Genomic DNA, 110527 nt, shown 5'->3' on the forward strand with positions numbered 1-110527 from the left:
CACAGGAGGCTATCGCCAGGGAGGGACCAAAAGATTCGTTTTCAGGACGCTGGAGCGACAGATTTACTTGCGTCGTCCCGATCCACCCACAACAAACTCCTCATCAGATCGGCATTATCCCAAGGGAAAAGAGCATCCCAACCAAGGAGCCAGTCAGAACTGAAAACGAGAAGGTGAGGTCGCGGAGCATTCGATGTTTCTTGCTCATCCGTCGCGTCAGCACCGCTCCACAACATGCACCGACCAGCAGCCAGCCGAGAAAAATAGCCACTTTTATCTTGAGGTCGGACATTGCAATGACTGCATATGATTCCGAGGAATCAGCGAGTGCATATGAAACTGGCATAGCGATGAGTGCCAGAACGAGAGCGGATTTTTTCATTCAATTTGAGCAGACGTCTGCTCCCCCTACTTGTGAAGCAAGAAATATATCTACTCCCCCCGAAGTTGGTTCCTGCTTTCAGCCACTATTTGCGCCCGAATTTAACGACACCCTTAGCGCTTGGGATTTTCCGTGAATGAGGGAAGCTGAACTCATTGCAAACACGGAGTTTAGCCAAGTGAATCAGCAACTAGCCCAAATCCTCCCCCTCGGCCGCATCCGCAGGAACCCGCAAATTGACCCGCGCAAAGGCCGGAAGAAGTCCGCTTATGAGCAACTGGTGCGTTCTATCAGTGCCAAGGGCATTATCCAGCCGATTCTGGTGAGGCCAGTAAGCGATGACCCGAACTTCGACCATGAGGTGGTCGCAGGCAACCGGCGCTGGACGGCGGCCCACGATGCGGGCTTGATCGAGGTTCCCGCCCTGATCCGTGCTATGAGCGATCAGGAAGCGCGGTTGATCGCCGCACTGGAGAACCAGGTGCGGGCGGACCTGACACCAATAGAAGAAGCCCAGCATGCCGTAATCTTGCTGGAGGACATGGCCAACGACCACTTGGCGGTGATGAAGGCGCTGGATTGGTCTAGAACCAAGCTCGACAGCCGTCTGCTGCTGGCCCATGCCTGTGATGAAGTTGCCGATGCCTTGCTGGAGGAGCAGATCAAGATTGGGCATGCCGAATTGCTATGCCGTCTCCCCGCTTCCGATCAAGCGGGCATTCTGTTGAAGATCATCGAGAAGAACTATTCAGTCGAGCAGACCAGAGCACGCCTGTTAGAGCTGACGCGGGATGTTTCGACTGCGCGTTTTGATACCACGGAATGCCGGAGTTGCATCCACAACTCGGGCGCGAATGCTGATTTGTTCGAAGCAAGCCTTGGGGCGTCTCGCTGCCAGAACTCCGTCTGCTGGAACCGGAAGACCGAGCAGCTAATTTCTGTTCGGTTGATTGAGGCGCAAGAGGAGCACGCGGTAGTTCACAGCGAGCTAAATCTCGCCAAGGACTCATACGTCAAGCTCGTAGCACGGGGTGATGATGGTGTAGGAGAACAACAGGCAGCGGCATGCGCTACCTGTGCAAGCTTCGGCGCAGTGGTCACGGTGTCGAGGGGGCGCGAAGGCGATGTGATCGGTGGCATGTGCTTCAACAAGCCTTGCCACAAGGAGAAAACCGCCGTGTACAAAGCCGCACTAGCCTCCTTATCGAACACAGCACCATCCACATCTGCCGGGACCGCTGCCGGGGGAACACCGGCCAAGCCGAAAGCCGCAAGCGCTAAGCCCACCCAGGTGAAGAAGTCAATACGCCGTGTCGCCTTCGACCTCTACGCTCGTATGAGCAAGCAAGCTGTCCTCAATGATCGCTCGCTAGCGCTGGCAGTTGCCATCGTCAGCATGTACTTCGAAATGCGCAGCGACCTCAAGAGTGAGGTGCGCGCACCGATGGAGAAGGCGATGGGCGTCACAAGCTCCCTGATGCCAACGGCCCGCGCCGATGCCGAGATTCGGCTTGCGCAACTTGGAGAGGAGAAACTCCTCACTTTCATGGGAAGCATGGCTGCCGCCTCGCTATTCCGCACAGATAACGCAGACGCATTTGAGAAGTCTGTTTCGGGTGCTCAGTCGCTCAAGTTCATGGAGTACGCCCAAGTCGATCCGGCCAAAGGTTTCGCCATGAACGAGACCTATCTCAAGGCTCAGGTGAAGGCGGGCATCATCGAAGATTGCAAGCGCTCAGGCTTTGCCACCGCCTACAACGAGGTGAAGGGCGAAAAGGCTTTTGAGGGGCTGACCACCGGCAAGGCAAGCGTTCTGATCGACGCAGTGTTGGCCTTCAAAGAGTTCAACTGGTTGGGTTATTTGCCGCCTGCGTTAGAACTATCGGTACAGGGCGGGAAGAAACCCGCTCCCCAGCAGTCCGAATCGACCCAAGCCTGACAGGGAGCATCATCATGCAATCCACGTTTTTATCCGTTATGGCCGCTGCATTGGCGGGCACTCAACACCGCGTCAATGTCGCCATCGAAAACGCGTCCGCCGACACGTTGAAGGTGATGATTACCGCTGACCTCGGCCCCACTCCTGAAAAGGCATCGGAACCCGAAGTGCAGCTTCGGGCCGCCATGTGCCGCCCGCTGATCTTGGTAGGAAGCGCTTTAGAAATCGAGGAGGCGCTGATGAAGCGCCTCACCCAGCAAGTCCAGGCCCTGAATGAGGGTATGAGCCTGCTGGAGCAAATCCGCTCGATTGGTGCGACCGTACAGTCGAAAGCTACCGTGCCAGCTCCAGTGGAGGCAGAACCGGCTGACCTTGACATTGAGCCAACTGGAACCGATGCACAGGTAGGAGGTGGTTCGGGTGCATCGAGCAACTCAGACGAGCCTACCCTGAACCTCGCGGGCTCTTTCTAGGAGTTGGACTCATGGCACTTATTGAAATTTCTCTCGCCCGCGTTTTCCGCTACGGCGGACGCGACCTCGCCGATCCGCAGCCCGACATGGCAGTGACTGACGTGCTGAAACACTATGCCCGTCAGTTCCCAAAGCTTAACGGAGCGAAAATTATCGACCCCATTGTGGAGAATGACAGCTATGTCTACGAGTTCCGAGACGGCGGATTCGGCGCAAAAGGTTGACCCACTCGAAGTCCTTAAGGCGTGGGAGCGTGGCGAAATCGATCGCCACCTCCCATCCGGTATCGAACCCGATTGTTTAGACCACCAGCAGAGACAAAGGCTATGGAAGTTGCTGTCATCCCCCGCCAACCAGGGCACTATCGACTTCCAACTGCCGCGCTGAGCCCCCTTAGCTTGCCGAGTATCGGGTCTGCGATGCGCAACGCGCAGGCCCGACTTTTTAGCGATAACGGCGTGGGGTTGGTTGATCATCGCGGTCATAGCATGCTGTGCCGGGAGGCGCTGCAAGCCGGTCTGGTTGGCGATAGCGCCATTGAGTGGCTTCGGCAGTATCCAAATAGCTACGGCCTCCACCGCCTCACTGGTGAGGTTGTGCGGCACCTTAGTACGTCATTTCGCATCAGCGACAAAGGGCTGTTTCCACAGGGTGACGTCCTGCTGAATCGGCTGAATACCCCATACGTCGATCCAGTTGAGACGGCGTCCTACGCATTAGCTGCGATAGACGCAGGGTTAGTCGGCCTCGATGCTCTTGCCCCTCACATTGAGGCTGGCACTGACGGCGCTGGCAGGATAATGGCGGAGATGGAGCGCTCGTTGATCAGCCGGGTCAAGTTGCCCGTTGCCGTCGAGAAGGCGTTTTCCTTCGGAATTCAGGATGGTCATTTCATTCTGGAGTCGTGTTGCTTCGCTGATTTCACAGTCCAAGCGCCAGCAAGCTTGGAACTCCGAGTGCTTCTTTTCAAGACACTCGACGCGATGACTCGCCACCTACTGCCGTTCCACACGCCAATGACCTTCTTGGGGCAATTTAGCTACTTCAATCATGGGCTTTCAGAGGCTTACGAGGAGCTGGCCCCGCGTTTGGCTACACACACGAGAGAAGATCTTTGCACGTTCTTGTTGGACGAATCGGTCGAGCATGAGGAATACATCGCTGAATATTTCTACTGCAATGGCCAAGATGAGGATGCGGTAAACACCTTGATCGATTCTGTCTACGAGATGGGCGAGTTGAAACAGGTAGCTGGAGCCAGCCTCAGTCAGGGAGATAGGGCAGAAATTTTGGAGCTTCACGAGCAGGCACGGCAAATCAGTGAGCGCGATGACGATCACCGCGCGCTGGTGCAAGTGCTGGGGGAAGCTTTGCATCACTGCCTGGAGCAGGAGGCTAATGAATCACTCAAGGGGTTCCATCCTTCTGATTTCCCAGGCACAGCCGGTGATGGCGTAACCCTTTTCGAGAGCATTCTGGTTCGCCTGACTAGGGATTTCCCGAATCTGGAGCAGAGTAGCAATGACGGATTTGACGGCATCGTCGGCGGCTCTGGCTTCCCAGCCATCGGATTACCGCTGAACCCTGAGCAATTGCGATCCGTCACTCTGCCAGTTCTAGATGCGCTATCTCTGACCTTGGGTCTGTTGCAGCGAATCGCCGACGCTTTAGAGGAATGCTGTAATGCTGAGTGAAAATGTTTCGAGCAAGGCCATGCTGATACACCACCACAGTCAGACTGGCGTGGTTTCCGTCACAAGTCATAGCGTCATCCCGCTGGAAGATGGTAAGGCCGGCTTCACGCTTGGTGCTGGCAGGGCCTTTAGCTCCTATGACAAAACCGAACTGGCTGCTTTGCTGTTGAATGAGGATTCGGGGGCGGAATTTCTGCCAGAGAGATATCTGTTCAGCTCACGCACAGTGTTGACCTGGTACCGCCGACCCGGCCTTCACGATATTCCGTTCCGTGATGAGCGCATCCGCGCCCCCTTGCCAGGGTTGATCTTCATCGCAGCGGCAAATCAATCTTTCCGTTGCTTTGCGTTCAAAGGTAATCAGCGCCCGACACCGGACACAGAACTGTTCTATGCCCCGCTGGGGAATGTGTATGAGGGTGGGACATTCTGCACCGGCAGCGGCAACGTTCCCCGCGATGTTCGACGTGAAAATATTCCGGCATGGGAGAACTTCGTGCTTGAGAGCGAAAACATACACAGCGGCACGATTGAGCCGGTGGCGGGCTGCCGCTCCTTTGAGCGATTGAAGGAGTTCTATCGAGCATTGAACGAGAAAGGATCGAAGCGGTTCCCAGCCTCGAAACTGGTTTCTGCTGGTTCTTACCGTGGCCCGCTGTCGCTTGCGCAGGCTATCAAAGGGGGTGAGTAATGAGCGTTCATCCGATCACAGCTAAACAATTACCAATCTATAAGACGCCAGCGTCGTGGCTTGAACGCGCACCCCGAATTTTGGTTATTGGAGCGGGCGGCAATGGCAGCGAGGTAGTTGATGCGCTGGCCAGCTTCCATCATGCACTTCGTTCTCTAGGACACCCAAAAGGCTTGGATGTCACCGTCATTGACGATGCCATCGTGCGCGAGCCTAACCTCGTGCGTCAGCGTTTCTGGCCGTGCGATTTGGGCCAATACAAGTCAATCAGCTTGGTGAATCGTTACAACCTCATGCTGGGTACTACTTGGGTGGCCCTGCCCTTCCGGTTCCCTAGTCATGAGAGCAAAGAAGTGATCCGCGCTGCCGACGTGATCATTTCCGCCGTTGACCTTCCTTCTGCGCGCCGCGCAATTGCCAGCAGCCCTCTCCTACCCCGAAATTGCATGTGGCTTGACCTGGGCAACGAGGCACGCCATGGGCAGGTTGTGTTCGGAGCCGCGCACGTAGACAAGCGGAGCATCTATCCCAACGTAATGGATGCTTATCCGGAAATCGGAACGCTCGAGGATGACACGAAGAAGTCCTGCTCAGTAGCGGAAGCCATTCGCTCGCAGGACTGCTTGGTCAACCGGGCAGTTACGACTGCCGGAATGAGTATTGTGTGGGAGTTGCTACGAACGGGGGAAACTGACAAGCACTGGATCACCGTGGATCTGGCGTCCGGTTGCCAAAATGCATTTCCGTTCCCTGCTGTTCAGCACTGCGCCTAAATCAACGGCCACCGCCTTCGCATTGATCCAGTTGCTGCTCCATCTGCGATATCAGGTAAGCAGCTTTAACATCGAGCGCTTTGGACAATCTCATGATCAGGGGAAGCGTGGGGAGGCTCTCCCCACGCTCAATTTTTCCCAGGTGCGCCCGCTCCACCCTAGCCAGGAGAGAAAGTTTCTCCTGGGCCAGGCCCGATTTTAGGCGTTCTTCGCGCACAACGTTACCGAAAGCTTTTGCTACCCGAGGGTCAAAGCTCGATTTTCCTGCCGGTCGCCCGCGTGTTGGTGGTCGCTTCTCCATAGACAGAAGCGTTATCGGCAGGAACAATTAAAACCACGTTTAAGAATACCCATTTTACTGGATACGCTATTGCTTCAGTGGTTCGCCGATCTGCTTACTTGCTTACCACCTCGGCAAAAGGAACATGCATATGAACCGAGTTACTAACTCCATCCCCCAGCATTTGCTGGAGCTTTATCATGAATTGAGCGCATCGCGGGCTACCCTTCTTGCATTGATTGAGTCCGAGGGAACCGGCATTCATCGTCGTTCGTTGGTCCAGATTGACCGCATGATTGCGGAGATTTTTTTCCCGGTTGGGTTTGTTGTGTACCAGGAGAGTGAGGATTTGGCCTTGGCCGAGGCTGCACGACCAAATCAGACAGGTCTAGCGTGGTGTGTGATCAGTTGCGAGCGCGACGTTCGGGTGCTGCTGTGTCATGAAACCAAGGAGGAGAATTTGCTTACGATTGAACAGGTCATCACCGGCTATGCGCTGGTACCAAATCATCTACCTGGGGAGCCTACAGAATTCGGAAAAAATCGTACGCTAAGGTTTTCCGACCTGTCGTAGCGGCCTAAATTTCCCGTCTTCTAGCTTGCGGCTCTGCCGCCAAACGTATTCGCCGGTCAGGTTGATGTGCTCCCAGCCCAGCGGCGACAGATATTGATACAGGTCGGTGTTCACCGGTTTTCCGGCGTCTGTCAGCCCTTGAGTGGCACGTTCCAGGTAGACCGTGTTCCACAGCACTATTGCAGCAGTTACCAAGTTGAGGCCGCTGGCTCGGTAGCGCTGCTGCTCGAAGCTCCGATCCCTAATTTCACCGAGACGGTTGAAGAACACCGCTCTGGCCAAGGAGTTGCGCGCCTCGCCTTTGTTCAGCCCTGCATGCACGCGACGGCGCAGCTCGACACTTTGCAGCCAATCCAGAATGAACAGCGTGCGCTCGATCCGGCCCAACTCCCGCAGGGCGACGGCCAGGCCGTTCTGGCGTGGATAGCTGCCCAGCTTACGCAACATCAGCGAGGCGGTGACAGTGCCTTGCCTGATCGATGCTGCCAGACGCAGAATTTCGCCCCAGTGAGCGCGGACGTGCTTGATGTTCAGGGTGCCGCCGATCATTGGCCTCAGTGTCGGGTAGTCCTGGACGCTCTGTGGCACATACAGCTTGGTTTCGCCCAGGTCGCGGATGCGCGGCGCAAAGCGAAAGCCCAGCAGGTGCATCAACGCGAAGACGTGATCGGTAAAACCTGCCGTGTCGGTGTAGTGCTCCTCGATCCGCAGATCCGACTCGTGATACAGCAGACCATCGAGCACGTAGGTCGAATCCCGTACACCGACATTCACCACGCGGGTGCTGAACGGCGCGTACTGGTCGGAGATATGGGTATAGAACAGTCGTCCTGGTTCATTGCCGTACTTCGGGTTGACGTGCCCAGTGCTCTCGCCTCGTCCACCTGCACGGAAGCGCTGGCCATCGGAGGAGGATGTGGTGCCGTCCCCCCAATTGGTGGCAAAGGTGTGATGGAGCTGGCTGTTGACCAGTTCGGCGAGCGCCGCCGAGTAGGTTTCGTCGCGGATGTGCCACGCTTGCAGCCAAGACAGCTTGGCGTAGGTCATACCCGGACTCGAGTCGGCCATCTTGGTCAATCCAATGTTGATGGCATCGCCGAGGATCGCGGACAGTAGCAGTGTCCGATCTTTGGCCTGGGCACCATCCTTCAGGTGGGTAAAGTGACGTGTGAACCCTGTCCACTCATCCACATCCATCAACAGTTCGGTGATCTTGATGCGCGGCAGTAACTGACTGGTCTTGTCAATCAGCGCCTGGGCGGTATCCGGCACCGCCAAATCCAGCGGCGTGATCTTCAGTCCGGACTCGGTGAGGATGGCGTCGGGGAGTTCGTTGTCCTTGGCCAGCTTGGCGACGGTCGCCAGTTGCTCATCCAGCAACTGCAAGCGCTCTTCCAGGTACTGGTCGCTATTTGGGTTGATCGCCAATGGCAGCGCCTGTTTCTGCTTGAGCGCGGCAAACGTCGCGGGCGGTATCAGGTAATTGTAACGGCTTGCAAACGAAAACGTCCCGACCTGCAATCAATACGATTTTCGACCGGAATTAACTGCGACTGACCGGCCCGGCAAACCAGTATTAGCTGCGAATGAACCTGCATTTATCCGCGCTGACCTGCATTCCATGGCTACCAACCAGCATTAATTGCAAATGACGGGGCTTATAGGTAGTGAATCGATTGCCTCGTTAGAGCGCATGTCTGCTTGGCATGCGGGAACATCTAGTCTCTTCCGCCCACGAGCCAGATCATTCCAGGCAAACACATGGGGCCTACAGCTTTGAGGCCCACTACGCTATGTGCGGGCTCGGTCTCGCCCAAAGGGTTCGGTCAACTGACCAAGGTAACCCTTGGGATAGTCCCTCTCACGCAAGCCGACATTGGCGTCGCCCTGCTTTCCTGTACTGTCGTAGAACGTCCCGAATAGCCGATCCCACACCATCAGAAATTCGCCGCAGTTCACCTGGGCATCTTCGAAGTCGCGCTTGTGGTGCCAACGATGAATTTCAGCCACCCCGATGACATGGCGCAGCCAACCCAGCCGGTAATCCAGGTTCGAGTGCTGAAAGCCCAAGTGAACGGTCAGAATGCCGAACCAGGTGGCAACCACTGCCGAAGGCGCGCCGGATGCAAACAGCAGCACCAATCCCGGGCCAGCCATGAGCATCGCATGTAGGGGATGCCGGCGCTCCCCATTCATCCAGTACAAGCGCTCGGCGCTGTGGTGAATCATGTGAAAACGCCACAGCCAGGGTACGTGGTGGCTGATGCGGTGCATGGCATACAGGCTCAGATCGAGCACGACGGCGACCAGCAGCAGCTGAACCCAAAGTGGACTCTCGACTGGGAAGAGACGAACTGTAGCCGGCACTGCATCGCCCAGCCTGGCCAGGATTTCGGCGGTGAACTGGATGACGGAAAGATTCACCAGCATATGCACCAGGTCGGTCAGGGTGTCCTGGTGATCCTCCAGCCAGCCCTCCCGGAAAGGCTGGATACGCTCCAGCCCCGCGACGGCCAATAGACCGACTGCGGCTACCAAGGGTGTGCTGGGCCAGTACGGCACCCCGGCGTACAAGGCCCAGACCATGAAGGCGGCGCTGCCACCAAACACGAGCGGATAGCTCAACCAGCGTAGGGCGAATCGAAGAGAAGTGGACATCGCTCAGCTCCTATGTAGAGAGCCTTCACGGTAGGTGCAGAGGACGACGTTCGACTTGAACGAAAGAGCTATGACTTCTGGAGATCGACCGCAGCCAGGGCGGAGGACGGATCGATGCCCAGCAGCGCCCTGAATGTCCGGGAGAAATGCGCCGAGTCGGAAAAACCTGCCGCATGCGCGGCTTCGGTCAGCCGTCCCCCTTTGGCCAGGTGTTGCAGGGCTTGGGTGAGGCGCAGCCATTTGACATAGCTGCGCAACGGCAGGCCGGTTTGCTCCACGAACCAATGGGAAAAACGCGTGGGTGACAAATGCACCAACGCGGCCATTGCCTCACGCCCCATTTGGCCTTCGCGCAGCGCTGCGGTGACCTTGGTCAAGCGCGGATCAGGGATTGGTGGATCGGCAAGCCGCAACAGCCGACGTACCTGCGCCTGCAACTGGACAGGCGAATGCCCCGACGCCCTCAGTGCCTCGACCATCGCAGCAATATCGGCCGCTACGATCTCCATCAGCCTCACGGCTCCGCTCACCCGCAAGGCACGCGCCTCATCGGACAGCACATCCAGGTAGATCGACAGGACATGCCCAGCACTGAGCCGGTGCTTCAAGCCTGCCGGAATCAAGATGGCAGCCCCAGATTGCCCACCCAACGGCGTTTCAACCGTTATCGCGGCGTCGAGCCCCACTGCAATTTGATGTGCTTGATGATGGTGCCAATCCTGGTGGGCGGCATGGCCGAGAAAGACGCCGATACCGGGGCCGACCCAGGCATGGCCTGACCAGCGAGCCACTTCTGCGGCATCCGAGCTTCGCATTATCTGCCCCGGTCCAGTTCCGCGCTTGGACTCAGCACACTGCTCAGGAGCAACATGGCGGCACCGCCCACGATGCCGATGTCCGCCAAGTTGAATGCAGGCCAATGCCAGGATTGCCAGAAAAAATCCAGATAGTCGATCACATGGCCTCGGAAGCTGCGATCGATCAGATTCCCCACTGCCCCTCCCAGTATGAGGCTATAGCCCAGCGCTTCGAGCTTGGCCCTGGGCTTACGCAAGAGCAACGCGAGCCCAATCGAAACAACCAGTGCGAGGAGAATGAAGAAGTAGCGCTGCCAACCGCCCGCGTCAGCTAGGAAGCTGAACGCTGCGCCGGTATTCCAGAAATGGACCAGATTGAAGACTGGGGTCAGAGGAACCACGGCGCCGACCGAGAGCGAACCCTCAATTACATATTTGATCGCCTGGTCGGCCAGGGCAACGGCTAGCGATAGCGTCCACCAGAGCCCGGGAGTGATACGGTGCGCCATTCCAAGTGGCGATTTCATTGTTTCGCTCCCTGAAACAGTCGCTGCAATCCGGGTGAGACGGGCATCGGCGCGAATGCACTGATCCTCGCGCGTCCGGTATTGCCGAGCGGTACCCAGATCTTCGAGAACAACACGGCAGCGATGATCCGTGGTGCTTGGCCGAACATTTCCCGGTAGTCGCGCAACTGCCAGCCAGCCCTTAGCATCAACCAATGGCTCCGCGCATGCAGGACGGGCATGTGCTGGCTCAAGATGTGGGCGCGCTCGAGCCAGGGGAATGCCTCGGTTGGCGCCTTTTCACGGAGTGCTGTCCTTGCCTGGAAAAAGGCTTCATCGATGGCATTGCGGAGGGCGGTATTCATCTGGAACTCACTTGCGCAGCAGTTGGAAGGCCATGATTCTGGGCCGATCGTGCAAGTGAACACCCTGTAGCCGCTATAGGGTCAAGCTGAATCGCCCCGGGTTTCCTAGACACTCTCCAGGCTCGCTGCGTAACGCTTTTCAAACTCTACCGGTGACAGCTGATTGTTGAAACTGTGGCGTCGTTTTGGGTTGTAAAACATCTCGATGTAATCGAACACATCATCCCGAGCATCCTGGCGTGTAGTGTAGATTTTACGCTTGATCCGCTCCCGCTTTAGCAGCTGGAAAAAGCTCTCCGCCACAGCGTTGTCGTGGCAGTTACCTCGACGACTCATGCTGGCTACCAGGTTGTTAGCTTTCAAGAAGCTTCGCCAGTCTGAGCTGCTGTACTGACTGCCTTGATCCGAGTGGATCATCACCTCTTGCTTCGGCTTACGTCTCCAAACCGCCATCAGCAGTGCATCAATGGCTACGTCGCTGGTCATCTGCGACTTCATTGACCAACCAATGATCTGGCGTGAAAACAGATCGAGCACCACGGCCAAATACAGCCAGCCTTCATATGTTCGGATGTAGGTAATGTCTGTGACCCAGACTTTGTTGGGTTCTCTGACATCGAATTGGCGCTTCAGTAAGTTCGGTGAGGCAACGGCTGGTTTACCGCCATATTTTCCCGGCCTCCGTCGATACCCAGTCTGAGAACGTAAACCTTCAAGGCGCATCAACCTAGCTACCCGGTGACGGCCACAGCTCTCACCAACCTCTCGCAGGTCATCATGGATCTTGCGATAGCCATAAACACCACCGCTTTCCAACCAGGAGTGTTTGATCAGTCCAAGCAGTCGCTGATCGTCCTTGGCTCGCGCAGATTTTGGTTCTGATAGCCACGCGTAGTAGCCGCTGGGATGAACCTTGAGCGTCAGGCAAAGCCGTCGAATCGCGTAATGACCCGCTTGCTGCTTAATAAAGGCGTACTTCAGCCGCACTCCTTGGCAAAGTACGCGGCGGCCTTTTTTAAGATGTCTCGCTCCTCCGTCACCCGTTTCAGCTCGGCCCGTAGACGACGAACCTCAGCGCTCTGATCATCCTCCTCAACGCGCTGTTCCTGGGGCTTGGTGTAGCGCTTAACCCAGGCATAGAGGCTGTGCACGGACACACCCAATCGTGCAGCCACCTCCGAGACAGGAAGCTTCTTTTCGGTCACTTGTTTGACCGCCTGGATTTTGAATTCTTCGGGATATCGCTGGTTGCTCATGGCACCTCCTAATGGGCCTCATTTTAAGGCTTGGAGGTGTCTACGAAACTAGGGGCGATTCAAGCTCTACGCTTTGAGCAGAAGCGAATGGCACTTTTCTAGCGCGCCTTATGGAAGCCGTTTGCCTCCCTCCACTAGACCCGAAAGTATTCCGCAGTCCAGGCTTTGTCGTTCGTCATCGCAGCAGCTGCGTAACGTCACCAACTGGTTTTCCAGGGCTTGCAAGGATGCGATCTGGGCCCTGACCTGGGCGATATGGCTATCAAGCAGCGTATTGACCGCCGCGCACGGTTGCTGCGGCTGTGCTTGAACGCTCTGCAAAACACCAATTTCGTCCAACGACATGCCAAAGGACCGGCAACGGCGGATGAACAGCAGTTTCTCCACATGATCCGCTTCGTAGGCTCGGTAGCCATTTGCCTGGCGATTGGGCGATGCAAGCAGGCCCTGGCGCTCATAGAAACGAATGGTCTGAATGTCCGCTCCCGTCAGCTGTGCAAGTTGACCAATGCGCATAGGCTGCTCCTCGATAAACAGCCAGTATATCCAGGCTTGACCCTATACCTGCTATATGGTTTTCAATTGCCAGAATTGAACCTGATAGGAGAGGCGGATCATGAGCTCGTGTGAAAAATCCTGTGGCTGCGGTTCAGTGTCAGCGCCTGCTGAAGCAGCGAGCGCGCCCTCGACCGAAGGAGCCTGGGTCAGCCATTTTTCTGTACCCAAGATGGATTGCCCTTCGGAAGAGCGAATGATTCGGCTCGCGCTGAATAGCTTGCCTGAGCTTCGTTCGTTGTCCTTTGATCTGAGCAGCAGGCAGGTACTCGCTTTCCATGACGGGGCGGTTGACCCAATCACTACCAAGCTGGAGTCCCTGGGTCTAGGGGCAGCGCTACTGGGGACTCAACCAGCTAGTCAGGAAGCAGCCTCGACCAATCGCGCTGATGAGGAATTAGCGGCGTCGAAAGAGGCGAGCACCCTGAAAATTTTGCTCGGCATCAACGCTGCCATGTTTGTTATCGAGATGGGCGCAGGGTTGATCGCTCAGTCGACGGGCCTTATTGCCGACTCGCTGGACATGTTTGCGGATGCTGCCGTCTATGGCTTGGCTCTCTTTGCCGTCGGCCGCAGTGCACAGCTGCAAGTTCGCGCTGCGCACCTGGCGGGTTTCTTTCAGATCCTGTTGGCACTGGGCGTACTCGTGGAGGTGGCTAGACGCTTCCACTATGGCAGCGAACCTGAGTCGATGCTGATGATGGGGATTGGCTTAGTTGCACTCGTCGCAAACGCCAGCTGTCTCTTGATGATCTATGGCCATCGCGAAGGCGGTGCACACATGAAAGCGAGCTGGATTTTTTCGGCCAACGATGTGCTCGCGAACATTGGCGTTATCGTCGCCGGCGCGCTGGTTGCGTGGACGGGCTCTCCCTACCCAGACTTGGTGATTGGTACGGTCGTTGGCCTCATCGTATTGAACGGTGCGCGCCGAATCCTGGCATTGAAAGCCTGACCAACCGATCCTGTATTCCATCGCGATGGGCTCACTTTCTACAAGTGAACATCAATGGTACGGACAGTCCAATAAACCTTCGTTTGATAGACGCCTCTGGCGAGGTGTGCTGGGTGCACTCCTGGAAGGATTGAGCTACAATGTAGCTCATCAATCTGGAGGATCAAACCATGTCCGCAAATGCTGTAGTCCGTGCCCGTATCGACGAGCACATCAAGGAAGAGGCGACCGTCGTGCTGGCAGCGATGGGACTCACCGTGTCTGACGCCTTCCGCATCATGTTGACCCGAGTCGCCCGCGAGAAAGCCTTGCCGTTCGAGCCGCTGATTCCGAACGCCACCACCATCGAGGCGATGAAGGAAGCGCGCCGTGGCGGCTTGAAGTCGTTCGCTTCCGTCGAGGATCTGATGGCGGATCTGAATGCGGACGATTGAACAGACCAGCCGGTTCAAACGCGATTATAAACGCGAAGCCAAAGGCCCGCATCGTCAGACGCTGGCGAGCGATTTCATTGCCGTCGTCACAGCCCTGGCGAATAACCAGCCTCTGGCCGAGAAGCACCGTGACCACGCCCTCACCGGCGACTGGAAAGACCACCGGGACTGTCACATCAAGCCCGACCTGGTGTTGATTTACCGCAAGCCGGATGACGCCGTGCTGCAACTCGTGCGTCTCGGATCGCATAGCGAGCTTGGCCTGTAACGCCGGGGTCTGCCCAGGACAAGGAAAGAAGCTACATGACAATCAGCATCACCGACGACGATTGGAACGAACTGACTCCCGAGAGTTTCGATACCACCGCACTGCTGCGGGCAGTCGATGCCGTGGACGAGCTGCGCGGCGATTGAGTGACAACGCAGACGGCGGGCCTCCGCAACTGCGCACCGACCTGTTGAAGCTGCATCAACTGGCGATGAGGTGATCCAGGTGCGGATTCGAGAGCACGTCATCGCCACCAATGACATGCGTCTGTTCGGTCTGCACCTACTGGGGCAGGCGTCGCTGCGCATGGAGCAAGCGCTGTGGCCAGAAGAATATGAGCGGATGACCCGCGAGGTCGAAGAAGCTCTCCGTGAGGCCGACGACCCCAACGCCAAGTCGTACACCCACGAGAAGTCATGCAGGCGATGCAGGAACGAATCGACCAAGCACGAGACAAGCCATGTTGATCGGCCCTGCCCCAACTCCCTCGAACTCGGATGAGTCGGACCTAGCAACGTGGTGACACCGATCATCTAGGGCCGGAGCAGAGCCTGTGTCAGCCCGCGAGGCGGTGCGTCACTTCGCTGAGCTGGGCCGACAGCGTATGCAGGTTCTGGCTGGCTGCCTCGGTACGCTCGACATTGTCCTGGTTGGTGGTGGCGATGGCGGTAATTTCGGTCAGATTGCGCGAGATATCTTCCGCCACGGACGTCTGCTCTTCGGCAGCGGTAGCGATCTGACGGTTCATGTCGCGGATCGCTTCGACTTCTTGGGTGATGCGCTGAAGCATGCTGCCCGCTTCCGTAACCTGTTCGACACCTTCGTTGCTGCGGGTTTGTCCATTTTCAATCGCACGCACCGCATCCACCGCGCCGGTCTGCACCGTGTCGATAATCTGATGAATTTCAGCGGTGGAGTCGGCGGTGCGCCTGGCCAGCGTGCGCACCTCGTCGGCAACGACGGCAAACCCGCGTCCGGCATCGCCCGCGCGGGCGGCTTCGATGGCTGCGTTTAGCGCCAGCAGATTGGTCTGGTCGGCGATGCCGCGAATAACTTCCAGCACCTTGCCAATGCGACCGCTATCGGTCTCCAGACGGCGTATTACCTCGGCGGTGTTGCTGATCTCGCCGCGCATGTGGGTAATGGTCTGGATAGTCGAACGCATCATGGTCTCACCCTGCTGCGCCGAATGATCGGCCGCATCCGCTGCACGCGCGGCTTCGGCGGCGTGACGGGCGACTTCCTGCGCCGTAGCGGACATTTCATGCATGGCGGTAGCGACCTGATCGGAGCGCGAGAACTGCTCGCGAGTGCCTTGGCCCATCAGTGCGGCGATGGCGCTCAATTCACCACTGGCGCTGTCCAGGTCCGAGGTGTTGCGTTGCAGGAGGGTGAACGTATCGGCAAGGAAGTCACGCAGGATATTCGCGGCAACTGCCAGACGTCCCAATTCGTCAGCACGGGACGCATCGACGCGCTGTGCAAAGTCGCCCTGGCTGAGCTTGGCGATGTGGTCGATCAGGTGACGGATGGGGGCGATCAGATTGCGGTTTACCAACCATAGGCTGAGCAAGGCGATGAAAACGCCAGCGGCTAGCATTACCAACGAGCCGACGACTATTTTACGATCTGCGGCTTCGCTGATGGTTTCCGAACGATGCAGCGCCGAATCGCGCTGCTGGATGACCAAACCACTGAGCTGTTCGCTGGTGGCACGGTCGATGCCTTGAACCGCCTCGTCGCCGGCGAATGGATCGTTTCCGCCGGCGATGTAGGCCGCACGGCCCGCGCGGTAGGCGGCGCCGAGGCGCCGGTGCTCCTCGTGCAGGTCGCGGAGCTGCTTTGACAGGGCAGGGTTGTGCTCGCTTCGCTCAACGAGTCTGCCCAGGATGTCCTGGACCTTTCGTTCCTGGTTCTCGAAGCTTTGCCAGTACTTGCTCAAGGCTTCAGGTGATTTGCCACGCAGCAAGACGTTCTTCCACTCCTGCACCTGCACTTTGAATTCCACGTTGGCTTCGTCGATCAGGCGCGACGTTTCGATCGGACCCTTGAGTAGTTGTTGATACTTGGAAATGTCATCCGACAAGAAGGAAAAACTGGCGAAGGCGATCAGCAATATCACCAACAGGCTGCCGCCGATCAGTGTGAGCAGCTGAGCGCGCAGGGATTTTTTCAAGAGCATCTGGGCGGTCTCGTATCGAAAGGGGGGCGCTTGAGTCATACGCAAGATTGAGCGAGCGGTCAGCCAAATGACCGTTCGTTCGCCCCCTTATGTCGGCGTACCGCTGCGATACTTGAACGCTTTCAGACCAGACGCAGATGGTTGTCCCAGAGCCCTGCCGGCAATTGCAGCGCGGTGCTGACGAAGCCCCCGCTGGCGGGGTCGACCGTTAGGACAAGATGTCCGATCCGCGCTCATCGAAGCCTCCGCGCCTGGCCGGGGCACTTCTACCCGTGTGTTCGCGCAGTTGCGACAGCCAACCCGCAGGGAGTTTTTGCGGTTCATCCGCGTGGCTTGAGGAGACCAAGTTTCCGTCGCGGTCAAATAAGCTCATGCGCTTGAAAACCGGGTCCTCGGCGAGCATTCGCGCGGCTCGTCTCTGGTTTGGCCTTAAGCTACCGGCGCCCCTATCTGCCTGGTCTGCACTCTTTACTATACCGAACGACGAATGTCAGATCGAGCGCTCGGCGATCGGGAATATTTTTCGCCAAGCAAGGGCTACGCATGTCGCGAGATTCCAGCGCCTACGACTGGTGTTTAGAGTCGGCCAATACTCCTGTCCGGCCGGTCAGCCATGCGTCCTTGAGTCGTCGTGAATCCTGGCGGGATCGGACCTGGGCCCACAACCGTTCCCACCGAACATTTTCCCCGCCGGCGAGCGGCTTTCTCGCGCAACAAATTGTTCGGAGCTCAAGGTCCTTCTCTACGTTTCGGCTGCATTGGCAGTGCGTTCGGCCCTCACCCGCCGATCGGCTCACAACAAGGACGCGATGGGCGCGACCATGAATCCGAAAGGAGAACACCATGGCCATCATCGGCATCTTTACCACCTCTAAAGACGGGGCTAGTTGCAGTTAATGTGAGTAGGGAACGATGGAATGCAAGCCGGCGCGGCTGAATGCAAGCTCGCTCGCAAATAATCTGAGCCAGACGGCTCCGTCAGTCGCAGTTAATCTGAGCCGGAAATTGCGCTGATTGCGAGCACGGCCGTTTTCGATTGCAAGCCGGTACAGCTACCTGCTCACCCGGAGCGAAGGCACCATCGGCGAGCTTGCACATCTGCTGGTGGCGGCGGCCGTCGCCGCCGTGGAGAGTGGCGAGGAAGCGATCAACCACCGCACGCTCAGCATGGCCGACTACATCGGCCCCAGTGAGCGGCGGCGACAGTTCGAGCGGGAACTGATGTGAAGTCCGCGCCGCGCTGGCCGCTGCATCCGGCACCCAAGGAAGGCGAAGCCCTGTCCTCATGGCTCAACCGGGTCGCCGCCTGCTACCAGATGGACGTGCACGAGCTGCTGGCCCACGATCTTGGTCACAGCCAACTTGATGACCTGGATACCGCACCATCCTTGTCGTTGCTGACGGCGCTCTGCCAGCGCAGTGGCGTCGAGCTGGAGCGGTTGCGCAGCATGAGTCTTGCAGGCTGGGTGCCGTGGCTGCTCGACAGTCTCGACGATTCGGTACCAGCAGCCTTGGAAACCTATACATTCCAATGCGCGGTGCTCCTGCCCAAGCGCACCCGCAAGGTGCGGTCCATCACTCGCTGGCGTGCCTGGCTACCGAGCCAGACGATTCGCCGGGCGTGTCCGCAGTGTCTGAACGATCCAACGAATCAAGCTGTGCTACTCGTCTGGCAGCTCCCCTTGATGCTGAGCTGCCCGCAGCATGGCTGCTGGCTGGAGTCCTACTGGGGCATGCCCGGCCGGTATCTTCAGTGGGAAATCGCCGATGCTGCGCCGCGCCCTGCCGATGACGCAATCGCCTGCATGGACCGGCGCACCTGGCAGGCGCTGACGACGGGTTTTGTGGAGCTGCCGCGTCGGCGTGTCCACGCCGGCTTGTGGTTCCGGCTGCTGCGCACCCTGCTTGATGAGCTGAACACGCCGCTCTCGCACTGCGGCAGTTGCTCGGCGAGCATCCGCCATGTCTGGGAGCGCTGCGGCCATCCGCTGCGCGCCGGGCAGAGTCTGTGGCGTCCCTACGAGATTCTGGCCCCGGCGGTGCAGTGGCAGATGCTGGAGGCGGCGGCCACCGCCATCACGCTGATCGAGTCAAAGGCGCTGATCCCGCGCGGGGAACAGGCCGCGCTGTTTCAGACGGAGCCGCACACTGGTTTCACCAACGGCCTGCCGGCGAAGGTGCCGAAGCCGGAACCCATCAACCACTGGCAACGAGCAGCCCAGGCCATCGATGAGGCCATCATTGAAGCGCGACACAACCCGGAGACGGCCCGCTTGCTGTTCACACTGGCGTCCTACGGGCGACGCGACCCCGAATCCCTGGAACGTTTGCGCGCCACGTTCACCAAGGAGGGCATCCCGCCGGAGTTTTTGTCACATTACGAGCCTGAATGGCCGTTTGCAGGTCTTAGACTAAATGACGGGTTAAGTGACAGTTTTTGACGGCGAGAACTTTCTGGCTCACACTGTCACATAATCGAACGTATATGTGACAGGTACGACATGCTGATAGGCTACATGCGGGTATCGAAGGCGGACGGCTCCCAGGCTACCGATTTGCAGCGCGACGCGCTGATTGCCGCCGGGGTCGATCCAGTACATCTTTACGAGGACCAGGCATCCGGCATGCGCGAGGATCGGCCCGGCTTGACGAGCTGCCTGAAGGCGTTGCGAACTGGCGACACACTGGTCGTGTGGAAACTGGATCGGCTCGGACGCGACCTGCGACATCTCATCAACACCGTGCACGACCTGACTGGGCGCGGCATCGGCTTGAAGGTATTAACCGGGCACGGCGCGGCCATCGACACCACGACCGCCGCCGGCAAGCTGGTCTTTGGCATCTTCGCCGCCCTGGCCGAGTTCGAGCGCGAGTTGATCGCGGAGCGCACGATTGCCGGCCTAGCCTCGGCCCGCGCGCGCGGGCGGAAAGGCGGCCGGCCGTTCAAGATGACCGCCGCCAAGCTGCGGCTGGCGATGGCGGCAATGGGTCAGCCAGAGACCAAGGTCGGCGACCTGTGCCAGGAACTTGGCGTCACGCGGCAGACCCTGTATCGGCATGTTTCACCCAAGGGTGAGCTACGTCCAGATGGCGAGAAGCTACTCAGCCGAATTTGATGCCGGCATGAGGCAACGTAGCGACAGCGTGGTTTGTCTCAATGGGAAGCGCTCATGATCGATCTTTGAAGGCCCGCAGCAGTCGTGTCACAGACAGGACGAACAAACCGGTCAGCGTGAGGGCTGCGATACCCCAGTACTCTCCGATGAACGCGCCGGCCGTCGTGCCGGCCAGCACAATGGCGAGAATCGGCAAATGGCAGGGACAGGTGAGCACGGCCAGCGCGCCCCACAGGTAGCCGGTGATCGGTTTGTGCGTCTCGGACGGCAAGCGCTCGGGGCTGTTCATGGCAGACTCTCCGCGTGCTGTGCCGGCTCGGTCGGCATGGTGGCCAACTGCACCTCCAGATCGGCCAACGCTTCGCGCCGACGCTCGACGAACTGGCGCAGAACGGCAAGCTGCGCGGCCGCTTCATCGCCGTCCGCAGCATCCAGCGCCCGGCACAGCCGCGCCAGCGCGTCCAGGCCGATGCCCGCCTCGAAGGCCGCCCGCACGAAGCACAGCCGTTGCAAGGCGGCATCATCGAACAGGCCATAGCCGCCCGGGGTGCACGCCACCGGACGCAGCAATCCGCGCAGCAGGTAGTCGCGCACGATATGCACGCTCACCCCGGCATCAAGGGCCAGCCGGGACACGGTGTAGGCGCTCATTGAAAACCTCCTTTTTTTATCCAGCGCAGCAGGAAAGCTGCTTCACGTCCTTGTTGAAGGTCTGCGCCGCAAGCTTCAACCCCTCGACCATTGTCAGGTAGGGGAACAACTGGTCGGCCAGTTCCTGCACCGTCATGCGGTTGCGGATGGCGAGCACCGCCGTCTGGATCAGTTCGCCCGCTTCCGGGGCCACCGCCTGCACGCCGATGAGCCGTCCGCTACCTTCCTCGATGACCAGCTTGATGAAGCCGCGTGTGTCGAAGTTGGCAAGCGCTCGCGGAACGTTGTCGAGTGTCAGCGTGCGACTGTCGGTCTCGATGCCATCGTGGTGCGCTTCCGCCTCGCTGTAGCCCACGGTGGCGACTTGCGGGTCGGTGAACACCACTGCCGGCATCGCGGTCAGATTGAGGGCTGCGTCGCCGCCGGTCATGTTGATCGCGGCACGGGTGCCGGCGGCCGCTGCCACGTAGACGAACTGCGGCTGGTCGGTGCAGTCGCCGGCCGCGTAGATGTTCGGGTTGCTCGTGCGCATGCCTTGGTCGATAACGATGGCCCCTTGCGCATTGACAGTGACCCCCGCCGCGTCCAGCGCGAGGCTGCGCGTATTCGGTGCCCGACCGGTGGCAACCAGCAACTTGTCAGCGCGCAATTCACCGTGTCCGGTGGTCAGCACGAATTCGCCGTTCACATGGGCGACCTGGCTGGCTTGCGTGTGCTCCAGCACCTCGATGCCCTCGGCGCGGAAAGCGGCTGTCACGGCCTCGCCGATGGCCGGGTCTTCCCGGAAGAACAAGGTGCTGCGTGCCAGGATCGTGACCTGGCTGCCGAGCCGGGCAAAGGCTTGCGCCAGTTCCAACGCCACCACCGACGAACCGATCACGGCCAGGCGTGCGGGAATGGTGTCGCTGACAAGCGCTTCGGTGGAAGTCCAGTAGGGTGACTCTTTCAGGCCCGGAATCGGCGGCACGACCGGACTGGCACCGGTGGCGACCAGGCAGCGGTCGAACGTTACCTCGCGCTCGCCACCCTCGTTCAAACGGACGACCAGGCTCTGGTCGTCCTTGAAACGCGCTTCACCGTGCAAAACGGTGATGGCTGGATTGCCGTCCAGGATGCCTTCGTATTTGGCGTGCCGCAGTTCATCGACACGGGCCTGCTGCTGGGCCAGCAGTTTGCTGCGGTCAATCGCAGGCACAGTTGCCGCAATACCGCCGTCGAACGGACTTTCCCGGCGCAGATGGGCAATATGGGCAGCGCGGATCATGATCTTGGACGGCACACAGCCGATATTGACGCAGGTGCCGCCGATGGTGCCGCGTTCGATCAGCGTGACCGTCGCGCCTTGCTCGACGGCCTTCAGCGCCGCCGCCATCGCGGCCCCGCCGCTGCCAATGATGGCGATATGCAAACCGGCGCCCTCAAGTGCATCACGGATTTTTGGTTCATCTTTGAAATCACCAACCCGGATCGAGCCTTGATAACCCAATGCGGCGATGGCGGCCAGCAGTTGGTTGTGGCTCACGGCGGTGTCTGCCATGACTTGCGCGCGGCTTTCTGGATAGGACACCACAGCGGCATTCACGCCGGGAATCTTTTCCAAAGCATCTTTGACATGGGTGGCGCAGGATGTGCAGGTCATGCCATTCACGGTGATTTCGGTCATTTTTTTACTCCATTGAATTTCGGGGTGCAGCAGGCATCGGCTTGGCGTTTTCGTTGGATGGCGTAGATGGTCAAGCCGATGAAAATCGCCAGCGCAGGCAGCAGCACATAGTCCAGATAGCCGGTCAGCGCGGACAAGCCGACCACACCGAGCAAAATGACCAGAACAGGGGTGAAGCAACACAGCGCCACGAGGGTTGTGCCAATGATGCTGACCCGCAGCAGTGTCTTCGGGTCTTTCATGATCAGTTCTTGACTGATGATGGGTAGCCCGCATCCTCGGTAGCCTTGGTCAGTTTCTGCACGCTGGTCTTGGCATCATCGAAGGTGACCACCGCTTCGCGCGTCTCGAAGGTCACGTCAACTTTACTGACGCCATCGACCTTGGAAATCGCCTTCTTGACAGTGATCGGACAGGCCGAGCAGGTCATGCCCGGTACGGACAGCGTAACGGTCTGGGTGGCGGCCCACACGGGGGCAACAACGGCAGCGAGGGCAAGGGCGGAAAGCAGCTTTTTCATGGTGAACTCCTGTGATCAATAGAAAAATGGCACGACGTAGGGAAATCCGAGCGCGACCAAAACCAGCACGGCCACGCCCCAGAAAATGAGCTTGTAAGTAGCTCGCACTTGGGGAATCGCGCAAACCTCACCCGGTTTGCAGGCGGCTGACGGCCGGTAGATGCGCCGCCAGGCGAAGAACAACGCCACCAGCGCCACGCCGATAAAGATGGGGCGATAGGGTTCCAACACCGTCAAGTTGCCGATCCAAGCGCCGCTGAACCCCAAGGCGATCAGAACCAGCGGCCCGAGGCAGCAAGCCGAGGCGAGGATGGCGGCCAGCCCGCCAGTGAAGAGCGCGCCGCGCCCGTTTTGAGGTTCAGACATACGTTTGTCCTTTCGAATCTGAATTGGATAGCTTAAGCTTACTTCCGTAGTTATGTACGGAGTCAAGCGATATGGAAAACAATTTGGAGAACCTGACCATTGGCGTTTTCGCCAGGACGGCCGGGGTCAATGTGGAGACCATCCGGTTCTATCAGCGCAAGGGCTTGCTCCCGGAACCGGACAAGCCTTACGGCAGCATTCGCCGCTATGGCGAGACGGATGTAACGCGGGTGCGCTTCGTGAAATCAGCCCAGCGGTTGGGCTTCAGCCTGGATGAGATCGCCGAGCTGCTGCGGCTGGAGGATGGCACCCATTGCGAGGAAGCCAGCAGCCTGGCCGAGCACAAGCTCAAGGACGTGCGCGAGAGGATGGCTGACCTGGCGCGCATGGAGGCCGTGCTGTCTGATTTGGTGTGCGCCTGCCATGCGCGGAAGGGGAACGTTTCCTGCCCGCTGATTGCGTCACTGCAAGGGAAGAAAGAACCGCGCAGTGCGGACGCGGTGTAGCCCGAGGGAACTACGCCTTAGCGTGCTTTATTTTCCGTTTTCTGAGGCGACTCCAACGTCAGAAAAGACCGTGCGGTCGACTTTTGATATTTCGTGCTGTCGCCTTCTGAAAGTGACAGCAATTCCCACGCAAACCCGCATCGTTGGCATCCAACTACAGTCTCCATCTTTCAGTATCCGACTACACTGAACTATCGCTGAATAGTTGGACAACGCCATGTTGATTGGATATGCCCGCGTCTCGACCGACGACCAACTCCTCGATCTGCAACGCGATGCTCTGGCGAAGATCGGCTGCGAGCGGGTGTTCGAGGATACCGCCAGCGGTGCCAAGGCTGAGCGGGTTGGCTTGACCGCTTTGCTGGCCACGCTACGCCGTGACGACACCGTGGTGATTTGGCGCCTGGATCGCCTCGGCCGCTCGCTGAAGGATCTGATCCGGCTGGTTGAGCAATTGGACGCCGCCGGCGTCGGCTTGCGCAGCTTGCAGGAAAACATCGACACCGCCTCGATTGGTGGCCGCCTGGTGTTTCACCTGTTCGGTGCCTTGGCCGAGTTCGAACGCAACCTAATCCGCGAGCGCACCCAAGCCGGCTTATCCGCTGCACGGGCGCGAGGCCGCAAGGGCGGACGCAAGAAACGGCTCGACCCGGCCAAGCAGGAGCTTGCCCTGCGCCTCTACCATGAGCGGAAACATACCGTGGCGGAAATCTGTCGGATGATGGGCATCGGCCGCTCGACGCTCTACAACTATCTCACCGAGGCCGAGCGTGATGCCCAGCGGGCGGCGTAAAGCCATCCCGACCGATTCGCTGATGCAGTTGCGGCAGCGGCTCGACCGTCTGCCCAAGAAAAGCCCGGAACGGATTACTCAGGTGGCCGCGATAGCCGAGTTGTACGGCGTGTCCCCAAGCACCGTATACCGGGCGCTGAACCTCATCCATAAACCCCACGCGGCTCACCGCGCCGACCATGGTAAGCCGCGGGTATTGCAGCAGGCCGAGCTGGAGCGCTACTGCGAGCTAATTGCCGCGCTGAAACTGCGCACCACCAACAAACAAGGGCGGCACCTATCTACCCGCCGTGCCATCGAGCTGCTGGAGGGCTATGGGGTGGAAACCGAGCAAGGCTTGGTCAAGGCGCCCAAAGGGGTTCTGACCCGCAGCACGGTGAACGAGTACCTAAGCCGCTGGCACCTGGACCAGTCGCGGCTGTTGCGGCAACCACCGGCCACCCGCTTTCAGGCTGCGCACAGCAATGACTGCTGGCAGTTCGACCTGTCGCCCTCCGACCTCAAGCACATCGATAAGCCGGACTGGATCGATCCGGCTAGGGGCATGCCGACGCTGATGCTGTTCAGCGTGGTGGATGACCGCAGCGGAGTGGCCTATCAGGAGTACCACTGTGTATATGGCGAGGACGCGGAGTCAGCGCTGCGCTTCCTGTTCAACGCCATGACGCTGAAGGCGGACCCGACTTTTCCCTTCCAAGGCCGCCCGAAGATGATCTACCTGGACAACGGCCCGGTGGCCAAACGCCGAGTATTCCAGAACGTCATGCAGGCGCTGGACATCGAATGGCAGACACACATCCCGGCCGGCAAGGATGGCACCCGCACCACGGCTCGCTCGAAAGGCAAAGTGGAGCGCCCCTTCCGCACGGTGAAGGAAGCCCACGAGACGCTGTATCACTTCCACAAACCGGAAACCGAAGCGCAGGCCAATGAGTGGCTGCTGCGTTATCTGGTGCGCACCTACAACGTGCAGGATCATCGCTCCGAACCGCATTCGCGGATTGAGGACTGGCTGGCCAACCTGCCCGTCGAGGGCCTGCGCGAAATGTGCACCTGGGAACAGTTTTGCCGCTTTGCCCGCGAGCCGGAACGACGCAAGGTCGGCGTCGATGCCCGCGTCACCATCGACGGCACGGCCTACGAGGTGGAGCCCGACATGGCGGGCGAAACCGTGGTGTTGCTCTGGGGCTTGTTCGATGACGAACTCTATACCGAGTTCGAGGGGGAGCGCTTCGGACCTTACTACCCCGTCTCCGGGCCAATTCCCCTACATCGTTACCGCGCCTTCAAACGCGGCAAGGCGGATGAGCGCTCTGATCGCATCCGCTTGCTAGCCGGCCAGCTTGGCCTGCCTATCGCCGCATTGGCTGGCGACGATGTGCGACTCACACCCTCTATTATTCCGACGGCACTGCCACGCCAACCCTTCGATGCCGAGGCGCACGAATACCGGTTTCCCAATGCCATCGCCGCCAAGCTCGCCATTGCCGATGACCTAGCGCAGCCGTTGGCTAAGCTCTCTCCCGACGATCAAGCCTTCATCCATCAGGTGCTGAGCGAAACCCTGACACGCCGCATTGTCTTGGAGCGCGTGCGGGGCTACTTCCGCCATAAGAAAACAGGAGAAGAACATGCGGGCTGAAGTAATGCAGCACTACGGACTGGCGTTGCCACTGAACCAGGCCGGCTATTTTGAAACCGCCCACCATCAGCAGTTGATCAAGGACATCAAGGGGGCGATCTTCGAAGGACGGCTGATTGCACTGTGCGGCGTCATCGGCAGCGGCAAGACCGTAATGCTGCGCCGGCTTCAACAAGCGATGGAAGAGGAAAAGAAGATCACGGTCTCCAAGTCTCTCGCCATTGAAAAGCACAGCATCAAGCTGGCCACTTTCATCGCAGCGCTCTTCTATGACCTCTCCACCGAGAAGCAGGTACGCATCCCCACCCAGGGCGAAAAGCGTGAGCGTGACCTACGCGAGTTGGTGAGGAAGAACAAGCGCCCGGTCGCCCTGTTCGTCGATGAGGCCCATGACCTCAACGGCCATACCCTGACCGGTCTTAAGCGTCTGATGGAGCTGGTGGAGGACGGTGACGGGCGGCTGTCGATCGTGTTGGCCGGGCATCCCAAGCTGCGTAACGACCTGCGCCGACCGACGATGGAGGAAATCGGCTACCGCACCGACATCTTCTCGCTCGATGGCATTGCTGGCAGTCAGCGGGAATACATTCAGTGGCTGCTGGAAACCTGCACTGCGGGGAAGGTCGAACCCGAGTCGATTCTGACCGAAGACGCGATCGACCTACTCGCCACTAAACTGCGCACGCCACTGCAAATCCAACTGCACCTCAGCCTGGCACTGGAAGCCGGCTACCTGACCGGCGAGAAACCCGTTTCGGCGGAACTCGTGCAATCGGTGCTGTCGCGCCAACTGGATGATCTGGAGCCAACCCTCACTCGTCACGGCTACCGCATCAAGGATCTAGTGGAGCAATTCGATGCCAAACCCACCGAAATCAAGGCTCTGTTCAGTAATGCGCTAGACCCGGCGCGGGCGGTTGAGTTACGTGACAAGATGCTGGCAGCGGGCTTGCCTATCTGAGTCCTGTCATTTGCAAATAATGCAGGCTGGCGACGATGGAATGCAGGTCGGCGCGGATCAATGCAGGCTCATTCGCAGTTAATGCTGGTTTGCCGGGCCGGTCAGTCGCAGTTAATTCCGGTCGAAAATCGTATTGATTGCAGGTCGGGACGTTTTTAAATGCAGGCCGCTACAGCTAGGCGGCTGGCCAGGCGCCCAACCCTCGCATTCGTCACTTCGGGGACCGGGAAACTATATCGTCACAAATGGGTATACCCTAGTTGATACGCGATCAATACGAACGATGTAGTCATCGCCAGTATTTAAAAAACGCCCATACTGATACGCTCAGTGAGTTACACCCAAACTGGTACAGGAAACGGATCATGGCCGATTTACATTACGGTGCGCTCAAACTCATCAATCGGCTCTTTGCAATGCTGGTTGTGTATCCCGCCGTCGGCATATTCGCCTTGCTCGCGGTGGGATCTGGTTTCTCCTTCAACGGGGCAGCTCAGTGGTTCACCGATATGCAGTACGAAGCACAACAACTCGGCAAAGCTGAACAAGCAGGACACATGCTCGTTAAGCGCTGTGATGAAAGTCACCAGGTGCAAGGCGAAATGCCAAAGCTCGCTGTATGCCAGCGCTGGAATGTGCAGGAGGTGTCAGTTGACGCTGCTACCCGTGAAGGTGGCCGAACATTTCGAAATCAGTACGTGATGTTTCTAGTGCTTGGATTCGGCTTCATGCTGCTTCGCGATTTTTCGCCGATCCTGTGGCGCAGAATGAAATCTGCCAACAGCCAGGTTAACTCCTAACCCAGGAGCATCCATGTTTATCCGCGCTTACTTACGAGCTTCAACCGATGACCAGGACGCTAGCCGTGCCCGTGATCAGCTTGAAGCCTTCGTCGCCGGTTTTGGCCTCGCCATCGCAGCCAGTTACATGGAAAACGCCAGCGGCTCCCATGCCAACCGGCCAGAACTCATCCGCTTGCTGAAAGACGCCAAGCGAGGCGATGTGTTGCTGGTGGAGAGCATTGATCGACTATCGCGCATGGGTGATCAGGATTGGCGGGAACTCAAGGGCGCGATTGACCAGCGCGGTCTGCGTATCGTCGCTATCGACCTTCCTACCAGTCACCAGGGCATGACCTTGCCCACCAACGATGAATTCACCGACCGGATGCTGTCGGCTATCAACTACATGATGATCGATATGATGGCGGCAATTGCCCGTAAGGATTATCAGCAGCGGCGGGAGCGGCAGAGTCAGGGCATCGTCAAAGCGAAAGCAGCTGGTGTATACAAGGGCAGACCAGTGAACGAGGACCTGCGCAAGCGGGTGCGTGAGCTACTGGGCGCGAACCTCGGGATTCGCGCTACTGCCAGGCACGCGAACTGTTCAACCACCACCGTGATGCGTATTCGTGATGAGCTGTCAGTCGAGCCGGGCGGGAATGGGTGACTAGCGCAGGCGCAGCCGGAGTCTGTCAGCCATTCACGACTGGCCGCCGCCGGCAGGCGACTTTGAGGCCCTAACAGCCAAGGCAAACGATCAGGGGATTAGAGATCATAAGAACGGCGACTTGCCGACCCTTGTAATTCGCGGCCTGCAGGGCAGCACCTCGCTCATACTATGCACGAACCTCCGATCATGATCCATGAGCGACCATCGCTCACTATCTATGACCTACCCCTAGCTCATTATCCGTGAGCTAGGTTAGCTCACAGTATGAGCTACCCCCCCCAATGAGCTACCCCTAGCTCATGCGTGAGAGATATCGCACAAAACTTGAGAGATAACGTGCAAGGATGCGCTACCCATCGCTCATCAAATGAGCTAGGGTATGCGTGTCCATGATCGATATCTAACAAATATGCACGATATCGTTCACGCATTTCATCGAAGGAGGCTCAATGGCCAGTGACAATAACGAGATCCGCGCCTACGCGCAGCCTGCCCAGCGTGGTACTTGGGTACAGACGGAACGCGCTGGGCATGAACAGTGGGCCGCGTTGACCGCACAGGCGCCGCGAGCTGCCCAACTGATGCACATCCTGGTGCAACACATGGACAAACAAGGGGCACTCATCATCAGCCAGGCCACGCTGGCCAAGTTGATGGACACCTCGGTCGCCACCACTAAACGCGCCATCGCCATTCTGACCAAGCATAACTGGATACAGACCATCAGCGTCGGTGGCCAGCGTGGTGGCACGCTCGCCTATGTGGTGAATAGCCGTATCGCATGGGCAGATAAACGCGACAATCTGCAATACGCCCTGTTTAACGCTCGGGTCTTGGTTTCGACTGAGGACCAGGCCGATTTGGGCAATAGCCAGCTCAAGCAGCTGCCGACGATGGAGGACGGCGACATTCAGCTGCCTGCAGGGCCAGGTATGGATCCACCCGCGCAGGAATCACTGGAAGGAATGTTGCCGGATATGCCTTCTATCCCCCACGGTAACTGACGCCAGAAACGCCAAGGAGGGTCTATGTGGAAAATCACAATCAGCAAAGAGGACGTTGGAATAGGTCAATTCGGCGGCAGCGTACGGATGAACGATCCAGCGTTGTGGCCGGTACTGCCGGACACTAAGGTTCCACTTACCCCGCTCTGTACTATCACTGAGGCCTTATTGCCCGTTCGTTTCCTGCCGCCTGGCATGGCCATGACGGTGTTCATTGCGCCGAACCGTAAGGCCAACGGCTTCAACTTGTCGACCATGCGGCGATACACCGTGCATCAGCAATCAGAGCTGCAAGCTGCACGGGATAGCGGGTATGCGAGGGTGATCCTCCACACCCTCACCGATCATGAGCTGTCGCCACCGGACTCGGCCTTCATTCTCGACCGCGCATTCATCCGCAAGGAGGAATTCACCGAGGCAGAGGAAGATGCCGAGCTGGAGGACGATGATTTCGGCCTGGAAATCAGCAAGGTGACAGGCCGACCTGCTTTTCTGCAGGACCCGATTTATGAACCTAGCTCTCGCTACATGTGGCTGCTACAGCTAAACGCCTCGGAGCTGGAGGCCATTGGGCCTCGGTACGAAGGCATCTTTGAGGATGGCATTGGCCACCTCATTCTTGATATGCAGGCCCGTAAGGCACCGCAAGGCGCTGAGGCGGGTTATTTCTTCATTCAATTCACCTAACACGCAAGGAAAGCCCGATGCCGAAGCCAACCACCATGAGCTTTGAACAGCAAGAGCTGCACGCCAAGGCCCAGTGCCACGACTGGAACACCACCTACAAGCATGGTGCCCTGGTCAGCTACGCCGAAATTTACGGGCAGGGTGAAACACATCGCGCCGAAACAAGGGGCAATGCGTGGGTGATGTGTGGCCAGGCCGTCATTTTCGTGGATGGTTTGTCAGGCGCTGTGTCGCTTGACCATTGCACCGTTGTCGCCGCTCTCGATGCGGAGAAGAAGTCATCAACCGAGGAAACCGAAAATGTCTGATGAACGCTTTGCGCGCCTGCAGCAGGCGCTTATCGAATCGGCCAAGCAACACCTGGTGGAATTGACCGGGGCTTTGGCATTGCCCAGTGGGGCAGACCGCAATGAGGGGATTTCTTCGGCCTGGTGGCAACTGACCGGACTGACCCAGCTGGTTCACTTTGACAGTGGATTGGATGAGGCGACCAAGCAGGAGCTGGTGGCCATCGACCAGCTGGCCATCCAAGCCACAACCAAACCGGCAGACAAGGCATTGATGGCCACCGAAGCAGACGCCGATATTGCGGCCGTATTGGCTGATCCAACCACTTCTCACTGGCTCAAACACAGCCTGCAGCAAGCGCTGCCGCGTGATCCAGTGGATGCGGTCAATGATGCGGAATGGCTTTTTGAGTTGCTGAATAAACGCTGCGTGGAGCAGCTGCAGGACGTAGCGGAGGCGCCGCCGATGAACATGGAATTCCGCAAAGCGGATGGCAGCACCATACAGATCGACATTACCCAGGCTTCGCCTGTCATCGAGCTGGGCGGTTTCAAAGCTTGACTGGACGCCAGAAAGACGAAACCCGCAGCACGGCAATGCTTGCGGGTTTCTAGGTTTTTGCGAAGGAGCAAAAAGCCACGCGCTCATTGTACATCGAGCGCAGGAGATTTCACAGCGACACGGAGGAATCAGCGATGGCCGATCAACGTTACCCGGTAAGCATCGGACAAGGCGAGAATGCCAAGCAGTATTCCGAGGCCTACCAGACCCAGCCAGGCTATGCGGTGCAGTGGAAAGGCATACTGCAGAAAGCACACGGTCAGGCCCTGGTGCGTTGCTTGTGCCCAGGCAAAGGCACTCGACGCTTGGCCGTACGGCACAGATCCGAACAGGATTCGTTTCACCTGTCCCGCTATCCGCACACCGGCGCCGAGCATGCGCTTGATTGTCTGTACTACTCGCCCGATCCCGACAAATCGGGTTTAGGTGCCTACAGCAAGGGCGTGGTCGAAGAAACCAAGGACGGTGACCTCAAGATCAAGCTCACCCTTTCGCTTCGCAAGAAGGATCCGGCAGAAAACCAGCCGATGGAGGGTACTTCCCCTGCCCCATCGAGCAGCAAGCCTTCCAAACCGGCGATGACCTTGTGTGGCTTGCTCCACTTGCTCTGGAGCGAAGCAGGCCTCAACCAGTGGGTACCAGGTATGGCGGGCAAGCGTGGACTCGGCCTGATTCACAGCCGGCTGCAGCACGCTGCCGACCGCATGCTCGCTTCGCGCATGCGCATTGGTGACGCTCTGCTCATTGCTACAAGTTCGGCTGGCCAGCAGGCCGACGCCAATAGTCAGAAGGTGGCCAGCGCGATCAGAAACAAACGCCGCCTAATCGTCGTCGCCCCCTTGGCGGCGCACTCCGAAGAACGCGAACAGGCAATGAGCGGCTATCTCGCCATCGCTGGCTTCCATGGAGTACCGCGGCTGCTCATGGACGAAGAACTATGGCAGAGGACCGCCAGGAGCTACGCCGCCGCGCTGCGTGGATGGCGGGAAGGACGCCGAGTGATTGCCATTGTCCAGACGGATCAACCCACAGTGCCCAGCAAAGCCCAAGCGCTCAATGTGGCCCTGATGGTTGTCAGTGACGAGTGGATACCCGTTGAGTCGGGCTATGAGGCGGTGATCGAGGCGTTGCTCCGCGATCAGGGGCGCAGGTTCATCAAGCCGATGCGCTTTGATGCGGAGCAGGAACAGGTGTTTCCCGATTTCTGGCTGATGGACGTAGGCGCCGGCAGGGAGCTACCGATGGAAGTTTACGGGCGTCAGGATCCGAAGTACCTGGCCCGCAAGGAAGTGAAGTGCGCCTACTACACGCGGCACTACGGGCCGACCGGATGGTGGTCGTGGGACGCCAGTGCGGACCCTCGAGGCTTGAGCATTCCCGCATTCCCCCCGGCTCGGCACCCCTAACATGGCCACCATTGACTGGGCGCTGTACGACTGCAAGTTGGGCCAGATCAAGGACGTTGAACTGGCCCGGTTGATCGGCTCGACCCCGCACCGGGTACGCCGCCGCCGTGAGCAACTGGGGATTCCGCCATGGTCTGTCGGCAAAAAAATCGAACCCTTCAAGGATCTCTTAGGCTTTGCCGCAGACAGCTCGATAGCTGCCCGCTGCGGCGTGGACGCCAAAAGCGTCAAGGCCTACCGCGAGTCGTTGGGCATCTTGCCCTTTTTCCGGCCCGCGCCACGCAAGCAGGTGCTGCCCATCGGGCACGATCTGAGGCCCTATAAGCCGCTGTTTGGCTACGTCAGTGACCAGGAGATCGCCCAGCTCGCCGGCGTTGATTTGGACCTGGTGCAGGACGTACGCGAGGGGCTTGGCTTTGAACCCGTCCTGCCGTTGCCAGGCAGTACAACACCAGATCCAGTACCAGACTTTCACGGCCCGTTGTTGGGTTACGAATCATTGTTCGCGACCCTGACGCCGACAGAGATCAGCCGAAGAACCGGCGTACCGTACCCTGTGATAGTGCAGCGCTGCGCCTTCTTGGGCATTCAGCCCTACAAGCGTGTTTCGGTAGCGTCCCGCTACGATCACTTGCTGGGAAAGGTGCCTGATGCGCTGGTGGCGAAGCTGGCAGGCGTTTCGCGAGCCAGCATCGGCGCCCGGCGCAAGCGGTTGTCGGCCCAGGCTAAAGCCGAGCTTTAGCTAATTCTCGCACGCGAGAATTACCGACACTGCACCGTCCACAACTGATCCCAGCTGGTCATGTAACTGGGGCTAAGCAGGGCACGACGCATGCCCCAGTCAGGCGTCAGTGGGACCGCCGCAGTACGCAAGCAGTCATGCCCCCATCGGCGGTTGATCTTGTCCATCGTTGCCATGAGCGCATCCGAGCGCTCCGGCTGGCTCGGGCTGAAAAGATCCTGCGTGTACTCTCCCCGCTTGCGCAGGTCCATCAGCAGTACCTCGGCCTTGCTATACGCAAAGCCAGGCCGGTAGATCTCTGCTGCCGCCTGCAGTGCATATTTCGTCAGCTGCCGCACATCATCGGTTGGGAATGCCGGTATGCACGTCGCTGCATTCGCGTACTTGGGGCCGTCGCCATGAAACGAAGTCTGGATGCCAATGCGTAGCGCGCCGCATAGCGAACGCTGCATGCGCAGCTTTTCAGCGGCACGGTGAATGTAGGTCGCCAGTGCTTCCTGCAGCTCTCTGAGCGTGTGAACCCGCTTGCCAAACATCTTGCTGGAACAGATCGATTGCTTGGCCGGCGCGGTCTGTTCCAGGTCCATGCACGACTCGCCTGCCAGCTCACGAATGGTCCGCTCCAGTACGACACTGTATTTGCGACCCATGGCCCGCGCATCCGCTTGCGATAGTTCCCAAGCGGTGCTGATCCCGTCGCTGGCCAGGTTGTCGCGCATACGGCGCCCGATACCCCAAACCTCATCAACCGGCATTCGCCGGAGCAGCCATTCGACCGCCTCTTGTTTGCGCAGATCCACTACCCCGCCAGTCTTCTCACGCCACACTTTTGAGGCGTGCTGCGCGGCCTTGGCCAAAGTTTTCGTATGCCCAATGCCCACACCCACTGGCAGCGCTGTCCATTGCAGGACGCGGGCTTGAATGGCCCGGCCTACATCAATGATCGGCTCGGGAAGGCCATCGAGCCTGCAGAACAGTTCGTCAATGGAATAACGCTCCCATTCGGGTACCAGGGAGGCGATGGCTACGCCAACGCGGTGGCTCAATTCGCCATAGAGCGTGTAATTGGAGCTGAAAACCGCGACACCATTCTGTTCGAGGAACCCGCGCACCTTGAAATAGGGATCGCCCATCTTCAAGCCGAGGGCTTTAGCCTCGTTCGTACGGGCCACGATGCAGCCGTCCGAGTTGCTTAAAACGACGACCGGGCGCTGTCGCAGCTCCGGTCTAAAAATGCGCTCGCAGCTGCAGTAAAACGCGTTGACGTCTACCAGGGCGAAGATAGGTCGGGAGCTGTCAGCACACATGCTTGGTCAGGTCCCAGGTAACAACCCCAAACACATCAATCGAGCCGTACTGATCAGGGGTGATGGTCTTATAGTCGGGGTGGGCCGATTCCAGGAGCCAACGATCAGCGTTGTCCTTGGCCAGCCGTTTCACCAGCGGTTGGTTGTCCACGTAGGCGAGAACGATCTGACCCTTTGTCGCTGTGATCGATCGGTCAACGATCAGCACCCCGCCGTCGTAGATTCCCGCGTCACGCATGCTTTCGCCCTGGACGCGCACAATCCAAACATGCGGCGCCCGAATATTCAGCAATTCATCCAGGGAAATCGGCGGCTCGTAGTAATCAGCTGCAGGGCTAGGAAAGCCGCCTGCAGCTGTTCCGGCGAGTACCGAAATGAGCTGGCTTGAGTCTCGAAGGGGCTGAATAGATACAACGTTCATGGGGCACCGAGTTGATACTGTTTGCATATACAGTAATGCAGGCCGTACGGCGCGGCTAGAGCCGCCTGGACAAAAGGCGGATCTTTCCGTCTGCAGGAGAATCCACACCATATCGAGTGCCATTGAGGCGCAGGTGTCATGGCTTCCAAGAAAACTGCGGTCCCTGCTCGCATCCAGCCGCAGCTGGTGGCCTTGGTGACCCGGCCACCAGCTGGCGACTGGGCTTACGAAATCAAGTTCGATGGCTACCGCATGTTTGCCCGCATCGATTCCGGCGTGTCTCTGTTCACTAAAAACGGTTACGACTGGACGAAGCGGATGCCGCGTCTTGCCCGGGACCTGCAGTCACTTCCCATCCGTGGCGCCTGGTTAGATGGTGAAGTGGTCGTGCAAGACGACGACGACCGCCCAGCGTTCCAGTCCCTGCAGGAAGCCTTTGCCACCGGCGACACCGACCGCTTGATCTACTTCGCCTTCGACCTCTTGTTCATCGACGGCGTAGACCTAAGACCCCGGCCTGTCGAGCAGCGCCGGAACCTGCTACGGGTATTGCTGGAACAGGTCGACCTTGACCAGGTGCGGTTCTCAGAAACCCTCGAAGCGGATCCGGCGCATTTGCTGGCCAGCGCTTGCGCGCTCGGTATCGAGGGCATAGTAGGCAAGCGGTTGGGCAGTACCTACGCCGGCGAGCGGGATGGCTCATGGATCAAGCTCAAATGTGTGCAGCGGCAAGAGTTCGTGATCTTGGGCTACACCCGGAGCTCTGCCGGCATCGGCTCGCTGCTGATCGGTCTGCATGATGACGCCGGCCAGCTGCAGTACGCTGGTCGTGTCAGGTCGGGATTCACCGGGCGCGAGTTGGACAGGCTCAAAAAACGGCTCGGCCCATTGGTACGGAGAACATCGGCTTTACGTACGCCGCCCAAGCTGCAGGGCGGCGCCGTGGTATGGGTAGAGCCTCAGCTTGTGTGCGAGGTGAAGTTTGCCGAGTTGACCCCAGCCGGCAAAGTTCGCCACGCCGTGTACATCGCTCTGAGGGACGATAAGCCGGCATCGGCCATCAGTCTGGAGAGCGACACCGACCCTGTGTAACCAGGCGAAGATGCGCCGGGAGGCGATTGTGTATGAGGTTCATATCGACGCCGAGGCCTGTGTAATCCAGTGTGAAATCACGGATGTGATCGAGGCCGATCCAAACCCAGGCTTATGGTCCAGCGACTGGGATTTACAGGGGTATCGCGAGCTGGAATTCAGGGTGCTTTCTGGTGTGGCGTACGACGCAGATGGTCACCCTAGCGATCTAGGCCGCAACGGCTGCGCCGAGGTGGCCGACCGATACGCGGAGTTCATCGAGGACGATTTGTGGCACCAGCTGGACAACGAGCGATGCGAATAGCGGGCAAAAGAAAACCCGCGTTGGCCGAGGCCTCAGCGGGCTTTCTCCGTCAGTCAGGTATTAGCCGTTCCAACTATCGCGAATCGCCTCTACCAGGAGCTTTGCAAGCACCTGAATAGAGAGATTCTTTAGGAAATTTTTCATCTCCAAAGACCTCGATTGGGGCCTCTGTCCCTATCAATGCTTTTCCGGAACACATGGCACTGACAAGAGCATGGTCAGATGATCTTTGCGAGACGCGGGCGGGGCTGGTGTTAACCGGGGATCAAATCCGCGCGGGTTCCTACGCCCGCGTCCCTGGCAGTGAATCTTTAGACGGGAAGCACCCCACCCGGCTCGCACGTCACAACTGACTGCTGGCGATCTTACCGGCTCCGCTGTCGCTGTGCCATCACAAAACGGGTTGGCGAGCATTTCTATGGGCAAAAAAAAACCGCCGTAGGAGGGCGGTTTTTTTCGGCATCGCGGTTAGGAGCCGCTTTGCCAGGTCTCGCAAAGATCATCTGACTGGGTTCATGGTTGCAAAAGTTGACACGTATGGCAACTCTTTTTTGAGTAATTCCCCAGTAAACGCTAGGGGAAACGAGGCAGCGCGCTATGGGCGTGCCCCCATTCGGGGGGCGGCTGTCGTGAACCAAGCCCCGGCCAAAAGCACGCCGGGTCTTGGCCCTTCGGGCTTCCATCCTCACGCCTCCGGCCTACGGCCTGCGCGCTCCGCTTGCCGGTCGTTCCAGGGCAACCACTGCGGCTAGCTCAGCAACCATCGGTAGGAAGCGGACGCCCCAATGGCCTATCCGCCACCAGGCCTTGCCTGCAAGGGGCTTTCGCGGCATATCCTCGCTCGCTACGCTCCCTGCGGTATTCCACGGTCCCCTTGCACGCGGCCTGGCTCTGGATAGTCCGGGCTTACCGCGTCCTACCGAAGGCTGCCGAGCAGATCCACCCAGCGGTGGTGTGCTTCCATTCCCAAAGAGCAAGGCGGCATCCGCTTCGCGGCTGCTGCTTTGAAAAGCGTTTGTTTCCCGCGCCCCACGCTCGGCATTAAAGCAGATCGGCAAGAGCGCCTGCGGTCAAGCGCTCAATGCCATGCAAATCGATCAGAGGGAGTTGGCCAGGTCGTACACGCCGGTTACAGCGAACCAAAGGCCGATACCCGCAGCAAGCGCCGTATACAAAGGCAACCGCTTGTGTTTGTCCGTGTAGCCATCGCTGAATCTGTTCTGCTTCGGGGTGATGGTATAGAAGAACCCTTGAATGGCCTTGGGCAGGAGGATCAGGAATGCAAGACCCTTTAGGCTCAGTTCAGCGTTATCTGTCCAGGGGAATCGGGCCAGCCAAAATGCGCAGCCAATCCACAGGAGCCAGCCCCAGGCGAAAAGCGCCTTGGTTTGGTTCGGGGAAATAGTCTTTTCCATGTCAGCCTCGCTTGTCCGGGCGACCTTCATTCCAGGTCATCCAGTAAAAAATGACGATGCCGACAACGGCGCCGAATGGGCCAATGCGCTCAGCCCAGGTAATCGGAAGAAGGGTAGGGAGGGCCAGTTTCAGGCCGATCACAATCATGGTTGCAACGATCCACCCAAACCCGGCTGCAACGGGGGTGAGCAAAATGCGTTTGACGATCAGGTCCGTGTTCATAAGTACCCCCTTTTATCCGATTAGTGTGGCGATGAGATCTATCACTTTCGAATCACGCGCCATCACCCACGCGAAAACCGCCAAGGTCAGCAGCCCGTAAATCCACCGACGTTGTTGATCGGGGGTGACTTCGGCTCCGCTCTCCGGCCATATCGGCGGGATATCACCCTGGAGGAATTTGGGGAAAAGGCCCATCAACGCGAACCAGGCCCAATCGAAACCAGCAGGCCCAGCGTAGGGCGACTTGGTGGCGATCCAAGCAGCTAGGCCGAGCCAAGCAGCCCATGCGCATGCGCGTATGACCCCCTTCTTTTTCGACGTTAAAGCGATCATGTAACCTCCTTGTTCACAACGATTAGTGTACCGGCTCAACGTGCTTGCGGGTCGTAAGATCCAGGCCAACGGCACGCATTACGGCCAGCAGGGTTTTCAAAGTCGGGTTGCCCTTGTCCGAGAACGACCGGTAGAGGTGTTCGCGGGAAAGGCCAGATTCATTGGCAAGGGCGGTCATCCCTTTGGCGCGGGCTACGACACCCAGGCATTTTGCGATATAGGCCGCATCGCCCGTTTCGAATGCGTCCTCCATGAATACCGCGATGGACTCCGCATCAGTCAACGCATCAGCGGGGTCGTAGTCGTAAAATTGTTCTTTCATTCATCGTCACTCCACTGGCTGGCCAACGCTTTAGCGGTTTCGATATCCCGCGCTTGGCTGCTCTTGTCCCCACCACACAGCAACAGGACCAGTTGGTTACCGCGCTGCTGAAAATACACCCGGTAGCCGGGGCCGTGATGGATGCGCAGTTCGCTGATCCCCTGGCCCACTGGTTGAACGTCCCCAAGCAGACCATTTGCAACGCGGAAGACTCGCGCAGCGATGATGGCTTTGGCCTGCTTGTCTCGCAGCTTGCGTTCCCAGTTCCTGTACGTGGCGGTTTGTTTAATTGTCTTCATGGGCTCAATTGTAGCTTATAAATCACGGCTAGGCAAGATTCTCGCACGCGAGAAAGTCAATTAATAGTAAATATAGTATTGACCATAAGTTGACGCAAGGGGGATTTTTTAGGATACTGAATCCGTCGAAGCAATCCCGTCTCGACAGCCTGGAACCAGCGGCGGCAACCGCTCCGGGCAACACTGCGAAGGAGTTCGAAGCATGTCTATTTTCAAAGAGTTGGCGTTACCTTCTACGCTTGACGATCTGCTAACTGCCCGCGAGGAAGCGCTACGGCTGATCACTGATGCACGCCGCATGCTGGAGCTGGCCCAGGAAGTTCTAGCGCCCCATGGTCGGCATCTGATGCCTCACGCTGCGCAACTCAGGGAAGACCAGGACAGGGTGCGCCGCGAACTGGACACCTCCCTATGGCGCCGGGCGTTCGATATGACAGGCTTTAAGCAACTGATGGACGCCGAGGCCGTCGCGGAGTTTGAGAAGAGCCTTTGCCCATCCCCGCCTGAATTCACCGCGTCGACGATCACCGCTACGTTCATCGACTTGCGCATAAACGCCGAATCCATGTTCCAGCGTGGGGTTTTCAATGTGTTCCGGTATCTCTCCGACGACTACCGCACCAACGCAAAAGAGCCGTTTCGCATCGGCCAGAAAGTGATCATGGAAGGGATGGTCGAACCTTCGTTCAAAAGTGGCCTTTGCATCCGGTACGGTTCATGGGCCAAGGACAAGCTCAATGACCTTGACCGGGTATTTCAGACGCTCGATGGCAAGCCCTTCCAGGCGCACGCATTGACCTCAGCTATGGATGCAGCTTTTCAGGCTGGGGAAGTGTTCGAGAACGAGAACTACCGGGCCAAGGCGTTCAAGAAGGGCACCCTCCACCTGGAGTTTCTGCGCCTGGATCTGCTGGACAAAGTGAATGAGCAGATTGCCGAATATTACGCCGGCAACGTGCTGCCAGACGCCCGCGCTGCGTAGTAAAAAAATGTCACTATCAGTCAAATTAGATTTGACTGATAGTTGACTTGTTGGGGTTCCTTTGCGATACTTACCACGTCGAAGCAATTCCGCTTCGACAGCCCGGAACCAGCGGCGGCAACCGCTCCGGGCACACTGCGAAGGAGTTTCCATGAGCGCCTATATCCTGAATCGTTTTCACATCTCCGCCATCCTCATGTTCACCTGCAACGGCAAGCCGGATGCAACCACCTACCAGCTCCTTGCCGACAAAGGGCAGCAGCTGCTTGACGAAAACATCCGATCCGTACGCACGCGCTACCCACGCGAAACGTTCAAGGGCGAGCTGTTCGGCCTGGATGAAACTGTCCCCAAGCCCACCCCGCTCGAAGCCCTCAAGCTCATCCAGTGCCTGGAATATCAGTCCAATCAAAACCCCGACTATTACGCGACCCAGGCATTTCGCACCCTGCATGAAATTCGCCGCGTAGCGCAGTCAAAGCTGCCGGGCTGGGATCAGGCGAGTTGGGATCTGGTCTGATGGCCGCGAATGCCCAGCAGGTAGCGCCGCCCATGTGGCGCTACTCCCTGCGCTGGTGTCTGCCTCACTTGCCATGCCCCGGTGACTTCGAGCTGCTGGTGATCGAGGCGCCGGCAGGGCAGAAGCTCCCCGAGGAAATGCGCAAAGCGTGGGAGGCCCGGCCCGAGGGTTACGGGGTCTGTCTCGACTTTCCCGCCTCTCAGGCGGTCAAGCGCTGGAGCGCCGAGGCAAAGGGCAAGGTCAGGCGCAAGAACCTGGAGCGCCGGGTAGAAAAGCAGGCTCCGCTGTTTGCGGATGAGCTGATAGCCCGCGAACTGGCCCAGCGTCCCGCCTATTTCGAAGGCAAGTAATCTAAAAAGCCGGTACATGCGGCGGCAACCGCTCCGGCACAGCGAAGGAGAATCCCGCAATGACTACATACCGTGTTGTATGGGCTGTTGATATCAACGTTGACGGCGATCATCGAGCAGCCGCAGAGGCGTGCGCACGCCACTACTTCCAGCCGCGAATTGCAAACGGCGATCCCGACTGCGCATGCGTGTTCGAGGTGACAGGACCAGACAACAGGACCGCCGAGGTAGACCTGGTGCCGAGCTTGTGCGATCTCATTGGTGACGACACCGAGTAAACGCAACCCAACAGTGCCCGGATCCAGCGGCGGCAACCGCTCCGGGCACTTGCGAAGGAGTACGCATGAACGCGATCAGCCGCGGCTGCCCCTCGGGCGGCGCTCACCCCGTTTTATCCCTCGCCCAGGCCGAGGCCCTGCGCGCTGCGCTGGCCGGTCGGCTGCTGGCTGTGTGTTTCGGATCGGGCGTGGATTCCACGGCCATGCTCGTAGCCCTGCACGCGGCAGGGCTGCGCCCGGATATCATCACCTTTGCCGACACCGGCGCGGAGAAACCCGAGACGTTGGCCCACATTGAGGCGATGGATTCCGTGCTGCGTGCGTGGGGCTGGCCGTCCGTTAGCGTGTGCCGGAAGAAACCGAAGCCCACCACCGGATACCAGGATCTGTACGGCAACTGCATGGCCAACGAGACATTGCCTAGCCTGGCCTTTGGCATGAAATCTTGTTCGGTGAAGTGGAAGCAGGTTCCCCAGGATCAGTTTCTCATGGGCGCCCGGTCTGGCCCGAACGCCAGGCCAGCGCATCCTGTGTGGGAACGCGCCAAGGTGACGGGACAACGCATCGTCAAGCTGATCGGTTACGACTGCGGCAAAGCAGATCTGCGCCGCTCCAAAGCGCTCAAGCCTGCGGACGCAAACTTCGATTATGTCTACCCGTTGCAGCTGGTTCGCTGGACTCGCCGCGATTGTGTGCGTGCGATCACTCAGGCGCTCGGCGCGGACCTGGTACCGATCAAATCCGCCTGCTTTTTCTGCCCAGCTTCCAAGCACTGGGAACTGTATTGGCTTGCCGCGAATCACCCCGAGCTGCTGGAGCGGGCGCTGATGCTTGAGCGCAACGCCCTCACTGGCAAGCACAGCCGATTTGACGCAGTACAGTTCGGCGCATCGTGGGAACACCTGGTGCGAAATGCCGATGGTTTCCCCAGTACAACGACAACCGTAGGGCTTGGGCGTAGCTTCGCTTGGAACCAGTGGGCCAGGGTCAATGACGTTGTAGACGAGCATTTTAATGTCAGGCGAGCCGCTGCCGATCGAGCGCGTTTTGCGGCGTTGTCCGACAGCTTGCGGGATCCAGATAATGCCCTGGACTCGCGTACGCCGGGCATTCCCGTTGTCGATATCACTAACTCTGAGCAGTTAGAGCTGTGGTAAATTATTAGTAAAAAATAGATTTGACTATAAGTTGACATTGATAATAGCCTTTGCGATACTGGGAACCGTCGAAGCAATCCTGCTTCGACAGCCTGGAACCAGCGGCGGCAACCGCTCCGGGCACTTGCGAAGGAGTTACAAACATGGCTATCGAAACCCACCTGTTCTATTTCAGCTCAGCCACGCAGCTGCGCGATTTCTCCGGCTTCACCGTCGAGCCGTCCCATCAAGCCCGCCCAGGGCAAGAACCCTCCACCGTCACCATGTACACGGTCGTCGCTCAGCGCTCCGGCATCGGCCAGCGCGAAGTCATCGCAGAGTTCCCGCTGGAACTGCATGCCGAGATTTTCCGCGACATGGCCGAGGCGACAGCCCGCGCCCTCTGACCACAGCCCCGCCCGGACCTTGGGTCCGGGCCATCGTGACGGATGACGAACATGCTTACAAAGTATGTGCTCAAGCACTTTCATTTCTGCTGCGGGCTTGGCGGCGGCGCCAAAGGCTTCAATCAAAACAAGGAAGTGGTCGGCCACCTGCAGGCGGAATGGCGCTGCATTGGCGGTGTCGATGTGGACGCCGGCGCGCTGCGTGATTTCCAACGCCTGGCCGGTGTACCAGGTACGCAAATGGACCTGTTCACCCGCGAGCAATACACCGCCTTCCATGGCAAGGAACCGCCAGCAGACTGGCGGGAGGCAACCCCGGCTGATATTCGCCGCGCTGCGGGCTTTCAGGATCCTGATGTGGTGTTCATCAGCAGCCCCTGCAAAGGCGCTTCTGGCCTGTTGTCCGAGGCGTTGAGCCTAACCCCCAAGTACCAGGCCCTCAATGAACTGACGCTGCGCTGCGTGTGGCTCATGTGCGAGGCCTGGCAGCACAACCCGCCCGGCCTGATCGTGTTCGAGAACGTGCCGCGCCTGGCAACCCGTGGTCGCCACCTGCTCGATCAGATCGTTCAGGTGTTGAACTTCTTTGGCTATGCCGTGAGCGAGACAACCCACGACTGCGGGGAGCTGGGCGGCCTGGCCCAAAGCCGCAAGCGCTTTCTGCTGGTGGCTCGGCACGTGGAGAAAGTGCCACCGTTCTTGTACGAGCCGGAAAAGAAATCCCTGCAATCGGTCGGTGCTGTCCTTGGCCGCATGCCGCTGCCTGGCGATATCGAGCGCGCAGGCCCAATGCATCGGGTTCCAGCGCTGCAATGGAAAACGTGGGTTCGCCTTGCCCTGGTCGAGGCCGGCAAGGACTGGCGCAGCCTGGATCAGTTGGCCATCGAGGACGGTTATCTGCGCGACTTCGTGATAGTGCCCGAGGCGTTCTCGGGATATCTAGGCGTGCGTAGCTGGGGTGATTCAATGGGCACCGTTGCCGGCCAGACAGGGCCAACCAATGGCGCATTTTCGGTTGCAGATCCGCGCAGCCCGGCACACGCCGCGCAGTACCAGCAATATGGCGTACGGCGCTGGGAGGACTCGAGCGGCGCAATCATCGGCATCAAGTCGCCAGGGCAGGGCACGTTCAGCGTGGCCGATCCGCGTGGCGCAGCTGGTGGACACGGGAAATACAGCGTCACCCGCTGGGATGGCTCGGCACGCACCGTCATTGCCGGCAGCACGACAGGGCAGGGCGCGTTTGCCGTACAGGATCCGCGCCCAGGCTTGCGCCGCGTGAAAGGCGATGCCTACCTCACCGGGGGCCACTATGGCGTCGTGCCGTGGGAAGGCCTGGCCGGGGCAGTATCCGCCAGTGCGCGCCTGGACAATGGCCGCTGGAGCGTTGCCGATCCGCGCATGCCAGCCGCCAATGATCGATTGACCTGCGTGATTCGAAGCCTCGACGGCACCTGGCACCGCCCATTCACCACGCTGGAAATGGCGGCGCTGCAAAGCCTGGTTGACCCGGAAGAAATGCTTGAGCTGGACGGTTTGAGCGACCAGGCGTGGCGCGAGCGGATCGGTAATGCGGTACCACCGAAAGCCGCTGAGGCAATTGCCGGTGTAATGGCCCAAACCCTCCTGCTGGCCAAGCAGGGTGAAACCTTCCTGCTCAGTCATATGCCGGTATGGGTTCGCCCCGTCGCGGTCGGCCTGTCGCTGGCCAGCGAACTCGACAAGGCAGCATAACCAACCTAAAGGCGCCTCAGCCCGGGGCGCCTAACTCAGCCCGGAAATGACGGCGGCAACCGTCCCGGGAACCCACGCGAAGGAGTAACACCATGTTCCGCGATCTCACGATGAGCAAAGCCCAACGTTCCAGCCAGGCCCTGCATACCGCTGCGCGGTTGGCAGAGCATCGGAAGAAGTGGTATTCAGCCGCCGAGCTTTACGAAGCAGCCGCATCCCTTTGGCCTGGCAAAGGCCTCAGTTTGATGCGCCGCGCCGAACAGTGCCGCTCCCTGGTTGTCGATGCCAGCGATGAAATGGAATTTGAGGATTGAGCCATGGACGAACGAACGGAACAGCAACTGACCGATTATCTCGATACCCTGTTGTGGCTGGAGACCGCCTCCGTGGCCGAGATTGAAGGAGCCTTATCCACGGCCTCCGCCACTGTACGTGAGGACCTGGAGCTGGGCATTCAGTGCATGATGGACTCAGACCGTCCCGGCTTGGCCAACTACTTTCCCAACCTGGTCAGTCGGCCCACTTCGCTGTCAGTCATCCGCCAAAAATTCTCAGCTGTCGCACTGGCTATGGATCAGCTTGAGGACTCGATGCGCCGGCGACAAACGGATCCTACCTATCCGTTAATGGGTTATGGCGCGGTTCTCGGTACGTTGGCCAAGTTGCAATACCTGAACAAAATCACACCGTCGCAGCGGGAGTTGCTGCTCAGCGAACTGGCTAGCCTCAAAGCTGGCGGCTTGCGTCTGGACAATTAAGGAGGCGTCATGAATCGCATGGCTAAACGCCGGAGTCGGTTACCCGTGATCCTCTGCGTAGCTGGGGGCATTCTCATTTTCGTGGTTGAAATGTTTTCGTCCTGGCACATGACCGAACGGCGCGTAGCGCGAAAGAACCAGGAGAAGGCTCGGTATCTGCAGGAGCATTCGCCGCCAAAACCAGCCAATACGCACGTAGAGGTATTCATGCCGCCAGGGGCTTCGCACAATACCTCACACACCATCAAGGAAGCGGTTTCGCCTTGAGTCATCATGGGCGTGCCCCTGCGGGGGCGGCTGTCGTGAACCAAGCCCCGGCCAAAAGCACGCCGGGTCTTGGCCCTTCGGGCTTCCATCCTCACGCCTCCGGCCTACGGCCTGCGCGCTCCGCTTGCCAGTCGTTCCAGGGCAACCACTGCGGCTAGCTCAGCAACCATCGGTAGGAAGCGGACGCCCCAATGGCCTATCCGCCACCAGGCCTTGCCTGCAAGGGGCTTTCGCGGCATATCCTCGCTCGCTACGCTCCCTGCGGTATTCCACGGTCCCCTTGCACGCGGCCTGGCTCTGGATAGTCCGGGCTTACCGCGTCCTACCGAAGGCTGCCGAGCAGATCCACCCAGCAGTGGCGCGCTTCCATTCCCAAAGAGCAAGGCGGCATCCGCTTCGCGGCTGCAGCTTTGAAAAGCGTTTGTTTCCCGCGCCCCACGCTCGGCATTAAAGCAGCTCGGTAAAGCGGTCAAGCGTTCGGATCAAGAAAAAGCAGATTTCTCGCGTGCGAGAAACGCGACAAGCGGTCAATATGGATTTGACCAATAGTTGACTTTAGTTAGGCGTTGGGCGATACTACTCATGTCGAAGCAATTCCGCTTCGACGGTCTGGAACCAGCGGCGGCAACCGCTCCAGGCAAATCGCGAAGGAGTTTACGCATGACTATCACCGCTCAAGCCCCCGCCCTCAGCTTCAACAACTGGCTCACCCCAGCCGACTTTTTGAGCTTTGCCCAAAAGATCTGGGCGCCTGCCGTTGATTCGAGCATCGAGGCGATGGAGCGCAAAGTTGACGATCTCTACGGCGCGGCATGTAAGCGCTTCCCCACCTATGACACCATGGTGCACAACGCTTTCTGTGCGAGCATGGATGAGGAGTTCGGCACCGATGAACAAGCCGAGGGAGTGGCGGAAGTGTTCGCGTACGCCCGCGAGGCTTATGGCTATATGTCTGCCAGTGAGAACGAAGCACAGCGCCAGGAAGACGCCGATAACGGCTTCTGCTGGCACGGCCTGGACGTTATGACCTGCCCTTGCGGTTGCTTCGAGAACGACTAATTCAGACGGAGAAGGAGATTCATCATGGCCCGTGGCGTAAACAAAGTAATCCTGGTCGGTACTTGCGGGCAGGATCCCGAAGTCCGCTACCTTCCCAATGGCAACGCCGTGACCAACCTCAGCTTGGCCACCAGCGAGCAATGGACCGATAAGCAGAGTGGCCAGAAGGTCGAGCGCACCGAGTGGCACCGTGTGTCGCTGTTCGGCAAGGTGGCCGAGATCGCCGGCGAATACCTGCGCAAAGGTTCGCAGTGCTACATCGAAGGCAAGCTGCAAACCCGCGAATGGGAGAAGGACGGAATCAAGCGTTACACCACTGAAATCATCGTCGATATGCAAGGAACGATGCAGCTGCTCGGCGGTCGCCCGCAGAACCAGCAGCCGGGCAGTGACCCCTACAACCAGGGCGGCAGTAACCAGGCCCCCCGCCAGCAAGCCCCGCGTCAGCAGCCACCGCAGCGCCCGGCACAGCCGGCGCCGCAGCCAGCGGCAGACTTTGACAGCTTCGATGACGACATACCGTTCATGGATCCGTACCGCTTCAATTGGCACCTCCAATAATCATGAAGAGGGCGGGCGCCTAAGCCTGGCATGCGCTGGGCTTAGGCTCCGCCCGATGGAAGCTGTAGGAACTTAGAGGAGAGAAATTGTGCGCCTGATCGCCTTTGTTCACGCGCTGGTTTTACTGGCAGTTATGTTTATGGTCGGTCGCTCCGATTTTGCGCAACATTCCGGTTATATAGGGGTAGTCGGGGCAATCATCGGAATGGTGATATCAGGCCGTAGCCAAACCCAATTGGGCAAAGCGATTGCGCTATGGCTAATCGTCACAGGTGTCGCGGCAACGACAGGTTGGCAATTTCACCTAATGGCCTAGTTCCGTTCCCCCCACTGTCAACGAAGAAGCCCCGGCACTAGCCGGGTTTTAAAACGACAGACGGTCAAATTAGATTTGACCAATAGTTGACTTCAGTTTGTGCCTTTGCGATACTAACCCCGTCGAAGCAATCCCGCCTCGACAGCCTGGAACCAGCGGCGGCAACCGCTCCAGGCAAATCGCGAAGGAGATTCAAAAATGCGTCTATCCAGCAACTTCCGTAACCCTTGCATGGTCCGCAGCGACAGCCCGCTGAGTAATGACGAGATCGCACGTGTTGCCCCCTCGATCTTTGCCGAGGAAGCACATGAAAGCCGCTCCGATCGCTACCGCTACATTCCCACCGTTGACGTACTGGAAGCGCTGCGCAGTGAAGGGTTTATGCCGTTCATGGCGTGCCAAACCCGCGTGCGTAACACCGACAAGCGCGAACACACCAAGCACATGATCCGCCTGCGTCACGCCAACACCATCGTTGCCAAAGAGGCCAACGAAATCATCCTGCTGAACAGCCACGATGGCACGAGCAGCTACCAGATGATGGGCGGTTGCTTCCGTTTCGTGTGCGCCAATGGCCTGGTACTGGGTGACGCCGCGATGGATCAGAAAGTCCGCCACAGCGGGCGTCAGGATGTTATCGGGGATGTGATCGAGGGCGCATATGAAGTCCTGAATCAGTTCCAGCTGATCGAGGAACAGCGCGAAACCATGAAGGGTATCCAGCTGGGCGGCGACCTGCAGCACGCCTTTGCCGAGGCTGCACTTGCCTACCGCTACGACCCGGCAGACGGCCCGGCTCCGGTGACCGCTAGCCAGCTTCTGGCACCACGGCGCCGCGAAGACGCCACCAACGACCTCTGGTCGACCTTCAACCGCGTACAGGAAAACACCATCAAGGGAGGGCTGCGAGGCCGCAACAAACAAGGGCGCCGTACCAGCACCCGTGCCGTTTCCGGCATTGACCAGGACGTGAAATTGAATCGCGCCCTGTGGGTACTGGCCCAGCACCTGCGCCAAGCCGCCTAACAGCCCCAGGCCGGGCGCCCACCGCGCCCGGCCTGCACCATGCAAGGAGATCGCAGCCATGCAAAAAGTTTTCTATGTACCCGGCCAAACCGCAATCATCGACTATGCCCGCCAGATCGGCCCCAATGCTTGGGCCGCTCGCGCAACCTGGCTGATGCTGCCAGAGATCCAGGTAATGCACCCCGGCGCTGTGCTGGGCGATGAAGTAGGCTTTCTGCAAGCGCAGGAAGCCGCCCACGGCACCCAGCCGGCGCGCATCACCGAAACCCGGTATGACTTCGCGCTTAGCCGCGCTCAGGTGCTCGACTATAACGCCGGCGAGGCCGGCGATTCGTTCATACTGCAGGCCCCCGAGGTTGGCGACCTGGTGCGCGTGTACGCCCGTTCAAACGGGCGTTACTGGACGTTCCTGGCGCTGCCAACGATCACGCATTGCGAGATCTGGCAGCGGATCCGCGAGCAGGGGGCCGCGGCTGATTGACTACTGACACTAGGAGCTGATGAATGCAGCCGATGTACACCAAAGAAGAATGGAAGAAGGTTGCGCCCCTGTTTGCTTCCAAGCGCCTGGCCATCTCGACTGTCGAGGTGGCCAAGGCCGTTCTGGTCGATGGCCAGCGCATCACCGACGTAGCCGAGGCCAGAGGGATGACCAAGCAGACCGCCCACGCAGCGGTTAAGCGCGTGCGGAAAATCCTTGAAGAACAGGGCGCCGGCGAACTGGTACCCGTTCTTGTGTGGCTGCCCCCCGAGCTGGCCGAGCAGGTACGGGAAATGGCCAAGCCATTCCCGCAGCCTGCTGCCCCGAAAAAGTAGGTCGATAGGAGAGAGGTTCATGGAGAGAGCTACTAAATCTGCTGCTGCACTAATGCTATGGAGTGCGCTTGTGGTTGCCGCCCTACATTTCACCTGGCCAGCGGCCACGCTACCGGTCGAAGAGATCCCAGCACTACCTGGAGTTGAGCAATGCGGGTTCGATAAATTCGAGAATTGCTTCGCCAAAGCCGTCACGCAGCGTCAGTGGATTTTCACGCGCCGTAATGAGTTCGCGGAATCTTACCCGGAGAGAACCCACAACCATCTGTTGATCGGTTCGATTGCCTGGGTAGCCCCAATCGCCCTGTTTTTTGCGGTCCGTCAATATCGGCAGGGCCACGGCAAAACTCGGAAGGAGAAACGTAATGTCGTTTGATGCACTCATTTTTCCAGGCGACCGGGTTCATTCGGTTTCCATTCATAACGTGACCCTTGTCGGTGGCCAGCTTAGCGAGGACGGGGTAACGCCCCAAATGATCGTTGAGTACCAGGGGAAACAGCATGTTTTGCGCGCCACTCGCCCAGTGTACGAGAAGGACATAGGCAAAGTGGGATACGTGCTGCCATCACAATTTCCGTCTGCAGCCGAATACGGCTCCACGATTTTCCGGGCATACCAGGATCAGAGCCTGCGCCGCGTATACGAACTGGACACCACGAACGACGAATATCACATGGTGCCGCTTAATCATGGAAAGTGGCCCCATCATCGTGCTCACCTGCAATGCGGTTGGCGTTGCGACAGTCGGCCTACTGGCTTTCTCGCACCGGCAGGGCTTGTGCCCGGGGCCAATGGTGAGTTCGTACCGGACGAAACGGAAGTCGTATCTGTGCGCATCCCCCCCGAATTTGAATGGGAAGCACGCCGGCATCAGATGAAAGCTGCCGATCTGCTCGAAAGCTTTATCGGTGACCTGGCTGGCATCCAGAACTATGCAAACAAACCTCGGGCTGATCGCTTCGGTAGCAACGGCAGCGATGAACGCATGCTGGCCGAAAACTGGCTGGAGCGTGCGCATGGTATGAAGGCCATCGACCTGGACCAGTTGAGCCAGCAGATCGAAGAAGCCGAGGAATGGGACGCGCAGCAGGACGAATGGTCGGAGCAGCTGGGGGAATACGCTGATCGAGGCGGTGATCCTCGCCAGTTGCTGGAAGCCGTTGACGGTGTGCTGACCAAGCTGGACGAGTTGGGGCCTGATTTTGTGCTGGATCTGCAGGCCGAGGTTGAAGCGACTCAAACCCTACCCAAACTCACCGAGTTGAATCCCTCGCAGCTGGCGTACCTTGAAAAGTGGCTGGCCAGCAACGGCCCGAACAACCTCCTGAAATGGCCTGGTTGGCATGACGCCCGACTTGGCCAGGCTCCGAAAGACGTTTGACTTCCCCTCTTGTGCGTGCCCCCTTCGGGGGGCGGCTGTCGTGAACCAAGCCCCGGCCAAAAGCACGCCGGGTCTTGGCCCTTCGGGCTTCCATCCTCACGCCTCCGGCCTTCGGCCTGCGCGCTCCGCTTGCCGTTTGTATCGTACGGCCGAGGGGGCAATTCCTAACCCGGCCTCGCGGCCGGGATGGCCCATCCCACCTGGTAATCAAGATCGAGGGCGAGCCGGCCAGCAGGCCGGGCGCTGCAGCAGCTCGCGTGGGAGCAAGTGCACGGCTCGGGAAATCGCCCTGCAGTTGCCCACCGCCCAGGCGATGATGCACACCTGGTCCGTGGACAACTGCACCGCTCGCTCTGGCCCTTGTTGGGGCCTCGCTCGCTGGACGATTTTGCGTGCGCGAGCTGCTGCAGGGGAGCCCGCAGAATTCGGAAAAAATCGTACGCTAACAGTTCAAGCGTCCCGGCCACGCCTGACTGTAGCTTGTTGACTGGTCAATCTGTCTCGCGGGTAAAGCGATAGAACAAGTTCGGCTCGCTGACCACGTACAAATACCCTTCATCGTCGATGGTTACGCCTTCGGCTTGGGGTATACCTTTCAGCAAACCAGCAAACCCCCTCGCCAAGGAGCGGAAACTCACCACCTTGCCCTCGTCGGTCATTTCAATCAGCAGTTTCGACTCGTCGCTGAGCAGGATCAGATGGCCGCTCTGTTGATCGAATACAACCGAAGACAAGTCAGTGGCAAACACCTTGTCTTTTACTAGGTTGGACATGTCGCGGACGTGCAGGGAAACGCCTCCTTCCAGGCTGGCACGAAGGCCGCTCACTTCCAGTAATTGCCGGGGGTCACGCTCCTTGGTCACAAACAAACGATCACCTTTTAGGTCGTAGGCGAGCCCTTCAAGGCCTTTGTTGTCCTCCTTGCCAAGCGCCAAGGTTAGCGCTGAATACTGGTCTAGGCTCAATGGTCGATCAGGAGAAAGCTTACCGTATTCGTCGATGGGGATATCCACGATAACCAGGCTCTGCCGCCGCTCTTCGGCAATGACCAGTTGACCGTTGCCGGCATAGGACACCGCTTCCACGTCGTGGAAGCCATCCAGGCTGTAACGTCGCTCCACGTCACCGTCACGACTGAGGGCCAGCAGCTCGTTCGGGCCATTGGTAACCGCCCACAGCAGATTTAGGTCAGGATCGAAGGTCAGGCCCGAAAGGTTGTTGTCCACACCGGGAACCGCCTTAGCATCCAGCTCAACCCGATAGCCAGGCAGCCACACAGAGCGCTCCTGCCAATCGTCTGTGTGCCAGTGGGTCTTGATCCAAAAGTACAGACGATCATCAAGGTGATGAGTACGTACTTGGAATACGGTGAGCAACACAAGGCATACAAGCGCCCACATCCAAACACTTACTTTCCGTGTTCGGCCCAGCCAGTTTTTAGCCATCAAATACATTAGAAGCCTCGTTAAATCAGACTGACGCCACGAGCCGTGATGGTTTCAACCCGACTCGGCGCGGCTGGCACAGGTGATACACAACGGCGTGGCCGGATCGAACTCCAGACGGCCCGAGGCGATCAACTCGCCGCATTGGTTACACCAGCCATAGTCGCCCTCGTGCCAGCGCTTGAGGGCCAGTTGGAGACGGACACGTTCATGCCGTGCACGACTGCGGATCGCATCGTTCATCGCTTGTTGCTGGAGTGCGTCCATTCTCGATAGACGCCCCACCTTGCTTTGATCCAGCTCTACCGATTGCGAGCGAGACTCAGCGTCTCCCAGCAATCGATCCAGCTCGGCAGCCCGCTGTTCCAGTAGGGTCTTGAAATGGGCAAGATCGAGGGCGTCGTCCAGGCTCATTAGCGCAGCAGTAACAGCGGACTGGTGGTGGTACGGAGCATGCTGGTAGTGGTGCTGCCGACCAGGAACTGCCGGATACGTGAGTGTCCATAAGCCCCCATCACTAGCAGATCGATGCCATGCTCTTTCTGATAGGCGTGCAGGGTACGTTCTATTTCACCGCTCCGAGTCTCAGCGCGAACGGTAAATCCGGCGTTGATCAGCACTTTCTGCGCCCAGTCCAGCTGCGCGGACGCTTCGTCGTTCACGGGCCCAACCATGACCAGATGGATCGGCAGCCCCTTCAGCAGCGGGCTGGCTGCCAGCATCTCCACACCCTTGCGGGTTGTAGCGCCGCCATCGAATGCCAGCATCGCGCTCTTGGGCTTTTGGAAGTTGGCCGGGGTGACCAGGATTGGCCGGTGCATGATACGAATAACGCTTTCCAGCTGGCTTCCGACATGCTGACTCAGACCGCCACTAGACTCGCCCTGGCGACCGATAACCAGCAAGCGCGTTTCACTTTGCAGCTCTTGCAAGCTCTCCAGTAAATCGCCATGTCGCTGCTTGGACTCCGGTGCGCGCACACCATCATTCACGGCCCGTTCTTTCGCGGCTGCAAGCATGATTCGCCCTTGTTCAAGGGCCAACTTGCCGCGCTGTTCATCCAGGGAAGCAAGCTCATCAAGCAGGTGCTCGCGGCTGCCAAGGCCAATGTTGCCACTCAAATCTGCTGCAACCGGATACTGGCGCTGATCCAGCACATGCAGGAAGGTCAGCGGCGCTTCCAGGCTCAGACTGGCCCAGGCCGCGTAGTCGCAAACAGCTGGAGCCGAGGTGGAACCGTCGATACAGGCAATTACGTGGGTCATTGTTGTTCTCCTTCTCAGTGGCCCATGAGTTGATCAATGGCGTCAGGTTTATCGTGAACACCAAAGCGATCCACGATAGTGGCGCTGGCCTCGTTTAAGCCCAGCACTTCGACTTCAGTACCTTCACGGCGGAACTTAATGACTACCTTGTCCAGGGCTGCAACAGCGGTGATATCCCAGAAGTGTGCACGATTCAGGTCGATGGTTACCTTGTTCAGGGCTTCCTTGAAGTCGAAGGCTGCGACGAACTTGTCAGCCGAGCTGAAGAACACCTGACCGGTGACGTTATAGCTACGATGCTCGCCGGCTTCGTCCAGCGAAGAACTGATCGCCATGTAATGGCCAACCTTGTTGGCGAAGAACATCGCAGCCAGTAGCACGCCGGCTAACACGCCGAAGGCCAGGTTGTGGGTGGCCACCACGACCACCACGGTGACGACCATGACAATGTTGGTCGACAACGGATGCTTCTTCAGGTTGCGCAGCGAATCCCAACTGAAGGTGCCGATGGACACCATGATCATCACTGCCACCAGCGCAGCCATTGGGATCTGCTTCAGCCAGTCGCCGAGGAAAACCACCATCAGCAGCAGAAATACGCCTGCGGCAAGAGACGACAGGCGAGAACGACCGCCGGATTTCACGTTAATGATCGACTGACCAATCATCGCGCAGCCAGCCATACCGCCGATCAGACCCGAAGCAATGTTGGCCACGCCCTGGCCCTTGCACTCGCGGTTCTTGTCACTCGGGGTGTCGGTCAGGTCGTCGACAATGGTCGCGGTCATCATCGACTCCAACAGACCGACCACAGCCAGTGCTGCCGAATAAGGAAAGATGATGGCCAGCGTCTCGAATGTCAGCGGCACATCAGGCCAGAGGAAGATCGGTAGCGTATCCGGCAGTTCACCCATATCACCGACCGTGCGGATATCCAGACCAACCGACATGGCGACGGCGGTCAGCACGATGATGCACACCAGCGGCGATGGGATGAGCTTGCCGATCTTGGGGACATAGGGGAACAGATAGATGATGCCGAGGCCTGCGGCTGTCATGGCGTAGACGTGCCAGGTGACATTAGTCAGCTCGGGCAGCTGAGCCATGAAAATCAGGATCGCCAGTGCATTGACAAAACCGGTCACCACCGAGCGCGAGACGAAGCGCATCAGCGATCCGAGCTTCAGGTAGCCAGCAGCAATTTGTAGCACGCCACATAGCAGCGTGGCGGCCAGCAGATATTCAAGACCATGGTTCTTGACCAGAGTCACCATCAGCAGTGCCATGGCACCCGTTGCGGCCGAAATCATGCCTGGGCGGCCACCGACAAAGGCGATCACCACAGCGATACAGAAAGAGGCGTAAAGGCCGACCTTAGGGTCAACGCCAGCAATGATCGAGAAGGCGATGGCTTCAGGGATTAGGGCCAGTGCGACCACAAGACCGGCGAGGATGTCGCCACGGATGTTGGATAACCAGGTTTGTTTTAACGAGTGGAGCATCAGAATTCCCAAGGCAATGGATCGCGCAGCACAGCATGGCGCAGGCCAAGTGCAGCTGGTCGATACGAGGTCAAATGTCGGATGTAGAGGAGCTGTGGCGGGTGTTAAAACCTAAAGCACAGCAGAAAGCGACCGCTGGCAGAGCAAGCAGTCACAGATGATGCGGGGGGGCGAAGCGCTATGGCGGCGTAGGCAGCCAGATCATGTTTTGCAGGGTAAGCATGAGGTCTTATCGAGTGTCTTTAGTAACTCAATGGCCGCAACAGTCTACAGGAAGAGGGCAATTTCTGCGAGTCACCCCCGGACTAGGGCGTCCTGTTTGGATGTCAGCCTGAGCTATGCCTCAATCTGACGGTAGCGAGTCGCAGGCGTTCGGATCGGCATCGGTTTCGTTCCCTGTCTTGGCACGCGCTTCGAAGCGTTGATAACACTCCAACCCGCAGAAGTGCTCGACGTATTCCGCGCCTTCCGGGGTGAAGGCGGCATCGAGCGGGATTTCCTTGCAGCACACGCAGCAACTGGTGGTGGTCGAGTCACTTGCATTCATGGTGGCACCCCTCCATTGACTGACGAAGACGGCGAATGCCGCCGCCGGCATTGGCTTCGCGAACAGGAAGCCTTGTCCTGTGTCGCAGTCCGCTTGTCGCAATAGATCAAGACTCGCCGATGTTTCCACGCCTTCAGCCACCACATCCATGCCCAGCCCGTGCGCAAGCTGAATCACGGTGTGCACGATGGTTTGGTCGCGGCGGTCGTTGGCGAGCCCGGCGACAAACGATTGGTCGATCTTGAGCGTGCTGATTGGGCAGCACTTCAGATGTTGCAGACAGGAATACCCCGTCCCGAAGTCATCGGCGGCGAAGCGCACACCGATCTGCCGCAAGGCGTCCAGGGCGGGGAAGATCGCCGGATCACCAAACGCGACCGATTCGGTCAGCTCGATTTCGAGATACTCGGCGGGCAACTCGGCATCAGCCAGCACGCCCTTTACCCACCCGTCGAAGTCCGGTCCCACTTGGCTCGCCGAAACATTGACGGCCAGCCGGAACGGTCGCCATGCCAGCATTCGCCAGTCACGCATCTGGCGGCAGGCTTCGCCCAGCACCCAAGCGCCGATTTCAGGCATCAGGCCGGACGATTCGACCACGGGCAGGAACTGGCCCGGTGGCAATAGTCCAAGCGTCGGATGACGCCAGCGCAACAGGGCTTCCGCGCCGACAATCCCACCACTGCGCAGATCGACGACGGGCTGGTAGTGCAGTTCAAGCTGCCCGCGCTCGACCGCTTGGGCCAGTTCCGGCGTCGTCCATCCATCCGGCCGGAAAGCGCTCATTCTCTTTCCCTGAATGCCCGCAACGCCCGCGACAGGGACAGAAGGAACAGGCCGGTCAAACCGAGCGCCGCGATGACCCAATGCTCGCCGAGGAAAGCACCGGCGGTTGTGCCGGCCAGCACGACAGCGAGGATGGGCAGGTGGCAGGGGCAAGTCAGCACAGCCAGTCCGCCCCACAGGTAGCCGGTGATCGGTTTGTGCGTCTCGGACGGCAAGCGCTCGGGGTTGTTCATGGCAGACTCTCCGCGTGCTGTGCCGGCTCGGTCGGCAGGGTGGCCAACTGCACTTCCAGATCGGCCAACGCTTCGCGCCGACGCTCGACGAACTGACGCAGCAGGGCAAGCTGCGCGGCCGCTTCGTCGCCGTCCGCCGCATCCAGCGCCCGGCACAGCCGCGCCAGCGCGTCGAGGCCGATGCCCGCCTCGAAGGCCGCCCGCACGAAGCACAGCCGTTGCAAGGCGGCGTCATCGAACAAGCCGTAGCCGCCTGGTGTGCACGCCACCGGGCGCAGCAATCCGCGCAGCAGGTAGTCGCGCACGATATGCACGCTCACCCCGGCATCAAGAGCCAGCCGGGACACCGTGTAGGCGTTCATTGAACACCTCCTTTTTCTCACCCGGCGCAGCAGGAAAGCTGCTTCACATCCTTGTTGAAGGTCTGCGCCGCGAGCTTCAACCCCTCGACCATCGTCAGGTAGGGGAACAACTGGTCGGCCAGTTCCTGCACCGTCATGCGGTTGCGAATGGCCAGAGCCGCCGTCTGGATCAGTTCACCCGCTTCCGGCGCGACCGCCTGTACGCCGATCAGCCGATGGCTGCCTTCCTCGATAACCAACTTGATGAAGCCGCGTGTGTCGAAGTTGGCGAGCGCACGCGGCACGTTGTCCAAGGTCAAGGTGCGGCTGTCGGTCTCGATCCCGTCGTGGTGGGCTTCCGCCTCGCTGTAGCCCACGGTCGCCACTTGCGGATCGGTGAACACCACGGCCGGCATTGCGGTCAGGTCGAGCGCCGCATCGCCGCCGGTCATGTTGATCGCGGCACGGGTGCCGGCCGCTGCCGCCACATAGACGAACTGCGGCTGGTCGGTGCAGTCGCCGGCCGCGTAGATGTTCGGGTTGCTCGTGCGCATGCCTTGGTCGATGACGATGGCACCTTGCGCATTGACAGTGACCCCCGCTGCGTCCAGCGCGAGGCTGCGCGTGTTCGGTGTCCGACCGGTGGCAACCAGCAGTTTGTCGGCGCGCAATTCACCGTGCGTGGTGGTCAGCACGAATTCACCGTCCATATGGGCGACCTGGCTGGCTTGCGTGTGCTCCAGCACCTCGATGCCCTCGGCACGGAAAGCGGCTGTCACCGCCTCGCCGATGGCCGGGTCTTCACGGAAGAACAAGGTATTGCGCGCCAGGACCGTGACCTTGCTGCCCAGCCGGGCAAAGGCTTGCGCCAGCTCCAGCGCCACCACCGACGAGCCGATTACGGCAAGGCGTTCGGGAATGGTGTCGCTCGCCAGGGCCTCGGTGGAAGTCCAGTAGGGTGACTCTTTCAAGCCCGGAATCGGCGGGACCGCCGGGCTGGCACCCGTGGCGACCAGGCAGCGGTCGAACATCACGACGCGCTCGCCACCCTCGTTCAAACGGACGGTAAGGCTCTGGTCGTCCTTGAAGCGCGCCTCACCGTGCACAACGGTGATGGCCGGATTACCGCCCAGGATGCCTTCGTACTTGGCGTGCCGCAGTTCGTCGACGCGGGCCTGCTGCTGGGCCAGCAGCTTACTGCGGTCAATCGTAGGCACAGTTGCCGCAATACCGCCATCGAACGGGCTTTCCCGGCGCAGATGGGCGATGTGGGCGGCGCGGATCATGATCTTGGACGGCACACAGCCGACATTGACGCAGGTGCCGCCGATGGTGCCGCGCTCGATCAGCGTGACCTGCGCGCCTTGCTCGACGGCCTTCAGCGCCGCCGCCATCGCGGCTCCACCGCTGCCAATGACCGCTACCTGCACCGGGGGCTCGTTGCCACTGTGCTTTTCGGCGGCGGCCATCCATCCCCGCACCTTGTCGAGCAGTCCGACGCGGTTGTCCGCCAGTGGCGCATCGGCTAGCGTTGCCTTGTAGCCCAGTCCGGCCACAGCGGCAGTCAGCGCGTCCGGCGATGTGCCCGGCACGATGGCGAGTTGCGCTGTGCCCTTCGGATAGGACACCAGCGCCGACTGCACGCCTGGCACTTTTTCCAGCGCTTCCTTGACGTGCGCCGCGCACGAGTCGCAAGTCATGCCGGTGATTTTTAGATGGGTCATGCAACAGATCCTTTATCGTTTGTGGCGCCAGACAATGACGTCCGTTGTGCTGCGGTGCCGTTTTCAGTGACTCACTGCTTGACGCTGGACGGATAGCCCGCGTCTGCGGTTGCCTTGGTCAGCTTCTGCACGCTGGTCTTGGCATCGTCGAAGGTGACGACCGCTTGGCGTGTCTCGAAAGTCACGTCAACTTTGCTGACGCCTTCGACCTTGGAAATCGCCTTCTTGACAGTGATCGGGCAGGCGGAGCAGGTCATGCCCGGTACGGACAGCGTGACGGTCTGGGTGGCGGCCCAGACGGGGGCAACAACGGCGGCGAGGGCGAGGGAGGCAAACAGTTTCTTCATGGTGAACTCCGATCAGTAGAAAAATGGCATGACGTAGGGAAATCCGAGCGCGACCAGAACCAGCGCGGCCACGATCCAGAAAATGAGCTTGTAAGTAGCTCGCACTTGGGGAATCGCGCAGACCTCACCCGGTTTGCAGGCCGCTGCCTGCCGGTAGATGCGCCGCCAGGCGAAGAACAACGCCACCAGCGCCACGCCGATAAAGATGGGGCGATAGGGTTCCAACACCGCCAAGTTGCCGATCCAAGCGCCGCTGAACCCCAAGGCGATCAGAACCAACGGCCCGAGGCAGCAAGCCGAGGCGAGGATGGCGGCAAGCCCTCCAGTGAAGAGCGCGCCGCGCCCGGTTTTTGGTTCAGACATGCGCTTGTCCTTTCGAATTGAAATTGGATAGCGTAACCTTACTTCCGTACTCATGTACGGAGTCAAGCGATATGGAAAACAATTTGGAGAACCTGACCATTGGCGTTTTCGCCAAGGCGGCCGGGGTCAATGTGGAGACCATCCGTTTCTATCAGCGCAAGGGCTTGTTGCTGGAGCCTGACAAGCCCTATGGCAGCATCCGCCGCTATGGCGAGGCGGATGTAACGCGGGTGCGCTTCGTGAAATCAGCCCAGCGGCTGGGCTTCAGCCTGGATGAGATCGCCGAGCTGCTGCGGCTGGAGGATGGCACCCATTGCGAGGAAGCCAGCAGTCTGGCCGAGCACAAGCTCAAGGACGTGCGCGAGAAAATGGCTGACCTGGCGCGCATGGAGGCCGTGCTGTCTGAGTTGGTGTGCGCCTGCCATGCGCGAAGGGGGAACGTTTCCTGCCCGCTGATCGCGTCACTACAGGGTGGAGCAAGCTTGGCAGGTTCGGCTATGCCTTAGCGTGCTTTATTTTCCGTTTTCTGAGACGACCCCACATCGAGCGGCTGAAGACATTTCAGCTGGTGGACTTGCCCGAAGGCCTGGGCCGACACATCCACCAGAACCGCCTGCTCAAGCTGGCCCGCGAGGGTGGGCAGATGACGCCCAAAGACCTCGGCAAGTTCGAGCCGCAGCGACGCTACGCGACCCTGGCCGCCGTGGTGCTGGAGAGCACCGCGACGGTGATTGATGAGTTGGTCGATCTGCACGACCGTATCCTGGTCAAGCTGTTCAGCAGCGCGAAGCACAAGCATCAGCAGCAGTTCCAGAAGCAGGGCAAGGCGATCAACGACAAGGTGCGCCTGTACTCGAAGATCGGCCAGGCTCTGCTGGAAGCCAAGGAAAGCGGTAGCGATCCCTATGCCGCCATTGAGGCGGTGATTCCCTGGGACGAGTTCACCGAGAGCGTCAGCGAGGCCGAGCTGCTGGCCCGGCCGGAAGGCTTCGACCATCTGCACCTGGTCGGCGAGAACTTCGCCACTCTGCGCCGTTACACGCCGGCCTTGCTGGAGGTGCTGGAACTGCGCGCTGCCCCGGCTGCGCAAGGCGTGCTGGCAGCCGTGCAGACCCTGAGCGAGATGAACGCCTACAACCTGCGCAAGGTGCCGGCCGATGCGCCCACCGCCTTCATCAAGCCGCGCTGGAAGCCGCTAGTGATAACCCCGGAAGGCCTCGACCGGCGCTTCTACGAAATCTGCGCCCTGTCCGAGCTGAAGAACGCGCTGCGCTCCGGTGACATCTGGGTCAAGGGCTCGCGGCAGTTCCGCGACTTCGACGACTACCTGCTGCCGGCAGAGAGGTTCGCCGCGCTCAAGCATGCGCAGGCTCTGCCCCTGGCGATCAACCCGAACAGCAACCAGTACCTGGAAGAGCGCTTGCAGCTGCTGGACGAGCAGCTGGCCACCGTCACCCGCCTGGCCAAGGACAACGAGCTGCCCGATGCCATCCTCACCGAGTCCGGGCTGAAGATCACCCCGCTGGATTCCGCGGTGCCCAATACCGCGCAGGCGCTGATCGACCAGACCAGCCATTTGCTGCCGCGCATCAAGATCACCGAACTGCTGATGGACGTGGACGACTGGACGGGCTTCAGCCGCCACTTCACACACCTGAAGGACGGTGCCGAGGCCAAAGACCGGACATTGCTGCTGTCAGCGATCCTGGGCGATGCAATCAACCTCGGGCTGACCAAGATGGCCGAGTCGAGCCCCGGCCTGACCTACGCCAAGCTGTCCTGGCTGCAAGCCTGGCACATCCGAGACGAAACCTACTCGGCGGCCCTGGCCGAGCTGGTCAACCACCAGTACCGTCATACCTTCGCCGCTCACTGGGGCGACGGCACGACCTCTTCTTCCGATGGCCAGCGCTTCCGGGCGGGTGGTCGAGGCGAAAGCACCGGCCACGTCAACCCGAAGTACGGCAGCGAGCCGGGGCGGCTGTTCTACACCCACATCTCCGACCAGTACGCACCGTTCAGCACCCGCGTGGTGAATGTCGGCGTGCGCGACTCTACCTATGTGCTCGACGGTCTGCTGTACCACGAGTCCGACTTGCGGATCGAGGAGCACTACACTGACACGGCTGGCTTCACCGATCATGTCTTCGCCCTGATGCACCTGCTGGGCTTCCGCTTCGCACCGCGCATCCGCGACCTCGGAGAAACCAAGCTGTATGTTCCGAATAGCGTCCAGGACTACCCGACATTGCGCCCAATGGTTGGCGGCACCCTGAACATCAAGCACGTCCGCGCCCATTGGGACGACATCCTGCGCCTGGCCAGCTCGATCAAGCAGGGCACGGTCACCGCCTCGCTGATGCTGCGCAAGCTCGGCAGCTATCCGCGCCAGAACGGCCTGGCCGTGGCCCTGCGCGAGCTGGGCCGGATCGAGCGCACGCTTTTCATCCTCGATTGGTTGCAAAGCGTCGAGCTGCGCCGGCGCGTGCATGCTGGACTGAACAAGGGCGAAGCCCGCAACTCCCTGGCCAGGGCGGTGTTCTTCAACCGCCTCGGCGAGATCAGGGATCGGAGCTTCGAGCAGCAGCGCTACCGGGCCAGTGGCCTCAACCTGGTGACGGCCGCCATCGTGTTGTGGAACACGGTGTACTTGGAGCGCGCCACCCAGGCGATGGGCGATGCGGGGAAGTCGGTGGATGGTGAGCTGCTGCAATACCTGTCGCCGCTGGGGTGGGAGCACATCAATCTGACCGGCGATTATGTCTGGCGGCAGAGCCGCAGGCTGGAGGACGGGAAGTTTCGGCCGCTAAGGCTGCCCGGAAAACCTTAGCGTACGATTTTTTCCGTTTTCTCTATTCGCCCCCTGCAGCGCAGAAGCACCTTCGGTGACCAAGAGCTGCGCCCTTGGATCCGCAAACCAAAAGGGGTCGTTTGCGGGAGAGGGCGAAATCCTACGCTAAGGCTTTGGCCAACGATATTCTCCGGTAAGATTGATGTGTTCCCAGGGGATAGGAGAAGTCGCTTGATATCTAGTATGACGTCTGTCGCACCTGCTTGATCGCGGCCGCGATAGCTAGATCGCGTTGCTCCTCTTCTCCATCCGCGTTCCAAGCTGCGGAAAGGCACCCATAAGCGTACGCCTGGTCGAGCAGGCGACGCGGATCGACGTCCAGCGCACGAGAGAATGCGTCCGCCATCTGTGCAATGCGTCTAGGATCGAGACAAAGGTCGTCTCTGTCAGCCGGATCGTAGAACATATTGGCGGCGCCAAAGCCCACTTCACCGACCAGACCGACGGGATCTATCACCAGCCAGCCGCGACTGGAGAACATGATGTTTTCATGATGCAGATCGCCATGTAGCCCACGCAGTTCCGAGGCATTGCTCATCATTTGATCGGCTATAATCGCCGCGTGGACGTAGTCAGTTTGACAACCTGCGTTTTGATCATCGCGCGCCCGCTGAAACAAAGCTGCAAAGCGATCCCGGATCGGGAGAAGGGCAGAAGGCAGGGGTTCCTCAGATGCGGCATACAGCTTCGCCATTAGTTCCGCTGCAATTTCGGTCGCCTGGTAGTCGCCGTGCTCGGCAACGATGTGAGAGAGCATTCGCTCCCCGGCATATTCGAGCAACATCAGATTGTTCTCACGACCGAGCAACCGGACTGCTCCCCTCCCATTGCGCCATACCAGATAGTCGGCCCCGCGCAGTTCATCAGCAATGTCTTCTATAGGTTTCAATCCCTTGACGATTGCAGGAGTCCCGTCTGGCAATGAAACTTTCCAAACGAGGCTGGAAAAGGTGTCCGCAATGAGAACAGGTTGCGAAACGTGCCAATGAGCAGGAAAAACAGGCGGCATGAACATCAACCCCAAGTCAGAGGGTCCAATCGCAGATAGAAGGCAAGGCGTTCGCGGTCGGGGGCTTCGATCCCCAATACATTGAATAGGACAGCGAAGGCGCGCTCTGCTTCATCTGGCGCTGCCCAGTTCTCTTCGGCGTTAGCAATCATGAGTGCCAAATCGGCATAGCGATCTGCTGTTCCGAGCCGCCCAAGGTCGATCAGACCCGTGCATTGAAGAGTTTTAGGGTCCACCATGAAGTTCGGCATGCAGGGATCACCATGGCAAACAACCATATCGGTGCGCTCTTGGTCGAGCCGCACCGGTAGCTCTCGTTCGACACGAGCCAAAAGATCGAGCTGCGGCGTACTCTTGTCCTCGTCCGGTAAGAAGTCGGGATTGACGGCATTGCGGGACACCACATCAACGGCGCGTCCGAACATTCGCGACAGCCTGCGCTCAAACGGACATTGATCAACCGATAGGCTGTGAACAGCGCCAAGTTGCTGCCCCATTGACGGCCACGCTTTGAGCAAATCCGCTCCAGACAGATCAGCCGCCGGTACTCCCGGAATTGCCGTTATCACCAAGCATGCACCCTCCTGTTCCTCCTGCCAGTTGATCACCTCGGGGCAAGCCACACCTCGACCTTTGAGCCAAATGAGGCGGTCACGCTCTCCAGCGAGCTCACCGCGGCGGGAAGCAGGTGCGATTTTCGCGAAGGCATGCCCGTCACCACGTCGAAAAACAAAATCACCAGATTCTCCGCCTCTGACAGGCAACCAGTCAGAATGCGATTCACCAAAAAAAATATTAGTTCGATTCAATGGAGGTTCCTTCAGTTTTCTGATGAAGGGGTCCGCTTGGAAAACGGAAAATATCCCACGCTAAGACTGTTTGCTGTACAAATTGATGTCGACAGCGCGTAATGACCGTAGTCACAGGAACAGCTAATGGTATTGAAAATTGACCCGTAACTGAAACAGCATCGACCCAGCAGCGATGATGTGAACCTTGAAGAACTTTGGGTGCAGCCTCTTATAGCAGCAGTTTTTGCTGTTGTTCCCTTAATAAGATATGCCCTGTAAATACCCTCATGGCTTCATTTATAATACTATTATTAGCTTACTACGACTCAGTCTAGAAACAGCATCATCTCCACTGGGGCTAAAACACCACTTACCGCATGCTTTCATATAACCAGATTTCAGCCCCCTTGAAAAGGACTAATCGCTGTATACCAGCGAGTCTAAAACACCTTGTCCACTATGGACCCCTCCCTCTGTCGATTCAGCTGATTTGCTACGAATTAGATATCCAGCAAAACTGTGCTCAGCACTGGAGGGATTGTTATCTGTCTGCACGGAGAACATTCCAAGTTCGCTTATCAAATCATTCACCTTATGCAACTCCCCTTTACGCACAATCAAGGTGGGCATAGCTCGGGGCTGAGGGTGTAAACGGCGCATCAGCGACCAGGACTGATATTGTTGTGGAGTGAGTTCCGTCAGTTTTGTCAGGATATCCGCACCAAACAGACAATGCCCCCCGCCTTCACCCTGATTTTTGAGAACCCAGGTTTCCGAAGGAGACTCTTTTGCAAGGTTGATACTATCCGGGCTGATGGGTAACATCTCACCCAGTATCGTTTTTGCTATTTTAGCTTCCTGCAGTGTTAATCCAAATGCGACAAACTCGTCGTAACCCAATTGCGAGAGCAGCATTTGTACTCGCTTGCTGGTCGCCAGTTGCTGGCCAACTGTGGCGTTCACTGCAACCCGGTGCTGCTCAATGAATACTCGGGTCGCCATCAGCGCCTGACAACACTCCTGCTCATCGATATTGAATGCTTCATAATCAGAATACTGATATCCGGCACGTAAGTAGACGGTATCAAGTGGGCCTACACCCTCGAGAATGAGCCTGTTGTCGGCGCCTGTACTCAATTGATTATGCAGTTCACGAAAAGTCCTGCGATGCGTTTCGATTCCTTTTTGCTGGAGGGCGAGCTCAAGCAAGTGTTGATCAAACACATTATTTTCATTCTCCTGCACAATCATCAGGAACCTGGCAGGGCCGGGGTCTCCGAACTCCTGCTTAATTCTGCAAGTTGCCTGACAAATCGCTGCTGATAACCCTTCGATCGCTTGATTGTCGACAAGCGCCCCTGTTGCCTGATTCGATAAATCAGAAAAGACAGCGGGACATTGCCGTTGTAGATAGTGATGCAGATCATGTATCCGCTGACCAAACGGCCCCATTCCTGCAGCTATACCATTGAACTCTATAAGCCTGAACCCATCACGATTATCATCCATAAAGTCGCTACGCATAATGAGTAATGGTAATCGAGGAGCATGCCTTGATGATGAATGGATTTGTTGATGCATGTTCAGGAGGGCTGAAAAGAAGGCATTCCCGGCCTTGATGGGATAAATCGCAGAGTACAAAAAATCATGATCCTCAGAAACTGAATAGATTAATTTGCTGAGTATTCCTGTTGCATTCTTTAAGTACTGATAGGATTTACGGCTGATAGGTGTTGGTGTCAGGGTAAACGGGGTATGCACTGCGGAATACGACGATTCCTTGAAAGCAACACCATGAGTTAAGGCCCATTCGACGGCATCATCCTTGAGCTTCTGAACATCAAGAGTACTCATTTTACGTCCCCTGATTTTACCTGGCATATCATTGGTGGTTGTTACTTGGCTATCAGCCTATAAAATTTGATTGATTACTTCAATAGTTCTTGTAGCATTGAATTATGAAAAAAGAGGCACTGTTGCAAAGTTAGCGATGAGGCAGCCTTTTGTCTTATTCAAAGGCCTTACATTTCAAAAACTCTGCTTACCAGGCGCATTTCGCCCAGGGGATCACCATAATAAAATGCTGAGGCCTGGCCTTTGCGTAGTGCACGCATCACCTCAATACCTTTGATGGTGGCGTAAGCCGTCTTCATGGATTTAAATCCCAGCGTGGCGTTGATTATCCGTTTCAGTTTGCCATGATCGCATTCAATCACGTTGTTCCGGTACTTAATCTGTCGGTGTTCAACGTCAGACGGGCACCGGCCTTCGCGTTTGAGCAGAGCAAGCGCGCGACCATAGGCGGGCGCTTTATCCGTGTTGATGAATCGTGGGATCTGCCACTTCTTCACGTTGTTGAGGATTTTACCCAGAAACCGGTATGCAGCTTTGCTGTTACGACGGGAGGAGAGATAAAAATCGACAGTGCGGCCCCGGCTGTCGACGGCCCGGTACAGATACGCCCAGCGGCCATTGACCTTCACGTAGGTTTCATCCATGTGCCACGGGCAAAGATCGGAAGGGTTACGCCAGTACCAGCGCAGCCGTTTTTCCATTTCAGGCGCATAACGCTGAACCCAGCGGTAAATCGTGGAGTGATCGACATTCACTCCGCGTTCAGCCAGCATCTCCTGCAGCTCACGGTAACTGATGCCGTATTTGCAGTACCAGCGTACGGCCCACAGAATGATGTCACGCTGAAAATGCCGGCCTTTGAATGGGTTCATGTGCAGCTCCATCAGCAAAAGGGGATGATAAGTTTATCACCACCGACTATTTGCAACAGTGCCTCGTCATGTACCTCCGAAAGGACGAAGTTCAGCGGCTTTTCACTGGCATTGTCGAGCGATTTCCTACCGGCGAAACGGCGTTCGATGCCTTCAGCCGGCTTGGGGTTTGGTTCGTCCAGCGACAGACATCGGTCAAGGCGACGGGTGCGACCCTTCACTGGGGCATCGACGATCCGCATGACCTGGAACGAATGGTGCCACGAATGAAGTTCGCCGCGGAAGTGCCTGCCTATGATCCATCCTATCTAGACCGCTTTTCATTTGCGGGCCGCATGAGCATCAAAGCCATGTTGGAAATCCCGGCGTTACGACGGACTGGCCGGTTTCTGCGGTACCGCTTTTAGAAGGCGCTCAGACGATGTTGGCATATCCATCGCGATTTGGGACCTAATCCATATGTTCAAATGTCCAGTGAGATTTAAGTTCAATGGCTGAGAAATTTGCGACAAGTGATCGTCGCATAAGAAAGAACAGTGATGCCAGCACGTCAGCCTCGCAGACTGTTTAGCAGTAAGACCGACAACCTATGTCATCGCAACACGCTGCAGATCCTCTTGGTCTTCGAGAGCTTCGAGCATAGAGAGAAACGGTGGTTGACAATATCTAGAAAAATGCCGCTCTTACTTTGCCTCTCGCGTGCCGTTCGGAGGTAGTTTCATGAGGCATTTCCCGTACACCGGCTCCGGCCCTTATTGTTATTCGAACTCGCTCGCGATGATGTTCGGCGGCGCTGCGCCCGCTGCGGCGGTCATCGAGTTTGCGACCGGCAGCCCGTTTGGAATGCAGCTGGTCGGAGGTGCCTTGCCATTCTTCGATCCCTATGGATGGACTCCAGAGCTGGGCGTCGATGCCGCGCTCGATGCCATGGGCTGGTCCTCCTCCGTCGCGCGGGGGGGCAGCGCGCAGGAGGCGCTTTACCGGCTTGAGGCCGCACTTGCCAATGGTCCGATCTGGGTTGGCCCGATGGAAATGGGCTACCTCCGGCATCAGCCGGGCAAAGACGGTCCTATCGGCGCAGACCATTATGTTGTCGTGCTCGCTCTCGAAGAGGGCCTGGTGCGAATGCATGACCCGCAAGGTTATCCCTTCGCTTGCCTGCCGCTCGATGACTTTCTGATCGCGTGGCAAGCCGAGTCCATCGACTACGGCGAGCCTTACTCGATGCGCGCCGATTTCCGACGCGTGCGCGAGGTCAATGAGGAGGATATCATCCGGGCCTCACTGCCCGCCGCGATGCAGTTGCTGTCCATGGAAGGCACGCAACATTTGCCGGAAGGCACAATCGGCAACGGCGACGCCGCCGAAGCCCTTGCGTGTATGCTCGAAAGCGGGTGCGACGACGACCTTCGCGGTCACCTGATCCATTTCGCCATCCGCGTGGGGGCCAGGCGGCTCGCGGATGCCGCAACGTGTCTTGCCAGGATCGGTTACACGGATGCGTCGCAAGTCGCATCGAGACAGGCGCAATTGGTCGGCTCGTTGCAATACCCATTGACGGTTGGACGCGATGTTGAAGGGGCTGCCGTCCTGCGAAAACTCGCCCCGACGTACAAGCTGCTGCTCTCTGCACTGCGGGAACCGCGATATGACAGCTTCGGGCGGTCAGCCGTTGGCAACGGACTAGCTTGCTCGCGCAAACTCAATAATCCGTAGCGCTGCTAGGCGCAGGCCAACCGAAGAGGGCCGCCGAACGGCGAGGCCCATCTCTCCTGGGCAAAGAGATGAAGGCAATGGCAACGAAGCCGGATATGACCAAATTCGTTGCCGTATCAGCGATCGCGGCAACGTTGTGTGGCTGCCAATGGACGAATAGCGGAAAAGATTAATGCTGCTTGGAATGGACTGGCTCAACATCGACTATTGTACTCTCTTTCAATTGAGAAATGACGGGCGGATCGAGCGCGAAAACGACCCTGACAATTCGCCGGGACCACGCTTCTGGCTGGCTGGATGCGCAGAGGGCAACATCTTCGGGGTGCGCGACGATTTGCCAGACGACGTCTACACAGAGCTGGAAAGCCTCGCCGCGAGTGAGCCGGCATTCACTCATCCGGCAACCCCGAGGCACCTCGATCGCTATCTGTCGCTGTTCAACGAAGACGGTCCTGTCGCATATGATCTCGGCCTGATTTACGAACTGCCGCATGCGCTCTCCTACAGGAGCGACGCTCGGATAATCGGCAGCGATTCCGCAGAAGGCCAGGACCTGATGCTGTCCTGGGCGGCGGAGGGCGTACCGGACGGCCTTGTCGAACTTGGCTTTCGCGAGGTGACGGACTTCTGGGAACCTTGGTGCGTCGCCACTGTCGACCGGCGGATCGCATCGGTCGCGTTTGCTGCACGGCTGTCGGAGGTTGGTGCCGAACTCGGGCTGGTGACGGCGAAAGCCTTTAGAGGCCAAGGCCTCGGTGCCGCTACAACGGCGGGCTGGTCACGGCATCCAGCGCTTCAGTCTCGCACACTGTTCTACAGCACAGACCGAAACAATGTGTCATCGCAATACGTTGCCGAGCGCCTTGGCCTTCGGCTTCGCGGGGCCAGCTTGCGAATCTCATAGGTCAGATCGTGAGGGGCCGCATCCAACATCAAGAATGCAGTCGCCGGATCCGATAGGGCACAGCCACGGTATTCAGGAAGACGAGTTTCCATTCAGGACGAGACATGCAGGAAGCAACAACAGAAATCCCGAAACAAGCGCGGGCGGTATTGGACACTGTTCGAGGCGTCTTCGAGGACGCCTTGCTGGCAGTATATCTGCATGGATCAGCGGTCTCCGGTGGTCTGCGGCCGCAGAGTGATATTGACCTCCTTGTCGTCATCGATCGCCCGATGACAGAAGCGCTGCGCAAAAGCCTGCTGGCCGCCTTGCTGCGGGTTTCCGGTCGACATCCTGCCAGTCCCGGCGGCCCGCGCTGTATCGAGGTGATGTTATTCCAGAAATCTGAACTCGCCGTGCCGGGATTTCCGGCGCGGGCTGACTTCATCTACGGTGAGTGGTTGCGGGACGCCCTTGAAGCTGGCGAACTTCCGATGCCTGTGACAGACCCTGAAATCACCCTGGTGTTGGCGCAGGCCCGGAAAGAGTCTCGCCCCCCTGTTCGGTCCCGACGCTGCCGACTTGCTGCCGGAAATTCCTGCGGAGCACATCCGACATGCGATGCGCGATTCACTGCCTGCGCTACTCAACGGCCTGCATGGTGATGAACGAAATGTTCTGCTGACGCTTGCCCGGATGTGGCACACGGCAACCACCGGGAAGTTCATTAGCAAAGACGCCGCAGCGACATGGGCGATGCCTCATTTGCCAGAGCCGCTGGCGGAAGTAGTGGCCTGTGCCCGTGAGGCATATCTTGGCCGAGTCAAGGATGACTGGGGAACCAGCCAGGCTGATGCGCGGCAGACAGCTAATCACCTATACCAACAGGTGATTACTCTTCTGAAGCGCGAGGAGTCCCAGTTGAACTCAACGTAGACCGATGTCCCTCCGAAATGAATACAACGAAAATTGTTCACCCGCGCGCCGGCGGCAACTGAAGTCATAACCAAGATCTATCTTTTCTCGATCGTGAAGTTATGAGGCCAATGCAGAATTACGTCCCGATCTCGATGAATACGGTTGACGCCCTGATCGTAGTCGATGTGCAGAATGCCTTCGTATCAGGTCCGGAGGCTGTTCCAGGACATAAAATGCTCATTTCTGCGATTGAGCTATTACTTACTCAGGCTAGGCTCGCCAACGCGCCTGTGATCTTCCTCCAAAACGATGGTCCTGTCGGTGCCACCGATGAGCCGTTCCAACCGGGGTGGGCACTCTTCTTTCCTCCGCGACCACACGAGAAGATCGTACGGAAAAAGAATGATAACGGGTTCGACGGAACTGATCTGCACACTATCCTTACAGGCCTCGGCATACGAACAGTCGCGATGTGCGGAATGCTCTCGGATATGTGCCTTGCTGCTACAGCGCGGGCAGCCATGGAGCATGGTTACGGCGTTTTGCTGCCGCACGACGCGCATGCAACCTACGACGTTCCGGCCGGCCCAGGGTCAGAAGCCGTTCCCGCAGCGATGGCGGCGCGAGCGGCAGAATGGTCGCTTGGAGACGAGATAAAGATTTGTGCGGCGTCGCATGAAGTCCGATTTGTAGCAGCGCGCTCCGACGCGCCGGCCATCTTTTGATGACTGTCTGAAAGCTAGACCGCCGTAGATGTCAAAGTGACAGTCAATCCGCTAGCCGCCCGTGTTATGTGGCACGGGCGGCTTGACGCCTAGCGTGTTTCTATCTTCCGAGCCGAGACCAGGAGCATCATTGGCCGCTCCAGCTCTTCGGCCAGTTCAGGCGAGCGCTCAATCTGTTCGCGCGTCGGGGCGAACTCCTCGATCCTCCGCAATCCGAAACCAGCATCAATCAGCGTATTGAGGGTGGTGCCGAGGCTCCGGTGATACTTCAGCACGCCCTTGGCGAACCAATCCGTGCGGCGCTCGCCCTCAAGTGAGTAGCCATTAACCGGCCAGGTCTTGCGGCCGTCTTCATCGATGATCCAATGCGGATGCGCCGCAGCCATGAAAATCGGATGCTCGGCCGTAAAGACCAGATCTCCGCCGGGAACGAGCGTCTTATGAATCATACGCGTGAGGCGCCGGAAGTCTTTGACATAGTGGAACGTCAGAGCGCTGTAGACGACGTCGAAAGCGGCCTCAGGCAGTTCCAGCGTCTCGAGATCTGCGATCTGATATTCGATGGCGGGGTCCGAGGTATCGGCTTTAGCGCGGGCAATCATGTTCTGCGACAGATCGAGGCCAAGCACCGAGACCGCACCTTGCGCGCGCATCCAGCGCGATGCCCAACCGAAGCCGCACCCTAAATCGGCCACGCGCTTGCCCGTGAGCGCAGGCAGCATCGCCCGGATTGCCGGCCATTCGGGCGCACCGTCAAGCCCGTGAACCTGTCGCGGCAACTGGCTGTAGCCAGCAAAGAAGTTGGGATTGTCGTAGATATTCTGTGCCATGTTTAGCTCCATAGGGAATGGAGGACGAGGCACGTTTCCAAGCCGAAAGACCTCGTCCACGAGGGGCGAGGCCAGGGTTGGCGATCCGCGTGTTCAGCTTGCGTGGTCGACATCCCGGCACCCCGCCTTGGGGATGCCGGCCAACCGGGCGACAATATGGGTGTCCTTCTCGACCATGGCCGAGATTTTGGTGAGATCTCAGGCAGTGTCAAGTCTGCGGCACAGCAGGAACTGTAGCAAATGCATCGGTAACTCAGTTCAGTCGATGCCTCTAGCAAGCTCCGGTGATGTAGAATGTTCAAGGGCCGCCATTTCGATCCCTCGGTGATCCCGCTCTGCCTCGGCGCCGCTCTCGACGAGTTCAAGACCTAGCAGACCGGAGTTTACGGCAAGCTTCCTGCGTCCTTGAATTGAAAAAAGAATCAGCTATTCTCTTTTAGGGATCAAGTTCACGGAGCCGATATGTCAGTTTCAGCCACGTCACTTGCCAGTCTGGATGCTTGTGCCCAGGTCGAGTTGGTGCGCACAGGAGAAGTCTCGGCCTTGGAACTGACCGATGCCGCTATCGAACGTATCGAACGCCTAAACCCGCTTCTCAACGCGGTGGTATCGTTTGACTTTGACCAAGCCCGTCGCCGTGCCCGCGTGGTCTCCAAGGACGCATTGTTTGGTGGCGTGCCCACACTGATCAAGGATGTCCTACCCTATCCAGGGCTTCCGCTCGGAATGGGTGGGAGATTCCTGCCGCAGTTTCCCATGCCGAGCGGCTCCCCCTATACGGACGCACTGGATGCGGCAGGTCTTGTCGTGCTGGGAAAAAGTGCGACCTCTGAATTCGCTCTCCTGGGCACAACCGAGCCCGTCGGCGGCAAACCCGTGCGCAATCCATGGAATTTGAGCCTCTCGTCAGGCGGGTCGTCTGGTGGCGCCGTTGCCGCGGTCGCATCTGGCATGGTGCCGATCGCGCATGCATCCGACGGTGGCGGCTCGATCCGTGGCCCGTCCTCATTTTGCGGGCTCTTCGGCTTCAAACCAAGTCGAGGACGTACCCAATCCAATGGCCTGCCCGAGAGTAGTCCGAGCGTGCAGTTCCTCAGCGAACATTGCGTCAGTCGCTCAGTACGCGACAGCCTCGCTTGGCTTCAGGCGACGGAGCGACAAGACAACCATCAGCACATGCCGTCGCTTGATGAGCTTCGGGCCAACCGAAGGCCGTTTAGGATCGGCGTCTATCGCAACGATGGTTTCGGCAATGCCCCTGATCCTGATGCTGCGGCCGGCCTCGAGCTGGCCATGCGGACATGCGAGGCGCTGGGACATTCGGTCGTCGAAATAAGTTCGCCCCCAATAGACACGAAGGCGGCAAGTGAAGCTTTCTTCACCCTTTCGGCAAGCATGGTTGCGGGCGGGCTGGAATTCTTCCGCAGCATGCTGGGCAGCGCCTATAACGAGGATAACCTCGAGCCCTACACACGCGAATTGGCAAAGCGAGCTCGAGCCATGCCGCAGGAAGCTTGCATCAGGGCCCTCGAAACGCTTTCGTCCGCGGCGGCGGTCGCTAAAGGAACCATGGCGGGTTTTGATGTCCTGCTCTGCCCGACGGTCGGCTTTCCGGCATTCGAACTTGGCAGATATACACCGGACAAAGACGTGGAAGAGCTCAACGCTTTTATCGTGAGAGTGGCGAGTTACACATTTCCGGCATCGCTCGCCGGATGGCCGGCGATGTCGATGCCGCTATATTGGACGCACGCCGGTTTGCCGCTGGGCAGCCACTTCAGCGCGGCAACTGGGAACGATGCCCTGCTGTTCTCCCTGGCCCTGCAACTGGAAGAAGCGCTGCCTTGGCAGCCCCGGTTCGGTTCCCTTATGGATCGCTTGTATGCCGCAACGGCTTAAAGACGATGTTCGCCAGAACATCCTAAGGTCCGCCGCCCACGTTTTTGCCGAGAAGGGTTATGGGGCGGCCACGCTCGCCGAGGTGGCGCAAGGTGCGCATGTCACGACCAGCAATATCTACAAGTATTTTCCTAACAAGGAGGGATTGCTAAACGCCCTTGTGACACCGACTATTGCTTCTCGCCTACTGCGCCTTGTGCGTGCTCGCATCCGCGAACTGGCAATCCGCGAAAATTGGAGTTCGGGGCAGGCGGATCAATCGCGGCCCGCCCAAGAATTGCTCTCCTTCTGGATCGAGCATCGGCTGGCCGTTCTCATTCTTTTGCGTGGTGCCGATGGTACACGTTTTGACCACATCCGCGATGTCCTGATCCGTGAGATGGAGCGCCTTTCATTGCGCTTCCTTGAGCGTCAGAGCCATGGCGAGACGGCTTCTCCTGAGGTTCGCTTCGTGCTCGTTCGACTCTTCACCAACACAATTGATATGATTGCCGATATCCTCGAAAACTTCGAGAACCGCGACGGGATCCGAGCGGCTTTCGCTGCCTTCTGGACTTACCAGCTCGCCGGACTCCAAGCCATGCTCCATCCTGAGAAACCCGGACGAACGCCTTCGAGTGCTGTGGACCGCCGCGGCTGGACAACCGACGACCGCACGGAATGAGCACACAAGACCGGAATGACCGCAAAGGATCGAAAGCTCTCTCTAGGAGCATCCGTCTGGACGCCGGCCCTTCCCATTTCCTGACGCTTGGTCAACTTCAGCTTCATGCTATTCAGAGACGTTCCGGATCATCGATTTCACGAAAGCCTGTCTATGGGTGACGTCAAGGCTTGCCTCCACCTGAAAAACCGGGCTGAAGCGCTCCGCTCAGCAAGCTCCAAGAGCAGCTTCACAGATATGGCAGGTGTATCGAACAGCAGCTGCAAGCATCATCCATGCGTGGACAAAGCGATCAGTCATGTTCGCAGCCGATCAGAAGGCTCTCCAGTTCCCACGGGATTGCCGGTCACCCTGAACTTCCATCCCGATATCCTGCATCGGGGCCGGTTGATGATTGAGGCTCTCGCACAGGAGGGAATCTATCGCTCGCAGTTCGAAACCGGCACGAGCAATGGCGGCATGACAGCTCACCCTAGCGGCGACCGTTGGCGGTGGGAAAGCGAGATGTTCGGCACTGCCTATGATAACGTGGCCCCAAACCTGCGCCCAAAATACGGAGCTCTGAACTATCTCAGAAGTGTGACAGGCGGTTCGCCGCGTTTTGGCTCTTCACACCTGCGGCTGCGCCCCCACGTTCTGGCTCGCACCACGTTCTGCTATCCTGATAGCTACCTAGATCCGGTTGATTTCGGTGTAGCCGACCGCATGAGCCTCATTGCCCTGGCAGAAAAGGGGCGAGCTGCGATGGACGTGCTGGACAGCTACATCGAAGCCCACGTGCATGGCCCGCTGATCCTGGCGGAGGACGTGGAGGCCATGGTCCTGGATTCGTGCTACCGCAACACACCCATAGAAGCGGTGGCAGCGACACTGCCCTTTGCTCTCGAATGGCATCCTGGTCTGCCCCCCTGAAAAGTGGTCCTCCCTGAATTAGGCTATTGAGCCATTTGAGAGGACGTTGGAATGCCCCAGAAGAAGCACAAGCCCGAAGAGATTGTCGCAAAGCTGCGCCAGGTCGATGTTCTGTTGTCTCAGGGCCGATCTGTTGGCGAAGCGGTTCGTTTGATCGGCGTGACGCAGTTCACCTATTACCGCTGGCGCAAGGAGTTCGGTGGCCTGAAGGGTGACCAGGTAAAGCGGCTGAAGGACCTTGAGAAAGAGAACGAGCGGCTTCGCAAGGCGGTGTCGGACCTGACGCTCGAGAAACTGATTTTGAAGGAGGCTGCCTCGGGAAACTTCTGAGCCCTTCCCGCCGCCGCCGATGCATTGACCATGTCATGGCGAAGTTCTCCGTCTCGGAGCGCTTCGCCTGCAAGGTTCTGGGCCAGCACCGTTCGACCCAGCGCAAGAGGCCTGGAGGCAGGCCAGATGAAGAGGCATTGACCGCCGACATCATCCGGCTCGCTTCCCGCTATGGCCGTTATGGCTATCGCAGGATCACCGCGATGCTGCGGTGCGAAGGCTGGACGGTGAATGCCAAGCGCGTCGAGCGCATCTGGCGGCGGGAGGGGCTTAAGGTTCCCCAGAAGCAACCGAAAAGAGGACGTCTCTGGCTGAATAACGGATCGTGCATCCGGCTTCGACCGGAGCACCCCAACCATGTCTGGTCCTATGACTTCGTCGAGGGCCGCACCCACAATGGCAGGAAATTCCGCATGCTCAACATCATCGACGAGTTCACCCGGGAATGCCTGGCAATCCGCATCGATCGCAAGCTCAACTCCACCGACGTCATTGATGTCTTGTCGGACCTGTTCATCCTGCGCGGCGTGCCGGGTCATGTTCGTTCCGACAACGGCCCGGAGTTCATCGCCAAGGCCGTGCGGGAGTGGATTGCTGCTGTCGGTGCGAAGACCGCATTCATCGAACCAGGAAGCCCATGGGAGAACGGCTACTGCGAGAGCTTCAACTCGAAGCTTCGCGACGAACTGCTCAACGGTGAAATCTTCTATAGCCTCGCCGAGGCAAAGGTCATCATCGAAGCTTGGCGACGCTACTACAACACCGAGCGGCCGCACTCATCGCTCGGATATAAACCGCCGGCACCGCAGGCCACCATCTGGCCTGCGCCGCCGCCCGGATCGACACCGCCATCTGCCCAGGCCATGGCCGAAAAGCCGATCATACATTAAGACTGAAACCGGGCCACCTAATGGGGTCAGGCCAAGATCGGCCTGGCCCTACGATTTAATAAAGCCGCCCCACAGTCTCTCAAGCGCGTGTGGCATTGCGTGGCGAGGTTCGGTAGCCCCATCGCCGAGTAGCATCCGGACAGGATCTGCCGCAATTTTCTACTGCGGACAGAAAGATCCTAGATCGGCTTGTGTCTGTGAGCTGATCGGGCAAGAGGAGGAGATGTCTGTCATGTCGGGATTGGTAATCGCAGTTTCTGTGGCGCTAGCCGCGACCACTGCTCGTTGAGGTCAGCTCCCTGAAGGAATCCAACCGCTGGAAAGTCCCAGCCTCTGGTTAGATATATCACAGACTGTTTTCATGATTTGTGGGCCACGCCGATGAAGCAGATTGCTAGGCCGAGACGAGATAGTCGGCAGAGCTTGACCCCACGCCTAGTCGACGGAGTCTATTTCATTGAAGTGATTGCTTGAGAAGTTCGTTTAATTGAGACATCTCGAAGAAAGGTACAGAGCCTTTGTGGCATGCCGCGTCTTTGTCTGGGACATAGTGGAAAGCCTTCATTCCAGCTTGCAGTGCGGCCTCGATACCAACCTCGCTGTCTTCGACAACCGCACACCTGTTCGGCGCAGCTCCTATCATTCTCGCTGCGTGTAAGAGAAGACCAGGATCAGGCTTCCAAAGCCCGACATCATAGGCGCTGAATACACGACCGATGAAGTGTCCGTCTATCCCGGTCCTTTTCAAGGCCTGGTGAATCTTGTGAGCCGGGCCGTTCGATACTACACACTTAGGGAGCGGCAAACTGTCGAGCATAGCTACGACACCAGGAATCGGTTCAAGGTCAATGGCGAAAAGCTCTGAAACGCGTGATCTATAAGCTTGTTCAAAATCTACCGGAAGCCTTCGACCTATAGACGCTTCAATTTCATTGAAGATCACGGACAGCTTTTTTCCTCGATAGTATTTTATCAAATCTCCAATGGGCTTGTTCAAATCGGGTAGCAGGTCCAGAAGCGCTTGATTACATATTGCCTCGCTGTCAACCAGTGTCCCGTCCAAATCAAACAAGACGCATACGCTCTTCATTCGATTGCCTTCAATTCTACGGACTGTGTCGCGAACGATATCAGGACGAACACCGAGTACGATAAGTTCTACATAGAATTGTGAAACCTAACACGGCATACCCTGGAATCTGTCCGTGAGGGGCGGGGTAATGGTGATGGCGGCGTTTGCCAAGTCCACCCGACCATACTCGCACCTTCACCGAGCGACGCTCGGCTAATCCGCAGCGATACCACGCAGGACCAGGAACAAATTCTGTACCGGACGGCGAACCGTGTATCTGTGCGGGTCAGCGGTCTCTGATGGGCTGCGACTGCAGAGTGATACTGACCTCCTCGTCTTCATTGATCACCCCATGAGTCCTGCGCACCAGCGGACGGATACTCGACCTTTATCAGGCGCTGCAAGGCATAGATCGCAGCGATTCCCGACAATGCGCTACCGACTGCCCATCCAAGGATAGCGCCTTCTGCGTCATAATGATGAGCACCTAGCGTCACTGGAACGACTACACCAACCGTCGATGCAAGCCAGCTGAGGAGCATGGCCATTCCCGCGCGTTTCATACTGGAAAACGCCGCGGTTGTGATGAACAGTGCGCCGTTGAAGAAGAAGAACACTGCTGCGAAACGGCAGTAGAAAATAACTAATTTCCGAGCGGTGCCTTCCGCACTGAAAAAGGCCGCCAGTTGTTCGGCGCAAAGCGCTATAATCAACCATACGAGTGCGACGTACAAGGCACTCAGGGACAGCGCGCTCCGTACCGTAGAGCGTATCCTGTCTCTCCGTTGGGCGCCGTAGTTCTGACCGACGATCGGAGACACCGCTCCCCCGATTGCGAAAAGAGCTCCAAAGGCGATCGGTATCAACCGCCCGATAATCGCCCAGCCAGCAACTGCTCCATCCCCGAACCGCGCCATTGTATGGGTCATGTATGCGCTGCTGATCGGGGTGGCGAGTTGCGCGACACTCGCAGGCACCGAAACTCCAAGAAACTGGCGCAGAAGGCGAACCGACATTTCGAAGGAGGGCGGTGCAACCAGCTTGTGAACCCGTATGGCTCCATGAGCCGCGAGCAGAAGCAGCGCAGCGCGAGAGATGACGGTGGCGATGGCAGCTCCCTCAAGCCCGCAATTCATGCCGAAAATCATGAGTGGGTCGACAACCGCCGCAATCAAGCATGACCAGATCTTCGCCTTCGTGGCACGACGGACGTCGCCTGCAGCACGTATAATTCCCGTCGCGCACATGCCGAGCACTGTGATCGGTGTTGAAGCGAGCGTGATTGTCAGAAAGTCCCCAGCGAACCTGCTGGTGTTTCCAGAAGCGCCAAGGAGCGCGAGGATATAATCCAGTTTGAGCAAGGACAGAATCGTTATGAGGATTGCAGGCAAGACGCTCAGTGTCATTGACACGCCCCCTGCCTCTGCAGCTTCTTCTTGGCTTCCGCGACCCAAGGCTTGGGAGACCATTGCCGTCGTCGCAACCGAGAGACCAATTGAGAGGGAGGTGGCGAAAAACTGGACCGCCGATGCAAATCCCACTGCGGCTGTGAATTCCTCTATCTCTAGCATCGAAATGTAGAAGAGGCTTAGAGCATCGACAAGGAAGACCGCGAGAGCCCCTGCAGCACTTGTTATCGACATGACGACAACATGTTGCATCGTCGAACCAGATGTAAATTTGGCTCTGTCACTTTGCACTGGGTCTGCCTCGCGCACGGAACCGACAAGACGGTGGTTCAATTGTTACTTCTTCTGACGGAATCGCCGCGTGGTCGTACTCTCAGGTTAGCGGGACATCCGTTCAACCTTGCAGGCAAGGTTGCAGAAGGTGGCAGCCAGCCCCTAAGTTACCGATGCAGCGAGTTCATCATCCGTAGGTGGCTCAAACACCTGCACCCATTCTAAAATCATCTCCTCAGAGATGCGGAAAGCTGTGGCCGGAAGCGCCGCATTCCGGGCCGCCAACCGGGTTAAGATCTCTTCGACGGGCGTCGGCACATAATGAATGACAGTGTTGGCTTTCGATTGCACAGCACGCCTGCGAAACTCGTCGCGCTCAGTCCGAGACCAGGAACCAAAGTGCAATACAATATCGACGCCCTGTACGAGTATGCGCTCGGCTATCTCCCAGAACAGTCCTTCTATGGCACGGTGCCTTGTGTCGTGCTCGGGATCGTCCAGATCTTGACCGAAGATGCGACTCATCCGGCGTCAGCCGAACAGCGGGCACCGACCTTTCGAGTTTCTTCGCCCGCGTTGTTTTGCCAGAGTCCGGTAGTCCAACCATCAGATGCAGTGTCGTCAACGAGTATCCTTTCCGCGGGATTGCTGCCGATTCGCGAGCGTCGCTTGTGCAGAACAGCGAGTTCGGGCAGCTCGTAAATCAGGCCGTAATCATGTGACAGGGCCACATCTGTTGAACATCAACAGACGGCGATCGAGGGTCTCTGAGGCGGAAGCTTGTCTCAAATGTCTCAGCCATCATTGAACTTAGGACTTCACGTGACCCGCAAATGCGTGCCACTCACTACACTTTCTTCTGTCTCATTCCGTCAGGAGATACGTTCCGCTTCGTACAGCCTGGATGACCGCGGCAAGGGTTTCCTCCCGAGTATACGCATCTATCGGCAGGGCATGCCTTTCAAGCTGACCGAGCGATGAGAGTTGCTTGTGGAGTTCCGTAATTGGCCCAGGATCCGTCAACGTGTTGCCGCCTCGCTCCTGGCAGCGCCGAATGGCCACGTCGAGAGCTGGGCGGAGAACGACGTAGTGAACAGGCACCGGGATTTTCTTGAATGGAGCGAGGAACCACGGTCCGACAATCCCATCCACGATGACAAAATAGCCGCCCCTGGCATAGCCTTCGGCGGCCTGCGCGAGCACGTCGAGAACAACGGTGTTCTGGTCATGCGCTTCCGGCAGATAGGGTTGGATCGCTCCATTCTTGATGAAATGCCAGAAGTCGTCGGAATGAAGGTGGACCTTCGACGATCCGGGCTCTCCGGCGAGAGTCTGCGCCGTCGTGGTTTTACCGGAACCAGGAGTGCCCGTCAGGATGAGTATTTCGCCTGTATGATTCATGCTTTCTACCTACATTGAGCAGGCCGATTGATAGCCTGCAGATCGCGGTCCGTCCTAAGTCCTCCGGCCTGGACAGTAGCTTGGAAATCGTGCCTGCATTCGTCATTGCGACGGAGATGCTCCCAGGCAAACCCGGCGGCAGGAATACGGCGTGGTCGGATATCGCCCGTGAGGTCAGTCGATATGCAGCATAGCGTCACCCCCATTTGAGGGCGGTGATAGTGAATGCCCCAATAGAGATTCTCCGCTGCTCATATCTAGACTGGTGGTCTATCATACAGACTGACGGTCTGATTTCAAGGGGCATTCATCTACCTAGCCCACGGTTGTTTTAAAGAGACCAGTAGTCTAACATACCGACCGATGGTCGTTTGATGTCATGGAGACGCTGAATGCCGCGAGTGATCAAGCCCACGGCTGTGCGCCGATTGGAAATTCTGGAATGGGCGCAGCGTATTTTTCTGTCGCGCGGCTAGGCAAGACGGCGGTTCAGCATCTCACGGTGAACTTCAGGAACGCGGGGCCGCTCCTTGTGCCCGGACTTTTCCTGCTGCTAACGGCATCCTCATTTCAATCGAAGCGATATCAGTCATGACTTGCGAAGCGTCACCTCGGTCGAGCCCAACTCGCGCCACTCAGTCGCCGGAGTCCGCGTCGCGCTTTGCCATTTTTGTTTTGCTCTCAGCTCTGTCGGTGGTGCCAGTCAACTTGATAGCGCCTGCACTGCCTACAATGGCGGTGGAACTGCTTTCCGATCCTGCGGTGATAAGCCTCGCTGTTGCGGGTTACGCCGTTGTCACCGCTCTGGTTGAACTCATCTCGGGCGCGATTTCAGATCGGTACGGGAGACGGCCCGTTGCGCTGGTCTCCATGGCAATCTTCATTCTCGCCTCTATTGGCTGTGCAGCGTCTGCCAATATCATGACCTTCCTGTTCTTCCGAGCACTGCAGGCCGCCATTGCTGCCTGCTTTTCTGTTGCGCTTGTCGGAATCAAGGAAACATCAAGCGATCGCGACGGCGCGAGCCGAATGGGATACGCCGCAATGGCATGGGCGCTGGCTCCGATGCTCGGCCCTACCGTTGGCGGGGCACTCGATCAGTTCCTGGGATGGCGCGCGATCTTCATCACCCTTGCTCTCTGCGGAACGGCAATGCTTCTACTGTCGCTGAGAGCGCTCGGGGAAACCGCGCCCTCGCTCACTTGGCGCGAGCGCAGCTATCTCAAATCTTATGCGCTGCTTTTGGGGTCAGTGCGGTTTTGGGCCTATGCAGCCTGCATGGCCTTTTCAACGGCCACGCTCTACATTTTCCTGGTGGGAGCCCCCCTGGTCATCGGCGGCTCGAGTGCCGTTCTGGGGCTGTATATGGGGCTCGTCCCGACGGGGTTCATCTTCGGCAGCTATTTGACAGGGCGCTTTGCTTCCAGATTCCCACGAGGAACCGCTTTGATCGCCGCGCGGGCTTTGACCTGTGCCGGATTGCTGGTGGGGCTGATGCTGACCACGATGGGAAACACGGATGCCCCGGCCTTCTTCCTGCCGTGCATGTTCATTGGCATTGGGAACGGCTTGACCTTACCGCTGGCGAATATGGGCGCAATGTCATTGCATAGCGATCTTTCCGGCACGGCAGCCGGCTTGGCGGCAGCCATGCAAATGGGCGGCGGCGCGGTCATTGTTTCTATTGCTGGAATTCTCCTGCCCGAGGCAGACACCCATGCCCTATTGGCCATGATGCTGAGCGTCGCGCTGCTCGCCCTGTTCGCTGCAACCGTCGTGGCACTCCTGGAGCGACCGCTGACAACAGCACATAGACCTGGATGATACTTGGAAAGCGTTGAGCGCGACCTCGCCAACGCCCCCGTTTTCTTAGGCTACAGGGCTAAGGAAAATGGCTACTAAAGAAAAGTCGAAACAGGAAACCGAGGATGAATTCAAAAGCTGTCATTATCGTGACCTCTCATGCCGACCTTGGAGATACAGGCCGTATAAGCGGGTTTTGGTTTAATGAAATGAGCGCTCCATACTGGGCGCTGACAGATGCTGGCTTTGACGTGGATATCGCGTCACCAAAAGGCGGGGCAGCTCCATTCGATCCACACGGCATATCCGACGAAGAGAAATCGGCCGACACGGACAGATTTCTTCGATCCGATGTCGAGCAACGCAAAATCAATGCCACACTCGCTGTTCATCAGCTCAAAGCTCATGATTACGCTGTCACCGTGTTTCCAGGCGGCTTTGGCACAATGTGGGATCTGGCACAATCAGAACAGGTCGCCGCATTTGTAAGCGCCGCCTACGAGAATGGCGCGATTCTCTGTGCCATCTGTCACGGTCAGGCTGGCCTGATCGGCGCTAAAAAACCAGATGGAACGCCGCTGACCAAAGGTATGCGGTTATGCTGCCCGCCCAACTCCGAAGAAGAGGCTAACGGCGTCGCCTCGATCGTTCCCTATCTGCTCGAAACCGAATTTCGGAAGCTTGGAGCTCTGTTCGAGTGTGGGCCGGACTATTCCTCTAAAGTCGTGAGAGATGGCCGACTGATCACCGGGCAGAATGGCCAATCAGTAGATGCTGCGGTTCGCGAGTTGCTGCGTGCCATCACAGAACTGCAGCCCGCACCGGCAATGAAATCCTGATCTTGTTCATCCGCTTCATTACCAACGCAGGTGCGGCGGCAACCATTTTGCGGACGGGCGAATTTGCACATTCGTGTTTGCATTCACGAGATTGCGCTGCGGCCTTTCAGTCCAACTGATCGGCATGCATATGAGGATCCTTGAATGCCTATTGCGGACGGCCCGGCGATCTTGTCGCAAAACTAAGATTTCCGCGACGCCGCATTGCTCCCGTTAGCTGATGAGTGGCAGATGATAGCGAGTATACTTCTCGAAATCAGCGACAGGAGAGAAGCCCGCACGCGCGAGCAAAGCCACGCTTCGCGCATTCCCGTGCGTGACGCCCGCATAGAGATCAGATGCCGTCAGCGCATTTTTCGCATGTCCAATCAATGCCCGTAGGGCAGCAGTCGCATAGCCCTTCCCAGTTTTGTGCTGGTCCAGCCAATACTCCAGTCCGTGACCAAACGATGGGAGGCTGCGATCAAGTTTCTTGGCAGCCCGTCGAAGCGCTTCTCACTTTCTCATCCTGCGTGGCAATCTCCTCACAGCGCGCCATCGCCCACGCGAGATCTGCGGCATCCCCTGCTTTTGCACTCTCGAAGATCTGAACAAGCCCAATGTGGAGCTGGTAACAGCGCAGGGCCTCAGCGTTTTGCAGGAACTCAGGGTGTCGCGTCTCGATGTGGCGCGCTTGCGCCTCCATGCAGGCAAGCCAGGGGCGCCAGAAGAAAATGTTGGCCACGTCATAGATCGGATCGCCGAATAGGGCTTCGCTCCAATCGATTACAGCGGTGATACGCCCCTGGTCTGTCAATACGTTATTGGAACCAAAATCGCCATGTACGAGCCGGCGAACATCGGCGCACCGTGGCATGAATTCGCTAAGCAAGCGAAAATATCCATCGATCTGCCGACGATCCACAACGGCCTCGATCCGCTTCCAATCGTAATGCGCTTCGTCAGTGATGGCAGCTATGAAGTCCTGCCAGCTTGCGTGCCGTCCGATGCCGCTCGGATCGAACGGGCCGAAGCCCTCGGTTCCATCAAGTATCGCCTCAGCCATGGCCGACATGACCTGCGAGACTGGGCCGACCACTGTGGGCAGAGTCTCGATGGCTAAGTCCTGTAACGTGACGCCTAGTGCTCGCCGCGATACGCACCACGTATGGTCTTCAATCTCGCCTATTGCGACGACCTCAGGGATCGGGAGATCGCGGGAGGCGAAACGGCTATGGCAGAAGGCGTCTTTGTGAAATCCAGCTGCAGTGCGGTTCACGCGCAGCACGAAGTCCTCGCTTCCAACACAAATGGCGAAGGCCTGCGACTCTTCACCTTCGGTAATGGGTCTGCATTCCGAGGGTCTATCGAAATCGCGCGTAATGGCAGAAATTACAGCTTCTCGGGTAAATCGCGGCTTCATCGGCGTTTTTCTCAACATTTTTTACAGATATGATCAATCCGCCTATTAAACCGGAGTGTGCTGTTCAGGGCAATACCTAAATAGCGAGACCCCTCTGACGCCCTAACATCCACGACACCGATCCGCCCTGCACGATGCCCATAACCTCGCGGCCGAGCTGGCGGTCGATGACCGGCCGCCAGGGGACAAGCGTGAACTCGTGGCTCTTTTCCACGACGGCGAACTTGCCGCTCGATAGTTGCACGGTCCCGGTGAACCTGCCGCTAACGGTCTCGCCGTCCGTTGCCACCCGAAACGGCAGCGTCTTGTTCGCTGCCATCTCAGCGCCTGCATGGGCAACTTCGCGCTCGCGCAGGGTGGCGAGAAGGTTGCTCCGATAGGAGACTCGGCCGTCCTGCTGGCGTGTGGCGTCGCCCTGCTCGATATGATGCTCACGGCGGCGGTCCATCGCCTCGCGCACCTCATGACCGAATCCGGCCGGTGCGAGATCCGATGCGTCACTCGCAAGCAGCCGCCGATCGAGCCAGGTCGATCCTTCCGCGCCGATCTGGTTTTCCAGATTGAAGATGGATAGGACGCGGATGCTGGCCTGCCGGTTGCGGCCGGCATCGAAGGCTGCGGCGCGGCTCTCGAGATCTTCGGGGATGCGCCACTGGTCGACGTCGATCCGCTCGACGATTCCGGGGCGGCGCAAAGCTTCGAGCCGGCGCACATGAGCATCGACGTAGCCCTCATAGTCGCCCCCCCCCCGGAACACGGCCTTCGAACCTCGCCTGTTCGCGATGGCGGCTCGGCCGATAAATGCCGCCCTCGGAGATGCTGGCGATGGTGCGGTCGGATGGACGGCTCGCTGTCTCGGCCGGGCCGATCTCGATGACGCTGCCGATCCGGGCGTCCTCGATGCGGGCGGCGTCGATGCCTGCGACATGGTGCGTGCGCCCGTCGATACCATCGACCACGATGGTCAGGTTCTCGCCAAGCTCGTCGGTCAGATATTTGTCGAGGACGCGGCCGGTGATCGGGACTTCCGGCGCAACGTCATGAATCTGGAAGGTCATCGGATCTCGCTCCAGCCCGTCGGCCTTGAGCGCCTTGTCCATATTGCGGATGATGTCGCCGCGTTCACCCAACTCGCGCAGCACCTGTTCCATCCGCTCGCTCAATTCCCAGACGCCGGTTGCACGCTCGGTGGCGAGGCCCATCTTCTCCAGCTTGCCGAGACGGCGCAGGCGCAGCGTGCGGTCGAACTGGCGGCGATGATCGGCCGGCTCATGACGCAGGTCGAGGAAGCGGTCCTCCGCTTCCTCGGTCATGGCGCGGTCGATGCGGGTGAAGCGGTCCTGACCGATCTCGGCCGAGAGCTTGCGGCTCTGCTCGATCTCGGTGACGGGGCCGAGTTCGAGCGTCGTAAGATCGCTCGCCCGCTCGCGGATGCCGTTGGCGAGATAGTCGCCGTTGATGACAAGGTTTTCACCCAGCTCGTCCGTGCCGCGCATGATGACATGGACATGGGGATGGCCGGTGTTGTGGTGATTGACCGCGACCCAATCGAGCTGGGTGCCGAGATCGGTTTCGACCTGGGCCATGAGGTCGCGGGTATAGGCGGTGAGGTCCGAAAGGTCCGCGCCGTCCTCGGGCGAAACGATGAAGCGGAACTGGTGGCGATCGTCCGCGCCGCGCTCGATGAAGGCAGCGCCGTCGGCGCGGTCTTCGGTCGCCGAATAGAGCTGGCCGCGCTCGCCGTCGCGCGAGGTGCCGTCGCGCTGGATGTAGCGAAGATGGGCGGCGGATTTGCCGTTCTTTCCCGCGCCCTGGACGTAGCGGGTTTTGACGACGACGCGGCGCCGACCGGGACTGCTATGCTTCCATCCGCCTGAGAGCGTGCGGGCGCGCACGAATGCCGCACCGCGTCCGCGTTTCAGGCCCGGCCAACCGCTCGTCCGTGATGCCTTGCCGCTCTTCGCCGATGACTGCGACCGGGCGCGCTGCGACGATGATGCCGAGGATCGCGACGCAATGTTGCTCTGCTGCCAGGCGATCTTCTTGGCCTGCGTGAGAAAGCTCTTGGCCTTGCCATTGAAGTTCATTGCCAGTTGGCTGGGCTGCATATCGAACGGCATGAAGTTACCTTCCACATCCACACCGTTGAGCTGCATCTGCCCGAACAACTGCGGGCTTTGCAGATTCCCGCCGAGCCGTAAGTTAGCGTTCAGCGTACCCGCCGCTTTCTCGCCGCGCGTAAAGATGGCGTTAGCCATCGCCAGCGAGAAATTGCGGATATTGACGTTACCGCCAAGGTTACGTCGCCCCTGGGGATCGGTGACCTGCACCTGCCCGTCAAACTGTCCGTTATTGGTCAGACGGATCAGCCAGCCTAAATCCGCACGATTATTCTGCAACTTCGCGTTAAGGTTCAGTGTTTCGAAAGCGACCGGCAGCGGTGCATCGTTCACTACCTGGGTCACTTTGACGTTACGCCCGGATAGCGTCACTTCACCCTGCGGCAAGCCTTCTTTGGTGGCATCCCACGAGACATCAGCCTTACCGCTGAATGTGCCGCTGGCCTGGGTGGTATCCGGCATAAAGGGTTTCAGCATCGCCAGGTCGAAGCGGTTCAGATTGACCACCGCACGCCCCTGCGCCCCGGCATCGATCGTCTGCGGCACGCAAAGCTCCGCATTCGGGTTGGTCCAGCAGTGTGGCCCAATACTGATCTTCTGTTCCTGATTGCGGTAATCCAGCGCGATTTCACGGTTCAGGGCAACTAGCCCGACGGGCGTGGTGAAGCGTGTATCGCTAAGGGTGCCCTTCCAGCGCTGTTCGTTGCGATCAAAACTCCCGGCCAGTTTTAACTGCCCGGCGACCGGCTCACCCTGCACCCGCAACTCAAGTTCGTGCTGCTTTTCACTGCCTTTGGCAGCAAGCGTTGCCAGGCTGATATTCACCCCAGGCTGAGAGAGGCGTTCAACCCGCACATTCATCGTACCGGCAAGCTGATCGGTCGATTTCACATCCCCTTTCACCAGGACACGGGCCACACGCAGCGCTTGCCAGCGCAGATTGCTGGCGGTGATATCCGCCATTACCTGTGGCGCATCCACCGTACCGCGAATATTCACCAGCCCTTTAGCCGTACCGCCCAGCCCTGGCAGTGCGTTATCCAGACCTGGCGCGTCGATGTTGGCATCCAGGTTAAGATCTTTTACTCCCAGCTCGCCTTTGACATCGGCTTTGTTGCGTCCCAGTTCCAGATGTAGCCCCGGAATGGTCCACTGCATATAGCTGTTGCCTTTAAGCTGCCCGTCAACGCTGACTTTATTTTGTTTCACGTTCCCGGCGAGTTTCAGCTCCGGGATATCAAGCTGCCAGGTTCCGCCGTAGAGACTGCCGCGCATTTTCGCCAGCCCGTTCAGTTTTGCAGGCCAGTCCGGGAAGGTTTTTGCGGTGTTGATACCGTCCAGCGTTAACTCTCCGCGCCAGCTAATCGCCTGCTGCCAGTCGAGCAAGGCTTTGAGTTCGGTTTTCCCTTCCAGCGCGGCGACGCTCAGCTTGTCGATGCTGATTTGCTGCTCGTTACCTTTACCGTCCAGAGTGATGGTGGCTGGTGGTACGTCCTGGCCCTTTACCGCCGTGCGGAACGACAGTGTGTAGTCAGTCATTTTACCGGTCAGCTTGAGCTTAAGGTCGTCGGCCTGATACTGTTTTTCACCGGTAAACGGCCAGTAGAGCTGCTCGCTGGTGATGTCCAGATTGAGCGGCAGCCCCGCCTCGGCAAGCTGTGTTTGCCCACGTAGAACAATATCCACCGGGCCGGACAGGTTGACGCCAAACTCCAGTTGTTTGCGCACCTCGCCGCCGACTTTGAGCTTCACTTTCTCGCCTTTCATCGGATCGACATTCAGGGTGCTGTTGAGGGTGATATCCACCGGCCAGTTATCCCGCAATGTCGCCGTGCCCGTGGCATTAAGCGTGCCCTGATTTGAATCGATATCGAACGCATCAAGCTTCATATTGCCGTCAATGCTGCTCACTTTGAGCAGCATATTGCTGACCGTGATATCGGTGTCACCGGTTAAGCGAAGCTGCTCACCGTGAAATTCTTCAATATTGAGATTGAGCGGCAGATGCACATCCGTCATCTGCGGCAGCAGCGGTTTGGCGAAGAGTTGCTTAAGGGATTCGCCCAGCGGCAGTTCATCCGGTTTCGGATTCTCAACCTTCGGCTCCACCACCTGTTCCTGCGCCACCTTCGCTACTTTCGGCAGGGCAATTAGCAGGCCGCTCAGCGAGGTGGGTTTCAGGGTCAGGTTCTTCTCTTCCCAGTTCAGGGCAGAGGAGAAGTTCATGACGGAGACGGTCGTGTCATCAATATTAATATTGACGTTATTGAGGGCTACGCGGCTTAACGTAATGGGGTACGGCGTGAAAAGGTTTAACGGCCCGTTATCCTCTTCTTTCACCGGCGCGGCAGGTGGCATCTTTTTGGTATCGATGACCACATTGATATCTTTTAGCGAGATATCGTTCACGCACAGGCTACTGTCACGCAGGCAGCCCAGTTTTACCGCCAGATGGAACTCTCCGGCATTCACCGCGATACCCGGCTGATCGTAACGAATGTTTTTCAGCGATAAATCACGCCAGCCGCCGATCACCTGGCCGATTTCCAGTCCCGGAACCCAACGGTTGGCGGCCTTAAACAGCAGGTGTAACCCGCTCGTCGTCCCGACGAGAAAAATAACCGTCCCCAGCACTAACAGGATAAACACCAGTACGCCGAGGCTTATCTTCTTCCATAAACTCATAATTCAGGCCCCAAACCGATGTAAAACTGTAATCCGTGCTCGTCTTTATCGCCGACCGGAACGGCCAGATCGAATTTGATCGGGCCAACCGGTGATTGCCAGCGCACCCCGACGCCGGTACCGGTTTTGAAATCACTGCGGCGGATATCGCTCACGGCCTCACCGCTATCGACAAAGACCGCGCCCCACCATTTACCCGTCACGTTGTATTGATATTCCAGCGATCCGGTGGCCATTTTCGAGGCGCCGATCAGCTTACCGTCATCATCCTTCGGCGCGATAGATTTGTATTTATAGCCGCGGATGCTGCGATCCCCCCCGGCGAAGAAGCGCAAATCTGGCGGTACGCGGTTAAAATCGTCTGTTTCGATCCACCCCAGGTTGCCACGGGCCACAAAACGGTGGCGGTCATATAACGTGCGGATCCAGGCGTTTTGCGCCTGCATCACGATAAACTCCACATCCGAGCCCCAAGCGGTGCTGGAGTAATCGATGGAATAACGCTGGGAATCACCCCAGGTCGGCATCAGACCGCCGCGCGAACGGGTACGGCTGATCATCACCCCCGGATAAAGCAGCATGGTGGTGTTGGTCACGCTGGCACTGTTGCAAAGTTAGCGATGAGGCAGCCTTTTGTCTTATTCAAAGGCCTTACATTTCAAAAACTCTGCTTACCAGGCGCATTTCGCCCAGGGGATCACCATAATAAAATGCTGAGGCCTGGCCTTTGCGTAGTGCACGCATCACCTCAATACCTTTGATGGTGGCGTAAGCCGTCTTCATGGATTTAAATCCCAGCGTGGCGTTGATTATCCGTTTCAGTTTGCCATGATCGCATTCAATCACGTTGTTCCGGTACTTAATCTGTCGGTGTTCAACGTCAGACGGGCACCGGCCTTCGCGTTTGAGCAGAGCAAGCGCGCGACCATAGGCGGGCGCTTTATCCGTGTTGATGAATCGTGGGATCTGCCACTTCTTCACGTTGTTGAGGATTTTACCCAGAAACCGGTATGCAGCTTTGCTGTTACGACGGGAGGAGAGATAAAAATCGACAGTGCGGCCCCGGCTGTCGACGGCCCGGTACAGATACGCCCAGCGGCCATTGACCTTCACGTAGGTTTCATCCATGTGCCACGGGCAAAGATCGGAAGGGTTACGCCAGTACCAGCGCAGCCGTTTTTCCATTTCAGGCGCATAACGCTGAACCCAGCGGTAAATCGTGGAGTGATCGACATTCACTCCGCGTTCAGCCAGCATCTCCTGCAGCTCACGGTAACTGATGCCGTATTTGCAGTACCAGCGTACGGCCCACAGAATGATGTCACGCTGAAAATGCCGGCCTTTGAATGGGTTCATGTGCAGCTCCATCAGCAAAAGGGGATGATAAGTTTATCACCACCGACTATTTGCAACAGTGCCCTCTCCAGGACGTGGTACGGGATGTCGCTGGTACGTGCCATAACCTGGTTGCCGTGGTTCATGGCTTGGGCAATGATCACCGCCATCAGACTGTCGGCGTCGGCTACCTTCTTCGCATAGCGTGGCTGCAATGGTGTCAGCGCCGACAGGAACTGGCACTGGCCGTTGACGAAGCGAAACACGTCGGCGACATCGCAGTATGGCAGTTGCTCGTAGAGAGCTTGCTCGCGCGCCTTCTGGTTCTCCCCCTTGGGCTTGCGCCAGGTCAGTCTCTGCGTGTCCTTGTCGTATTCCAGGTGCGTCAGCTTGCCCTGTTTCAGCTCGCGATTGAACGCCACCCATTGCGCACGCAACTCGGCCGCCAGTGCATCGAGCTGGGCACTGACCGGCTGCCGCAGGAAGGGGATGTCCATCTGCGCGAGCACGGCGGCTTTCTCGTCCATCGAAACCAACTCGTCGGACAAATGCCGGTGCTGCAAGCTGTCGTCAATGTAGAGCTCGCCCGCCTGGAAGCGTTTCCTGACCTGACGGTAAAGCCAGAATTCGTAACGATCGGCATGCAGGCCTGTCGGCGTGCCTTCGGCATCGAACATCAGCAGGTACGGACGCAAGCGTTTCGGCAGCGTTGCCGCCGGACATTCGTCGAGTGGCCGTTGTGATAGGCGCTGCTGCTTGGCGAACACGCTCTTGGCCCAAGTCAGCGCCGCGAGCCATGGGTTATCGGGGGCCGTGCCGGCGAAGTCGAGCGCGACGTACAGCGGCCGTAGATGGCGTCGAATGCGTTCGGCCAGGCCGTCCACCGCCTGCCAGTGCAGCGCCAGTTTGTTCAGTGGCTTGACGCTCATGCGCTGCGCCGTGTTTTGCAGCAATTCCCTGGACATGATTTTGTAGGCGCGTTGGCGCACCTCGCCGAACGGCGTCGGATCGGCCACGCTGTCGTCCACGTACAGCGACAGCAGGCGGCCAACCTGCGGCGTTTCCTGATGGCGTCGCAGCTGTTCGGCGACAAAGGACTGTTTCGCACCCGTGCGGCTCTCGTCCTCAAGTTTTTTCATGTGGAAGGCCATCGCGTCGACCAGGTTGTCGGTGAGCTGCCGGTAACGTACCCAGGCATAGCACAGCAGGTAGAGCCGGGTCTGCTCCGCCTTCAGGTGGCGCAGGTCATGGACGGTATAGAAGTTCGCCAGGCTCGCGTAGTACAGCAGGTTCTGCTGCGAGATGCCGAGCTTGGGCAGCAGCGCCTTGGCGATCCCGTGCAAGGACTTCAGCGTGGCGCGCTTCTCGCGCTCCCCTGCCATCTGACGCCAGCCGAAATCTTTAGCGTCCTGCTTGAGCGCTGCCAGTTGAGACAGGGTGTCGTCACGCACCAGGAGCTGGCCCAGCGCAGCTTTGGCCGATTCGTCCAACACTTCTGCCAGCAAGCCGCCCAAGCGCCTGCGTTCGGTGGACAGGGCTTCACTGACCAGCTCTTGTAAGGTGGTGTGGCCGGGCCGGATGATTTTGTGCTCGCTGAGCCAAACGATCAGTTCGGCGGCCACGAATCCTGGCATTACGTCGCGCCGCACGATCTGTTCAGCCTGCTGTGCCAGTTGCGGCAGGAAGCTAGCCGCCCACGACCGGTAGCCGAACAGTTCGGCGATCTGACCCCTCTGGCTGTAGTGCTCATGCTTGGTGATCGCCTTGCGTTCGAACGCTTCGCCGTGGAAATAGCGACTCAGCACGAAGGCGCAATCGTCCTCGACCTCATGCCAATCGAAGCGGAAGAAAGCATGCTTGGCCTTGAAGTAGCCGATCTGCAAGACGCAATAGACTTGGGCCTGCAGGCTAGGCCGGCTGCTGGCGAACGCCAGTTCAGATTCGGTCAACGCCAGGTATTCCAGCCGCTGAGCATCGTCGAAGTCCGGTAGGCCGTACAAGGCTTCCTGCTCTGCGTCAGAAAAGACGGTGAGTAGCTTATTCTTGTTGCTCATCGACCGTCCTTCCCGCACCACGCCAACCTGCTCGCGTCAATGTTTCGATCAACGTAGTGCGCTTGACATTGAAGTTGCGGCACACCGCCGCCTTAGACATGCCGCCATCGAGCGCGGCGACGATGGCGTCCAGCTTCTCACCAGTGATCGCCTGCGGCCGGCCGCCGATCCGGCCGCGTTTGCGTGCGGCGGCCAAGCCCGCGACGACGCGCTCCTGAATCAAGGCGCGCTCGTACTGCGCGAGCGCACCGAACACCTGGAACAGGAATTCGCCCGAGGGCGTCGTAGTGTCCAGGTTCTCTGTCAGCGAGCGGAACGCCACCCGCTTGTCCTTGAGCGAAGTCACAATGGCGAGCAGGTGCGACAGCGAGCGACCGAGCCGGTCGAGTTTCCACACCACCAGCACATCGCCGGCTCGAACGAACTCAAGCGCCCGCGCCAAGCCGGCACGGTCATCCTTCGCGCCAGAGGCACGATCCTCAAACAGGTGACGCGGATCGACGCCGGCGGCGAGCAGCGCGTCGCGCTGCAAGTCCGTGCTCTGGCGGTCGGAGTCCGACGACACGCGCATGTAGCCAACCAACATAGGCGGATAACCATCAAAAACAGGTTTCCGCATAATAGTGAATAGCGATAGAGTTTTCCGTACATTTTTGAGGGGGTGTTGCACAGGTAGCACAGCGGCGGCTGACAGCCTGTCGCAAAACAAATGTTTTACGACACCTCCTTGAGGTTGCCGCGTTTACATCATTACCTGAACAGGTATAAAATTCCGTCATGACAAACAAAGAAAAACCGCTCGAATGGATCGCGAGCAGCCACAAGGATTTGATGGCGTTGCCGTCCGACGTGCGTCGCCGTTTCGGTTACGCGCTCTCGTTGGCGCAGATAGGCGATCAGGATGACGCAGCAAAGGTGCTCAAGGGGTTCGGTGGTACCGGCGTGCTGGAGGTCGTCGAAGACGATGCCGGCGGCACCTATCGAGCGGTATACACGGTCAAGTTTGCGGAAGCGGTGTTCGTCCTGCACTGCTTCCAGAAGAAGAGCAAGAGCGGAATCGCCACGCCAAAGGCCGACATGGACATCATCCGCGCTCGGCTGAAGGTGGCCGAGGTATTGGCACAGGAGCTACGAAATGCAAAAACGAATCATTGAAGGCGTCGAGGTTCAGCGCAGCTCGGGCAACGTCTTTGCCGACCTTGGACTGCCTGACGCTGAAAAGCTCAAGATCAAGACCGGCCTGGTGGTCGAGATCAGGAGGGCCATGCGCGCCCTTGGGCTGACTCAACAAGCGGCGGCCAAACGCATGGGCATCCCGCAACCGAAGGTGTCGGGCATGATGCGCGGCGACTTCACCAATCTATCCGAACGCAAGCTGATGGATTGTCTGAATCGCCTCGGCTACGACATCGAAATCAAGGTACGGCCAGCAGCCGAGCCGATCGGGCATCTAACGCTCGCAACCGCTTAATCGGAGCTCTCCTGATGGCAGCCCGCATCACCGACGACGAATGGGACGAACTGACTCCCGAGAATTTCGATACCACGGCACTGCTGCGTGCAGTCGATGCCGTGGACGTGCTGCGCGGCGATTTGAATGACAGCGCAGACGGCGCACCTCCGCAACTGCGCACCGACCTGTTGAAGCTGCATCAACTGGCAATGGCCGCGTTCAACGAGGGATCACGCAGCCGAGTGGCTGAGCTATTTGATCTCGCCGTGGATCTTCAGGATCAGGTTGATCATCTGATGACCTCGCTGGAACAAGTGCAAGAAACCCTGTCCCGGTTGACGGCGCTCTACCCAGAAAGCCTGTCCTGAATGTTCTTGGAGACAACCACATCATGAGCCGCAGCCGCCGCAAAACGCCCATCGTTGGGCACACGACCTGCCGTAGCGAGCGCGAGGACAAGAAACTCTGGCATCAGCGCTGGCGAACCCACGAGCGCACCGCGCTGGCCAGCGCGTCGCCGGAAGCTCTATGCGCCCATCTGCCTCTACTGGAAAACCAGGTCAGCAACGTCTGGTCGATGGGTAAGGATGGCCGCTCCTACTGGCCCATCAAGCGCCAGGCCGCCACGGCGGATCGCATTGCCAACCACAAGGGACGCAATCCGCAAGAGCGCGCCTCCCTGAAAAAGCGTCTGCTGCGCAAGTGGATGAGCAAATGAACCTGTCCACCATCGAGGCGCTGGCTATCGCTTGGGCGCGAATCGCTGAAGAAGCAGAACTCCCAGCCGGCTACGAGGGCACGGCGACGCCAGAGGCGCATCGGGCCTGCGAGGTGATCCAGGAGCGGATTCGAGAGCACGTCGTCGCCACCAATGACATGCGGCTGTTCGGCCTGCTGCACCTGCTTGGGCAGGCGTCGCTGCGCATGGAGCAAGCGCTGTGGCCGGAAGAATATGCGCGGATGACCCGCGAGGTCGAGGAAGCTCTCCGAGAGGCCGACGACCCCAACGCCAAGTCGTACACCCACGAAGAAGTCATGCAGGCGATGCAGGAACGCATCGACCGAGCGCGAGACAAAGCCATGTTGATCGGCTGACGGAAATTTCGGCGGTTCCGGCTGATCCAAGAATCTTGGCGTGACCTTACCTCCGCTCTACCGCTGGGTGCCAGCCTCGGCGCACGCCTAACCACCCAACTCAGAAAGGAAAATAAGTTGGTAAAACGCATTCCCGTATCCGAGCTTCGTCTCGGCATGTACATCCACAAGCTCGCCGGCTCTTGGGTTCGACACCCATTCTGGCGCGGCAGCTTCCTGCTGACCGAGCCTCAGGATCTCTCTGCCATTCGAGAATGTGGCGTCAGGGGAGGTCTGGGTCGACTTGGCCAAAAGCCAAGTCGACCCAGAGAGCCCAGAGAGCCCAGAGAGCCCAGAGAGCCCAGAGAGCCCAGAGAGCCCAGAGCCCAGAGCCCAGAGCCCAGAGCCCAGAGCCCAGAGCCCAGAGCCCAGAGCCCAGAGAATTGTCGGAGGAGCAATCTCTGCCGTCTAGTCCACTAAGCAAGAAAAGTGACGGCGCAACCTCAATGGAGAGCGAAATGTGTTATGCACGGAAACTCTGTCTTGCGGCCAAGTCCCAAGTCATGGACATGTTCCAGGAAGCCCGGCTTGGCAAGGCCGTCGACCCAAGCACGACGTTGCCGCTGGTCGGAGAAATCGCTGCCTCGGTGCTGCGCCAACCTCATGCCCTCATCAGCGTCGCACGCATCAAAACGCACGACGATTACACCTACCTGCACTCGGTTGCCGTCTGCGCCCTGATGCTATCGCTGGCCCGGCATCTCGATCTAGACGAGGAGCAAACGCGCCTGGCTGGCATCGGCGGACTGATGCACGACCTAGGCAAGGCCGCGATGCCGCTGGAAGTGCTTAACAAACCAGGCAAGCTCACCGATGCCGAGTTCGCCATCATGAAGCGCCACCCTGTGGAGGGCGCAAAGATGCTGCGCGCAGGCGGGGCCGAGCCCGGGGTGGTGGACATTGCCCTGCACCATCACGAGAAGATCGACGGAACCGGCTACCCGGATCGCTTGGCCGGTGACGCCATTTCACTCCTGGCCCGCATGGGCGCAATCTGCGACGTCTATGATGCCGTGACGTCGGAGCGAGCCTACAAAAAGCCGTGGGACCCGTCCGCGGCGATGCGGCAGATGGCCAAGTGGGAGGGCCATTTCGACAAACGCATCTTCCACGCCTTCGTCAAGGCCGTGGGCATCTACCCCGTCGGCTCCTTGGTTCGCCTGTCCTCTCAGCGTCTGGCCGTTGTCGTTGAGCCGGGAATGGAATCACTGCTGACTCCCAAGGTTCGCGTGTTCTTCTCGCTACGCTCGAGAGAGCCGATCCCGATGCAGACCATCGACCTGGCGGCCACGAGTTGCAAGGACAGTATCACTGGCCCCGAAGACCCGACGCTCTGGAACTTCAAGAACCTCGACGACTTGTGGATGGAATAGCCCCCACAAAACGACGGCCCCGTGAGGGAGCCGTTGAACATCGTCGAGCGATGCCCGTCCAGGGAGGGATGGCCGAGCTCGATTCTCCAGAAGGTAGCTGGTGACACGAGTGTTGAGCCCACCCAACTAGGGTGACGGAAATTTCTGGGGTTCCGGCTTACATCCCCAACCAGTTCGACCGCCCAAGCGCCCACGGCCGGATCAAGTTCTCGATCTGATTGTTGTCGATGGGCACAGCACCATCTTCCAGGTAGCGCGTCAGCGCTACCCAGCGTTTGAGACTGTAATCCAGGGCCTTGGCCGTAGCTGAACCCTCGGGCACAAGTGCACGCTGAGCCAACATCCACTCATGCAGCTTTTCAGCGATGGGCACTGCCGTTTCCTGGCGTAATCGCCAACGGTCTTCGTCGCTCATTTCCTTGGCGTGTCGCTCGACTTCATACAGCCCGCCAATCGAGTGAAGCGCCTGCTCTGCCAACTGGCTTTTATTGGCTACATGCAGGTCGAAGAACTTGCGGCGCGCATGGGCCATGCAGCCGATCTCGGTGATGCCCAGCTCAAAGCTGGCCTTGTAGCCGGCAAAGTCATCACAGACCAGCTTCCCGTTCCAGGTGCCCAGGAAGTTGCGCGCATGTTCGCCGGCACGGCTGGGGCTGAAGTCGTAGACCACGGCCTTGAGGGCCGAGAATGGCGTAGTGCTGTAGGCCCAGACATAAGCGCGGTGGGTTTTCTTCTCGCCGGGCGCCAGCATTTGTACCGGCGTTTCATCGGCGTGAACCACGCGCTGGGCCAGCACCACCTCGCGCAGCGCATCGACCAGCGGCTGAAGCTGCACGCCGGTTTGACCCACCCACTGCGCCAGTGTCGAGCGCGGGATAGCCAGGCCGGCACGGCGGAAGATCTTCTCCTGTCGATACAGCGGCAGGTGGTCGGCGAACTTGGCCACCATCACATGCGCCAGCAGGCCCGCCGTGGGGATGCCCTTGTCGATCACTTGAGGCGGCACCGGCGCCTGGATCAGTGTTTCGCACTGCCGGCAGGCCCATTTCCCACGCACATGCTGCTCGACAGTGAACACGCCCGGCGTGTAATCCAGCTTCTCACTGACATCTTCACCGATGCGCTGAAGCTGGCAGCCGCACGCGCATTGCGTGTCGTCCGGGTCGTGATGGATCACAGTGCGTGGGAACTGCGGTGGCAACGGCGCACGCTTGGGTTGCTGGCGTGGTTCTGCCTGCGCAGGTGCTGGATGAAGGGCTTTTAACTCGGCCTCGATGGCTTCGAGGTCAGTATTAAGCAGGTCATCGAGCAAGCTGCCTTGCGCCGGGCTGATCTGCTCGCTGCGTTTGGCGAACTTGTGGCGTTTAAGGATGGCGATCTCGTGAGTGAGCTGCTCGTTGACCGTCTCGATTCGATGGATCTTCTTGCTCATGGTGTCGACCTGGGCCTGCAAATGCACGGCCCGCTCGGCCAGCGCGCGGAGCTGTTCCGGGGTCATTTGGTCGAGATTGAGCAAGAAAGTCATGCCGTGGATTTTACCAAAGCAGCGCGACTGCTTCAGCTAAAAGGCAATATTTAAAGCAATGTAATTGCGCCGCCCGTACCCACTCGTTGCCAAGGTAATCCAAGTACCAGTACTTGGAGTTGCTCGGGGTCGAGTTCAACCTCAGTCCCACGATGGATGCCCGGCCAATGGAACTTGCCCTGGTTCAAACGGCGCGCCGCCAGCCAGATACCGACGCCGTCGTGCACCAGGACTTTCATCCGGTTGGCCCGCCGGTTGGCAAAGAGGTAAGCGCAGTGCGGCTTCGCCGCACCGAACACCGCAACTACTCGGGCCAGTGCCGTTTCAGTGCCGGCGCGCATGTCCATGGGTTCGGTGGCAAGCCAGATGGCATCAACGCGAATCATTGAGCCAGACCACGAATGAAACACGCGCAGCCGTCCGGATCCGAGACTGGCCATTTTACGGTGATGGACTTATCACCCAGAGGCAGCGAGATGATCACCATCTCTTCAGTTGCACGCCTTGGCGCCGGTTTTACCGGAACGAAGGCAGGCAAGGCTGCGACGGGTTGATCCCGATAAATCGGTAGCCACTTGCGGATCACGTTGGCGTTGATGCCGTGATGGATAGCTACGCTGGAAATTGTCGCTCCGGGTTGCAGGCATTCCTGAACGACTTGGGCTTTGAATGGTTTGGGGTAAGAGCTTCGTTGGCGCATGGAAATCCCGGCGATAAGGGCGATCGCGTCCGCTTAAAAATACGCGGACACCATCGCCCTTAATGCTGGGATTTTGAAGGTGTGTTCGCCGGCCGCTTACATTCCAACTTGGGGACGATAGAGAAGACGGAATAAATCGTACGCTAAGCGCTTCGCCTGGGCGCGCAGCCCGGAACGGGCGAAGGCAAGAGGGCTTATAGTGCTTCGTGGTGGAGCGACGGGCCGGTGAAGACCCGCCGCAAACGGCGTTGCTTAAACGATACCGGTATAGAGTCGCACGTCTTCCTCTGCGCGCTCGGTATCGGGAACAAGCATCCACAATTGACCATTTACATCACGCAAATCGTCCCAGTTCTTGGTCGCAACCAGCCGGCGTCCATGGTCGATAAGTTGCTTGGCCTGCGCTTGATCGTTCATGGTCGGCCGTATCTCTTCCAGGTGCTGGAACATACCAACTAGGAAGTCGGGCTGGCGAGCTAGGATTTGGAAGTGAAGTCGCTGCAATTCGCTCGTCGCAGCGTCGATACGCTCTGGGTTGGTTGAGTGGATATGCAACTCCTCTCGGGCCAGGATTTCCTTCAGCTGATGCCGCTCGCGATCGTTGCCCGACTCTTGAACCATGGAGGCCGTATCGGACTTGACCTGGAGATAGTTTGCTTTTGCAGCATCGATCCGCTTGGATGCTGTCAGCTCAAAAATCCCTTGAGCAATCTTGCACTTCTTGTCTTCGAGCTTGAAGCGATCGTCGGTCACGTCATCGCTAGAAAGCGATGCGCTCTCAACGATAAGCGACTGGAGTTCGTCATTCAGTTTCTCCAACTTAGCTGCGCCATCATGGTTGTGGTTCGCCTGAGCGTCCTCAATCTCTGTCTGGATCTTCGTTTCGAGCTGAAGCACCTCGGTGGCCAACAGGCGGGTATCGACGTGGCGGGCCTGGCCCTTGAAGACCTGAGAGAACTCCTGTCCCGTACCGTTAAGGTAGGCGGACACCGTCAAATCTCGTGACTCCGACATTTCGAAGGTCAGATCCACCTCTGTGCCGCGAAGAAGGTCACGGTTAATTTGCTCACCGGTGATAGCCAATATTCCAATCGGCTTATTGGTCGATGAATGTTTTTCGGATGGTCCTTCAACGACCATGATGGTGATGGCGTCGCGAGAGCCTTTGACGATGGTCTTGGCGATCTCAACGGTGCGCTTCCCTTTGGTAGGTAGTACGCAGTTCTTAGCAAAAACAAGGTCGAGTCGTGTGTCCTTGGTAGAACGATCGTCCTTAACTAGGCAAATATCTTCTGGAAGCATCTGACCGGCGACGCTGTAGCGCCCCTGTGCAATCTGGATCGAATCAAAGCCAACATCGATGATGTTGTTCTGGCCGTCAAGGATCTTGAAGGTGAATAGATTGAAGGATCCTTCGCGCAGCGGAAGATCTTCAGCGATACGGGTCGTGAGGGGCTTCAGACCACTGTCAAAGGAGCCGTCGTCATTTGAGATTCTATAGAACAGACCGGCGGTATTTCCTTCAACCTTGGCGGTAAAGGTTTCTTCGCTTTCCTGAGAGTTGCGGTTGTAAACAGCACGAAACTTGATTTGTGAGTTCGTCTGGGCTTTCGGCGCAGCGCCTTCCTGCTTGAATTCCTTGCTGCCCGCAAAGTAAGCAGCTCCGATGGTAATCGCGCTGGTCGGATCAATCGATGTATTGACCGGGATGTTCATCATCTCCTCGACGCGCTTGCGAACGTAGGGGCTGTAGGTCGAGCCACCCACCATCAAGATGAACTTGAGATCACTCGATTGCAGGGAGTTGCGCGTCAGAATTTTTTTCATCATATCGACAGTGCCATCCACTGCGTCCTTGATGACATTTTCGAATTCAGAGCGAGTGATATTCAGGATGGTGTCAATGGCATTGCCCTCGTCATCCACGAGGTCACGAATCATGCCCAGATCGATTTCCGCCGATGCCTTGGTGCTCAATTCGATCTTGGCTTCCTCCGCCTTGTGCAGCAAGACAGTCCAAAGCTTGTTGTATTTGCCTTTTTCGCTTTTCATTTGAGCAAGAAGGTCTTCGAACTTTCCGCGGCGGTTGATCTCCGGAACAAGGATCCTCTCAACGATCATCGAGTCAAAGTCAGATCCACCTAAATAGTTATCACCTTCGTGATCAACCACCGTTAACTCCCCTTCGACAATCTTGACCAATGCTACGTCAAAGGTACCGCCGCCCAGGTCATAAACAATCCATTGGCTGTTCCGAAGGTCGTCGCTCTTTTCCTTGTTCGCATACGCCAAACTAGCTGCAATCGGCTCTTGTAGCAGGACAACGTGCTTGAAGCCGGCTGATATTCCTGCGTCCTTGGTGGCGTTTGACTGCACCGTATCAAATGAGGCGGGTATGGTGATTACCGCAGCTTCGACTGCTTCGCCGGAATGTACAAATCCCTTTAGCTCCTTGAGAACAAAAGCAGAAAGCTCGATCGGAGTCTTGGATGCATTCAGTGACTGAATCTTGATGGTTTCTGTAGTGCCCATCTTTCGCTTGAAGCGGCTGGCAACGCTCTTCGGGTCCTTTTCGGCATACGTGCGAGCCTGGTCACCTACCATGATCCGGTCATTTCGGAAGCCTACGATCGACGGGAGTGTTTCCTTGAAGCCGTTGGGATTCTTGAATACCTCGACTGACCCTTTGTCAAATTTAGCGATCAGCGAGTTGCTGGTTCCCAGGTCAATCCCGAAATTGATCATCTTTGTCATTGTGATACCTCCTCCTTGCTCTGTACTACAACGATCCCTTTTTGCACAACCCGTGAAACCGGGCCATTTACCAGCCTAATCACAGGCTTGATGACCTCAGTGACTACCAGATTCTCAATGCCTGCTCCGACAATGGTGGCTTCGAGGTCCGTGCGTGTCTCTTTGAAGGGCTGTCCCAGCGGATCCTCGATAATCAAGGACTGCTGTTCGAATTCCTCCTTGATTCGGTCAACGTTGCGTTTAGCGTGTCCAGGGTCGCCGTGAACTTCCAGCTTGCGTTCTATTTCATAAAGGCTGTTCAGTACGACAAGCGTCCAGCGTGGTATTTCAATTGGCGGGGGAATGGACATGACTATCCTTAATCGCAGTTGAATGACATTGGAAATAATCGGAGCAACATGGCGTTTGGAACGTCACGTAAGCTGATAGGGAGAGACTTCTTTCCTCTGATTTTATCTACTACTATGGCTGAGCCATTCTGAAGCACGACATCTATCCCACTCCAAGGCACTTGATTTTGGCTGGTGAAAATCAGCCATTTTGATTCGAAGCTCATGCCATTTTGTGTGATCTGGATCGGACCAACTGTCAGGGTTCCGCCACGTTTTAGCTCGCCGAGGAGGTTTTCCATCACGTCGGGAATGATGTAGTGAAACGCGGCATTGACGAGCTTTTCGAACAGCTCATCCTGTTTGTCGCGGTCGGAAGATGTCCATGTAAGCATGTACTCCTTTCCAGTCCGCCGCTTAGCGGCGAATAGATAGTTATGTGAGCCATTTTGCTCGACCATTATTCCCCAGCGTAAGGCTCGGATCTCATTCGCTGGGCACAGGTCACCGTTATCGGAAACGCCTTCCTTCGTAATTTTCCAGTGGCGAGCATTCCCGAAGGTCAAGTGAGACTCGTGCTCTCGTTGCTTTTTGATCATCTCCGAGATGGCTTCGAAGTCTTCTTTCAAACGCTGTGTGAGCTCAATGGACTTGAAGGAAAACTCTTTACTTTTCTCAATAATCGCCAAAGAAAGTTCCGAGTCTTCATGGACGTTGTGCGCATCAATGGCAATGCTTCTGACCAAACCTACCGCTTCATTTTGCAAGTTGCGGAAGTAGGGCGGCAGCAGATTCAGGATGCTGATGATTTTGTGCGTCTCCAGAACCTCATCGATCTGTTTGACCGTTACTTTAATAGCCTCTGCCCGATTCTTGAGCTCCCGTAGCGGGATCAATATGGAGTCCGCTTCTCGTAATGCGTTTTCAAAGCAGCGATCGGCATAGGAGGGCATGACCCAGCGACGGCCATCGAGCAATGCTTCAATGACGGGCACATCCCGGGCTGCAACGGCCTTATTAAAAATGCGGTCGTACTGTGCTGAAAATGGATCGCTTAACCACTCCCTGAGCGCTTCGGAAACACTCACTCGCTCGATAAAATCGAGGGGCGACCACTCTTCGTCCAGAAGGAAATGGTTGATATCGCCTTTTGACAAAAACTCCAGAAGAGGTTTGCACTTATATACTTCCCAGTGATGGGAGGCGACCTCTATGTCGGACAGCTTTTCCGCTAACTCAATCGCCTTTGAACGATCGACAGTTAGCCCAGGCATCCAATGTAGTTTTCCCTCCTCAAGCTCAATTTCCTGAAGTAACGTCTTTTTCCATTTTTGGACAACCTTGGGTTCAAGATCACCGAAATCGAAGTCTTTCGGGCAATTCAGGAGCTGGAAAGGGTTGATGTAGATCGAGTACCACTGATCTTCCGCCTGGCAGAGTGACTTTCGGGACGATTGAACCTTGCGAGCCAAATCCAAAAGTGGAGCCTTGACAGACAGGATGCGGTTTGGCGCCTTTTCGTTAGACTCGTCTTTGCGCATGACCAAGCGCCAACAGTCAACGGCATCAACGTCTTGGGACACGTCATCCAAGTTGTAGGCGAGGCCCAGGTTGAAAAGCGATGCGGTGTCATCGCTTTGGTGCGCGTTGCGCGACCAGTATTTGATGGCATCAAAGCCATGGTTGTTGAGGAAATGTAGGATGCCTAATCGATTCAGGTGCCATGGACTGAGACTCTCAAGTTCATCGAGCTTGGTGAGTACTAGAATTTCTTCCGCTCGCTTCTCAGTGTCATTGTTCTGTCCGTAGATATGAGCAAGCCCTCGTAGCGCCTCAATCTCCTCATTGTCACAGTTAAGTGCAGTCTCGAACGAGCTTGCTGCTTCCTCAGGAGCCCCCAGATCAAGCTCCAAGCTGCCCCGTTTTGCCCACGCTTGGGCAAAGTATGGGACTTTGTCGTTGGTTTCCTTGAGAGCTTCTAGGGCAGCCTCTTTCCTGCCTAGGGAAATATTGTTGAGTGCCAGAAGCCACCAGCCATCAGCATTGTCGGGATCCTGGACCGTGGCTGCTTTGGCAGAAATTACTGCTTCCTCGTATCGATCGCGCCTACGTTGATCTCTAGCCTTTTCTATTAGCTCTTCTACGTCCATATTCGTATTTTGGATCCAGTTATGGCAGTGGCGAAACTGCCATGATTCTGGCAATTTCGGATATGCGCAAGAGCAAGCCGACCTCCCGCGACCAGCGCCGCATCAGAGTAGGGTCGATTTCTGCATTTCCTGACGCTCCAGCGTCCACCTCTATTGCCTCAACCTGACAGGCGAAGCGCTTAGCGTACGATTTATTCCGTCTTCTCTATCGTCCCCTACCTGAGTTGTATCAGAGCGACTTGGAACTCTCCCCTAAGCAAATGGAGGAGAAATACTCTCATCTCGGAGGTGAACATCCCTTCTTGAACAATTACCAATGGCTTCAAACTGTCCGTCACAACCAGACCCAGTTGGGCTACTGGGAATGGGTTCGTGGAGAACTGCTGACCTTGCGCCGTGACCTTCTTAACTAATTTTTAACTTGGCTAGCTACTTCACTTCGACCGAATAATCTTGTGTTGGCTTGTATTGCCTGAGCACCAGACTTTGACAACGTTGGTCGTAGACCAGACCATGCAAATATCGCTTGGGCGCTATGCCCGTGCAGCTCGCCCGCATCAGCCGCGCCGTCTAACTAAGGAAATCGCTCAGCTGCACCCTCAAGCCCGCCCCGTGCGGGCTGAGGTCGTAAAGGGTTAGCGATTTTTCGCGCCCATTTCAGAAGGATAATTTCATGTCGATCCAAGCATTGCGCGCTGTATGGGGTACTCAATTCCCGCTTCTGAGTGAGCGAGTAAAAGCGAGTTTGTTCAGCCAGCTCGCTCACATCCAGGACGCAACCACCGAAGCCGCCGTAAATGAAGCAGTATTCTTGGCTAAAGGCTTTATCGTCGCGCTCCTTGAGGCTGAACTGACCGACGAACAAGGTATGCATCTATTAGGCACAAGCCTGTTGCGCGTTGAGAGCGAGGCTTTGGCTCGAATCCGCGCTACCCGCTGAGTCCGGTAAGTATCTAAAGTATTCGAGGAAAACCTATGGCCATCTACGACGAAATGCGCGCCCAACTCCAGGAACTGATCGAGCTGTTGGAGCAGGATACGCAGTACACCGCTGCTGTTGCGCATGGTGCGATTGTGGCCGACCAAGGCACAGCGCAGTCCCACCAGCAGCGTGCTGCTCGCATCGTCGAACTGAAGCGTAATTACGGGCTCAAGTGACCCCTCACAGCCACAACGGAAAAAGCCATGCTCAGAAAAATGGTTACATTTAGTTTGATCACTTTGATAAATGGATGCGCGTCGAACAATGTTGCACCAGTTCTACTGTCTAATCCGAACGTAAAAACTGTAGTAGGTGCTCAGGGCTATCCTGTCTTGGACGTTATTCGCTTTGAACGCCACAAACCATCTACCCTCGAGCAAGCATCGCAATGCATCAAGGCGAGCGTTGATGGTCTAGAAGCTGCTCCAATTTTGATAGCCCAGAACGTACAGGCTTCAGGTACAAGCTCATTCGAGCCGCCACCTCCATCGATTGGTAAGCCGTTCCGCTTCACTCTGACGGCCAGCACTGGAACCTCAACTGTCTTCACTTTCGAGCGAATCCGCTACACAAACGCAGGGCCTATTGGCGCTATAGAGGGGATTGGAGCAGAGAACGCTTACGAGGTAATGCGAGATATTGCAGATAGAATCGAACGATGTTTGCCCCTTGCCAGCACTTAATAATTCACAACGTGCAGTACCCAAAGCCCTGCCGTCGAACGCTGGGCAGTGGCAGTAGAAACATGCCAATTCAGGCACTCGGCTAGAGCAGGAAAAATATGCCTCGCACTTACCCTCCAGGGTACTGCCCTGATAGATGCTCCGGCGGTCGATCAGATCGACAAATGACCGTACAGGAAGGAATGCTTTACCAGCTTCCAGATACTGTTCGTGCTGAGATCACGGCACACGGCGGCGCTAAGCGGTGCACATACTGCGGTCTGGTGTATTTGTCAGCACCGCTCCAAATGGGTGGCCGCCTTGGGTTCTGGAACTCTGGTGTTCGGGGCCAAGGCTGGGCAGATTAGGAAAAAGCCGTGAAGTTTCGCGATGAGTTGAATCTCCACCATTGGGGAGATGTGGCAGAGATAACCACGACCAGCCCCGCAGATTTGATCGAAGCAGGGGACAACGAACTTCATGCGCTGCGCCGCAGCGCGATATCGCGTGTTGCGTGAGCACTGGTTGCGGATCGAGGAAGGATCGACAGTGCACCGTACCCGGGGATTGGACCTCTGGTGCGACAAGCGTCTACCAGCCTCAAAAGATCAATCACCGAAAAGTTGACGGATAAGCACCATGGACGTGAAAGCCAACCTTCACCCTTGCGCTCATTGCGAGCGCACTGGCACATGCAGTAAAGCGGCTAATGGGGCCACATGCGCCTCATGTGTGCAGAGCAACGACCTGAAAGGATCTGGGCACGTTGGGCTTCCATGCGGAATCTGCGGCGGGCTGGGCCATGCCGAGCCGAAGACGGAACGAATCAACAAACGTATGCAGCCGATTTTGGCCATCGTGACGTTGTACTTCTTAATGGCGGCCATTTTGGTAAGTGCTACCGTCAAGAGTCCCTACTTCTCAGAAATTCTGGCCTTCGCCAGTCCCCTGATCGGTGTAGTGCTGGCATTTTACTTCAGTGCGCGCAGCAGCACTCGACCATAGGAAAAGTCGCCCAGGTTCACCTTGGGCCTCACCATTGTGCGGGCCCGGGTCACTACCTATTTCTCATCTCGATATTAGGAGAACGCCTCCTCCTGCGCCCATCATTTGGGTTTATCTGTTGCCGTCATAGGTTGAGTCTGTAAGCACCAAATAGGTGTTATGAGGACAGCCAATGAACGCGTCAATCTCCCGCGAACACCAGTTCGACGACCAGGTAGTTATCCCAGCGCTGGGCCAGCAGCTCAACTTGCTTGGGTTCGAGCCTGAGCCTGCTGTGCTGGCAGAGGGAACCTATTTCGATGCCCCGACAGTGGATCTCGACAGCTATGACCACGTTGTAGTCTGTGTGTCTGGCAAGGACAGCATCGCTTGCCTGCTGGCACTGATCGAACAGGGTGTGGATCTGCGTCGTGTTGAGCTCTGGCACCATCGGGTGGATGGTGCAGAGGGGAGCACCCTCATGGACTGGGCTTTCAATGACAGTTTTATCGAGAAGTTCGCTGCTGCATTCAATCTGCCGCTCTATTTCTCATGGTTGCAGGGTGGCATCGAGGGCGAAATGCTCAAGATGGAAGCCTACTCCAAGCCTCACGTGGTCGAAACTCCAGCCGGAACTATCTGCCTGGATCGCGATACCAGTCGGACTTCTCCAGCGACCCGCCGCCGGTTTCCTCAGCAAAGCGCCAACCTGGCAACGCGCTGGTGTAGCTCTGCAGCCAAGATCGACGTGGGCCGCCGGGCCATCACCAACCAGGGGCGCTTCCTCGGTAGCAAGACCTTGTTCGTTACTGGCGAGCGCCGCGCTGAGTCGAGCAACCGCAGCAAATACAACCAGTTGGAGCCTCATGCAGTTGACCGGCGCAAGGGTCGCCTCGGCCGGCACGTAGATGCTTGGCGACCGGTACTGCACTACAGCGAAGAACAGGTGTGGGAACTGCTTGCTCGCCATCGGGTAGAGGCACCTGTTCCCTACCGTTTGGGATGGGGGCGCTTCAGCTGCATGACGTGCATCTACAACTCACCAAAGGTATGGGCCACAATCCAAAAATACTTCCCAGAACGGGTCACCCCGATAGCAGGTTACGAGGACGAGTTCGGCTGCACCATCAGTCGACAGAAAATCAACGTGGTGGATCTGTCGGCCACAGCGGACGCGTTTGATATCACCGATCTGGACGCACTTGCCCAAGGGCGCCAGCGCGAGTACACGCTGCCGATCTTCACGCCCGAGGGCAAAGCCTGGCAGTTGCCAGCTGGAGCTTTCGTAACAGAAGGCTGCGGATCGGTTTAAAAAACTCCTCTGCGGTTTCCTCACGAACCGAGGCCGTTCTCAATCCCTTGGGATTGCCGATGCCTGCCGTACCTTGAATCCATCAGCTCCAGTGAGGAGTTGGATTCAAGCACGGAGCTTGTCATGCAGCTGTTCGATTTCGATCTATTCTCTTCTGCTGGCGTCCAGGAGATGCCTGCCAAAGTTATTCGTGGGCCTAAGAAGACGTTGGCCGAGAAGATTGCCGAGGCGGTCGACGCTGTGAAGCGCGTCGTGCGAGCCGGCAAGCAGCCTGTTGTGGCGTGGAGTGGCGGCAAAGACTCAAGCGTTACGCTGAACATCGCGTTCACTGCAATTCGCGAGTTGGCCACCGAAGGTTTCGAGGTGCCAACCTTGAACGTCATGCACTCCGACACCCTCATGGAAAACCCGGTGATCCACTGCTACAACCAGAGCCAGATGCAGCAAATGCAGGCTTACGCGAAGGCTGAGGGCATCGAGTTGAAAGTGTGGGTAGCGAAGCCAGGCCTGAGCAATGACTACTTAGTTAGCATGGTCGGTGGGCGCATCATCGCCAGCGTTGGCTCCAACGCCAAATGCCAGCAAATGACCAAAGCAGACCCCATGAAACGAGTGAAGAAAGCAATCCTTCGCGATGTTTCGGCGCGCCTGGGCCGAAAGTGTGCTGATGACGATATCGTTTCGCTGATCGGTACCCGGTTCGATGAGTCCGTGCAGCGCGAGCGGAAAATGTCTGAGCGCGGCGAGAGCGCCTTTGAAGCTGTGAACCTCGGCGCCGGCGCTGGCTCGCACGACTGGGTACTCAGCCCAATCGCTGAAATGACCACCATGGACGTGTTCAGCTACATCGGCCAGGTGGTAGCCGGTCGGATTGAATGCTACGACCGCTTTAATCGGTTGGTTGAGATCTACCGCGACATGAATGGCGGTGACTGCATGGTGAACGTCTACCTGGCAGGGAAACAATCAGAGCGCCCCGCGTGTGGCCATCGCACAGGCTGCTGGTCATGTACCCGTATCTCTCGAGACTCGTCCGCCGAGAGCATGATTGCCAAGGAAGGCGGCGAGTACGAGTGGCTCAAGCCCCTGAACGACTTGCGGAACTACATCAAGGCCCGCCACTTCGATCCGAGCGCTCGATGCTGGCTGGCGCGCACGGTTGATAAGGAAACGGGGACGATAGAAATCGCTCCGAATTCCTACTCGCCGGCATTCACCAAAGATTTGCTGGGAATCATGCTCACGATTCAGCTCGATGAATTTGACGCTGCACATCAAGCCGGTATTGAGCCCCGTTTCACACTTCTGGACATCCAGCAACTGCTGGCAATAGAGGCGCTTTGGGGGCGGTATGGGTACCAAAAGCCTTTTACGGCAATGAGGGTGTTCCTGGAGGTCTACGAGCAAGGGGTTCGCTATGAAGTCCCGAATATAACGTCGCTGCCAAAATATACCGAAGCGGATCTGAGATACCCAGAAGTCGAAGTCCCGTTCTGTGATGATCAGTACCTGGGAATGTTCAACGGCTTACGCAGTATTTCCCATGCGGCTGCAGATGCAGAGCTCCTGACCAGAACACGCAATGGCATGTTGGTCATGGACGTGGTGACCAGCAGTGGGTTTGAGATCGATCGCGAGGGCGCAGAGCTATTCGTGAACCTTGAATTGGACAACGCCCTGTCTCGAGTTACCTTTGACCAGTCTCCGACCGCTGGGCTGCACTACCTGCTGGGGTTGGGAACAATCGCAATCTTCAAGGGTGATCATTCCGACTGGGACCGGATGATGCGCATGTCCAATCAGATCTTCAGAAGCGATCTGCAGCCCATCTTGCACGATCGGGCTAGGCTGATCAGGAAACTTGGCGGTCATACCCTTGGCCAGCTTGAATTATTGCCAGTTCCATAGGCGCAGTAGGGTTAACCAGCTACGAAGAATGGAAGAATGCCCGTTTCAACTTCAGGGCTTGTTCCAACTGGTTGATAGTCAGAGCACTCTCCTCATTTTGTAGATGCGATAATAGGGGCTCCCTACTGACCTGGCACCGCGTCTGAGGATTGGACTTGTGGTGTACCTGGGCGACTTCCTTCAACACTCTATGAGTCGGGTAAATGCCAAAGCGGCCTCACCAGAAACGCTATCAGTTGTCAGCTCTGGGCTCTGCGATATGGTCTTGGTTGCTACCTTTATCGAGGCGAGGTTGGACGTGCCTACGACAGCCTCGATGTAGAACTGTTTCACACCGTGCCGGGCCAGCCCGTTGCGAAGTTCTTCTAATCCCTGCACAACAATTTCAGTTGCCCATCCTCTCCCGCGATAAACTTCTGGAACGGCATATCCGATTTGAAAACATGCAATGCCGTCTATGGGATCAACACTCACAAACATTGACATCGCCTTGACTCGGCCATGCTCGACCCGGGCATAGGTGTACCTAACACGACCATTTTTTTTATCAGCCACAACCCGCACAGACTGGTAGTTTTCAGCAGGGTGGGTAGGCATACCTTTACGAACCTCCACCTGCAGGCTCACGAGTGCCGCGAGCGGGTCAGTCATTGACATTTGATTATCCCGTTAATGGTTCAGTTGGTAACCGTGACTGATTTCTGTTGGTTAGCGGACTTAACC

Annotated in this window: 121 protein-coding genes and 9 pseudogenes; 71 read left to right on the forward strand and 59 right to left on the reverse strand. The window is 58.0% G+C overall.

The features are described 5' to 3' along the window. Positions 1-103 precede the first annotated feature (103 nt). Positions 104-292 carry a hypothetical protein gene (locus JTY93_RS27430; protein ID WP_130898273.1) on the reverse strand — a complete coding sequence of 63 codons (189 nt, stop codon included), beginning with the start codon at positions 290-292 and terminating at the stop codon, positions 104-106. A 268-nt stretch (positions 293-560) separates the two neighbouring features. Between JTY93_RS27430 and JTY93_RS27435 the strand changes: the two genes are divergently transcribed. From JTY93_RS27435 to JTY93_RS27460, 6 genes are all read left to right on the forward strand, one after another. Then, a complete protein-coding gene (locus JTY93_RS27435) occupies positions 561-2321 on the forward strand; it encodes a PRTRC system ParB family protein (RefSeq protein ID WP_038448153.1) in 1761 nt (586 codons plus the stop codon). A gap of 14 nt (positions 2322-2335) precedes the next feature. Next, positions 2336-2794: a hypothetical protein gene (locus tag JTY93_RS27440; RefSeq protein ID WP_038445900.1), complete on the forward strand. Its 459-nt coding sequence runs from the start codon at positions 2336-2338 to the stop codon at positions 2792-2794. Positions 2795-2805: 11 nt separating this feature from the next. Beyond that, positions 2806-3018: a PRTRC system protein C gene (locus JTY93_RS27445; RefSeq protein WP_038445898.1), complete on the forward strand. Its 213-nt coding sequence runs from the start codon at positions 2806-2808 to the stop codon at positions 3016-3018. 195 nt (positions 3019-3213) lie between these two features. Continuing rightward, positions 3214-4488, forward strand: coding sequence for a hypothetical protein (locus JTY93_RS27450; protein ID WP_169899105.1), 1275 nt, complete (start codon positions 3214-3216; stop codon positions 4486-4488). Then, on the forward strand, positions 4478-5179 hold the full coding sequence (locus JTY93_RS27455) for a hypothetical protein (RefSeq protein WP_169990626.1): 702 nt from the start codon (positions 4478-4480) through the stop codon (positions 5177-5179). The genes JTY93_RS27450 and JTY93_RS27455 overlap by 11 nt, the downstream gene beginning before the upstream one ends. Then, entirely contained in the window at positions 5179-5952 is a 774-nt protein-coding gene (locus JTY93_RS27460) for a PRTRC system ThiF family protein (protein ID WP_038445892.1), read from the forward strand. Before JTY93_RS27455 ends, JTY93_RS27460 begins: the two co-directional genes overlap by 1 nt. 1 nt (position 5953) lies before the next feature. On the opposite strand, the gene JTY93_RS27465 is transcribed toward JTY93_RS27460, so the two are convergent. Next, a complete protein-coding gene (locus JTY93_RS27465) occupies positions 5954-6253 on the reverse strand; it encodes a helix-turn-helix domain-containing protein (RefSeq protein ID WP_038445891.1) in 300 nt (99 codons plus the stop codon). A 130-nt stretch (positions 6254-6383) separates the two neighbouring features. Here JTY93_RS27465 and JTY93_RS27470 point away from each other — a divergent pair, with 130 nt between their 5' ends. Further along, positions 6384-6806 (forward strand): hypothetical protein, encoded by a 423-nt coding sequence (locus JTY93_RS27470; RefSeq protein WP_038445889.1) that lies wholly within the window; start codon positions 6384-6386, stop codon positions 6804-6806. On the opposite strand, the pseudogene JTY93_RS27475 reads toward JTY93_RS27470, so the two are convergent. The 7 genes and pseudogenes from JTY93_RS27475 to cadR form a co-directional block, all read right to left on the reverse strand. Then, positions 6783-8318, reverse strand: a pseudogene (locus JTY93_RS27475) (Tn3 family transposase); the annotation flags it as partial. The gene JTY93_RS27470 and the pseudogene JTY93_RS27475 sit on opposite strands and share 24 nt — an antisense overlap. A gap of 279 nt (positions 8319-8597) precedes the next feature. Then, on the reverse strand, positions 8598-9464 hold the full coding sequence (locus tag JTY93_RS27480) for a sterol desaturase family protein (RefSeq protein WP_024015049.1): 867 nt from the start codon (positions 9462-9464) through the stop codon (positions 8598-8600). Between the two features lie 68 nt (positions 9465-9532). Further along, positions 9533-10279, reverse strand: a complete 747-nt coding sequence (locus JTY93_RS27485; protein WP_024015048.1) for a helix-turn-helix transcriptional regulator — start codon at positions 10277-10279, stop codon at positions 9533-9535. After that, positions 10279-10788: a signal peptidase II gene (gene lspA, locus JTY93_RS27490; RefSeq protein ID WP_003452327.1), complete on the reverse strand. Its 510-nt coding sequence runs from the start codon at positions 10786-10788 to the stop codon at positions 10279-10281. Before lspA ends, JTY93_RS27485 begins: the two co-directional genes overlap by 1 nt. Continuing rightward, positions 10785-11132, reverse strand: a complete 348-nt coding sequence (locus tag JTY93_RS27495) for a DUF3703 domain-containing protein (protein WP_024015047.1) — start codon at positions 11130-11132, stop codon at positions 10785-10787. Before JTY93_RS27495 ends, lspA begins: the two co-directional genes overlap by 4 nt. 105 nt (positions 11133-11237) lie before the next feature. Beyond that, a protein-coding gene (locus JTY93_RS27500) for an IS3 family transposase (protein WP_088500423.1) occupies positions 11238-12388 on the reverse strand; the annotation gives its coding sequence in 2 pieces (ribosomal slippage) (positions 11238-12154 and positions 12154-12388; 1152 coding nt in all). Positions 12389-12496: 108 nt separating this feature from the next. After that, positions 12497-12904: a Cd(II)/Pb(II)-responsive transcriptional regulator gene (gene cadR, locus JTY93_RS27505; RefSeq protein ID WP_024015046.1), complete on the reverse strand. Its 408-nt coding sequence runs from the start codon at positions 12902-12904 to the stop codon at positions 12497-12499. Between the two features lie 100 nt (positions 12905-13004). On the opposite strand from cadR, the gene JTY93_RS27510 reads away from it, so the two are divergent. From JTY93_RS27510 to JTY93_RS27530, 4 genes and pseudogenes are all read left to right on the forward strand, one after another. Continuing rightward, positions 13005-13898: a cation efflux transmembrane domain-containing protein gene (locus JTY93_RS27510; protein ID WP_033902376.1), complete on the forward strand. Its 894-nt coding sequence runs from the start codon at positions 13005-13007 to the stop codon at positions 13896-13898. 170 nt (positions 13899-14068) lie between these two features. Next, complete coding sequence (locus tag JTY93_RS27515) at positions 14069-14332, forward strand: type II toxin-antitoxin system RelB/DinJ family antitoxin (RefSeq protein ID WP_020303033.1); 264 nt, start codon at positions 14069-14071, stop codon at positions 14330-14332. Continuing rightward, entirely contained in the window at positions 14319-14600 is a 282-nt protein-coding gene (locus JTY93_RS27520; protein ID WP_011282522.1) for a type II toxin-antitoxin system YafQ family toxin, read from the forward strand. Before JTY93_RS27515 ends, JTY93_RS27520 begins: the two co-directional genes overlap by 14 nt. Before the next feature lie 165 nt (positions 14601-14765). Then, positions 14766-15067: pseudogene (locus JTY93_RS27530) on the forward strand (hypothetical protein); the annotation flags it as partial. Between the two features lie 89 nt (positions 15068-15156). On the opposite strand, the gene JTY93_RS30210 reads toward JTY93_RS27530, so the two are convergent. Both JTY93_RS30210 and JTY93_RS30215 read right to left on the reverse strand, forming a co-directional pair. Further along, a complete protein-coding gene (locus tag JTY93_RS30210) occupies positions 15157-15924 on the reverse strand; it encodes a methyl-accepting chemotaxis protein (protein WP_375373164.1) in 768 nt (255 codons plus the stop codon). 165 nt (positions 15925-16089) lie between these two features. Further along, positions 16090-16821 (reverse strand): annotated as a pseudogene (locus JTY93_RS30215) (methyl-accepting chemotaxis protein); the annotation flags it as partial. Between the two features lie 1011 nt (positions 16822-17832). Between JTY93_RS30215 and JTY93_RS27540 the strand changes: the two are divergent. The 3 genes and pseudogenes from JTY93_RS27540 to JTY93_RS27550 all read left to right on the forward strand — a co-directional run. Then, a pseudogene (locus tag JTY93_RS27540) lies at positions 17833-18009 on the forward strand (TniB family NTP-binding protein); the annotation flags it as partial. Then, entirely contained in the window at positions 18006-19223 is a 1218-nt protein-coding gene (locus JTY93_RS27545) for a TniQ family protein (RefSeq protein ID WP_003465063.1), read from the forward strand. The pseudogene JTY93_RS27540 and the gene JTY93_RS27545, both read left to right, overlap by 4 nt. Before the next feature lie 60 nt (positions 19224-19283). Then, a complete protein-coding gene (locus tag JTY93_RS27550) occupies positions 19284-19898 on the forward strand; it encodes a recombinase family protein (RefSeq protein ID WP_000904941.1) in 615 nt (204 codons plus the stop codon). A 52-nt stretch (positions 19899-19950) separates the two neighbouring features. Here the strand turns inward: JTY93_RS27550 and merE (JTY93_RS27555) are convergent, their stop codons facing one another. From merE (JTY93_RS27555) to merT (JTY93_RS27580), 6 genes are read right to left on the reverse strand one after another with little or no spacing between them, the layout of a single operon-like run. Further along, positions 19951-20187 carry a broad-spectrum mercury transporter MerE gene (gene merE / locus JTY93_RS27555; protein WP_001087809.1) on the reverse strand — a complete coding sequence of 79 codons (237 nt, stop codon included), beginning with the start codon at positions 20185-20187 and terminating at the stop codon, positions 19951-19953. After that, complete coding sequence (merD, locus tag JTY93_RS27560) at positions 20184-20549, reverse strand: mercury resistance co-regulator MerD (protein ID WP_003465059.1); 366 nt, start codon at positions 20547-20549, stop codon at positions 20184-20186. The genes merE (JTY93_RS27555) and merD (JTY93_RS27560) overlap by 4 nt, the downstream gene beginning before the upstream one ends. A 16-nt stretch (positions 20550-20565) precedes the next feature. Beyond that, the gene (merA, locus tag JTY93_RS27565) at positions 20566-22212 is read right to left on the reverse strand and encodes a mercury(II) reductase (protein WP_032488713.1); all 1647 of its coding nucleotides are present in this window, start codon (positions 22210-22212) and stop codon (positions 20566-20568) included. Next, positions 22209-22454, reverse strand: coding sequence for a mercury resistance system transport protein MerF (merF, locus tag JTY93_RS27570; RefSeq protein WP_000654684.1), 246 nt, complete (start codon positions 22452-22454; stop codon positions 22209-22211). Before merF ends, merA (JTY93_RS27565) begins: the two co-directional genes overlap by 4 nt. A 2-nt stretch (positions 22455-22456) precedes the next feature. Continuing rightward, positions 22457-22732, reverse strand: a complete 276-nt coding sequence (merP, locus tag JTY93_RS27575; RefSeq protein ID WP_000735441.1) for a mercury resistance system periplasmic binding protein MerP — start codon at positions 22730-22732, stop codon at positions 22457-22459. Between the two features lie 15 nt (positions 22733-22747). After that, a complete protein-coding gene (gene merT / locus JTY93_RS27580) occupies positions 22748-23098 on the reverse strand; it encodes a mercuric ion transporter MerT (protein ID WP_001294667.1) in 351 nt (116 codons plus the stop codon). A 71-nt stretch (positions 23099-23169) separates the two neighbouring features. Between merT (JTY93_RS27580) and merR (JTY93_RS27585) the strand changes: the two genes are divergently transcribed. The 12 genes from merR (JTY93_RS27585) to JTY93_RS27640 all read left to right on the forward strand — a co-directional run bounded on the left by merR (JTY93_RS27585) (position 23170) and on the right by JTY93_RS27640 (position 33140). Next, a complete protein-coding gene (gene merR / locus JTY93_RS27585; protein ID WP_000429838.1) occupies positions 23170-23604 on the forward strand; it encodes a mercury resistance transcriptional regulator MerR in 435 nt (144 codons plus the stop codon). A 217-nt stretch (positions 23605-23821) separates the two neighbouring features. After that, on the forward strand, positions 23822-24397 hold the full coding sequence (locus tag JTY93_RS27590) for a recombinase family protein (protein ID WP_033902375.1): 576 nt from the start codon (positions 23822-23824) through the stop codon (positions 24395-24397). 4 nt (positions 24398-24401) lie between these two features. Next, a complete protein-coding gene (locus JTY93_RS27595; protein ID WP_205478558.1) occupies positions 24402-26039 on the forward strand; it encodes a DDE-type integrase/transposase/recombinase in 1638 nt (545 codons plus the stop codon). After that, positions 26029-27000 carry an ExeA family protein gene (locus tag JTY93_RS27600; protein WP_024015038.1) on the forward strand — a complete coding sequence of 324 codons (972 nt, stop codon included), beginning with the start codon at positions 26029-26031 and terminating at the stop codon, positions 26998-27000. Before JTY93_RS27595 ends, JTY93_RS27600 begins: the two co-directional genes overlap by 11 nt. 365 nt (positions 27001-27365) lie before the next feature. Then, on the forward strand, positions 27366-27800 hold the full coding sequence (locus tag JTY93_RS27605) for a hypothetical protein (protein WP_205478544.1): 435 nt from the start codon (positions 27366-27368) through the stop codon (positions 27798-27800). A gap of 13 nt (positions 27801-27813) precedes the next feature. Continuing rightward, a complete protein-coding gene (locus JTY93_RS27610) occupies positions 27814-28449 on the forward strand; it encodes a recombinase family protein (protein WP_205478545.1) in 636 nt (211 codons plus the stop codon). 452 nt (positions 28450-28901) lie between these two features. Then, on the forward strand, positions 28902-29456 hold the full coding sequence (locus tag JTY93_RS27615) for a helix-turn-helix domain-containing protein (RefSeq protein WP_205478546.1): 555 nt from the start codon (positions 28902-28904) through the stop codon (positions 29454-29456). 24 nt (positions 29457-29480) lie between these two features. Next, on the forward strand, positions 29481-30143 hold the full coding sequence (locus JTY93_RS27620; RefSeq protein ID WP_205478547.1) for a hypothetical protein: 663 nt from the start codon (positions 29481-29483) through the stop codon (positions 30141-30143). A 17-nt stretch (positions 30144-30160) separates the two neighbouring features. Beyond that, a complete protein-coding gene (locus tag JTY93_RS27625) occupies positions 30161-30451 on the forward strand; it encodes a hypothetical protein (protein WP_232866809.1) in 291 nt (96 codons plus the stop codon). Next, the gene (locus JTY93_RS27630) at positions 30444-30992 is read left to right on the forward strand and encodes a hypothetical protein (protein ID WP_205478548.1); all 549 of its coding nucleotides are present in this window, start codon (positions 30444-30446) and stop codon (positions 30990-30992) included. The genes JTY93_RS27625 and JTY93_RS27630 overlap by 8 nt, the downstream gene beginning before the upstream one ends. Positions 30993-31126: 134 nt before the next feature. Further along, complete coding sequence (locus JTY93_RS27635; protein WP_205478550.1) at positions 31127-32398, forward strand: DUF1173 family protein; 1272 nt, start codon at positions 31127-31129, stop codon at positions 32396-32398. A gap of 1 nt (position 32399) precedes the next feature. Then, a complete protein-coding gene (locus JTY93_RS27640) occupies positions 32400-33140 on the forward strand; it encodes a hypothetical protein (RefSeq protein WP_240344549.1) in 741 nt (246 codons plus the stop codon). 20 nt (positions 33141-33160) lie between these two features. Here the strand turns inward: JTY93_RS27640 and JTY93_RS27645 are convergent, their stop codons facing one another. Together JTY93_RS27645 and JTY93_RS27650 are read right to left on the reverse strand one after the other, a co-directional pair. Continuing rightward, a complete protein-coding gene (locus JTY93_RS27645; RefSeq protein WP_205478552.1) occupies positions 33161-34447 on the reverse strand; it encodes a Y-family DNA polymerase in 1287 nt (428 codons plus the stop codon). Further along, complete coding sequence (locus JTY93_RS27650; RefSeq protein ID WP_047306860.1) at positions 34437-34868, reverse strand: LexA family protein; 432 nt, start codon at positions 34866-34868, stop codon at positions 34437-34439. The genes JTY93_RS27645 and JTY93_RS27650 overlap by 11 nt, the downstream gene beginning before the upstream one ends. A gap of 138 nt (positions 34869-35006) precedes the next feature. Here JTY93_RS27650 and ligD point away from each other — a divergent pair, with 138 nt between their 5' ends. Together ligD and JTY93_RS27660 are read left to right on the forward strand one after the other, a co-directional pair. After that, complete coding sequence (gene ligD / locus JTY93_RS27655) at positions 35007-35960, forward strand: non-homologous end-joining DNA ligase (RefSeq protein WP_205478554.1); 954 nt, start codon at positions 35007-35009, stop codon at positions 35958-35960. Positions 35961-35988: 28 nt separating this feature from the next. Next, on the forward strand, positions 35989-36264 hold the full coding sequence (locus JTY93_RS27660) for a hypothetical protein (protein WP_205478556.1): 276 nt from the start codon (positions 35989-35991) through the stop codon (positions 36262-36264). Between the two features lie 1097 nt (positions 36265-37361). Here JTY93_RS27660 and JTY93_RS27665 read toward each other — a convergent pair. Genes JTY93_RS27665 through JTY93_RS27685 form a run of 5 tightly spaced genes read right to left on the reverse strand, consistent with a single transcriptional unit; the run spans position 37362 to position 38856 of the window. Then, positions 37362-37679, reverse strand: a complete 318-nt coding sequence (locus JTY93_RS27665; RefSeq protein WP_042857718.1) for a hypothetical protein — start codon at positions 37677-37679, stop codon at positions 37362-37364. A 1-nt stretch (position 37680) separates the two neighbouring features. After that, entirely contained in the window at positions 37681-37902 is a 222-nt protein-coding gene (locus tag JTY93_RS27670) for a hypothetical protein (protein ID WP_205480554.1), read from the reverse strand. Positions 37903-37914: 12 nt separating this feature from the next. Next, positions 37915-38235, reverse strand: coding sequence for a hypothetical protein (locus tag JTY93_RS27675; RefSeq protein ID WP_047710214.1), 321 nt, complete (start codon positions 38233-38235; stop codon positions 37915-37917). Between the two features lie 22 nt (positions 38236-38257). Continuing rightward, entirely contained in the window at positions 38258-38557 is a 300-nt protein-coding gene (locus JTY93_RS27680; protein WP_042857721.1) for an addiction module antidote protein, read from the reverse strand. Next, the gene (locus JTY93_RS27685) at positions 38554-38856 is read right to left on the reverse strand and encodes a type II toxin-antitoxin system RelE/ParE family toxin (RefSeq protein WP_042857722.1); all 303 of its coding nucleotides are present in this window, start codon (positions 38854-38856) and stop codon (positions 38554-38556) included. Before JTY93_RS27685 ends, JTY93_RS27680 begins: the two co-directional genes overlap by 4 nt. A gap of 202 nt (positions 38857-39058) precedes the next feature. Between JTY93_RS27685 and JTY93_RS27690 the strand changes: the two genes are divergently transcribed. The 17 genes from JTY93_RS27690 (at position 39059) to JTY93_RS27770 (ending at position 50448) form a co-directional block, all read left to right on the forward strand. Continuing rightward, on the forward strand, positions 39059-39838 hold the full coding sequence (locus tag JTY93_RS27690) for a DUF4942 domain-containing protein (protein WP_042857723.1): 780 nt from the start codon (positions 39059-39061) through the stop codon (positions 39836-39838). Positions 39839-39989: 151 nt separating this feature from the next. Next, complete coding sequence (locus tag JTY93_RS27695) at positions 39990-40358, forward strand: hypothetical protein (RefSeq protein ID WP_042857724.1); 369 nt, start codon at positions 39990-39992, stop codon at positions 40356-40358. After that, positions 40358-40708, forward strand: coding sequence for a theronine dehydrogenase (locus tag JTY93_RS27700; RefSeq protein ID WP_199520587.1), 351 nt, complete (start codon positions 40358-40360; stop codon positions 40706-40708). Before JTY93_RS27695 ends, JTY93_RS27700 begins: the two co-directional genes overlap by 1 nt. Before the next feature lie 59 nt (positions 40709-40767). Further along, positions 40768-40986, forward strand: coding sequence for a hypothetical protein (locus JTY93_RS27705; RefSeq protein ID WP_182367944.1), 219 nt, complete (start codon positions 40768-40770; stop codon positions 40984-40986). A 65-nt stretch (positions 40987-41051) separates the two neighbouring features. Further along, a complete protein-coding gene (locus JTY93_RS27710; RefSeq protein WP_205480557.1) occupies positions 41052-42143 on the forward strand; it encodes an adenine nucleotide alpha hydrolase family protein in 1092 nt (363 codons plus the stop codon). A 143-nt stretch (positions 42144-42286) separates the two neighbouring features. Next, a complete protein-coding gene (locus tag JTY93_RS27715; protein ID WP_042857726.1) occupies positions 42287-42529 on the forward strand; it encodes a hypothetical protein in 243 nt (80 codons plus the stop codon). A gap of 51 nt (positions 42530-42580) precedes the next feature. Next, positions 42581-44263: a DNA cytosine methyltransferase gene (locus tag JTY93_RS27720; protein ID WP_205480566.1), complete on the forward strand. Its 1683-nt coding sequence runs from the start codon at positions 42581-42583 to the stop codon at positions 44261-44263. Between the two features lie 92 nt (positions 44264-44355). Continuing rightward, positions 44356-44577 carry a hypothetical protein gene (locus JTY93_RS27725; RefSeq protein ID WP_205480569.1) on the forward strand — a complete coding sequence of 74 codons (222 nt, stop codon included), beginning with the start codon at positions 44356-44358 and terminating at the stop codon, positions 44575-44577. A 3-nt stretch (positions 44578-44580) separates the two neighbouring features. After that, on the forward strand, positions 44581-45021 hold the full coding sequence (locus tag JTY93_RS27730; RefSeq protein ID WP_205480571.1) for a hypothetical protein: 441 nt from the start codon (positions 44581-44583) through the stop codon (positions 45019-45021). 927 nt (positions 45022-45948) lie between these two features. After that, a complete protein-coding gene (locus JTY93_RS27735; RefSeq protein WP_205477440.1) occupies positions 45949-46347 on the forward strand; it encodes a hypothetical protein in 399 nt (132 codons plus the stop codon). 24 nt (positions 46348-46371) lie between these two features. Continuing rightward, positions 46372-46908, forward strand: a complete 537-nt coding sequence (locus tag JTY93_RS27740) for a single-stranded DNA-binding protein (RefSeq protein WP_205477439.1) — start codon at positions 46372-46374, stop codon at positions 46906-46908. 88 nt (positions 46909-46996) lie between these two features. Then, positions 46997-47224 (forward strand): hypothetical protein, encoded by a 228-nt coding sequence (locus JTY93_RS27745; protein WP_205477438.1) that lies wholly within the window; start codon positions 46997-46999, stop codon positions 47222-47224. Between the two features lie 198 nt (positions 47225-47422). Beyond that, complete coding sequence (locus JTY93_RS27750) at positions 47423-48250, forward strand: DUF932 domain-containing protein (RefSeq protein WP_205477437.1); 828 nt, start codon at positions 47423-47425, stop codon at positions 48248-48250. A 58-nt stretch (positions 48251-48308) separates the two neighbouring features. Continuing rightward, a complete protein-coding gene (locus JTY93_RS27755) occupies positions 48309-48731 on the forward strand; it encodes a hypothetical protein (RefSeq protein ID WP_205477436.1) in 423 nt (140 codons plus the stop codon). A 23-nt stretch (positions 48732-48754) separates the two neighbouring features. Then, a complete protein-coding gene (locus JTY93_RS27760; protein WP_042857733.1) occupies positions 48755-49066 on the forward strand; it encodes a TrfB-related DNA-binding protein in 312 nt (103 codons plus the stop codon). A 70-nt stretch (positions 49067-49136) separates the two neighbouring features. Then, complete coding sequence (locus tag JTY93_RS27765; RefSeq protein ID WP_205477435.1) at positions 49137-49442, forward strand: hypothetical protein; 306 nt, start codon at positions 49137-49139, stop codon at positions 49440-49442. Further along, positions 49432-50448: a hypothetical protein gene (locus JTY93_RS27770; protein WP_205477434.1), complete on the forward strand. Its 1017-nt coding sequence runs from the start codon at positions 49432-49434 to the stop codon at positions 50446-50448. Before JTY93_RS27765 ends, JTY93_RS27770 begins: the two co-directional genes overlap by 11 nt. Before the next feature lie 491 nt (positions 50449-50939). Here the strand turns inward: JTY93_RS27770 and JTY93_RS27775 are convergent, their stop codons facing one another. From JTY93_RS27775 to merT (JTY93_RS27820), 10 genes are all read right to left on the reverse strand, one after another. Further along, positions 50940-51902, reverse strand: coding sequence for an SdiA-regulated domain-containing protein (locus JTY93_RS27775; protein ID WP_010794530.1), 963 nt, complete (start codon positions 51900-51902; stop codon positions 50940-50942). 45 nt (positions 51903-51947) lie between these two features. Beyond that, complete coding sequence (locus tag JTY93_RS27780; protein WP_003090764.1) at positions 51948-52307, reverse strand: TraR/DksA family transcriptional regulator; 360 nt, start codon at positions 52305-52307, stop codon at positions 51948-51950. Then, the gene (locus JTY93_RS27785) at positions 52307-53158 is read right to left on the reverse strand and encodes a universal stress protein (RefSeq protein WP_003090760.1); all 852 of its coding nucleotides are present in this window, start codon (positions 53156-53158) and stop codon (positions 52307-52309) included. The genes JTY93_RS27780 and JTY93_RS27785 overlap by 1 nt, the downstream gene beginning before the upstream one ends. 14 nt (positions 53159-53172) lie before the next feature. After that, entirely contained in the window at positions 53173-54660 is a 1488-nt protein-coding gene (locus JTY93_RS27790; protein WP_003090759.1) for a SulP family inorganic anion transporter, read from the reverse strand. Positions 54661-55003: 343 nt separating this feature from the next. After that, positions 55004-55993 (reverse strand): DUF3330 domain-containing protein, encoded by a 990-nt coding sequence (locus tag JTY93_RS27795; RefSeq protein ID WP_003132006.1) that lies wholly within the window; start codon positions 55991-55993, stop codon positions 55004-55006. Then, entirely contained in the window at positions 55990-56226 is a 237-nt protein-coding gene (gene merE / locus JTY93_RS27800) for a broad-spectrum mercury transporter MerE (RefSeq protein ID WP_003132004.1), read from the reverse strand. Before merE (JTY93_RS27800) ends, JTY93_RS27795 begins: the two co-directional genes overlap by 4 nt. Further along, positions 56223-56588 (reverse strand): mercury resistance co-regulator MerD, encoded by a 366-nt coding sequence (merD, locus tag JTY93_RS27805; protein ID WP_000995360.1) that lies wholly within the window; start codon positions 56586-56588, stop codon positions 56223-56225. The genes merE (JTY93_RS27800) and merD (JTY93_RS27805) overlap by 4 nt, the downstream gene beginning before the upstream one ends. 17 nt (positions 56589-56605) lie before the next feature. Further along, on the reverse strand, positions 56606-58291 hold the full coding sequence (gene merA / locus JTY93_RS27810; RefSeq protein WP_003156770.1) for a mercury(II) reductase: 1686 nt from the start codon (positions 58289-58291) through the stop codon (positions 56606-56608). Between the two features lie 71 nt (positions 58292-58362). Continuing rightward, entirely contained in the window at positions 58363-58638 is a 276-nt protein-coding gene (gene merP / locus JTY93_RS27815; protein WP_003131987.1) for a mercury resistance system periplasmic binding protein MerP, read from the reverse strand. Positions 58639-58650: 12 nt separating this feature from the next. After that, positions 58651-59001, reverse strand: a complete 351-nt coding sequence (gene merT, locus JTY93_RS27820) for a mercuric ion transporter MerT (RefSeq protein WP_003131974.1) — start codon at positions 58999-59001, stop codon at positions 58651-58653. 71 nt (positions 59002-59072) lie between these two features. On the opposite strand from merT (JTY93_RS27820), the gene merR (JTY93_RS27825) reads away from it, so the two are divergent. Together merR (JTY93_RS27825) and JTY93_RS27830 are read left to right on the forward strand one after the other, a co-directional pair. Beyond that, positions 59073-59507 (forward strand): mercury resistance transcriptional regulator MerR, encoded by a 435-nt coding sequence (gene merR / locus JTY93_RS27825; RefSeq protein WP_003131969.1) that lies wholly within the window; start codon positions 59073-59075, stop codon positions 59505-59507. 32 nt (positions 59508-59539) lie between these two features. Beyond that, positions 59540-61831: pseudogene (locus JTY93_RS27830) on the forward strand (Tn3 family transposase); the annotation flags it as partial. Between the two features lie 199 nt (positions 61832-62030). Here the strand turns inward: JTY93_RS27830 and JTY93_RS27835 are convergent. The 4 genes from JTY93_RS27835 to JTY93_RS27850 all read right to left on the reverse strand — a co-directional run bounded on the left by JTY93_RS27835 (position 62031) and on the right by JTY93_RS27850 (position 66378). Next, entirely contained in the window at positions 62031-62867 is an 837-nt protein-coding gene (locus JTY93_RS27835; RefSeq protein ID WP_000480968.1) for an aminoglycoside O-phosphotransferase APH(6)-Id, read from the reverse strand. Continuing rightward, positions 62867-63670: an aminoglycoside O-phosphotransferase APH(3'')-Ib gene (aph(3'')-Ib, locus tag JTY93_RS27840; protein ID WP_001082319.1), complete on the reverse strand. Its 804-nt coding sequence runs from the start codon at positions 63668-63670 to the stop codon at positions 62867-62869. Before aph(3'')-Ib ends, JTY93_RS27835 begins: the two co-directional genes overlap by 1 nt. Before the next feature lie 399 nt (positions 63671-64069). Continuing rightward, complete coding sequence (locus JTY93_RS27845; protein ID WP_000105382.1) at positions 64070-65506, reverse strand: glutathione synthase; 1437 nt, start codon at positions 65504-65506, stop codon at positions 64070-64072. 167 nt (positions 65507-65673) lie between these two features. Further along, positions 65674-66378 carry an IS6-like element IS26 family transposase gene (locus JTY93_RS27850; RefSeq protein WP_001067858.1) on the reverse strand — a complete coding sequence of 235 codons (705 nt, stop codon included), beginning with the start codon at positions 66376-66378 and terminating at the stop codon, positions 65674-65676. A 68-nt stretch (positions 66379-66446) separates the two neighbouring features. Here JTY93_RS27850 and JTY93_RS27855 point away from each other — a divergent pair, with 68 nt between their 5' ends. The 5 genes and pseudogenes from JTY93_RS27855 to JTY93_RS27875 all read left to right on the forward strand — a co-directional run bounded on the left by JTY93_RS27855 (position 66447) and on the right by JTY93_RS27875 (position 70620). After that, complete coding sequence (locus tag JTY93_RS27855) at positions 66447-66785, forward strand: hypothetical protein (RefSeq protein WP_205477432.1); 339 nt, start codon at positions 66447-66449, stop codon at positions 66783-66785. Between the two features lie 313 nt (positions 66786-67098). After that, positions 67099-68094 (forward strand): YobF C-terminal domain-containing protein, encoded by a 996-nt coding sequence (locus JTY93_RS27860; RefSeq protein ID WP_201792384.1) that lies wholly within the window; start codon positions 67099-67101, stop codon positions 68092-68094. 172 nt (positions 68095-68266) lie between these two features. After that, complete coding sequence (locus tag JTY93_RS27865; protein ID WP_201792383.1) at positions 68267-68998, forward strand: GNAT family N-acetyltransferase; 732 nt, start codon at positions 68267-68269, stop codon at positions 68996-68998. A gap of 104 nt (positions 68999-69102) precedes the next feature. After that, positions 69103-69913, forward strand: a pseudogene (locus tag JTY93_RS27870) (aminoglycoside adenylyltransferase family protein). 110 nt (positions 69914-70023) lie between these two features. Beyond that, complete coding sequence (locus JTY93_RS27875; RefSeq protein WP_201792543.1) at positions 70024-70620, forward strand: isochorismatase family protein; 597 nt, start codon at positions 70024-70026, stop codon at positions 70618-70620. An 89-nt stretch (positions 70621-70709) separates the two neighbouring features. Here the strand turns inward: JTY93_RS27875 and JTY93_RS27880 are convergent, their stop codons facing one another. After that, positions 70710-71450, reverse strand: coding sequence for a class I SAM-dependent methyltransferase (locus JTY93_RS27880; protein ID WP_089519107.1), 741 nt, complete (start codon positions 71448-71450; stop codon positions 70710-70712). Between the two features lie 543 nt (positions 71451-71993). Here JTY93_RS27880 and JTY93_RS27885 point away from each other — a divergent pair. The 4 genes from JTY93_RS27885 (at position 71994) to JTY93_RS27900 (ending at position 76145) form a co-directional block, all read left to right on the forward strand. Continuing rightward, the gene (locus tag JTY93_RS27885) at positions 71994-73349 is read left to right on the forward strand and encodes an amidase (protein ID WP_205477431.1); all 1356 of its coding nucleotides are present in this window, start codon (positions 71994-71996) and stop codon (positions 73347-73349) included. Continuing rightward, a complete protein-coding gene (locus tag JTY93_RS27890) occupies positions 73333-74013 on the forward strand; it encodes a TetR/AcrR family transcriptional regulator (RefSeq protein WP_089551199.1) in 681 nt (226 codons plus the stop codon). Before JTY93_RS27885 ends, JTY93_RS27890 begins: the two co-directional genes overlap by 17 nt. Before the next feature lie 153 nt (positions 74014-74166). Then, positions 74167-74925: a DUF3626 domain-containing protein gene (locus JTY93_RS27895; RefSeq protein WP_201792542.1), complete on the forward strand. Its 759-nt coding sequence runs from the start codon at positions 74167-74169 to the stop codon at positions 74923-74925. Between the two features lie 51 nt (positions 74926-74976). Further along, positions 74977-76145 (forward strand): IS3 family transposase gene (locus JTY93_RS27900; protein WP_089551198.1). Its coding sequence is split into 2 segments (ribosomal slippage): positions 74977-75241 and positions 75241-76145, totalling 1170 coding nucleotides; the frame shifts between segments, so codons are not numbered across the junction. Between the two features lie 454 nt (positions 76146-76599). Here JTY93_RS27900 and JTY93_RS27905 read toward each other — a convergent pair. The 5 genes from JTY93_RS27905 to JTY93_RS30220 all read right to left on the reverse strand — a co-directional run bounded on the left by JTY93_RS27905 (position 76600) and on the right by JTY93_RS30220 (position 80506). Beyond that, entirely contained in the window at positions 76600-77217 is a 618-nt protein-coding gene (locus tag JTY93_RS27905; protein ID WP_240357309.1) for an HAD-IA family hydrolase, read from the reverse strand. Between the two features lie 338 nt (positions 77218-77555). Continuing rightward, a complete protein-coding gene (locus JTY93_RS27910; protein WP_141092627.1) occupies positions 77556-78959 on the reverse strand; it encodes an MATE family efflux transporter in 1404 nt (467 codons plus the stop codon). 102 nt (positions 78960-79061) lie between these two features. Continuing rightward, positions 79062-79424: a P-loop nucleotide/nucleoside kinase family protein gene (locus JTY93_RS27915; RefSeq protein ID WP_201792552.1), complete on the reverse strand. Its 363-nt coding sequence runs from the start codon at positions 79422-79424 to the stop codon at positions 79062-79064. A gap of 339 nt (positions 79425-79763) precedes the next feature. Next, positions 79764-80300, reverse strand: coding sequence for an AAA family ATPase (locus JTY93_RS27920; protein WP_097438428.1), 537 nt, complete (start codon positions 80298-80300; stop codon positions 79764-79766). Between the two features lie 5 nt (positions 80301-80305). Further along, positions 80306-80506 (reverse strand): transcriptional regulator domain-containing protein, encoded by a 201-nt coding sequence (locus JTY93_RS30220; RefSeq protein ID WP_219815863.1) that lies wholly within the window; start codon positions 80504-80506, stop codon positions 80306-80308. A gap of 385 nt (positions 80507-80891) precedes the next feature. On the opposite strand from JTY93_RS30220, the gene JTY93_RS27925 reads away from it, so the two are divergent. Together JTY93_RS27925 and JTY93_RS27930 are read left to right on the forward strand one after the other, a co-directional pair. Further along, positions 80892-82124, forward strand: a complete 1233-nt coding sequence (locus tag JTY93_RS27925) for an MFS transporter (protein ID WP_064560585.1) — start codon at positions 80892-80894, stop codon at positions 82122-82124. Positions 82125-82228: 104 nt separating this feature from the next. Then, entirely contained in the window at positions 82229-82942 is a 714-nt protein-coding gene (locus tag JTY93_RS27930) for a type 1 glutamine amidotransferase domain-containing protein (protein WP_064560583.1), read from the forward strand. A 213-nt stretch (positions 82943-83155) separates the two neighbouring features. On the opposite strand, the gene JTY93_RS30225 is transcribed toward JTY93_RS27930, so the two are convergent. From JTY93_RS30225 to JTY93_RS27970, 8 genes and pseudogenes are all read right to left on the reverse strand, one after another. After that, positions 83156-83377, reverse strand: a complete 222-nt coding sequence (locus JTY93_RS30225) for a GNAT family N-acetyltransferase (protein WP_077884331.1) — start codon at positions 83375-83377, stop codon at positions 83156-83158. 28 nt (positions 83378-83405) lie between these two features. Then, positions 83406-84344 (reverse strand): phosphotransferase family protein, encoded by a 939-nt coding sequence (locus JTY93_RS27940; RefSeq protein WP_205477430.1) that lies wholly within the window; start codon positions 84342-84344, stop codon positions 83406-83408. Positions 84345-84420: 76 nt separating this feature from the next. After that, complete coding sequence (locus tag JTY93_RS29705; RefSeq protein ID WP_275899800.1) at positions 84421-85101, reverse strand: DUF3363 domain-containing protein; 681 nt, start codon at positions 85099-85101, stop codon at positions 84421-84423. Further along, a complete protein-coding gene (tamB, locus tag JTY93_RS27950) occupies positions 85076-89149 on the reverse strand; it encodes an autotransporter assembly complex protein TamB (RefSeq protein ID WP_275899801.1) in 4074 nt (1357 codons plus the stop codon). Before tamB ends, JTY93_RS29705 begins: the two co-directional genes overlap by 26 nt. Beyond that, a pseudogene (locus JTY93_RS27955) lies at positions 89146-89748 on the reverse strand (autotransporter assembly complex protein TamA); the annotation flags it as partial. The gene tamB and the pseudogene JTY93_RS27955, both read right to left, overlap by 4 nt. A gap of 52 nt (positions 89749-89800) precedes the next feature. Further along, entirely contained in the window at positions 89801-90505 is a 705-nt protein-coding gene (locus JTY93_RS27960) for an IS6-like element IS26 family transposase (RefSeq protein ID WP_001067858.1), read from the reverse strand. Positions 90506-90555: 50 nt separating this feature from the next. Beyond that, a pseudogene (locus JTY93_RS27965) lies at positions 90556-92538 on the reverse strand (DUF4158 domain-containing protein); the annotation flags it as partial. Further along, complete coding sequence (locus JTY93_RS27970; RefSeq protein ID WP_010465829.1) at positions 92522-93124, reverse strand: recombinase family protein; 603 nt, start codon at positions 93122-93124, stop codon at positions 92522-92524. The pseudogene JTY93_RS27965 and the gene JTY93_RS27970, both read right to left, overlap by 17 nt. A gap of 191 nt (positions 93125-93315) precedes the next feature. On the opposite strand from JTY93_RS27970, the gene JTY93_RS27975 reads away from it, so the two are divergent. The 7 genes from JTY93_RS27975 (at position 93316) to JTY93_RS28005 (ending at position 96498) form a co-directional block, all read left to right on the forward strand. Next, entirely contained in the window at positions 93316-93693 is a 378-nt protein-coding gene (locus JTY93_RS27975; RefSeq protein ID WP_042933781.1) for a type II toxin-antitoxin system RelE/ParE family toxin, read from the forward strand. Then, positions 93674-94009, forward strand: a complete 336-nt coding sequence (locus JTY93_RS27980; protein WP_001172026.1) for a helix-turn-helix domain-containing protein — start codon at positions 93674-93676, stop codon at positions 94007-94009. Before JTY93_RS27975 ends, JTY93_RS27980 begins: the two co-directional genes overlap by 20 nt. 14 nt (positions 94010-94023) lie before the next feature. Next, entirely contained in the window at positions 94024-94359 is a 336-nt protein-coding gene (locus JTY93_RS27985) for a hypothetical protein (protein ID WP_000741275.1), read from the forward strand. 23 nt (positions 94360-94382) lie between these two features. Continuing rightward, positions 94383-94709 carry a hypothetical protein gene (locus JTY93_RS27990; RefSeq protein WP_000091614.1) on the forward strand — a complete coding sequence of 109 codons (327 nt, stop codon included), beginning with the start codon at positions 94383-94385 and terminating at the stop codon, positions 94707-94709. Then, entirely contained in the window at positions 94706-95086 is a 381-nt protein-coding gene (locus tag JTY93_RS27995) for a hypothetical protein (protein ID WP_001054412.1), read from the forward strand. The genes JTY93_RS27990 and JTY93_RS27995 overlap by 4 nt, the downstream gene beginning before the upstream one ends. Positions 95087-95242: 156 nt before the next feature. Next, complete coding sequence (locus tag JTY93_RS28000; RefSeq protein ID WP_240357310.1) at positions 95243-95545, forward strand: DUF3391 domain-containing protein; 303 nt, start codon at positions 95243-95245, stop codon at positions 95543-95545. An 83-nt stretch (positions 95546-95628) separates the two neighbouring features. Beyond that, positions 95629-96498, forward strand: a complete 870-nt coding sequence (locus JTY93_RS28005) for an HD-GYP domain-containing protein (RefSeq protein ID WP_223198360.1) — start codon at positions 95629-95631, stop codon at positions 96496-96498. A 166-nt stretch (positions 96499-96664) separates the two neighbouring features. On the opposite strand, the pseudogene tnpC reads toward JTY93_RS28005, so the two are convergent. From tnpC to JTY93_RS28035, 6 genes and pseudogenes are all read right to left on the reverse strand, one after another. Then, positions 96665-98023, reverse strand: a pseudogene (gene tnpC, locus JTY93_RS28010) (IS66 family transposase); the annotation flags it as partial. A gap of 50 nt (positions 98024-98073) precedes the next feature. Beyond that, positions 98074-98409: an IS66 family insertion sequence element accessory protein TnpB gene (gene tnpB / locus JTY93_RS28015; protein WP_076965119.1), complete on the reverse strand. Its 336-nt coding sequence runs from the start codon at positions 98407-98409 to the stop codon at positions 98074-98076. Continuing rightward, complete coding sequence (tnpA, locus tag JTY93_RS28020) at positions 98406-98723, reverse strand: IS66-like element accessory protein TnpA (protein ID WP_076965118.1); 318 nt, start codon at positions 98721-98723, stop codon at positions 98406-98408. The genes tnpB and tnpA overlap by 4 nt, the downstream gene beginning before the upstream one ends. Positions 98724-98975: 252 nt before the next feature. Beyond that, a complete protein-coding gene (locus tag JTY93_RS28025; protein ID WP_076965117.1) occupies positions 98976-101477 on the reverse strand; it encodes an Hsp70 family protein in 2502 nt (833 codons plus the stop codon). After that, the gene (locus tag JTY93_RS28030) at positions 101474-101827 is read right to left on the reverse strand and encodes a hypothetical protein (protein WP_076965116.1); all 354 of its coding nucleotides are present in this window, start codon (positions 101825-101827) and stop codon (positions 101474-101476) included. Before JTY93_RS28030 ends, JTY93_RS28025 begins: the two co-directional genes overlap by 4 nt. 8 nt (positions 101828-101835) lie before the next feature. Then, complete coding sequence (locus tag JTY93_RS28035; RefSeq protein ID WP_076965115.1) at positions 101836-103956, reverse strand: tetratricopeptide repeat protein; 2121 nt, start codon at positions 103954-103956, stop codon at positions 101836-101838. A 673-nt stretch (positions 103957-104629) separates the two neighbouring features. On the opposite strand from JTY93_RS28035, the gene JTY93_RS28040 reads away from it, so the two are divergent. The 6 genes from JTY93_RS28040 to JTY93_RS28065 all read left to right on the forward strand — a co-directional run bounded on the left by JTY93_RS28040 (position 104630) and on the right by JTY93_RS28065 (position 109804). Then, complete coding sequence (locus JTY93_RS28040) at positions 104630-104896, forward strand: hypothetical protein (protein ID WP_076965114.1); 267 nt, start codon at positions 104630-104632, stop codon at positions 104894-104896. Positions 104897-104931: 35 nt separating this feature from the next. Beyond that, on the forward strand, positions 104932-105114 hold the full coding sequence (locus JTY93_RS28045; RefSeq protein WP_076965113.1) for a hypothetical protein: 183 nt from the start codon (positions 104932-104934) through the stop codon (positions 105112-105114). A gap of 27 nt (positions 105115-105141) precedes the next feature. Continuing rightward, positions 105142-105621 carry a hypothetical protein gene (locus JTY93_RS28050; RefSeq protein ID WP_130898276.1) on the forward strand — a complete coding sequence of 160 codons (480 nt, stop codon included), beginning with the start codon at positions 105142-105144 and terminating at the stop codon, positions 105619-105621. 356 nt (positions 105622-105977) lie between these two features. Further along, a complete protein-coding gene (locus tag JTY93_RS28055; RefSeq protein WP_154220710.1) occupies positions 105978-106118 on the forward strand; it encodes a hypothetical protein in 141 nt (46 codons plus the stop codon). 659 nt (positions 106119-106777) lie between these two features. Continuing rightward, positions 106778-107896 (forward strand): phosphoadenosine phosphosulfate reductase domain-containing protein, encoded by a 1119-nt coding sequence (locus JTY93_RS28060; RefSeq protein ID WP_083743128.1) that lies wholly within the window; start codon positions 106778-106780, stop codon positions 107894-107896. A gap of 123 nt (positions 107897-108019) precedes the next feature. Next, positions 108020-109804, forward strand: coding sequence for a phosphoadenosine phosphosulfate reductase domain-containing protein (locus JTY93_RS28065; RefSeq protein ID WP_076965112.1), 1785 nt, complete (start codon positions 108020-108022; stop codon positions 109802-109804). A gap of 180 nt (positions 109805-109984) precedes the next feature. Here the strand turns inward: JTY93_RS28065 and JTY93_RS28070 are convergent, their stop codons facing one another. Further along, positions 109985-110461, reverse strand: coding sequence for a GNAT family N-acetyltransferase (locus JTY93_RS28070; protein ID WP_076965111.1), 477 nt, complete (start codon positions 110459-110461; stop codon positions 109985-109987). Positions 110462-110527: the final 66 nt, after the last annotated feature.

Origin of the sequence: Pseudomonas hygromyciniae, assembly GCF_016925675.1 — a bacterium.
Taxonomy (GTDB): Bacteria; Pseudomonadota; Gammaproteobacteria; order Pseudomonadales; family Pseudomonadaceae; genus Aquipseudomonas; species Aquipseudomonas hygromyciniae.

What these genes read in the sequence shown, in the direction of transcription:
- JTY93_RS28070 (WP_076965111.1), bottom strand. Translation starts at nt 110,461, where the DNA reads ATGTCAATGACTGACCCGCTCGCGGCACTCGTGAGCCTGCAGGTGGAG.
- JTY93_RS27790 (WP_003090759.1), bottom strand. Translation starts at nt 54,660, where the DNA reads ATGCTCCACTCGTTAAAACAAACCTGGTTATCCAACATCCGTGGCGAC.
- JTY93_RS27995 (WP_001054412.1), top strand. Translation starts at nt 94,706, where the DNA reads ATGAACCTGTCCACCATCGAGGCGCTGGCTATCGCTTGGGCGCGAATC.
- JTY93_RS27985 (WP_000741275.1), top strand. Translation starts at nt 94,024, where the DNA reads ATGGCAGCCCGCATCACCGACGACGAATGGGACGAACTGACTCCCGAG.
- JTY93_RS30210 (WP_375373164.1), bottom strand. Translation starts at nt 15,924, where the DNA reads ATGGGCCAAGGCACTCGCGAGCAGTTCTCGCGCTCCGATCAGGTCGCT.
- lspA (WP_003452327.1), bottom strand. Translation starts at nt 10,788, where the DNA reads ATGAAATCGCCACTTGGAATGGCGCACCGTATCACTCCCGGGCTCTGG.
- JTY93_RS27460 (WP_038445892.1), top strand. Translation starts at nt 5,179, where the DNA reads ATGAGCGTTCATCCGATCACAGCTAAACAATTACCAATCTATAAGACG.
- merD (WP_003465059.1), bottom strand. Translation starts at nt 20,549, where the DNA reads ATGAGCGCCTACACCGTGTCCCGGCTGGCCCTTGATGCCGGGGTGAGC.
- JTY93_RS27470 (WP_038445889.1), top strand. Translation starts at nt 6,384, where the DNA reads ATGAACCGAGTTACTAACTCCATCCCCCAGCATTTGCTGGAGCTTTAT.
- JTY93_RS27775 (WP_010794530.1), bottom strand. Translation starts at nt 51,902, where the DNA reads ATGTATTTGATGGCTAAAAACTGGCTGGGCCGAACACGGAAAGTAAGT.
- JTY93_RS27685 (WP_042857722.1), bottom strand. Translation starts at nt 38,856, where the DNA reads ATGAAGACAATTAAACAAACCGCCACGTACAGGAACTGGGAACGCAAG.
- JTY93_RS27590 (WP_033902375.1), top strand. Translation starts at nt 23,822, where the DNA reads ATGTTGATTGGATATGCCCGCGTCTCGACCGACGACCAACTCCTCGAT.
- JTY93_RS27795 (WP_003132006.1), bottom strand. Translation starts at nt 55,993, where the DNA reads ATGAGCGCTTTCCGGCCGGATGGATGGACGACGCCGGAACTGGCCCAA.
- JTY93_RS27695 (WP_042857724.1), top strand. Translation starts at nt 39,990, where the DNA reads ATGAGCGCCTATATCCTGAATCGTTTTCACATCTCCGCCATCCTCATG.
- JTY93_RS28035 (WP_076965115.1), bottom strand. Translation starts at nt 103,956, where the DNA reads ATGGACGTAGAAGAGCTAATAGAAAAGGCTAGAGATCAACGTAGGCGC.
- JTY93_RS27990 (WP_000091614.1), top strand. Translation starts at nt 94,383, where the DNA reads ATGAGCCGCAGCCGCCGCAAAACGCCCATCGTTGGGCACACGACCTGC.
- JTY93_RS27690 (WP_042857723.1), top strand. Translation starts at nt 39,059, where the DNA reads ATGTCTATTTTCAAAGAGTTGGCGTTACCTTCTACGCTTGACGATCTG.
- JTY93_RS27465 (WP_038445891.1), bottom strand. Translation starts at nt 6,253, where the DNA reads ATGGAGAAGCGACCACCAACACGCGGGCGACCGGCAGGAAAATCGAGC.
- JTY93_RS27735 (WP_205477440.1), top strand. Translation starts at nt 45,949, where the DNA reads ATGACTATCACCGCTCAAGCCCCCGCCCTCAGCTTCAACAACTGGCTC.
- JTY93_RS27430 (WP_130898273.1), bottom strand. Translation starts at nt 292, where the DNA reads ATGTCCGACCTCAAGATAAAAGTGGCTATTTTTCTCGGCTGGCTGCTG.
- JTY93_RS27710 (WP_205480557.1), top strand. Translation starts at nt 41,052, where the DNA reads ATGAACGCGATCAGCCGCGGCTGCCCCTCGGGCGGCGCTCACCCCGTT.
- JTY93_RS27845 (WP_000105382.1), bottom strand. Translation starts at nt 65,506, where the DNA reads ATGAGTACTCTTGATGTTCAGAAGCTCAAGGATGATGCCGTCGAATGG.
- JTY93_RS27630 (WP_205478548.1), top strand. Translation starts at nt 30,444, where the DNA reads ATGTCTGATGAACGCTTTGCGCGCCTGCAGCAGGCGCTTATCGAATCG.
- JTY93_RS28065 (WP_076965112.1), top strand. Translation starts at nt 108,020, where the DNA reads ATGCAGCTGTTCGATTTCGATCTATTCTCTTCTGCTGGCGTCCAGGAG.
- JTY93_RS27750 (WP_205477437.1), top strand. Translation starts at nt 47,423, where the DNA reads ATGCGTCTATCCAGCAACTTCCGTAACCCTTGCATGGTCCGCAGCGAC.
- merF (WP_000654684.1), bottom strand. Translation starts at nt 22,454, where the DNA reads ATGAAAGACCCGAAGACACTGCTGCGGGTCAGCATCATTGGCACAACC.
- JTY93_RS27835 (WP_000480968.1), bottom strand. Translation starts at nt 62,867, where the DNA reads ATGTTCATGCCGCCTGTTTTTCCTGCTCATTGGCACGTTTCGCAACCT.
- JTY93_RS27780 (WP_003090764.1), bottom strand. Translation starts at nt 52,307, where the DNA reads ATGAGCCTGGACGACGCCCTCGATCTTGCCCATTTCAAGACCCTACTG.
- JTY93_RS27495 (WP_024015047.1), bottom strand. Translation starts at nt 11,132, where the DNA reads ATGAATACCGCCCTCCGCAATGCCATCGATGAAGCCTTTTTCCAGGCA.
- JTY93_RS30220 (WP_219815863.1), bottom strand. Translation starts at nt 80,506, where the DNA reads ATGGGGGTGACGCTATGCTGCATATCGACTGACCTCACGGGCGATATC.
- JTY93_RS27440 (WP_038445900.1), top strand. Translation starts at nt 2,336, where the DNA reads ATGCAATCCACGTTTTTATCCGTTATGGCCGCTGCATTGGCGGGCACT.
- JTY93_RS27725 (WP_205480569.1), top strand. Translation starts at nt 44,356, where the DNA reads ATGTTCCGCGATCTCACGATGAGCAAAGCCCAACGTTCCAGCCAGGCC.
- JTY93_RS27980 (WP_001172026.1), top strand. Translation starts at nt 93,674, where the DNA reads ATGCAAAAACGAATCATTGAAGGCGTCGAGGTTCAGCGCAGCTCGGGC.
- JTY93_RS27480 (WP_024015049.1), bottom strand. Translation starts at nt 9,464, where the DNA reads ATGTCCACTTCTCTTCGATTCGCCCTACGCTGGTTGAGCTATCCGCTC.
- JTY93_RS27850 (WP_001067858.1), bottom strand. Translation starts at nt 66,378, where the DNA reads ATGAACCCATTCAAAGGCCGGCATTTTCAGCGTGACATCATTCTGTGG.
- JTY93_RS27675 (WP_047710214.1), bottom strand. Translation starts at nt 38,235, where the DNA reads ATGATCGCTTTAACGTCGAAAAAGAAGGGGGTCATACGCGCATGCGCA.
- JTY93_RS27705 (WP_182367944.1), top strand. Translation starts at nt 40,768, where the DNA reads ATGACTACATACCGTGTTGTATGGGCTGTTGATATCAACGTTGACGGC.
- JTY93_RS27635 (WP_205478550.1), top strand. Translation starts at nt 31,127, where the DNA reads ATGGCCGATCAACGTTACCCGGTAAGCATCGGACAAGGCGAGAATGCC.
- JTY93_RS28045 (WP_076965113.1), top strand. Translation starts at nt 104,932, where the DNA reads ATGGCCATCTACGACGAAATGCGCGCCCAACTCCAGGAACTGATCGAG.
- JTY93_RS27615 (WP_205478546.1), top strand. Translation starts at nt 28,902, where the DNA reads ATGGCCAGTGACAATAACGAGATCCGCGCCTACGCGCAGCCTGCCCAG.
- merA (WP_032488713.1), bottom strand. Translation starts at nt 22,212, where the DNA reads ATGACCGAAATCACCGTGAATGGCATGACCTGCACATCCTGCGCCACC.
- JTY93_RS27600 (WP_024015038.1), top strand. Translation starts at nt 26,029, where the DNA reads ATGCGGGCTGAAGTAATGCAGCACTACGGACTGGCGTTGCCACTGAAC.
- JTY93_RS27970 (WP_010465829.1), bottom strand. Translation starts at nt 93,124, where the DNA reads ATGTTGGTTGGCTACATGCGCGTGTCGTCGGACTCCGACCGCCAGAGC.
- merT (WP_001294667.1), bottom strand. Translation starts at nt 23,098, where the DNA reads ATGTCTGAACCTCAAAACGGGCGCGGCGCGCTCTTCACTGGCGGGCTG.
- merP (WP_003131987.1), bottom strand. Translation starts at nt 58,638, where the DNA reads ATGAAGAAACTGTTTGCCTCCCTCGCCCTCGCCGCCGTTGTTGCCCCC.
- JTY93_RS27450 (WP_169899105.1), top strand. Translation starts at nt 3,214, where the DNA reads ATGCGCAACGCGCAGGCCCGACTTTTTAGCGATAACGGCGTGGGGTTG.
- JTY93_RS28050 (WP_130898276.1), top strand. Translation starts at nt 105,142, where the DNA reads ATGCTCAGAAAAATGGTTACATTTAGTTTGATCACTTTGATAAATGGA.
- JTY93_RS27785 (WP_003090760.1), bottom strand. Translation starts at nt 53,158, where the DNA reads ATGACCCACGTAATTGCCTGTATCGACGGTTCCACCTCGGCTCCAGCT.
- JTY93_RS27670 (WP_205480554.1), bottom strand. Translation starts at nt 37,902, where the DNA reads ATGAACACGGACCTGATCGTCAAACGCATTTTGCTCACCCCCGTTGCA.
- merP (WP_000735441.1), bottom strand. Translation starts at nt 22,732, where the DNA reads ATGAAAAAGCTGCTTTCCGCCCTTGCCCTCGCTGCCGTTGTTGCCCCC.
- merR (WP_000429838.1), top strand. Translation starts at nt 23,170, where the DNA reads ATGGAAAACAATTTGGAGAACCTGACCATTGGCGTTTTCGCCAGGACG.
- JTY93_RS27890 (WP_089551199.1), top strand. Translation starts at nt 73,333, where the DNA reads ATGCCGCAACGGCTTAAAGACGATGTTCGCCAGAACATCCTAAGGTCC.
- JTY93_RS27740 (WP_205477439.1), top strand. Translation starts at nt 46,372, where the DNA reads ATGGCCCGTGGCGTAAACAAAGTAATCCTGGTCGGTACTTGCGGGCAG.
- JTY93_RS27645 (WP_205478552.1), bottom strand. Translation starts at nt 34,447, where the DNA reads ATGTGTGCTGACAGCTCCCGACCTATCTTCGCCCTGGTAGACGTCAAC.
- JTY93_RS27485 (WP_024015048.1), bottom strand. Translation starts at nt 10,279, where the DNA reads ATGCGAAGCTCGGATGCCGCAGAAGTGGCTCGCTGGTCAGGCCATGCC.
- merE (WP_001087809.1), bottom strand. Translation starts at nt 20,187, where the DNA reads ATGAACAGCCCCGAGCGCTTGCCGTCCGAGACGCACAAACCGATCACC.
- tnpA (WP_076965118.1), bottom strand. Translation starts at nt 98,723, where the DNA reads ATGCGCCAACGAAGCTCTTACCCCAAACCATTCAAAGCCCAAGTCGTT.
- JTY93_RS27940 (WP_205477430.1), bottom strand. Translation starts at nt 84,344, where the DNA reads ATGAAGCCGCGATTTACCCGAGAAGCTGTAATTTCTGCCATTACGCGC.
- merD (WP_000995360.1), bottom strand. Translation starts at nt 56,588, where the DNA reads ATGAACGCCTACACGGTGTCCCGGCTGGCTCTTGATGCCGGGGTGAGC.
- JTY93_RS27720 (WP_205480566.1), top strand. Translation starts at nt 42,581, where the DNA reads ATGCTTACAAAGTATGTGCTCAAGCACTTTCATTTCTGCTGCGGGCTT.
- JTY93_RS27715 (WP_042857726.1), top strand. Translation starts at nt 42,287, where the DNA reads ATGGCTATCGAAACCCACCTGTTCTATTTCAGCTCAGCCACGCAGCTG.
- ligD (WP_205478554.1), top strand. Translation starts at nt 35,007, where the DNA reads ATGGCTTCCAAGAAAACTGCGGTCCCTGCTCGCATCCAGCCGCAGCTG.
- JTY93_RS27665 (WP_042857718.1), bottom strand. Translation starts at nt 37,679, where the DNA reads ATGGAAAAGACTATTTCCCCGAACCAAACCAAGGCGCTTTTCGCCTGG.
- tnpB (WP_076965119.1), bottom strand. Translation starts at nt 98,409, where the DNA reads ATGATTCGCGTTGATGCCATCTGGCTTGCCACCGAACCCATGGACATG.
- JTY93_RS27915 (WP_201792552.1), bottom strand. Translation starts at nt 79,424, where the DNA reads ATGAGTCGCATCTTCGGTCAAGATCTGGACGATCCCGAGCACGACACA.
- JTY93_RS27930 (WP_064560583.1), top strand. Translation starts at nt 82,229, where the DNA reads ATGAATTCAAAAGCTGTCATTATCGTGACCTCTCATGCCGACCTTGGA.
- JTY93_RS27855 (WP_205477432.1), top strand. Translation starts at nt 66,447, where the DNA reads ATGTACCTCCGAAAGGACGAAGTTCAGCGGCTTTTCACTGGCATTGTC.
- JTY93_RS27700 (WP_199520587.1), top strand. Translation starts at nt 40,358, where the DNA reads ATGGCCGCGAATGCCCAGCAGGTAGCGCCGCCCATGTGGCGCTACTCC.
- JTY93_RS27520 (WP_011282522.1), top strand. Translation starts at nt 14,319, where the DNA reads ATGCGGACGATTGAACAGACCAGCCGGTTCAAACGCGATTATAAACGC.
- JTY93_RS27550 (WP_000904941.1), top strand. Translation starts at nt 19,284, where the DNA reads ATGCTGATAGGCTACATGCGGGTATCGAAGGCGGACGGCTCCCAGGCT.
- JTY93_RS27770 (WP_205477434.1), top strand. Translation starts at nt 49,432, where the DNA reads ATGTCGTTTGATGCACTCATTTTTCCAGGCGACCGGGTTCATTCGGTT.
- merA (WP_003156770.1), bottom strand. Translation starts at nt 58,291, where the DNA reads ATGACCCATCTAAAAATCACCGGCATGACTTGCGACTCGTGCGCGGCG.
- JTY93_RS27960 (WP_001067858.1), bottom strand. Translation starts at nt 90,505, where the DNA reads ATGAACCCATTCAAAGGCCGGCATTTTCAGCGTGACATCATTCTGTGG.
- JTY93_RS27865 (WP_201792383.1), top strand. Translation starts at nt 68,267, where the DNA reads ATGCTGCTTGGAATGGACTGGCTCAACATCGACTATTGTACTCTCTTT.
- JTY93_RS28040 (WP_076965114.1), top strand. Translation starts at nt 104,630, where the DNA reads ATGTCGATCCAAGCATTGCGCGCTGTATGGGGTACTCAATTCCCGCTT.
- JTY93_RS27925 (WP_064560585.1), top strand. Translation starts at nt 80,892, where the DNA reads ATGACTTGCGAAGCGTCACCTCGGTCGAGCCCAACTCGCGCCACTCAG.
- JTY93_RS27510 (WP_033902376.1), top strand. Translation starts at nt 13,005, where the DNA reads ATGAGCTCGTGTGAAAAATCCTGTGGCTGCGGTTCAGTGTCAGCGCCT.
- merE (WP_003132004.1), bottom strand. Translation starts at nt 56,226, where the DNA reads ATGAACAACCCCGAGCGCTTGCCGTCCGAGACGCACAAACCGATCACC.
- merR (WP_003131969.1), top strand. Translation starts at nt 59,073, where the DNA reads ATGGAAAACAATTTGGAGAACCTGACCATTGGCGTTTTCGCCAAGGCG.
- cadR (WP_024015046.1), bottom strand. Translation starts at nt 12,904, where the DNA reads ATGCGCATTGGTCAACTTGCACAGCTGACGGGAGCGGACATTCAGACC.
- JTY93_RS27880 (WP_089519107.1), bottom strand. Translation starts at nt 71,450, where the DNA reads ATGGCACAGAATATCTACGACAATCCCAACTTCTTTGCTGGCTACAGC.
- JTY93_RS27610 (WP_205478545.1), top strand. Translation starts at nt 27,814, where the DNA reads ATGTTTATCCGCGCTTACTTACGAGCTTCAACCGATGACCAGGACGCT.
- JTY93_RS27605 (WP_205478544.1), top strand. Translation starts at nt 27,366, where the DNA reads ATGGCCGATTTACATTACGGTGCGCTCAAACTCATCAATCGGCTCTTT.
- JTY93_RS27445 (WP_038445898.1), top strand. Translation starts at nt 2,806, where the DNA reads ATGGCACTTATTGAAATTTCTCTCGCCCGCGTTTTCCGCTACGGCGGA.
- JTY93_RS27455 (WP_169990626.1), top strand. Translation starts at nt 4,478, where the DNA reads ATGCTGAGTGAAAATGTTTCGAGCAAGGCCATGCTGATACACCACCAC.
- JTY93_RS27875 (WP_201792543.1), top strand. Translation starts at nt 70,024, where the DNA reads ATGCAGAATTACGTCCCGATCTCGATGAATACGGTTGACGCCCTGATC.
- JTY93_RS27975 (WP_042933781.1), top strand. Translation starts at nt 93,316, where the DNA reads ATGACAAACAAAGAAAAACCGCTCGAATGGATCGCGAGCAGCCACAAG.
- merT (WP_003131974.1), bottom strand. Translation starts at nt 59,001, where the DNA reads ATGTCTGAACCAAAAACCGGGCGCGGCGCGCTCTTCACTGGAGGGCTT.
- JTY93_RS28025 (WP_076965117.1), bottom strand. Translation starts at nt 101,477, where the DNA reads ATGACAAAGATGATCAATTTCGGGATTGACCTGGGAACCAGCAACTCG.
- JTY93_RS27650 (WP_047306860.1), bottom strand. Translation starts at nt 34,868, where the DNA reads ATGAACGTTGTATCTATTCAGCCCCTTCGAGACTCAAGCCAGCTCATT.
- JTY93_RS27895 (WP_201792542.1), top strand. Translation starts at nt 74,167, where the DNA reads ATGGGTGACGTCAAGGCTTGCCTCCACCTGAAAAACCGGGCTGAAGCG.
- JTY93_RS27640 (WP_240344549.1), top strand. Translation starts at nt 32,400, where the DNA reads ATGGCCACCATTGACTGGGCGCTGTACGACTGCAAGTTGGGCCAGATC.
- JTY93_RS27730 (WP_205480571.1), top strand. Translation starts at nt 44,581, where the DNA reads ATGGACGAACGAACGGAACAGCAACTGACCGATTATCTCGATACCCTG.
- JTY93_RS27755 (WP_205477436.1), top strand. Translation starts at nt 48,309, where the DNA reads ATGCAAAAAGTTTTCTATGTACCCGGCCAAACCGCAATCATCGACTAT.
- JTY93_RS28000 (WP_240357310.1), top strand. Translation starts at nt 95,243, where the DNA reads ATGTACATCCACAAGCTCGCCGGCTCTTGGGTTCGACACCCATTCTGG.
- JTY93_RS27620 (WP_205478547.1), top strand. Translation starts at nt 29,481, where the DNA reads ATGTGGAAAATCACAATCAGCAAAGAGGACGTTGGAATAGGTCAATTC.
- JTY93_RS28030 (WP_076965116.1), bottom strand. Translation starts at nt 101,827, where the DNA reads ATGTCCATTCCCCCGCCAATTGAAATACCACGCTGGACGCTTGTCGTA.
- JTY93_RS28005 (WP_223198360.1), top strand. Translation starts at nt 95,629, where the DNA reads ATGGACATGTTCCAGGAAGCCCGGCTTGGCAAGGCCGTCGACCCAAGC.
- JTY93_RS28060 (WP_083743128.1), top strand. Translation starts at nt 106,778, where the DNA reads ATGAACGCGTCAATCTCCCGCGAACACCAGTTCGACGACCAGGTAGTT.
- JTY93_RS27515 (WP_020303033.1), top strand. Translation starts at nt 14,069, where the DNA reads ATGTCCGCAAATGCTGTAGTCCGTGCCCGTATCGACGAGCACATCAAG.
- JTY93_RS27920 (WP_097438428.1), bottom strand. Translation starts at nt 80,300, where the DNA reads ATGAATCATACAGGCGAAATACTCATCCTGACGGGCACTCCTGGTTCC.
- JTY93_RS27760 (WP_042857733.1), top strand. Translation starts at nt 48,755, where the DNA reads ATGCAGCCGATGTACACCAAAGAAGAATGGAAGAAGGTTGCGCCCCTG.
- tamB (WP_275899801.1), bottom strand. Translation starts at nt 89,149, where the DNA reads ATGAGTTTATGGAAGAAGATAAGCCTCGGCGTACTGGTGTTTATCCTG.
- JTY93_RS27680 (WP_042857721.1), bottom strand. Translation starts at nt 38,557, where the DNA reads ATGAAAGAACAATTTTACGACTACGACCCCGCTGATGCGTTGACTGAT.
- JTY93_RS27625 (WP_232866809.1), top strand. Translation starts at nt 30,161, where the DNA reads ATGCCGAAGCCAACCACCATGAGCTTTGAACAGCAAGAGCTGCACGCC.
- JTY93_RS27860 (WP_201792384.1), top strand. Translation starts at nt 67,099, where the DNA reads ATGAGGCATTTCCCGTACACCGGCTCCGGCCCTTATTGTTATTCGAAC.